Raw genomic sequence first — 115343 nt, 5'->3', positions numbered from 1 at the left:
ACCAGATCCAGCAGAAGTACCGCGACGAGCTGCGCCCGCGCTTCGGCCTCATGCGCGGCCGCGAGTTCATCATGAAGGACGGCTACTCCTTTGACGCCGACGCCGAGGGCATGCAGCGCTCCTTCGACACGATGTACGACGCCTACTCCGGCGTCTGCGACCGCTGCGGCATCAAGGCCCTCCCGGTGGCCGCCGACTCCGGCCAGATCGGCGGCTCCACCTCCATCGAGTTCATGGCCCTCGCCGAGGCCGGGGAGGCGGCGCTCGTCTACTGCCCCGACTGCGGCTACGCCGCCGACGAGGAGGCCGCCACGGTGGTCATCTCCGTCGAGGACGGCCCCGAGACCCACGACCACGAGCTCGAGTGCGTGGAGACGCCCGGCGTCCACACCATCGCCGAGCTCGCCGGGCTCTTCGACGTCCCCGAGGCCGCCTGCCGCAAGGCCGTGGCCCTCGTGGACGGCGAGGGGAGGCCCGTGGTGTGCATCGTCCCGGGCGACCACGAGCTCAACGAGGTCAAGGCGTCCCACGCCTTCGGCGGCTACCACCTCATGAGCGATGAGGAGCTCGAGTCCTTTGGCCTGTTCAAGGGCTGCATCGGCCCCGTGGGGCTCCCCGAGGGCGTCTCCTGCGTCTGCGACGTCTCCCTGCGCGGCTCCCTCAGCTGGCTCGTGGGCGCCAACCGCCCCGAGAGCCACTACCTGGGCGCCCGCCCAGGCCGCGACTTCGAGCCGGACGCCTGGGAGGACCTCGCCAGCGCCAAGGCGTCGGACGCCTGCCCCGTGTGCGGCAAGCCGCTCGCGGCGGCCCGCGGCATCGAGATGGGCCAGATCTTCCAGCTCGGTGACAAGTACTCCCGGTCCATGGGGGCCACGTTCCTCGACAGGGACGGCAAGGAGCGGTACTTCCAGATGGGGTGCTACGGCATCGGCGTGACGCGCACGCTCGCCGCCGTGGTCGAGCAGTGCCACGACGACTCCGGCATCGTGTGGCCGGTCTCGGTGGCGCCGTTCGAGGTCGAGGTCATCGCCCTCGACACCGCGGACGACCTCGTGTGGCCCGCCGCCCAGCAGGTGGCGGACCAGCTCGTGGAGGCCGGCGTCCAGGTGCTGCTCGACGACCGCAAGGAGCGCCCGGGCGTGAAGTTCAACGACGCCGACCTCCTCGGCCTGCCCTACCAGGTGATCCTCGGCAAGAAGGCCGTGGCCAAGGGCATGTGCGAGGTCAAGGACCGCGCCACCGGCGAGCGCCGCGAGGTGGCCATCGACGAGGTCGTCGCCGAGGTGGGCTCCGAGGTCATCGCCCGCAGGCGCTAGGCGCGGGACCATCCGACGGGCCTCCATGGGGGAGGGGGCGCCCCGACCGGTCTTCAAGCCGGTCGGGGCGCCCCCTCCCATTCATAGACAAGTCGCCCGGCTGCGCCTAACGGGCCGCCCGGCGCTCCGCGGCGGCCCCGAGGGCGGCCAGGGCGTCCTCGGCCACGAGCTCCGGCGTCATGCGCGCCTGCTCCACGAGGGTGTCGGGGTCGTAGCGGTCGGGGACGTCCTTGGGGAAGCCCCTCACGACCACGGCGACGCCCAGCGGGGCGAGGGCGGCGGCGACCTTCTGTCCGAACCCGCCGTCGGCGAAGCCGTCCTCCAGCGTGATCACCGCGTCATGGCCCTCGGCGAGGAACGCCGCGAGCTCGGGGTCGACGTCGGAGACCACGCGGGGGTTCAGTACGGTGGGCTCGATGCCGGACCGCTCGCGCACGATGCGCGCGGCCTCGAGGGCGCAGGGGTAGAACGTGCCGGCGCCCACGATCGCCACGCGGGAGCCGCGGACGACGTCGGGGAGCGCGTTCTCCATGGGGGCGCCGCCCGGCACCTTCACGGCCACGGGGCCGTCGCACGTGTCGAGGGCCCAGTCCATCATGGCCTCGAACTCGGGGACCGTGGCCGGCGCCAGGTAGGTGACGTGGGGGATGGCGCCGAGCATGGCGATGTCGCCGAGCCCCAGGTGCGTGGCGTCGGTCATGGAGTAGACGGACCCGCGGTCGACCATGAGCACGGCGTGGGCGCGGTTGACGCCGAGCTCCTGGACCACCTGGTCGTAGGCGCGCCCCAGGAACGTGGAGTAGAGGCACACCACGGGGCGCATGCCGGCCGAGGCGAGGCCGACGGAGAAGGTGAGCGCCGTGGCCTCGGCGATGCCGACGTCGACGAACTGGCGCCCCGCCGCGGTACGCATGGCGGGGGTGAAGCCGAGGCCCGTGGGCGTGGCCGCCACCACCGTCATGGTGGACGGGTCTGCCGCCATGCGGCGGTTGAGGTACCCCGTCGTCACGTCGCTCCAGGCGAGGGGCGCGGCCCCGTGGGCGCCCCCCTCGAGGGGGCCCACGTTGTGGAAGGTCTCGGGGTCGTCCACCGCGGGCCCGTAGCCGTGGCCCTTCTCGGTGTGGACGTGCACGACCTGGGGGCCCGACGCGTCCCGCGCCGCCTCGAGGGCCGAGACGAGCGGGGCGACGGAGTTGCCGTCCTCGACGTATCGGTAGGAGAAGCCCAGGTCCGTGAAGAAGTTGCGCTCGACGTCGCCGCCCGCCTCGCGGAGCCTGCGGAGCTCCTCGTAGAGCGAGCCGTGGTTCTCGGCGATGGACATGGCGTTGTCGTTCACGACGACCACGAGGTCGTCGCAGAGCTCCCCGGCGACGTCGAGGCCCTCGAAGGCCTCGCCGCCCGAGAGGGAGCCGTCGCCGATGACCGCGACCACGTGGCCCTCCGTTCCGGCCATGGCCCGACCGCGCGAGATGCCGGCCGCCAGGCCCACGGACGTGGAGGTGTGGCCCAGGACGAAGGGGTCGTGCTCCGACTCGGAGGGGCTGGAGAAGCCCGAGACGTCGTCGTAGTGGGCCGGGTCGAGGAAGGCCTCCTTGCGGCCCGTGAGCATCTTGTGGGCGTAGGTCTGGTGGGAGACGTCGAACACGATGGTGTCGGTGGGGGAGTCGAAGACCCGGTGGAGCGCCACGGTGAGCTCGACGACGCCCAGGTTGGGGCCGAGGTGGCCGCCGTGGGTCCGCGCTCGCGCCATGAGGGCGTCCCGCACCTCGGCCGCCAGGGCCTCGAGCTCGGCAACGCCCATGCCCTTGAGGTCGCGGGGGGAGTCGATGGTCTCGAGATACATGGGTTCGGGGTTCCTTCGCTCGGTCGGTGGCTACGCTCCAGTAGATACCCGTGCCCTACAGCTTAACCACCGCAGGGGCGGGGCCGCTCTGCGCGGGGCGCCCCGGTCGACAAAGGGTGCCCAACGGTCGTCGGGCCATGAAAAAGGGCGGCGACCGAGGCCGCCGCCCTGTTGCGTGTGGTGGAGATAAGGGGGATCGAACCCCTGACCTCATGACTGCCAGTCATGCGCTCTCCCAGCTGAGCTATATCCCCGTGGGTTGGTGCGTCGACAACTATAGCAGAGGGCGGCGCGAGTGCAACGGACCATCTCCTCTCCATCAAACCACACCGAAGATGTGCAGAGACTGGGGGGTGGCCGGGGCCGGCGGGGGCGTGGGGTATAGTCGTTCAGACCGAGTTAGGGGCCCAGGGACCCCTGTCGCACACTAACTGATGGGAGTACCACATGGCTGACGCAGCGGTTCCCGGCACGCTCCAGGTCTCCAACGACGTCATCGCCGACCTCGCGGGCTACGCCGCGATGATGTGCTACGGCGTGGTGGGCATGGCCTACACCGACGACCAGCAGAACCTCCAGACCCTGCTCTCCATGAGCCAGATGTCCAAAGGCATCGACGTCGACATGGACGGCGACACGGTCTCCGTCACGCTCCACGTGGTGGTGGACGCCGGCGTCAACATGCGCTCCGTGAGCCAGAACCTCGAGAGCAGCGTCAGGTTCATGCTCGGGCAGGTCGCCCAGATCGAGGGCGCGGAGGTCCACGTGGTCATCGAGGACATGAGGGTGCGCTAGGCACCGCAGGCACCAGACGGCAGGAACGGGGCACGGCCCCGGAGAGACAGACCGGAGTTACCACAGAATGATTGCGAACGTCATACGCCACTGCTTCCCCGTCGCCGCCCAGGCGGTCGCCGACAGGGCGGACGAGATCAACAAGCTCAACGTCTTCCCCGTCCCCGACGGCGACACCGGAACCAACATGAGCCTCACGCTCAAGACCGTGGTGAAGGAGGTCGAGGCCCTCCCGGCCAACGCCCCCATGGAGGCCGTCGCCAAGGCCATCACGCACGGCTCGCTCATGGGCGCCCGCGGCAACTCCGGCGTCATCACCAGCCAGATCCTGCGCGGCGTGGCCGAGGGCCTCGTCGACGCCAAGGGCGACCCCGTCACCGTCACCGACCTCGCCGCCGCATGGCGCCACGGCCGCAAGGTCGCGTTCCAGGCGGTCCGCAAGCCCGTCGAGGGGACCATCCTCACCGTCGTCTCCGACCTCTCGGAGCGCGCCGACGAGCTGGCCCACGACCGCGCCATGTCCGTGGAGGAGGCCCTCAAGGAGCTCGTGTCCGAGGCCTACGAGTCCGTGGCGCGCACCCCCGACCTTCTTCCCGTCCTCAAGGAGAACGGCGTCGTCGACTCCGGCGCCTTCGGCTTCGCGGTGTTCTTCGAGGCCTTCGTGAACGCCTGCCTCGGCACCGACTCCTCCGTGGACTTCCGCACCACTGTGGACAGCTCCGACGCCAAGCGCTCCGTGGCCGCCAGCGTGCACATCGAGCTCAACGACGACTGGGAGGGCTCGGAGTACCGCTACTGCACCGAGTTCCTCTTCCACGCCGACAGCGCGGACTTCGACCAGAAGGCCGCCCTCGACTTCCTGGCCACCATGGGCGACTGCGAGCTCCTCGTGGGCTCCAACCCCGACTACAAGATCCATGTGCACACCAACGAGCCCGACCGCGTGCTGCACCACATGCTCGGCCACGGCCAGATCTTCGAGGTCTTCATCCACAACATGGACCTCGAGGCCCACGACCGCACCGCGGCCATCGCCGCCGACCAGAAGGCCGCCGGCGCCCCCAGGAAGAAGCTCGGCGTCGTGGCCGTGGCGGCCGGCGACGGCGAGGCGGAGATCCTCGAGTCGCTCGGGGTGGACGTCGTCGTCTCGGGCGGCCAGACCATGAACCCGTCCACCGCCGACATCCTCGACGCCATCGAGCGCGCCAACGCCGAGCATGTCATCGTGCTGCCGGACAACGGCAACATCCGCATGGCCGCCGAGGCCGCGGCCAACGCCTGCGACACCTGCGAGGTCGCCGTGGTCCCCACCAAGACCGTGCCCCAGGCCTTCGCGGCCCTGTTCGTCCTCGAGACCGACGTCCCGCTGGCCGACAACGTGGCGGCCATGACCGAGGCCGTGGCCAACGTCCGCGACGGCGAGGTCACCCGTGCCGTGCGCGACTCCCAGGCCGCCGACGGATCCCCCATCAGGTCGGGCGACGTCATGGGCATCCAGGACGGCGCCATCACCGTGGTGGGCTCGTCCGTGGACCAGGTCACCCTCGACCTCGTGCGCCGCATGCAGACCGAGGAGGAGGGCGACACCCTCACCATCCTCGCCGGCGACGAGCTCGACGACGAGGCCTTCCAGGCCCTCTGCGACGCCATCGAGGAGGCCCTGCCCGACCTCGAGGTCGACCCGCACCGCGGCGGCCAGCCCCTCTACCCCGTGATCTTCTCCATCGAGTAGCGCCGAGGGAGGCCCATGGCAGAGCCAGGGACCATCGTCGTTCCCGCGACATCCGGCCGTCTGACGCGCACCTGCGCGCTGGACGACCGCGTGTCGCGGCTTCGTCATGTCTCGGGGCAGCGTCTCGCCGCCCTCGAGCGCATGGGCGTGCGCACCGTGCGCGACCTCTTCCTCCACCTGCCCCGCCGCTACCTCGACTTCTCCCACGTGGTCCCCATCGCCCACGCCGACGTCGGCCAGGAGGCCACGGTCGTGGGGCGCATCGACCGCGTCGAGCTCAAGCGCCCCCGGCCCCGGCTGCCCATCGTCGAGGTCTTCGTCATGGACGACACGGGCGTGCTGCGCGCGTCGTTCTTCAAACAGCCGTGGCTCAAGGACGCCTTCTCGGAGGGCGACACCGTCGCCCTCTCCGGGAAGGTGACCTTCGCCTACGGCTTCAAGCAGATGGCCTCGCCGTTCCACGAGGTGCTGGGCCCCAACGAGACGGGCGGCTACTCGCGCGTCGTGCCGGTGCACCCGGTGAGCGAGGGGCTCACCCCCGCGTGGATGCGGCGCATCGCGAGCTGCGCCGTGGCCGACTTCTCCGATGTCTGCGACTTCCTCCCGGCGTCCCTCGTCGCGGCGCGGGGCCTCATGGGCTGGGGGGCCGCCGTGCGCGCCGCGCACTTCCCGTCCTCCCTCGACGAGGCTGAGCGCGCCCGCCGGCGCCTCGCCTACGACGAGCTCCTCTGCCTCCAGCTCGTGCTCCGGGCCCGCCACGCGCTGGAGGGGGCCGGCCGGCCCGGATTCTCCCACACCGTCGACGGCCCCCACGTTGCCGCCCTCCTCGACGCCCTGCCGTTCAACCTCACCGGCGAGCAGCGGGCGGCCGTCGACGACATCCTCGCCGACATGGCGTCGCCCCGGCCCATGAACCGCCTGCTCCTCGGCGACGTTGGCACGGGCAAGACCGCCGTGGCGTCCGTGGCCATGGCCGCCTGCGCCGACTCCGGCACCCAGTGCGCCGTCATGGCACCCACCTCCGTGCTCGCCCGGCAGTACGCCGAGAAGACGGGCCCCGTCCTCGACGCGGCCGGCGTGACGTGGCGCCTGCTCACGGGCTCCACGCCGGCCGACGAGCGCGCCTCGGTGACGGAGGGGGTGGCGTCCGGGGAGGTCTCCGTCCTCTTCGGCACCACGGCCATCCTCTCCGAGGACGTGCGGTTCTGCGACCTCTCGCTCGCCGTGGTGGACGAGCAGCACCGCTTCGGCGTCAACCAGCGCACGGGCCTCAAGGGCAAGGGCGAGGCGGCCGACGTCCTCACGATGACAGCCACCCCCATCCCCCGTACGCTCGCCCTCTCCGTGTATGGCGACGTCTGCGTCTCCTCCATCCGCGAGCGGCCGCACCCGGGGGCCGGCACCACCACGACGGTGGTGCCCCCCGAGTCCCTCGACATCGCCTTCGGGGCCATCCGGGAGGAGGTCGCCGCCGGGCACCAGGCCTACGTGGTCTGCCCCCTCGTGGACGACGCCGACGACGGCTCGGAGCTCGACGACGTGCCCGAGGGTCCCGAGCGCACCCTCAAGAGCGCCCGGGCGGCCTACGAGGAGCTCTCCCGGAGCGTGTTCCCCGATCTCTCCGTGGGCCTCATCCACGGCCGCATGGCGCCCGCCGAGAAGGACGCCACCATGGCCGCGTTCCGCGACGGCGCCGTGGACGTGCTCGTGTCCACCACCGTCATCGAGGTCGGTGTGGACGTCCCCAACGCCTGCGCGATGCTCGTCTACGACGCCGACCGCTTCGGGCTCGCGACCCTCCACCAGCTCCGCGGGCGCGTGGGCCGCGGCACCGTGGCGGGCAGGGTCTTCCTCGAGACGTCGTCCAAGAGGGGCACGCCGGCCCGCAAGCGGCTGTCGGCCCTCGAGCGGAGCACCGACGGGTTGGAGCTCGCCGAGCTCGACCTCAGGCTGCGACACGAGGGCGACGTGTTGGGGTACCGTCAGTCGGGGGCCGCGACGCTGGCCCTCGTGGACCTCGCCGAGGATGGCGACCTCGTCGAGGCGGCCCACGGCGACGCCCTCGCCTTGGTCGAGGCGTCGCCCGACCTCTCGGCCCCGGGGCTCGGCCCCCTGGCCCACGAGGTCGAGGAGCGGTTCACGCTGTACTTCAAGGACGGGGGAGGGGCATGAGGGTCGTAGGTGGTCAGTGGAGGGGGAGGCCCCTCAAGGCCCCCGAGGGCTCGGGCACCCGCCCGTCGACCGACCGCATGCGGGAGGCCGTGGCCTCCATGGTCGCGTCGGCCCGCGGCCTCGACCTCGACGGCGCGTGGGTCCTCGACGCCTTCTGCGGCTCCGGGGCCCTGGGCCTCGAGCTCGTGAGCCGCGGCGCCGAGGGGTGCGTGCTCGTCGACCGCGACCGCCGCGCCCTCGCCTGCGCCCGGGACAACGTGCGGTCCCTCGGCGCAGACGGGTGCGCGAGGTGCGTGCCCGGCGACGCGGTCGCCTGCGCCCGGGCGGGGCGGCTGGGCGACCGGCCGTTCGACATCGTCCTGCTCGACCCGCCCTACCGCCTGGACCCGGGCCTCTCGGCGTCGCTCCTCGCCGCGCTCCGCGGGCGGGGGCTCCTGGCCCCGGGGTGCCTCGTGGTCCACGAGCGCTCCGCCGACGCCGCGCCGCTCGAGGCCGACGGCCTCGTGCCGCTGAGGGAGCGCCCCCACGGCGGGAGCGTCGTGACACTGCTGGAGAACCGCACGGGAGAGGAGGGCCCCGATGCCCGATGAGGCCGGTCCCATAGACCACGTGGTGGTGCCGGGCACGTTCGACCCGGTCACCTACGGCCACCTCGACGTCATACGGAGGGCCACCCGCATCGCCCCGGAGGTGACGGTGGCCGTGGCCGTATCCCGGGACAAGCGGGGGAGCGCGCGGGCCTTCACGCTCGACGAGCGCGTCGCCATGGTGCGCGAGGCCGTGGGGGAGCTCGGCATCGGCGACGTGCGGGTCATGGCCATGGACGGCCTGCTCGTCGACTTCTGCCGGAGGATCGGCGCGGGGGCCGTGGTGAAGGGCCTCCGGGCCACCACGGACTTCGAGTACGAGCTCGCCCAGGCCGACCTCAACGTGCGCATGAGCCCTAACCTCGAGTCCATCTACGTCATGAGCAGCCCCGAGTACGGCTACGTGTCGAGCTCCATCGTGCGCGAGATCGCGGCCCTCGGCGGCGACGTCTCCCTGCTCGTGCCGCCGTGCGTGGAGCGGTGCCTCAAGCGGCGCTTTTCGGGCGGGGACGTCGGGATTCTCTGAATTGCGGGCACTGCGTGCGGCCCGTGTTAGGATGAACGAGTATGCGTCGTCCCAGCGTCGCCCGAAGGCGATGCTCGTGCCATCACCTTGAAAGGAGCCCATATGCAGCCGGGTGAGGAGCTCGAGAACCTCGTGGCGGAGCTCGAGGACATCGTGAGCCAGGCCAAGTCCACCTTCGGTGGAGGCGGCCAGAAGAAGATCGTCGACAGCGAGGAGATCTACCAGATCATCGACGACATCAAGGACACCTTCCCCGAGGAGTTCGCCACCGCGCGGCGCATCCTCAAGGAGCAGGACGAGATCCTCGCCCACGCCCAGCAGCAGGCCGACTCCATCATCGCCGACGCCCAGCAGCAGGCCATGATTCTCGCGGGCGACCAGGAGGTCGTGCGCCTCGCCCAGCAGAAGGCCGACGACATCCGCGACGCCGCGCAGCAGTACGAGCGCGACACCCGCTACAACGCCGAGGAGTACGTCGAGGAGATCCTCGAGCACCTCGAGGACAACCTCAAGTCCATCGTCGTCCAGGTGACCCGCTGCCGCCAGACGCTCACCGACAAGGCCGGCGGCCGCTCGGGCCAGCAGAGCTGGTAGGGGAGCGGCGTCCATGGACATCAAGCCCATCATCGTCCACATCGACGACCACCTCGCGCTGCCCGGCGACACCTGGCCGGTCTCCGGCCACGTGGACGTCCACGGCTACAGCCTTGGCGACCACGACTTCTCGGTGCCCGACGGCATCGACTACGACATCGTGCTCACCAACACCGGCGACGGCATCCTCGCCACGGGCATCGTGAAGGCCGACGTCCTCGGGACGTGCGACCGCTGCCTCGACGAGGCGCGCATCTCCATAGCCTCCGAGGTCGACGAGTACTTCCTCTTCGAGCTGCCGGACGCCTCCGAGCAGTCCGACGACGAGGATGACGTCGACTTCTCGCTGGTGGACCGGGAGAACGGCACCGTCGACCTCGCCGGGCCCGTCAACGCCGCCGTCATCATGGAGACCCCGTTCGTGGTGCTCTGTCGCGAGGACTGCAAGGGCCTCTGCCCGCACTGCGGCGCCAACCTCAACGAGGGCGACTGCGGCTGCGCCGAGGCCCACGCGGACGACATCGACCCCACCAACCCCTTCTCGGTGCTCGCGCAGCTCAAGCGCGACGTCGCCGAGGGCGAGGTGGAGGAGCGCGCCGCCCAGGACGCCGCCGACGAGGCGGCCGCGGAGGCCTGGGCCGAGGCCATGGACGCCGCCGGGGGCGACGAGTCCTAGGGGATACGTGAACATACCGTGCATGGGAGGCCCCGGCCGCCGCGGGTGTTTACAACCCCCGCTCCCGTGCTAGTATTATCAGCTGTGTGTTTGTGGACGTTGCCCACCCCGGTGGAGCGATAGACAGATCGGAAGAGGTTCATCATGGCAGTACCCAAGCAGAAGAAGGGCCGCGGGGCCACGCACTCCCGCCGTTCGGCCAACAGCAAGCTCGCGATGCCCGCGCGCTGCACGTGCTCCCACTGCGGTGCCGTGAAGCTCCCGCACCGCGTCTGCCCCAACTGCGGCTACTACCGCGATCGTCAGGTCATCGCCGTCGACTAGTCGCCCCCGCCGCTCATCCTGGGTTCGAGGCCGCCTTCCGAGGCGGCCTTTTCTGTGACGGGCGCCCATCACGGGTAGTATTGACAGGCGGGCGGGGCCGACGGGCCCCGCGGACCCTCAAGGAGTGCCAATGAACACTGTCTGCGTAGACGCCATGGGCGGCGACCTCACCCCGGACGTCGTGCTCTCCGGCATCGACCTCGCCCTCGGGGCCGACCGCGACCTCACCGTGCTGGTGGCCGGCGACGCCTCGGTCGTGGAGCCCTTCTGCGCCTCCCGCGGCCGCGCCGTCCCGCTCGTGACCACCGAGGTCATCGCCATGGACGAGCACCCCGCCACGGCCGTGCGCGCCAAGCGCGACTCCTCCATCGTGCGGGGCTGCCGCGCCGTCCGCGAGGGCGACGCCCAGGCCTTCTTCTCAGCGGGGTCCACGGGCGCCGTGCTCGCCGCCGCCACCGTCACCGTGGGCAGGGTCAAGGGCGTGTCGCGCCCGGCGCTCGCCGCGGTGCTCCCAGGTCTCGACGGCCATCAGACCGTCTTCTGCGACCTCGGCGCCAACGCCGACTGCCGCCCCGAGATGGTCGTGCAGTTCGCGCAGATGGGCGCCGTCCTCGCCGAGGTCGAGGCCGGGGCGGTGCACCCGACGGTGGCGCTGCTCTCCAACGGCACGGAGGAGACCAAGGGCAGCTCCCAGGCCCTCGCGTTCCACGGGGCCCTCGTGGAGGCCGCCGACGCCGGGCTCGTCGACTTCGCCGGCAACTGCGAGGGCTCCGACATCCTGCTGGGGCCCCACGATGTCATCGTCTCCTGTGGCTTCGCCGGCAACATCGCCCTCAAGGCCATGGAGGGCACGGCCAAGTTCATGGCGGCCCGGCTCAAGGCGGCCGCGGCGTCCTCGCCCCGCTCCGCCCTGGGCGCCCTCCTCGTGAAGCCCGCCTTCTCCGCCATCGCCGCCGACCTCTCCGGCGACGTCCACGGCGGCGCCTGCCTCCTCGGGCTCAAGGCCCCCGTCCTCGTGGGCCACGGCCACACGAGCCCCGAGGCCGTCATGAACGGCACCCTCGCCGCCCTGCGCACGGTCCGGGAGGACCTGTGCGGCCGCATCGCGGCGAGCCTGCGGGCGGACGCGTGAGCCCCGCTCCACTACACTGACCCTCAGAGACCTGCGCCCGCGTGGGCGCGCGACCGGAAAGGCATGGAAGCTATGGACCGCAACGAGCTCTTCGACAAGGTCGCCGAGACCGTGGCCGAGACCATGAACGTCGACGCCGAGGACCTCACCCCCGAGACCACCTTCGAGTCGCTCTCCGCCGACTCCCTCGACCTCATCGAGCTGGTGACCGCCCTCGAGGAGGACTTCGACACCGCCATCGACGACGAGCAGCTCACCTCCATCAAGAGCATCGGCGACGCCGTCGACCTGCTCTCCCAGAGCCTCTGAGCCGCGCCATGGTCGAGGTTCCCCCCAGCAAGGTCGCCCGAGCCGAGCAGATTCTGGGCCACCGGTTCGCCGACCGCCGGCTCGTTGAGTCGGCGCTCTGCCACCCCTCCGCCGTGGAGGGCGGCCCGGTGTCGGACTCCTACGAGCGCCTCGAGTTCCTGGGCGACTCCATCCTCGGGGCCATCGTGGCCCTCGACCTCTTCCGCCGCTTCCCGGGCATGGACGAGGGCGAGCTCTCCCGCCTCAAGGTGACGCTCGTGTCGGGCGACACCCTGTCCCGGGTGGCCGCCGACCTCGGCGTGGGGGAGTGCATCGTCTTCGGCGCGTCCGAGGAGAAGACCCAGCTCCGGGGCATGCACTCCGCCCTCGAGAACGTCTACGAGTCGCTCGTCGGCGCCCTCTACCTCGACGCCGGGCTCGACGAGGCGCGCCGCTTCGTCCTCGACACGCTGGGCCCCCACGTGGACTCCCACAAGGCGCTCCGCCCCGTGAGCCCCAAGTCGCGGCTCCAGGAGCTCACCCAGCGCGACCTGCACTGCGGGCCCGAGTACAAGGTCGTGGCCGAGGAGGGCCCGGCCCACGCCCCCACCTACACCGCCGTGGCCATCGTCCAGGGCGTCCGCGTGGGCCGCGGCAAGGGCCCAACCAAGAAGGCGGCCGAGGCCGAGGCCGCCCACCACGCAATCCTGAGGCTCACCGACGGCACCGGCGAGGGCCAGGTGCACTCGTCGGTGCTGGCCTCCGACGTAGACGGGCAGTCGTAGCCGTGTACCTGAGATCACTCACGCTCAAGGGCTTCAAGTCCTTCGCCGACCGCACCCACATGGTCTTCGACCCGGGCCTCACCGTCGTGGTGGGCCCCAACGGCAGCGGCAAGTCCAACGTGAGCGACGCCATCCTCTGGGTCCTGGGCGAGCAGAGCGCCAAGCAGCTCCGCGGCCAGGCCATGGAGGACGTCATCTTCTCGGGCTCCTCCGCCCGCGGCCCCGTGAGCGTGGCCGAGGTCACCCTCGTGCTCGACAACTCCGACCACCGCCTCCCGGTGGACTTCGACGAGGTCGCCGTCACCCGGCGCATGTACCGCTCGGGCGAGAGCGAGTACCTCATCAACGCCGCCCCGGCCCGCCTGCGCGACATCCAGGACATCCTCCACGACTCCGGCCTGGGCAAGGACACCCACTCCATCATCAGCCAGGGCAAGCTCGACGCCATTCTCTCCAGCCGCCCCGAGGAGCGCCGCTCCCTCATCGAGGAGGCCGCCGGCATCTCCAAGCACCGGCGTCGCAAGGAGCGCTCCATGCGCAGGCTTAAGGCCATGGAGGAGAACGTGCGCCGCGCCCGGGACATCGACCGGGAGATCCGCCGCCGCCTGAGGCCCCTCGAGCGCCAGGTGGACAAGGCGCAGCGCTTCGCCGACCTCGACGGGCGCCGGCAGGCCCTCGAGACCCAGCTGGCCGTGGACGACCTCCGGCAGCTCAAGGCGCGCTGGGACGCCGTAGCCGCCCGCCGTCGCGAGGCCGAGGCCGACGTCGAGATCTGCCGCTACCGCGCCGGGGAGCGCTCGGCCGAGCTCGAGAAGCTCCAGAGCCTCCTCGAGCAGAAGGGCCTGTTCGTGGGCGACCTCGGCGAGCAGCGCCGCCGGGTGCAGGACCAGCTCGGCCGCATCGAGAGCGACATGCGCCTCCTCGAGGAGAAGGGCCGCAACATGGTGGCCAAGCTCTCGGACACCCGCATGGCGCTCTCATCCATCGACCACCAGGCGTCGTCGGCCCGGGCCGAGCTCGACGCCGCCGCCGCGGAGCTCGACGGCGTCGCCGCGAGGCAGCGCGTGGTCTCCTCCGAGAGCGCCGGGCTCCAGGAGCGCGCCGACGGGTGCGCCCGCACGCTCGCCGTGGCCGAAGAGCGCGCCGCCGACGCCCAGCTCGCCCTGCGCTCCGCCCAGCGCGAGAACGACTCCGCCGTGCTCGAGCGGGCCCGGATCAAGGAGCGCCTCGCCAACGCCGAGGTGGAGGACGGCCTGTTCCAGACGCGCCTCGACCAGCTCGACGAGGACGTCGAGGCCGGCCGCGCCGCCCTCGCCGCCGCCCGGGCCAAGGCAGCCGAGACCCAGAAGGCCGCCGACGCGGCGCGCCGCGACCTCGACGCCGCGGCCTCCGCCATCTCGAAGGCGTCCAAGGCCCTCGGCGAGTGCCGCAAGGCCGAGGACTCCGCCCGCTCCCGCCTCACGGAGCGCAGGGCGCGCCTCGAGGCGCTGCGCAAGGTCGCCGCCTCCGCCAAGGGCAGCCCACGGTCGCGCGGCGTCGCCGAGCGGGCGGGCGGCTCCCTCGCCGAGGGCACGCTCTCCGCCCGACTCGCGGCCCCGGGCGACCTCGCGCCGCTCGTGGAGTGCCTGCTGTCCGACGCCATGGAGGCGCTCGTGGTGGCCCCCTCCGGCGACATCGCCGCCGTGGCCGAGACCGCCGCGGCCACGGCCGGGACCGGCGCCGTGACCCTCGTACCGCTCGACCCCGCGGTGCCCGACCCGGTGCCGGGCGCCCCCGGGGAGTCCCTCGTCGCGCTCCTGCGGGAGGCCGACCCCGACTGCCCGGCGGCCGAGCTCGCCCTCCTCGCGCCCGTGCGCGTGGTGTCCGGCGCCCGGGAGGCCGTGGAGGCCCACGGCGCCTGGCCGCAGTGCGTCTTCTGCACCCGCGACCTCGTGGTGGTCGACCGCGAGGGCCGCGTCACGGTGGGCCTCGCCGACCCGTCCGGCTCCGGTGTCATCGAACGCAACGAAGAGATCCGCTCCCTCGAGGCGGCCATGGGCGGCCTGGAGGAGGCCGTCTCCGCGGCCCGGGCGAGCGCCCAGGAGGCCAAGGCCGCCCTCGACGCCGCCCGCCGGGCCCAGGACGAGGCCCGCGACCGCGCCTCGTCGCTCCGCTCCGAGTCCGACTCCCTCACCCGCGAGGCCTCTCGCCTCGAGGCCCAGCTCTCCCGTTCCGAGGCGGAGCGCGCCTCCGTGGCCGCGCGCCGCGAGAAGGCGGGGGAGAAGGCCCGCGCGGAGGCGCCCCGCCTGAAGGAGCTCGAGGCCACCGTCGCCCGGAGCGCCGCGGCCATCGAGGAGGCCACCGCCGCCGTGGAGGCCTGCGCCAAGGACCGCGAGCGGGCCGCCGCGGAGGCCTCCGAGGCCAAGGAGGCCGCGAGCTCCTCGGCGGTGGAGCTCGCCACCCTCACGGAGCGCCGCCGCCACCTCACCGAGCGCGTCGACTCCCTCGAGAGGTCCATGGAGTCGCTGGCGGCGCGCCGTCAGAGCGCCGTGGAGGGCACGCGCTCCCTCGAGGTGCTGCGCCTGCGCATCGACCCGCTCCACGAGCGCTACGAGGGCATCCTCGAGGCCGCCCGCGCCTGGGCGGGCCGCCTGCGCGACCGCGCCTCCCTCGCCGAGGCCGACAGCGAGTCGCTCAAGAAGACCATCGGCGACGCCAAGGCCGCCTCCGAGGAGGCCTCCAAGGCCCTCGACGGCGCCAAGGCCCGCCAGGCCGAGCTCGACGTCGAGGCCGGTCGCCTCGAGGTGCAGGTGGAGAACGCCGTGAACGCCGTGCGCGAGTGCTCCGCCGTCCCCCTCGAGGAGGCCCTCGAGCTCCCGGCGCCCGAGGACCGCGCCGCGAGCGAGGCGGAGCTCGCCTCGCTCGTCGCCTCCATCAGGAACCTCGGCCCCGTCAACCAGGTGGCCATGGAGGAGTACACCGAGCTCAAGGAGCGCGCCGACTTCATCGCGTCCCAGCTCGCCGACCTCGAGCACGCCAAGGGGGCCATCGACAAGATCAACGCCGCCATCGACCGCAAGATGCGCCGCGCGTTCGTGGAGACCTACGAGACGGTGAACGCCAACTTCCAGGAGATCTTCTCCATGCTCTTCCCCGGGGGCAGCGCCACCCTCGTCATGGACGACCCCGACCACCCGGCCGAGACCGGCATCGAGATCGCCGCCCAGCCCAAGGGCAAGCGCATCCCCAAGCTGGCGCTCATGAGCGGCGGCGAGAAGTCGCTGACGGCCCTCGCCCTGCTCTTCGCCGTTTACAAGACCCGGACGGTGCCGTTCTACGTCTTCGACGAGGTGGAGGCCGCCCTCGACGACTCCAACCTCGACAAGCTCCTCGGTGCCATCGAGCACCTGAAGGAGACCACCCAGCTCATCGTCATCTCGCACCAACGGCGTACGATGGAGCAGGCGGACGTCTTGTACGGGGTCTCCATGCAGGCCGACGGGGTGAGCAGCGTCGTCTCCCAGAGGCTCGACCAACAGACAGGAAGGGTGGTGGATGCCTGATGGGATTCGCCGACAGGCTCAAGAAGGGGCTGAGCCGCTCCCGCGAGGCCCTCAACGAGATCTTCTACTTCGGCGGCGAGGTCGACGAGGACTTCTGGGAGGACCTCGAGGACACCCTCGTCATGGGCGACCTCGGCGCCGAGGTGGCCATGAACGTCACCGACGACCTCCGCGAGCAGGCCGCCCGCGAGAACCTCCGGACCGACCGCCAGCTGAGGCGCGCCCTCTCCGAGCGCCTCGCCGCGGAGTTCTGCCCCGTGGGGCGCGACCCGTTCGACGACGTGCCCAGCTGCGTGCTCTTCGTGGGCATCAACGGCGCCGGCAAGACCACCACGGTGGGCAAGCTCGCCAACGACGCCCGCGAGCGCTCCGTCCCCGTGGTCATCGGCGGGGCGGACACCTTCCGCGCCGCGGCCATCGAGCAGCTCGACGTCTGGGCCGAGCGCGCCGGCGTGCGCCTGGTCACCCGCGACCGCGGCGCCGACCCGGCCTCCGTGTGCTACGACGTCCTCGAGGCGGCCGAGCGCGACGGCTCCGAGCTCGTGCTCATCGACACGGCCGGGCGCCTCCACACCTCCAGCGACCTCATGCGCGAGCTCGCCAAGGTGGTCTCGGTCACGCGCAGGCGCTCCCCGATGCCCGTCTCCGTCGTGCTCGTCATCGACGCCACCACGGGTCAGAACGGCCTGTCCCAGGCCAAGGAGTTCGACGACGCCCTCGACCTCGACGGCGTCATCGTCACCAAGCTCGACGGCACCGCCAAGGGCGGCATCGCCGTCGCCATCAGCCACACCCTGCAGCTCCCGATCCTGCGCATCGGAGTGGGCGAGTCCATCGAGGACTTCCAGCGCTTCGACGCCCAGGCCTTCTGTCGCGCCCTGGTGGGCGAGGAATAGGGGTCCCATGTTCAACAGCCTGTCCGACCGACTCCAGGACACCTTCGACAAGCTCCGCGGCAAGGGGCGCCTCACGGAGGACGACATCAACGTCGCCATGCGCGAGATCCGCCTCGCCCTCCTCGAGGCCGACGTCAACTTCAAGGTCGTCAAGCGCTTCGTGGCCGCCTGCAAGGAGCGCTGCATGACGAGCGAGGTGCTCGACTCGCTCACGCCCTCCCAGAACGTCGTCAAGATCGTGCTCGACGAGCTCACCGAGCTCCTCGGCTCCACGGAGTCCAAGCTCGTCCTCGCCCAGAACCGCATCCCGAACGTGATCATGCTCGTGGGCCTCCAGGGCTCCGGCAAGACCACTGCGGCCGCCAAGCTCGCCTACCTGCTCAAGAGGCAGGGCAAGAGCCCGCTGCTCGCAGCCTGCGACGTCTACCGCCCCGCGGCCGCCGACCAGCTTGCCACCCTCGGCGGCGAGCTCGGCGTGCCCGTGTACCGCGGCGACGGCGCGCACCCCGTGGACATCGCCCGCGGCGCCGTCCAGGAGGCCGTGGACACCCTGCGCGACGTCGTCATCGTCGACACCGCCGGACGCCTCCAGATCGACGAGGCCATGATGCAGGAGGCCGTGGACATCAAGGCCGCCGTCCGTCCGGACCAGGTGCTCATGGTGGTCGACGCCATGACCGGCCAGGACATCGTCAACGTCGTCTCCGAGTTCGCCGAGCGCACGGACTTCGACGGCGTCATCATGTCCAAGCTCGACGGCGACGCCCGCGGCGGCGGCGCGCTGTCGGTGCGGCAGGTCACGGGCAAGCCCATCAAGTTCGTCTCCATGGGCGAGAAGCCCGACTCCCTCGAGGTCTTCCACCCCGACCGCATGGCCAAGCGCATCCTCGGCATGGGCGACCTCTACGGCATCATCGACGCCGCCCAGCAGGCCGCCGACGAGGAGCAGGTCGCCCGCGCCGAGAAGATGCTGCGCGAGGGTCTCACCATGGACGACATGCTCCACCAGCTGCAGTCCATCCGGAAGATGGGCGGCGTCCAGAAGATCATCTCCATGCTGCCCGGGGGCGAGCGGATGCTCGGCCAGATGGGCGGCGACGCCGTGGACGACAGCTCGCTCACCCGCATCGAGGCCATGATCCGATCCATGACGCCCGAGGAGCGCGCCCGTCCCAAGATCATCAACGGCATGCGGCGCTCGCGCATCGCCAAGGGCTCGGGCCGCACCGTGCAGGAGGTCAACGCCCTCCTCAAGCAGTGGGGCGAGATGAACCGCATGATGGGGCGCATCCGCGCCATGGCGAGCTCGGGCGACATGAGTCCCAAGGCCATGAAGCGCATGATGGGCCAGATGGCCCAGATGCCCCAGCAGGGGCGCCGCCGCCGGTAGCACCGCGGAAGGCGCGCCGCCGCCAGGGCCGCCGCCACGACGGGGACCGTTCCAAGCCCTCTCCCAAGGGAGAGGGCTTTTTTGTGCCCCGGTTTCTCGGCCTTGTGGAGAAACGGTTCATCTCACGCTCAAGGGCGGATTCCGCGGGTGCCGAGGGCGCCGGGACCGGGCCGTCCCCATAATGGGTGCCACGGAAACGGAGGGACAGGCCCCCGGGAGCCCGGGGACCGCCTGACCGCTACCCAGACCCGAGGGCGCGGGCCGACCCCATGGCCCCGCGCCCGCCACCGGCCCGGCACACCTTCCGGGCGACGCACCGCCCGTCCCGGGCGGACCCCAACCACCACAACCATAGGAACCAGAGGCGAGCACCCGACGGCACCGCCGTGGGCCGCTGCCGCCTCGCGCGCCCCGAGGAGGCGGCCATGGGCCGGGTCCGCTCGACCGTCGTCAACGTCCAGCTCGCGGTCCTGGCCCTCACGGCCGCGGCCGCCCTCGGAGGGGAGGCCCTCGGCCTCAGCGCACTCGCCGTGGCCACGGGCTCCATGGAGCCGTCCGTGCCCGTGGGGGCCCTGGCGGTCTGCGCCCCGCTCGGCGGGGACGTCCCGCAGGTGGGCGACGTGGTGGCCTACCGGCGCTCCGGGACGACCGTGCTGCACCGCGTCGTCTCCGTGTCCGGGGACGGGGCGTCGCTCACCTGCCGGGGCGACCGCAACGAGGGGCCCGACCCCGGCGCGGTGCCCGTCGACGCCGTGGCGGGCCGGCTCGTCCTGTGCGTGCCGGGCGCTGGGACCGCGCTCACGGCCCTCGCCGAGCACCGTGCCGCGGCCGTGGGGGCCCTCGTGGCCGTCGACGCCGCCATCTGCCTGCTCCCCACCCGGTCGCGGGACGGCCGGGGCCGTGGGGGGAACCGCCGCAAACGCCCCGTCGTGGGCTAGGAGAGAAGGAGGAGCCATGAAGGGAAGACCCGCGCTGTGGAGGCTGAGGCGCCGGAGGAACGCGAGGAGGGCGGCCGCCGCCGTGCTCGCCGCCTCGCTCGTGGGCACCGTCGCCGTGGGAGGGGCCGTCGCGTTCTTCACCGACACGGACTCCGTGACCAACGTCGTGTCGGTGGCCGAGCGCCTCGACGTGTCCGTGAGGGAGCCGGCCTGGGACACCACGGACTCCGACGGCGACGGCGTCCCCGACGCCGCCCAGGGCGTCGTGCCCGGCCAGACCGTCCCCAAGGACCCGCGCGTCGCCAACGATGCCGGCGTCAAGTGCTGGTGCATGGCCCAGGTGACCGTGCCCGTGCGGACGGTGTCGCTCGTGGGGGCCGACGGCCGCAGGCGGGACCCGGCGCCGGCGGAGCTGTTCTCGTGGGAGCTCGGCGACGGCTGGGAGGAGTACGGCGAGCCCCGCACCTCCGGTGACGGCGCGTCGGCGGTCCACACGTACCTCGCAAGGGAGACCGTGGCCGTGGGCGCCCAGACACCGCCCGTGTTCACGGCGCTCACCATGGCCGACGTCCTCGAGGGGTCCGTCTCGGGCACCTGCTCCGTCGACGTGCGCGGCTACGGCGTGCAGGCCCACGGCTTCGCCTCGGCTGCCGAGGCCTGGGAGGCACTGCAGGGCCTCGACGCCGCCGGGGAGCAGGTCCCGGCATGAGGCGCGGGGAGCGGGGCTCCGGGCCTCCGGCGAGGGCGGCGGCGGCCCTGACCGCGGCCGTCCTGACGGCCGCCGCCGCGACGCCCGCCCTGGCCTTTCTGAGCGCCGGTGCCGGGCCCGTGGCCAACACCCTCTCGGTGCGCGAGGAGTCCGTGCGCGTGGTCGAGGACTTCGACCCGGAGCCCGGGCGCGGGGGGTGGGTCAAGAAGGTCGTGCGGGTGAGGAACGACGGGGGCACCCCGTGCTACGTGCGGGCCCTGGCGGTGAGGTCCACCACCCAGGTGGGGTGCGACATCTCGTGGGGGGCCGCGGGCTGGGGCGAGCCCGACGCCGACGGCTACCGCACCTACGGGAGCCCCCTCGCGCCGGGCGAGGAGACGGAGCCGCTCCTCACGGGGCTCTTCCTCGACTCGCCGTCGGAACCGCGCGACCTGCAGGTGGTCGTCTATGTGGAGAGTGTCCAGTCCGGTGGGTTCGACGACGCGGGGGCGGCCTTCGCGGCCCTCGCGGGAGAGGGGGCGCCATGAGTGCGACGACGGGCCGGAAGGCGTTGGGACTCGGTGCCGTGGCCATGGCCGCGCTCGTCGTCCAGGCCCCGGTGGGCCTGGGCTCGAGCCAGTCGCTCTGGCGGGCCTTGGCGTCCATGGGCACCGACACCGTGGCCGTGGGCCTCGAGGACCGCGGCGTGGGGGAGGGGGCCACGATCGTCGCCGAGTCGACGGTGCCCCATGCCCTCGACATCAGGAACGAGGGGGCGCCGTGCTGGGTGCGCGTGCGCACCGTCGCCTCTGTCGAGGGGGCCGAGCCGGTGACCTTGGTGCCGTCGCCCGTCCCCGAGGGGTTCGTCGTGGCCGGTGACGGCAACGCCTACCTCGAGCGCCCGCTCGCCGAGGGGGAGTCGGTCACCTGGGTGGAGGCGCTCTACGACCCGTGGCCCGACGGCGGCGCCCAGGGCGCGGACGCCGGGTTCACCACGGTGGTCGAGGCCATCCAGCGCGACCACGTCGCCCCCGACCTCTCCTCCCCGGAGCCCTGGGGGGACGGGCCCGTCGAGCGGGCCGTGGCCCGGAGGGCGGAGCCGTGAGGGCGCGCGGCGCGTGCGCCGCCACGGCGGCCCTCCTCCTCGCCCTGGCATCGTTCCCCAAGGGGGCCCGTGCCCTGGACGCCTCCGCCGTCTACCGGGGCGGCGACGGCTTCGCGGCCGACACGGCGCAGCTCACGGACGCCTTCGGGCGCGCGGTGCCCGGGGACGCCCAGGGCGGGACCGTGACCCTCGAGAACGGCGCCGACGCCCCGGTGGAGGTGACGCTCTGGGCGGAGCCGGCCGACCCCGCCTCGGAGGGGCTGCTCGAGGAGGCGAGGCTCACCGTGAGCCGCGAGGGCGGCGGCGAGCTCTTCTCGGGCCCGCTCGCCTCGGAGGGGCTGGCGACCCCCGTGGGGCTCGGCACCGTAGGCCCCGGCGAGACGGTCGGCGTCTCGTTCACCCTCTCGCTGGACGCCGTCGTCGGCAACGGTGCGGCGCTCAAGGAGGGCGACGTCCTGCTCGTCCTCTGCGCCCAGGAGTCGGGCGCGGCGGGGGCCGGGGGGCGTGCCGGGTCGGTGGCGAGGACGGGCGACGTGCCCGCTGCTGGCCTGGGGGCGCTCCTGGCGGCATCCTGCGCCGCAGCCGCCGCCACCCTGTTCGTGAGACCGAGGAAGGAGGGGAAGCCATGACAAGACGTCTCGGTCGGTGGGCGGCCGCGGCCGCCGTCGCCGCCGCCCTGGTCGCGGCACCCGCCGCGGCCCTGGCCCACACGGTGACCTACGTGGGGTCCTACGACGAGGCGCCTGTCACCGAGGCGTACCTCGACCGCCTCGACGGCAGGATGCCTGACGAGGTGGCCATGGCGCCGCAGGTGGGGGTGCGCGAGGTCGACGGAGGCGCACTGCGCTACTACGTCGACGACACCGCGTACTCCCCGGAGTCGGCGCCCCGGACCGTCGAGGACGCCCTGCGCCTCACCTACCGCAAGGCCGGCACCACGGTCGACGGGCGCTCCCTCGACGTGACGGTCTCGATGGACGTCACCTGGAGCCACGGCGGCGCCGCGACGGCGGGGGGACTGCCCACCTTCCTGCGCACCCCCGGCGTCTCGGGGTGCGCGTTCGACTGGGAGGCCGGCTCGATGCCCCCTGCGCCGGGACAGGCGTGGGACTCGGGCCGCATGCGCATCGGAGTCTCGGTCCAGAACCGCCTCGAGGTGACGCTGAGCGACACCGGCAGGCCCTACGCGGGGAGGATCCTCACGTGGATCCGCGACCTCGACCAGTGGACCGGCGGGCCCTTCTCCCGCGAGACCATCGAGCTCGTCTCGGGCTTCTCGGACGACGTCTACGTGGGGGACGACACGCGCCTCGTCCGCGCGGACCTCGCCCGGGGCCTCTTCCACCCGGTGGACGGGTCGGGCGACGACGGGTCGCACACCGACTTCGTCGCCTACGTGGAGGGCGGGTCGGCGCGGTTCCGGTGGCAGGGGGAGGAGTGCAGCACGGCGTTCCGCTCCATCTACCCGCAGACCTACCCACCCATCGCCGACGACCCGGTGTACGACCCAGTGAAGTCCGTGGCGGAGGTCGGCGGCAAGGCGCCGGCCGACCCGTCGTCGGTCACCGCGATGCCGGGGCAGGCCGTGACGTTCGAGGTCGAGCAGGCGCTCCCCTACGTTGTGGAGAGCAACAAGCCGCGCGTCGTGAGCATCGTCGACGACCTCGACGGGAGGTTCGACCCATCCACGGCCACGGTGAGGGTCTTCCAGGGCGGCACCGACGTGACCGACAACTGGAAGGTCACGGTGTCGGGGCGCCGGGTGACCGCGACGGCCGTCGACACCGGCAGGGCCGTGCTCGGCCACACCTTTCGCATCACGGCCAGGCTCAGGACCGGCGTCACGGGCACCGTCCTCAACAAGGCGGTCACCACCGTCGTGACGCGCACCCAGGGCGACGTGGAGAAGACGTCCAACACCGTGCGCGTGAGGGTGGCCACGGTCCCGCGGGGGCTCACGGTCGTCAAGCGGGTGCGCTCCGCCGACCTCCTCGACGCCCACGGGCGCCCGGCCTTCCCCATCAAGGTCACGGTGCGGGGCGCCACGGGCACGATCGCCGAGCTCTACGGCATCGCGTCGTTCGAGGACGGCGGCACGGACGCCGGCGACGGCCGGGTGGCCGTGGAGACGCGGTTCGACCTCGCGCCCTTCCCCCCGGAGTCGGTGGCCTCGATTGCCGTGGAGGAGGTGCCGGTGTCGCGCTACCGGCTCGCGGCGGCCACGGGGACGGGCCCGTGGGAGCGTGTCGACCGCGGGTTGACGCTCTCCTACGACGACGTGCCCGACATGGGGGAGCTCGTGTGCACCCTCGACAACGAGAAGGTCGTCGACCGCCTGTTCGGCCACACGGCCGTCTCCGTCAACGACCTGTCCGCGCCGCGCGAGGAGTGAGGTCGGAAGGAGCGGGACCGAAAGGGCCGCCGCCCCGGGGGAGGGGCGGCGGCCCATGCGTGCCGTCTGCCGTGCGGGGCGCCGTGCGAGCGGCCTCAGCCATGCACCACCACGACCGTGCCGCGGTCGATGAGGGAGCAGAGCTCGGCGGCCTTGTCCGGGGGCAGGTTCACGCATCCGTGGCTGCCGTTGCTCCGGTAGATGGTCCCGCCGAAGGAGCTGCGCCAGTCGGCGTCGTGGAGGCCGATGGAGTTGCCCACGAAGGGCATCCAGTAGGAGACGGGGGTCTCGTACTCGGGCTTGCCCGTCTCGGGGTCCTTCTTGCCGATGAGGGTGCTGCCGGGGTTGGACTTGTTGAAGTAGTCGTCGATGAAATAGACGCCCGTGGGGGTCTGGTAGCTCTTGGACTCGTCGCCGCTCACGATGTCGGCCTCCCACACGAGGGAGCCGTTGGCGTCGTAGTAGCGCGCGTGCTGCTCGGCGAGGTCGACGTCGACGTAGGAAGCGCCCCAGTCGCGGCCGGAGGCGTCGGGCAGGGTCTCGGCGGTCTGGTGGGTGGGGATGTCGACGGTCTCGACCTTGCCCTCCTTGACCCCCTGGACGATGAGGTCGGCGAGGGAGCCGGAGTCCACGTTCCAGCCGTAGGTGCCGCCCACCACCGTCACGGCCTTGCCGTCGGGCCGGGTGTAGGACCGCTCGGTGCCCACGGTGTCGAGGCTGCGGGAGAGCTCGCCGCTGCCCCACTCCTTGATGGCCTGCTCGTCGAGGGTGGCCTCGAGGTTGTCGTCCAGGGTCACCCAGTCGATGATCTTGGAGGCGTCGATGACGCCCGCCTCCTTGCCGTCGAGGCTCAGGGTGAGCTTGGCCTTGAGGAAGGAGTTGGCCGCCTCGGCCGCCCGAGCGAGGCCCGGCTCGTCCTTGGTGACCTTGGCCTGCACGTAGTCCCCGTCGGGCAGCTTGACGGTGCGCTCGAGGGTGTCGAGGGCCGCCTCCACCGTGGCCTGGGCCCTCGCGACGTCGATCTTCGTGCCGGGCTTCTCCGCGGTCACCTCGAAGGAGGTGCTGGAGCCGTTGTAGGCGATGGTGGCGTCCACGGGGTCGGTCCCGTGGGTGTTGGCCTCCTCGACGGCCGCGGCCACGATGGCGGCCGCCTTGTCATGGTCGTAGGACGAGCCCCGGGCGTGGGTGAGGTCGTGGGGGAGGAAGACCTCCACGGGCCAGAGCCAGGGGTGGGTCTCGGAGATGGCGTCGCGCACGTAGGCGGCGGCGTCGAACGAGAGGCCGATCTCGGACGCCTTGACGGTGAGGTCGAGGTTCTCGCCGGTGACCTGCAGGGTGTAGGCGTCGGTGCGGTCGGAGAGCCCCGACTGCACGTCGCCCACGGTGCGGAGCGAGACGTTGCGCCCGAGGATGCGCGTGTTGGGCATGAAGACGTTGGAGAAGAGGGCGACGCCGGCGAGGTAGACGACGGCGACGGCCCCCACGACGACCAGGGCGGTCCGTGCGCCCCTGGGGAGTTTGGGCGCCTTCGCGCCGGAGGGGTGGTTGGCCATGCTGTGTTCCGCTTCCATGGGTCTCGGCGCGCGTGCGCGCCGCGAATCGTCAGACAGGGTGTATGGTAACCCAAGCCCGTGCGGGCAGTCCGTGAAAGTTCATTAGTGGAAGTTTTGGGGTCCCCATGGAGATACGTCGCGCAGCAGGTCTCGACGACCCCCGGCTGCAGCTCTTCTGCGGCCTGACCGACCACGACCTCCGGCGCTCCCTCGAGGCCGAGCACGGCATCTTCATCGCCGAGTCCGCCAAGGTCGTGGCGAGCGCCCTCGCCGCCGGCGTGCGCCCCGTGGCGTTCCTCCTCGAGGACCGCCGCCTGGCCCAGGCCGCGCCCCTCCTCGAGGCGGCCGGCCCGGACGTCCCCGTCTTCGTGCTCGACCGCGCGGAGATATCGCGCCTCGTGGGCTACCCCCACAACCGCGGGGTCCTCTGCGCCATGGAGCGGCCGGCGCCGCGCACCCCGCGCGAGGTGCTCGCCGGCGCGCGCTCGTGCGCCGTTGTGGAGGCCGTGACCGACACCACCAACGTCGGCGCCATCTTCCGCTCGGCCGCGGCCCTGGGCTGCGACGCCGTGCTCCTCACCCCCACCTGCGCCGACCCCCTCGCCCGGCGGTGCGTGCGCGTGTCCATGGGCTGCGTCTTCTCGGTCCCCTGGGCCCGCACGGGCCCCTGGCCGGCCGAGGGGGTGGGCACGCTCCACGAGCTCGGCTTCACGGTGGTGGCCTGCGCGCTCTCCCCCGACGCCCTCGAGCTCGGCAGCCCGGAGGCCGACGCCGTGGCGCGCCCCGCCCTCCTGTTCGGCACCGAGGGCGACGGCCTGGCCGCGTCCACCGTGGCCCTCGCCGACCGCGTGGTGCGCATCCCCATGGCCCACGGGGTCGACTCCCTCAACGTGGCCGCCGCGAGTGCCGTCTTCTTCTGGCAGTACTGCCGCCGATAAGCCCGCGCGGGCTTGTGGTTCTTTTGGTCTGCCCGCCCCGGGGCGCCGTCCCCGCGTGCCCCGTATGTTTGAATTACCAAACGTATGTTCCGCGGGGCCGCGCCCCGCCATGATGCAGTGAGGAGGTGCCCATGGACAACAAGAAGAAGCGGCAGTCGATGATGCTCTACGCCATCATCGCCGTGGTCGTCGTCGTGGTCTTGCGCTCCGTGGTGTATCCCAACGTGGTCGGCCAGTCGGTGAAGGATGTGGACTACTCCACCTTCATCTCCATGGTCGACGACGGCAAGGTGAACAAGGTACAGCTCAACACCGACAACGACTCCATCCTGTTCGTCTCGGGGGAGGGCGACTCCGCGCAGACGTACCGGTGCAACGCGTTCCCCAACGACACGACGCTCGTCCAGCGGCTCGAGGACCACAACGTGCAGTTCGCGGCCGAGATCCCCGACGAGTCGTCCAACATGCTGCTCTACGCCCTCATGATCTACGGCCTGCCCATCATCCTGCTCGTCCTGGGAGGGTGGTTCCTCAACCGCCAGCTCAAGAAGTCCATGGGCGACGACGGCCCCTCCATGAGCTTCGGGGGCGGCGGCCTGGGCGGCTTCGGCAAGTCGGGGGCCAAGGTCGTGGCCGAGAAGGAGACGGGCGTCACCTTCCGCGACGTCGCCGGCCAGGACGAGGCCAAGGAGTCCCTGGCCGAGCTCGTGAGCTTCCTCGAGAAGCCCCAGCGCTACGAGGCCATCGGCGCCAAGCTGCCCCGCGGCGCCCTCCTCGTGGGCCCTCCGGGCACCGGCAAGACCCTGCTCGCCAAGGCCGTGGCCGGCGAGGCCAAGGTCCCGTTCTTCTCCATCTCCGGCTCCGAGTTCGTCGAGATGTTCGTGGGCCGCGGCGCCGCCAAGGTCCGCGACCTCTTCAAGCAGGCCAACGAGAAGGCCCCCTGCATCGTCTTCATCGACGAGATCGACACCGTGGGCAAGCGGCGCGACGCCGGCCTCACCACCAACGACGAGCGCGAGCAGACCCTGAACCAGCTGCTCACCGAGATGGACGGCTTCGACAACCACAAGGGCATCGTGGTCATCGGCGCCACCAACCGCCCCGACACCCTCGACCCGGCCCTGCTGCGCCCCGGCCGCTTCGACCGCCGCGTGCCCGTGGAGCTGCCCGACCTCGCCGGCCGCAAGGCCATCCTCGCGCTCCATGCCGACGACGTGAAGATGGAGGGGTCCATCGACCTCGACGTCATCGCCCGCGCCACCCCCGGCGCGTCGGGCGCCGACCTCTCCAACATCATCAACGAGGCCGCCCTCCGCGCCGTTCGCATGGGCCGCAGTCGCGTGACCCAGGAGGACATCCAGGAGTCCGTCGAGGTCGTCATCGCGGGCGAGAAGCGCAAGTCCACGGTGCTCTCCGACAAGGAGAAGCGGATCGTGGCCTACCACGAGATCGGCCACGCCATGGTGGCAGCCGCCCAGAAGGGCCAGGCCCCGGTCTCCAAGATCACCATCGTGCCGCGCACCTCCGGCGCCCTCGGCTACACCATGCAGGTGGAGGAGGACGAGCACTACCTGGTCACCAAGGAGGAGGCCATGGAGCAGATCGCCGTCATGTGCGGCGGCCGCTCCGCCGAGGAGCTCATCTTCAAACAGGTGACCACCGGCGCCTCCAACGACATCGAGCGCGCCACGAAGCTCGCCCGCAACATGGTGACCCAGTACGGCATGAGCGACCGCTTCGGCATGGTGGCGCTCGGCCAGGTGCAGAACCGCTACCTCGGCGGCGACGCCTCGCTCACCTGCTCCGAGGGCACCGCCCAGGAGATCGACGCCGAGGTCATGCGCATCGTGGAGGAGGCGCACCAGAACGCCCTCAAGATCCTGCGGGAGAACCAGTTCAAGCTCCACGAGCTGGCCCGCTACCTGCAGGTGAAGGAGACCATCACCGGCGAGGAGTTCATGGCCATCTTCGCCCGCGACAACGACTTCCTGCCCAAGAGGGAGGACGACGCCTCCTAGGCGCCGGCACGGAATGCCGCGAGGGCCCCGGTGCGGATTCCCGTCCGCGCCGGGGCCCTCGCCGTTCCGGCCGCCGTCGGCCTGCGCCCGCGGCCTAGGCCAGCGCCGCCCGCTCCTTGAGGGTGCCTGAGTTGTAGGCGTCCAGGAGCGCCCGCAGCTCCACGATCCTCTGCCGGATGCGCTCGCCCGTGTCGCTGTCCTCCACGAGGAGCGGACGGTCCGAGGTCTCGAACCGGTCGGTCTCACTCATGATGTCGGCGTTGAGGTCGAGCACGTCCCCGATGGAGGTGAAGGCGCGGTGGGCCTTGATGCGCAGCCCCGATGAGTCGGAGATGAGGGTGTAGCCGGCGATGCCCGTGGTCTTGTGGTAGGCGGTGCAGAAGCCGCCGTCGATGACCACGAGCTTGCCGCAGGAGCGCACCGGGCTCTCGCCGGAGCTCGCCTTGACCGGCGTGTGGCCGTTGACGATGTGCCCGTGCTCGGGGCTCACGCCGAACTCCCGGAGCACCTGCTTGCACACCGAGGGCGACTCGGTGAGCTCCCAGTAGGGGTCCCGGGGCTCCTCCCAGGTGGCGCGGTCGGCCACGAAGGTGCGCTCGAAGGTCTTCATGACCCTGCCCGAGAGCGGCGACGCGGGGCCGCACCAGAGGTAGTACATGAGGTCGAGGTTCCCCTGGTCGGGCTCCATCCAGGCCTGGCGCGCCTCGCGGTCCAGCCAGTCGAACAGGTCGCGCCCGGCCAGGCGCCGCCCGCGGAGCTCTACCGTGCGGAACAGCCCGTCGCCCTCCGTCATGGGGACGCAGGCGTGGAAGAGCAGGTTGTCGTTGGAGATGCGGTAGAGGCTCCCGCGCTCGTAGAGGAACGCCACGTGGCGGCGCAGGCGTTCGGAGTCCGCGAAGGCCTCGGCCATGGCGTCGACCACCTCGCGCTCGCCGTCGGTGAGCGCGAGGGGGTCGGCCGGGTCGATGGTGGGGAAGTCCACGGTGACGAGCGGGGCGTCGCCGCCGGGCAGGTGCACGCAGTCCCCATCGACGTCCACGAGGGGCAGCAGGAGCCGCCCGTCCATGGCGAAGTCCGGGTTGCGGCGGATGAGCTGCCCCTCGAGCTTGAAGAGGATGACCGAGATGGCCTTGTCGATGGGGGAGAGCACGTCGCCGTCGCGGTAGGTGCGCTCCGCGAACAGGGCGAGCTCGCGCATGGAGACGCCGTAGGAGCTCTCGAGGATGGAGAGCGCCCCGTAGCGCAGGTTGTTGCGCACCACGGCCGCCTGGCAGGCGAGCGACCCCGCGGCCGCGCCCATCCACACGATGTCGTGGTTGCCCCACTGGACGTCGGTGGAGGGCATCTCGAGGAGCCGGTCGCAGATGCGGTCGGCGTGGGGCCCGCGGTCGAAGAGGTCGCCCACGATGTGGAGGCGGTCCACGGCCAGGCGCTTGATGAGGGCGGCGAGCGACTCCACGAAGTCCGGGCCGCTCCCCGTGTCGACGATGGTGTCCACGATGCGCTCATGGTAGCGGGAGCGGTCCTCCGACTGCCCGGCCTGGTCGCGGAGGAGCTCGTCGATGATGTAGGCGTAAGACACCGGCATGGACTTGCGCACCTTGGACTGGGTGTAGGCCGAGGCGAAGTGCTTGGCCACCCGGAGGAGCCGCAGCAGGTGGACGCGCCACCAGGCGAGGTCGATGCCCCCGAGGTCGGCCTCGGTCTTGGCGAGCTTCTCCTCGGGGTAGTAGATCAGGGTGCAGAGGTCGTCCTGCTCGGCCTGGGAGAGCCCGTCGCCGAACTCGGCGCGCACCCGCTCGCGGATGACGCCCGAGCAGTTGTTGAGGATGTGCTCGAACGCCTCGTACTCGCCGTGGACGTCGCTCATGAAGTGCTCGGTGCCGCGGGGGAGGCCGAGGATGGCCTCGAGGTTGATGATCTCGGTGAAGACCGACTGACGCGTGGGGAACTGCTCGCTCAGGAGCTCGAGGAAGCGCCCCTCGGTGTCGACGGGTTCCATGGCCCTCCTTCAAGATGACCGTCGTTTCGGGGTCAACCGTAGCACGGCGCCGCGCGCAGCCGCTGGCGGTCCACCCAACCTGCGCAGTGGTACTATCTCTTGCACATGTGCACACACGTCCCCACGTCTGGAGATGGCCCATGGCCAACAGCTACAAGAAGACCACCAACCTTCCCAAGACAGACTTCCCCATGCGCGCCGGGCTCGCGTCGTCCGAGCCCAAGCGCCTCGCCGCGTGGGAGGAGGCCGACGTCTACGGCCTCGCGTGCGAGCAGAACCGCGGCAACGAGCCCTTCGTGCTGCACGACGGGCCCCCGTACGCCAACGGCCCCATCCACCTCGGCCACGCCCTCAACAAGACGGTGAAGGACTTCATCAACCGCTACCAGATCATGCGCGGTCGCGAGGTCGCCTACGTCCCCGGCTGGGACTGCCACGGCCAGCCCATCGAGCACAAGGTCGAGGAGCACCTGGGCACCGAGCGCTTCAACGCCACCGACCCGTCCGAGATCCGCGCCCTCTGCCGCCGGTTCGCCGTCGAGAACATCGACCTCCAGCGCCAGGGCTTCCGCCGCCTGGGCGTCCTCGGCGACTGGGAGCACCCCTACCTCACCCTCTCCAACGACCACGACGCCGCAGACATCGAGGTCTTCAAGCGCATCTGGGACACCGGCGCCATCTACCGCGGCCGCAAGCCCGTGCACTGGTGCACCCACTGCCACACGGCCCTCGCCGAGGCCGAGATCGAGTACGCCGACGTCACCGGCCCGTCCATCTACGTTGGCTACGCCATGGAGGACGTCCCCGAGGGCCTGGCCGACGCCGCCATGCCCGTCTCGGTCATGATCTGGACCACCACCCCGTGGACGCTGCCCGCCAACGCCGCCGTCGCCATGAAGCCCGGGGCCACCTACGTGGCCTTGGCCCACGACGGCCGCGCCTACATCGTGCTCGAGGACCTCGCCCCCCGCGTGGCCTCCGTCGCCGGCTGGGAGCCGGAGCTCGTGGAGGTGGGCGGCGAGCCCTGGCGCGCCACGGCCGAGGAGCTCAGCGGCCTGCGCTACCACCAGCCCGTGTTCGACGACGTGCTCTGCCCCGTCATCACGGCCGACTACGTGGGCACCGAGGACGGCACCGGCATCGTCCACATCGCCCCGGGCCACGGCGCCGACGACTTCTACGCCGGCGTGGCCGCCGGCATCCCCGTGGTCATGCCCGTGGACGACGACGGCCGCTTCTACTCCGACTCCGGCGACACCTGGGGCACCGGCGGCCCCTGGAGCGGCATGGAGGTCACCGAGGCCAACCCCAAGATCGTGCGGTGGCTTGAGGACCGCGGCGCCCTCGTGCACGCCGGCACCGTCGAGCACAGCTACCCCCACTGCTGGCGCTGCAAGAACCCGGTGATCTTCCGCGCCACCGACCAGTGGTTCGTCTCCATGGACGACACGGGCCTGCGCCGGCGCTCCCTCGACGCCATCGAGAACGAGGTCCGTTGGTACCCGGCCTCCTCCGTCAAGCGCATCCGCGCCATGGTGGAGGGCCGCCCCGACTGGTGCCTGTCGCGCCAGCGCGTGTGGGGCGTGCCCATCCCGTCGTTCACCTGCGCCGACTGCGGCGCCTCCGTCATGAACGACGCCACCCTCGACGCCGTCATCGCCCTGTTCCACGAGAAGGGGTCCGACGCCTGGTACACCGACGACCCGTCCTCCTACCTGGGCGACGCCGACGTGTGCCCCGAGTGCGGCGGCCACCACCTCGTGCCCGACCGCGACATCCTCGACGTCTGGTGGGACTCCGGCGTCTCCCACACCGCCGTCCTCAAGGACCGCGAGGGCCTCGCCTTCCCGGCCGACCTCTACGTCGAGGGCTCCGACCAGCACCGCGGCTGGTTCCAGAGCTCGCTGCTCACCTCCATGGGCGCCTACTCGTGCCCGCCCTTCAAGGGCGTGCTCACCCTGGGCTTCACCTTGGACGGCCAGGGCCGCAAGATGAGCAAGTCGCTCGGCAACACCGTCGACCCCAACGAGATCTTCGACACCCTCGGCGCCGACATCGTGCGCCTCTGGGTGGCCTCGGTGGACTCCACCTCCGACATGGCCTGCGACAAGGAGATCCTCGACCGCGTCTCCGACGCCTACCGCCGCTTCCGCAACACCTTCCGCTTCCTGCTCGGCGAGCTCGAGGGCCAGTTCGACCTCGAGACCGACGGCCTGCCCGCCTCCGAGCTCACCGCCCTCGACCGGCTGGCCCTCGCCCGCCTGTCCGAGGTGCACGCGCAGGTGGAGGAGGCCTACGGCGAGTACCGCTTCAACCAGGTCTACCGCCTGCTCTACGACTACGTGGTGACCGAGCTCTCCAACGGCTACCTCAACGCCACCAAGGACCGCATGTACTGCGACGCCGCCGACTCCGCCGCCCGCCGCAGCGCGCAGAACGCGTGGTACCAGATCCTGTCCATGCTGCTCCGCGACCTCCAGCCCATCCTCGCCTACACCTGCGACGAGGTCCTGGCCTACGTGCCGGCCTCCATGCGGGAGGGCAAGGGGTTCGCGGCGCTGCTCTCCTGGTACGAGGCGCCCATGGACGCCGCCGAGCGCGACGCCCTGCTGCCCGCCTACCGCGTGCTCACCGAGGTCCGCAACGCCTACACGAAGGCCTACGAGGAGGCCCTCGCCTCCGGTGCGGTCACGGAGAAGACCACCCAGGCCACGCGCGTGTCCGTCACGCTGCCCCAGGCGTCGCTCGACCTCCTCGCGCCCATGGCCGGCGATGTCGCGGAGTTCCTCGTGTGCTCCGAGGTCGAGCTCTCCTGCGGCGACGGGCTCGCCGTGACGGTGGCGCCCGCCCGCGGCGAGAAGTGCCCGCGCTGCTGGAACTGGCGCGAGCTCGGGGACGACGGGCTCTGCGACCGCTGCCACGAGGCCGTCGACGCCTTGGAGGGCGATGCGTAGGACCATGGGCCGCAGCGCCCGCATGGGCCTCGCCCTGGCCGTCGCGGCGGCCTGCGTCGCCCTCGACCAATGGACCAAGGCCCTCGCCCTGGGGCACCTCGTCCCGGGCAGGCCCGTGACGCTCGTGCCGGGCGTCATGGACCTGCTCCTGGTGCGCAACACCGGGGCCGCCTTCTCCATCGGCGAGGGGGCGGGCTGGGTGTTCGTGCTCGTCTGCCTGGCGGTCTGCGCCGCCGTGGCCGTGGCGCTCTGGCGCACCCGCGACGTCCCGCTGCCGCTCGTGGTGTGCGCGGGCCTCGTGGTGGGCGGCGGCGTGGGCAACCTCATCGACCGCGTGACCCGCGGGTGGGTCTGCGACTTCTTCGCCACCACGTTCGTGGACTTCGCCGTCTTCAACGTGGCCGACATCTTCGTCTGCACCGGCGTGGGGCTCGGCATCGTGCTCACGCTCGTCTGGGACGCCCGCCGGGCCCGCGAGGGCGAGGCCAAGGACGGCCGCGCCGCCCGCTCCGTGGCCCGCGGCGACACCGAGGGGACCGGGGGCGGCTCCGCGGCCGACCGGCTGCGCGGCAAGGGGGGCGGCCGCCGTGGCTGACCGCATCGTGAACCTCATGGTCGACGACGCCGGCGACGGCATGCGCATCGACGCCTGCCTGGCGTCATTCGACGGCATGCCGAGCCGCAGCGCCTGCGCGAGGCTCGTGGGCGACGGCCGCGTGACCGTCAACGGCGTCTCGGTCCGCTCCAAGAGCGAGCCCGTGTCCATGGGCGACATGCTCCAGGTGACCATCGCCGTTCCCGACGCCCCGGCGATGGGGGAGGGGCCCCTCCGACCCGCCCCCATCGACCTCGACGTCCGCTTCGAGGACGACTACCTCCTCGTGCTCTCCAAGCAGGCGGGGCTCGTGTGCCACCCGAGCCCCGGCCACACCGACGACACCCTGGCCAACGCCCTCGTGGCCCGCTGCGGCTACGCGCACCTCGGCACGCTCCAGGGGGAGGACCGCCCCGGCATCGTGCACCGCCTCGACCGGGACACCTCGGGCCTCATGGTGGCGGCCAAGGACGACGTCACGCAGAAGGCGCTCCAGGACCTCATCCGCATGCGCACGCTCGACCGCCGCTACGTCACCCTCGTGCAGGGCTACGTGGCGCCCGAGACCGGCCTCGTGGACGTGGGCATCGCCCGCTCCACCCGCGACCGCCTGCGCATGGCCGCCACGGACGCCCCGGGGTCGCGGGAGGCCATCACCACGTTCACCACGCTCGAGCGGTTCGAGGCCGGCCCCCGCGACGAGGGCTACTCGCTCCTCGAGTGCCACCTCTACACCGGCCGCACGCACCAGATCCGCGTCCACATGGCCCACATCCACCACCCCGTGGTGGGGGACCCGGTCTACGGGGCCGGCGACCTGAGGCGCAACCTCGGCCTCGACAGACAATTCCTCCACTCGTGGCATATAGAGTTCGATCATCCCCGCACCGGCGAGACCCTGTGCCTGGCAGACACGCTGCCGGCCGACCTGTCCGGCGTCCTCGACGCCCTGGCCGACCGGTCCATGGGCCGCACCGAGGCGGGGGAGCGCATCGTGCCTGCGCTCGGTCCAGCACGAGCCTGACAGAGAGGGAGCACCGTGGAGCTCACCCGCCTCGGCATCACGCCCATCGTCGTGTTCAACACGATCATCTTCCTGTTCTTCACCGTGGCGTTCTTCTACCAGATCGTCTACTTCCTCGTGGGGCTCCGCCGCGGCGAGGTGGAGCTGCCCGAGGCCAAGAAGAACCACCGCTATGCCTTCATGATCGCCGCCCACAACGAGGAGGTCGTCATCGGGCAGCTCGTGAGGTCGATCAAGGAGCAGGACTACCCGGCCGAGCTCATCGACGTCTACGTGGTGGCCGACGCCTGTACCGACGCCACGGCCGAGCGGGCCCGGGAGGCGGGCGCCTACGTCTACGAGCGCAACGACCTCGCCCGCAAGGGCAAGAGCTGGGCGCTCGACATGGGCTTCGACAACGTGCTCAACGAGCGGGGCGACGACTACTACGACGCCTTCATCATCTTCGACGCCGACAACCTGCTGTCCAAGGACTACGTCAAGCAGATGAACAAGGTCGTGGACCTCGGCTACCTGGCCGCCACGAGCTACCGCAACTCCAAGAACTTCGACTCCTCCTGGATCAGCTCCGCCTACGGCATCTGGTTCCTGCGCGAGGCGCGCTTCCTCAACAACGCGCGCATGATGCTCGGCACCGGCTGCGCCATCTCGGGATCGGGCTGGATGGTCTCCAACAAGATCATCCGCTCCATGCACGGCTGGGCCTTCCACACCCTCACCGAGGACATCCAGTTCTCCACGTTCTGCGCCGCCAACGGCATCCGCATCGCCTACGCCCCTGCCGAGTTCTTCGACGAGCAGCCCGTGACCCTCAAGGCGTCCTGGATCCAGCGCATGCGGTGGACCAAGGGTTTCTACCAGGTGTTCTTCTCCTACGGTGGCGACCTTGCCCGCGGCATCGGCTTCGGCAGGTTCTCGAGCTACGACATGCTCATGACCATCGCCCCGGGCATGATCCTCACGCTCCTGTCGGCCATGGTCAACGCCACCTACCTCGTGGTGGGCTCCATCAGCCACGGGTTCCTGGCCACCCAGTCCGAGATCGCCATGTGCGTGGGCTCCCTCGTCATGACCTTCGCGTCCATGTACCTGGTCTTCTTCGTGCTGGCCCTGCTCACCACCGTGGCCGAGCGCAAGCACATCCACGCCACCAGGCGCTGGCGCGTCTGGGCCAACGTCCTCACGTTCCCGTTCTTCATGATGACCTACATCCCCATCACCGTGATCGCCCTGTTCAAGAAGGTCGAGTGGGTGCCCACCAAGCACGAGTTCGCCATGTCCGTGGACCAGGTCACGGCCGACTGACGCTGCTCCGAAGGCTGCCGGGTGCGCTATCATCGTGCGATACCGCCGTCGTGCGGGGGCCCGACACCTGTGAAAAAAGGAGCTGCCATGGCAACGTTCTTCCCCGGTGAGTCGCACACCTTCTCCGAGTACCTCCTGGTACCCGGGTACTCCTCCTCTGAATGCGTCCCCGGGAACGTGAGCCTTGCCACGCCCCTGGTCAAGTTCCGCCGCGGCGAGGAGCCGGCCCTCACCCTCAACACCCCCATGGTCTCGGCCATCATGCAGTCGGTCTCCGGCCCCCGCCTCGCCATCGCCCTTGCCCAGGAGGGCGGCATGAGCTTCATCTACGGCTCTCAGACCGCCGAGGACGAGGCCCGCATGGTGCGCGAGGTCAAGGCCTACAAGGCCGGTGTCGTCACCTCGGACTCCAACCTCACGCCCGACATGACCCTGGCCGAGGTCATGCGCCTCAAGGAGCGCACCCACCACTCGGCCATGCCGGTCACCGACGACGGCGGCCCCCACGGCCGGCTCCTCGGCATCGTCACCTCCCGCGACTACCGCCCGAGCCGCGACGCCGCCGACAAGCCCGTCCGCGACTTCATGACCCCCATCGACCGCGTGGTCACCGCCCCGGCCTCCTACACGCTCTCCGAGTGCAACGACATCATCTGGGAGAACAAGCTCAACCAGCTGCCCATCGTCAACGACGACGGCACCCTGGTGGGCATGGTGTTCCGCAAGGACTACGACTCCCACAAGTCCAACCCCAACGAGCTCCTCGACTCCTCCAAGCGCTACATCGTTGGCGCCGGCATCAACACCCGCGACTACGCCGAGCGCGTGCCGCTGCTCGTGGAGGCCGGTGCCGACGCCCTGTGCATCGACTCCTCCGAGGGCTTCTCCGAGTGGCAGTCCCGCACCCTGTCCTGGATCCGCGACAACTACGGCGACGCCGTCAAGGTCGGCGCCGGCAACGTGGTGGACGCCGAGGGCTTCCGCTTCCTGGCCGACGCCGGCGCGGACTTCGTCAAGGTGGGCATCGGCGGCGGCTCCATCTGCATCACCCGCGAGCAGAAGGGCATCGGCCGCGGCCAGGCCTCGGCCCTCATCGACGTCTGCGAGGCCCGCGACCGCTACTTCGAGGAGACCGGTGTCTACGTGCCCGTGTGCTCCGACGGCGGCATCGTGTACGACTACCACATGACCCTGGCCCTGGCCATGGGCGCCGACTTCCTCATGCTCGGCCGCTACTTCGCCCGCTTCGACGAGAGCCCCACCGAGCGCGTCACGGTCAACGGCTCCTATATGAAGGAGTACTGGGGCGAGGGTTCCGCCCGCGCCCGCAACTGGGCGCGCTACGACCTTGGCGGCGACAAGAAGCTGAGCTTCGTCGAGGGCGTCGACTCCTACGTGCCCTATGCCGGCCCCCTGCGCGACGGCGTCCAGAACTCCCTGCTCAAGATCCGCTCCACCATGTGCAACTGCGGTGCCCTCACCCTGCCCGAGCTCAAGGAGAAGGCGCGCCTCACCCTGGTCTCGGCCACGTCCCTCGTGGAGGGCGGCGCCCACGACGTGGTGCTCAAGGAGCCCAACCAGCAGGTGACGCTCAACTTCAACTAGGCGCCGGCCGGTCGCGGCCCGTCCGACCCAAAGACCCCTGGGACCCGTGGTTCCAGGGGTCTTTTCTTTGCCTCTCAATCCCTGATTCCCGGCGTGTTATCAGTTCACTTTAAGGTATAGCTGTGCCATAGTGGCATATTAAGACTCTGTTCAGGTGTCCGCCCCTCGCCGGGGCGCGGTGGTTTGGAGGCAGCAATGGCAGACAGCGCCAGAAGGGCGGCGGGGCGCCGCATCCTCGCCGTCGTCCTGTCGGCCCTTCTCGTGGGCCAGTCCCTCGGGCCGGCGGCCTACGCGCGACCGGACGCGGGGCCCGAGGCGGTCCTGCAGGAGCAGGTGGCCGACGGCCCGTCCGAGGTCTCGGCCGAGCCTCCCGCGGAGGAGGGGGAGGCCGGGGACCGCACGGCCCCTGAGGTCGACCCGGACGGCCCCGACGTCGCCGACGCCGCCGACGCCGCGGTCGCGCCCCTCGCCGCCCTCGCCGCCGCGCCCTTGGCGGCCCTGGCGCCCCGGGCGGGCACCGGCGACTTCGCCGTCACCGGCGGCGAGGAGGGCGTCGACTACGCCTTCGACGGCAGCGTCCTGCACATCATGACCTCCACGCCCCTCACCGTCTCCATGGCCTCGGGCAAGACGAGCACCGCCCAGACCATCGACATCGACGCGGGGGTCAAGGCGGACCTCACCCTTGCCGGGGTGAACATCTCCACGGCCTCCCGTTCTCCCATCAACCTGGTCACCAACTCCGACGAGGACGGCGACGGGGTCAAGGTCCGCAACGCCGCCGACATCGTCGACAAGACCACCCTGCACCTGACCCTGGCCGACGGCTCCTCCAACTCCCTGGTCAACACCGTGACGGGGGCCAACGGCTGGCCCGCCGTCCGCTGCGGCTGGGGCTCGGTGCTGATCGTCGACGACGCCCGCACCAACGTCCGTGCCGGCGGTTCCAAGTTCGACCTCTCCGACATCGTCACCCCGGCCGACGGCAAGGTGGCGGCCGACGTCACGCTCCTGGACGGCACCGAGCTCAAGGCGGGCGATCCCCTGACCCGCCTCGAGTCGCCCCACCCCGGCACCCTCACCGTGCAGGGCGGCGGCCACTCCGCGGGCATCGGCTCCGGCCCCAAGGAGAACGCCGGCACCATGGTCTTCAACGGCGGTGTCGTGTCGGCCAAGCCCCTGCCGTTCAACAACAGCAACTGGAGCTATGCCAACGGGTCCGGCATCGGCGGCGGCTCGGCCGGCTCCGGCACCGTGACCATCTTCAACGGCGGCCGCATCACCGCCCAGGGAGGCTCCTGCGGCACCGCCATCGGCGCCGGCTTCGGCTACCACGACATGACCGGCCACCACGGGTGCTCCGCCAAGGCGGACGCCATCGTGGTCCCGGCGAGCAAGGCGGAGAACATCTACTCCTACGGCTACACGTTCTTCGACGTGCCCGTGAGGGGGTCGGCCTTCGACGGCGGCGCGCTTCAGAGCGGCGGGTACAACGCCTACTTCACCGTGGCCGGCGACATCTACATCAACGGCGGCTTCGTCAACGCCGTCGCCGCGTACCACGGCAATGCCATCGGCCAGTGCTGCGCCCACGGCCCGGCGTCCAACCTGAACCACATCATCAAGGTGACCGGCGGCACCGTCATCACCTCGGTGGGCAACAAGACCTCCACCAACCCCACCATGTACGCCGTAGGCGCGGCCCAGGGCTACACCATCGTCACCGGCGGCTCCGTCATGGTGGAGAACCGCAGCGACGGCACCTACTCGCCCATGTTCCAGGGTATCGGCGACACCGCCTTCAACACCCAGGGGGTTGAAGGCTGGGACGACGTCGAGGCCCTGGGCGGCTCCTTGCCCGACTCCGACAAGGTGCAGATGCTCACCATCAACCTCTCGAGCGAGTTCGACGAGTCCGAGAACAAGACCGTGCCGGTGACCAAGTGGAAGCTCGAGGTCGACAACCAGGTCCAGGCCTACGGGTCGCCCTCCTACCTCAACGACGGAAGGCTCTACCTGTGGCTGCCGGCCACGGCCACGGGCAAGAACGTGACGGTCACCATGTCCTACCTCGACAACGACGGCGTCGAGCACGACATCGAGCCCATGTACGTCGAGGAGGTGGGCGGCTCCCAGGGCTCCACCCTCAAGCGCTACATCGACATCGACGTCGACAGGCTCACCGACGAGCAGAAGGAGTACTTCTCCGGGCTCCAGAAGGCCTACGACGGCCTGCCCTTCGAGACCCTCACGGTCTCCGACGACAAGCCCATCGACACCACGCCCTTCGAGACCAACGGGAAGCTGCTCACGGACCCCACCAAGCTCGAGGTGAGCTACCAGGCCTACGACGGCGAGGGGGGCAGCCCCCTGCCCGGGAGCTCCGTCGTCCACGACGGGAAGATGCCCGCCGACACCGGCACCTTCCGCTTCCAGCTCATCTCCAAGCAGTACGCCGAGCAGCCCGGCTTCATGGAGAACTACTGGGGCCACCGCATCACCGGCTGGTCGAGCGTGACGCCGGTGCCGGCGGTGGTCAAGATCGCCGAGACCGACGGGACCGCCTGGGTGCGCCTGGCCGACGACGGCAGCTACGAGCTGGTGAAGGAGACCGACACCGAGCCCGGCAACCGCCTCCGCCTGGCCTTCACCCTGCGGAGCGCCAAGGGCACCGCCGTGACCTGCAAGGCCCCCACCGGCTCGTTCCAGGTGCTCATCGACGGCAAGCCCGTGGGTGAGGCGGTGCCGCTCACCGAGGAGGCCATGAAGGCGTCCCCCGGCTCCTCCATCGCGGTCAAGGCGGGTGCCACCGACGCCTCCGCCAACACCCCCGAGGCCGTGGCCGGCGAGGCGGGCCGCTGGGAGACCCAGGTGGTCTACTACCTCGACCCGACGCGCCTCGACGGCGCCCTGGACGTGCTCGACGGCACGTCCGGCAACAGCCACGACGTCACCGTGCGCTACATCCCCGACAAGAACTACGTGGAGGGCACCGAGGCCAACCCCGAGAACGAGGCCACCAAGCCCACCACCATCGTCCCGGTGAAGCCGGAGGGCACCGTGAGCCCCGACGACCCGGACAAGGTCGAGGTGGAGGACGGCGAGGACCGCGACCCCGGCACGCCCGACCCCGACAACCCCACCGGGAGGCTCCAGGTGGTCCGCAAGACGGTCACCGTCAACTACGGCGACTTCCACAGCGAGGACGCCGAGGTGGACGACTTCTTCAGGCTCGCCCTCACCTCCACCTCCTCCGCGCCGGGCTCCTTCTCGGTCTCCAACGGGGCCGTGGCCGACCTGGTGTGCGGTGAGGACGGCGAGCCGCTCCTCGAGGACGGCAGGCTCCAGGTGCGCGTCAACAGCTGCGGCACGTCGACGATCGTCCTGGAGCAGGGGGCCAATGCCCTCTACACCGGCATCAAGTACATCATCACCGTCAACGTGCGGCCCGACCCCGGCATCGTGCCCCACGTCCAGATCCGCCTCACCTGGCGAAACCTCACCGCCACCGAGGGCGAGGGCCTCGCCCCCGTCGCCAGGCTCGTGGTCAGGGCCCTGGGCGCCGCCGACTCCGCCCTTCCCGCGCCCCTGGCGTCCGTCGGACGCGCCCACACGCCGCCGCGTCCCGGCGACGTCATCGAGTACACGGTGACCGGCCTCAACCTCACCCCCGGCTCCGCCTGGCAGGCCGCCGAGCTCACCGACGCCATCGACGAGAGGCTCGAGTTCGACAGCGACTCGGTGCAGATCTCGCCCAACTACCCCACGCGCACCGACAAGAGCACCGACCTCGGTTCCGACGCCTTCTACGAGGGCTTCGACTGGGACGCCCTGAGCTGGTCCGACGTCGACCCGGCACACTTCACTTACCAGAGGCCCACGCTCACCAAGGGGGTGGGCACCGTCTACGGCGGCCAGTCCACCTCGGTGCGCTTCCGCGCCACGGTGGGGCTCGACAGGGGCCTCGGCGACAGGCCGGGCGACGACGGCAGGCTCCCCGAGATCTCCAACCTGCCCGGTGGTGGCGGCGGCTTCGGCAAGGATGAGGCCGACCTCGACCCCGGCGAGGAGGCGGAGCCCGTCGCCCCGCTCCCCGAGGAGAACGTCGTGGTCGTCGGCGGGGGCGACCCGGAGCCCGGGAAGCCGTCGGTGCCCGAGCCCACCCCCGTCCTGCCCAGGGACCCCGTGGCCGCCGACATCCTCACCACGGTCGAGGTGGAGCAGGTCGAGCACCGCGAGGAGCACGGCGACGACCGCATCCTCGTGGGCGACGTGTTCCGCGTGACGGCCACCTCCACCAACCGGGCCCCCGACTCCAAGCTGGCGAACGCCGTGATCAAGGTGACCCTCCCCGAGGGCATGAGGCCCAAGGCGGGGACCATCCGCCTCACCGATGCCGCCGGCACCGTCTACGAGGTGCCCGACGGCGCCTACGACCCCGAGACCGGCATCGTCGCCGTCAACGCCGGCGACCTCTACGGCGGCGAGAACGCCCGTCTGACCTTCGACGTCGAGGTTGTCTCGGTCTCTCCCGACGGCACCGACCCCTCCGCCCCGCCCGTCACCGGCTCCACCTTGGGCGAGACGCCCACCGACGAGTGGGAGCGTGAGCACCCCGACCCCGACGACCCCGACGGGCCCCAGGACCCTGCCCCCGACCCCGTGCCCGGCACACCCTTCGTGCCCGGCGCCCCCTGGGCCGACCTGGAGGACGAGCTCGTCTCCACGCCCCCGGCGAGCGACCCCGACATGCCCCCCGTGCTGCCGGCCAGCCCCCGGCTCCCCGGCGACGGGGCCGAGGCCGACGTGCGCGTCACCAAGACCGCCGACAACCTGAGCAGGGACGACGGCACCACCCGGGTGGGCGACACGGTGCGCTACGCCGTCAAGGTGGAGAACGTCGCCGCACAGACCGCCTGGTACGACGTGGTCGTGGCCGACAGGCTCCCCATGGGCCTCGAGCCCGTGGCGGGCTCCATCTCGCTCACCGGCCCCGACGGGGTCCGTCACGAGGTGCCCGACGACGCCTACGACCCCGCCACTCGCCGCCTCGCCGTGACCGCCGGCGACCTGCACGGGCCCGCCGCGGCCACCCTCGTCTTCGACGTGACCGTCACCGACGGGGCCGTGGGCGCCGACGTGGGCAACGTGGCCGACGCGTTCGGCACCACCCCCGCCGACGTCGACCTCGACGCGGTGGCCCCGGGCGCCCAGCGCCCCGCGGGCGGGGACCCCTTCGTTCCGTCAGACGGCTGGGACGCGTGGCTCGCCGGCAGGCCCTCCGTCTCCAACCCGGAGCCCGCCTACCCCGACGGCGTCGACGGCTCCGGCGGCGTCCTCCCGTCGGACGGGGGCGCCCCCGGCGGCGCCCCGGGCGCATCCACCCTGCCCGCCACGGGCACCGGGCGCACCGGGCGGCCCGGGACCCTGCTGCCCGCCACCTCCGACGTCGCCTCCATGGTGCCGGCGTTCGCGGGCGCGGCCTCGGCCGGCACCCTCGGCCTCGCCCTCGTCCTGAAAAGGAGGCGCTAGGGGAGGGACGGCCCGGCGGTTCTTGCAGGGGGCGGTCGGCCATCGGCCCGGCCGCCCCCTTTCTCCGCCCGAGGGTCCCCGGCCGCCTGGGCGGCCGACGCCATTTGCTAGAATCCCATGAGCATGAGCGATCCGGCCCCGTGGGGGCCGTCACCGAGAAGGAGTCTTCCATGGGCGACCACAGCGAGCACGAAGGGCGCGTCCCCGTCTACGACGCGGGCGCCATCGAGGAGAAGTGGCAACGCGTCTGGGAGGAGCGGGGCCTCTTCCGCGCCGCCGACGACGGCCGTCCCAAGAAGTACGTCCTCGAGATGTTCCCGTACCCCTCGGGCGACCTCCACATGGGCCACGCCCGCAACTACACCATCGGCGACGCCATGGCGCGCCAGGCCCACATGCAGGGCTTCGACGTCCTGCACCCCATCGGGTTCGATGCCTTCGGCCTCCCTGCGGAGAACGCCGCCATCAAGCACCGCACGCAGCCCGCCAAGTGGACCTACGGCAACATCGACCAGGCCGTGGCCACCATGCGCCGCATGGGCTTCTCCTACGACTACGACCGCATGGTGAGGACCTGCGACCCCTCCTACTACCGCTGGGGCCAGTACCTCTTCCTCAAGATGTGGGAGAAGGGCCTCGTCGACCGCCGCACGTCGCCGGTCAACTGGTGCCCCACCTGCAATACCGTGCTCGCCAACGAGCAGGTCACCGAGGGGCGCTGCTGGCGCTGCGGCACCGTGCCCGAGCGCCGCGAGCTCACCCAGTGGTACCTCAAGATCACAGACTATGCCGAGGAGCTCCTCGACGACATCGACCGCCTCGACCGCTGGCCCGAGCGCGTGAGGCAGATGCAGCGCAACTGGATCGGCAAGTCCGAGGGTGCCGAGATCGACTTCGCCCTGGCCGACGCCTCCGGCGAGCCCACCGACCTCAAGATCACGGTGTTCACCACGCGCCCCGACACGCTCTTCGGCGCCAGCTTCTTCCTGCTCGCACCCGAGTACCCGCTGGTCCACGAGCTCGTGGACGGCACGGAGTACGAGGGGGCCGCGCAGGAGGTCATCGACATCGCCGAGGCCACGAGCGCGGTGGACCGCCAGTCCAGCGAGGTGGAGAAGCACGGCGCCTTCACGGGCCGCTACATGGTGAACCCGGTCAACGGCCGGCTCCTGCCCATCTGGGTGGCCGACTACGTCATCACCGACTACGGCACCGGCGCCGTCATGGGCGTCCCCTGCGGCGACGAGCGCGACTTCCAGTTCGCCCGCAAGTACGGCCTGCCCGTCCCGCCGATCATCCTCCAGGAGGACGATCCGCTCTTCGACGGGCTCTCCGGCCAGGAGGACCTCGTGGTGACCGACGTGCCCTGGGACCACGCCATGGACGCCGAGGGCGTCATGGTGCAGTCCGGCCCGATCACGGGCATGCGCGGCGGCAAGCGCTCCGAGGCCGCCAAGGCCGTCGTCGACCTGCTCGCGGAGCGCGGGCTCGCCCGCGAGGCCGTGAACTTCCGCCTGCGCGACTGGCTCATCAGCCGCCAGCGGTACTGGGGCAACCCCATCCCGGCCGTCCACTGCGAGCACTGCGGCATCGTGCCCGTGCCGGAGGACCAGCTGCCCGTGACGCTGCCCGAGGGCCTGGACCTCGCGGCGGGGGAGACCCTGGCCGAGTGCCCCGAGTTCTACGAGACCACGTGCCCCGTGTGCGGCGCCCCGGCCCGCCGCGAGACCGACACCATGGACACCTTCACGGACTCCAGCTGGTACTACCTGCGCTACTGCGACCCCCACAACGACCACGAGCCCGTGGGCCGCGCGGCGGCCGACCGCTGGATGCCCGTGGACAACTACATCGGCGGCATCGAGCACGCCATCCTGCACCTGCTCTACTCGCGCTTCTGGACCAAGGTCATGCGCGACCTCGGCATGGTCTCGTGCGACGAGCCCTTCACCGACCTGCTCTGCCAGGGCATGGTCAAGGACGAGAACGGCGAGGTCATGTCCAAGTCCAAGGGCAACGTCGTGGCGCCTGCGAGCGTCATCGAGCCCTACGGCGCCGACACCATGCGCCTCGCCATCCTGTTCATCGCGCCGCCGGAGAAGGACTTCGACTGGGACCCCCAGGCTGTGGCCGGCTGCAACCGCTTCCTCAAGCGCGCGTGGAAGAGCGTGTGGGAGGCCTCATGCTCCGCGACGCCGGGCGCCGAGCCCTCCATGGACGCGCTCGACGACGAGGGCAGGAAGCTCCTGCGCGCCGTGCACCGCCTGGGCATCAAGTGCACCGACGACTACGGGCGCAGGCAGTACAACACCGCCATCTCGGCGCTCATGGAGCTCGTGAACGCCGGCAACGCCTACCTCGCCGCCACGGCCCCCGGGGAGCGAGACGGCGCCCTCATGGCCCGCTATGCCCACGACCTCGTGGCCATGCTCTCGCCCGTCTGCCCCCACTGGGCCGACGAGCTCGCCTCCGAGGCCCTCGGCATGGAGGGCTCCATGTACGACGAGCCGTGGCCCACGTTCGACGCCGACCTCACCCGCGAGGACACCGTTGAGATCGTCGTCCAGGTGCTCGGCAAGATCCGCGCCCGCATCCAGGTGGCGCCCGACGCGCCCCGCGAGGAGCTCGAGCGCGCGGCGCTCGAGGCCGTGGCTCCCCAGCTGGAGGGCAAGGACGTCGTCAAGGTGGTCGTCGTCCCCGGCAAGCTGGTGAACGTCGTCGCCAGGTAGCAGGCCTCAAGGGCCCGTCCCATCCGGACGGGCCCTTTTTCGTTCCCTCTGCCCATGCGCGACGCCCCCGAATTTCCCGGAACCGCGCAAATTCGATATATTGGCTGAAAGATATCGGCGAACACCGGCCGCCCCCGGGACCATGGGACCGGGGGAGGGGCCGTCAGGAGGTCCCCCATGAAGTGCCCCCAATGCGGTAAGGACCTTGGAAGCGACCTGCTCCCCGCGCGCTGCCCCGACTGCGGGGCCAACCTCCGCGACCCGGCCCTCGTCTCCGGGTCCCGGGACGCCGGCGCCTCCCGCCGCTCCGTCGAGGGGCTCACGGGCATCGGGAAGGGGAGCACCAAGGACCGCGGCCGCCACAGGGTCCAGCTCGCCCTCGCCGTCCTGATCGTGGCCGTGTTCTGCGTCGGCGTCGTCTGGATGGTGCGGTGGGCCCAGGGGACCCTCAGCCGGGTGCCCGACGTCGTGGGCTGGCGCTACGAGCGCGCCGAGAAGGAGCTCAAGGCCCTCGGCTACGACGTGGAGCGCGAGGATGTGGCCACCAAGGACGCCTCCGCCGGCATCGTCGTCTCGGCCGACGTCCCCGAGGGGGGCTCCGGCACCGCCCGGCTCCAGGTGGCCACGGCGCGCACGATGCCCGACGTCGCCGGCATGGGGCTCGAGGAGGCGGAGGCGGCCCTCGACGGGGCGGCCATCCCCTACGCCGTGGAGGAGCGCACGGGGGACGGCGAGGACGGCCGGGTCCAGGGGGCGTCGCTCGAGGCGGGGCGCGAGGTGGTGGGCGACACCACCGTCACCCTCTACGTGACCAGGCTGCCCCGCGTGCCCGACGTCATGGGCAAGACCCGCCAGGAGGCCGTCGCGGCCCTCTCCGAGGCCGGCCTCGGCTACGAGGTCGAGAGCGTCCCCCACGAGGACGGCAAGGCCGTGGGCACCGTCGTCTCGGTGGACCCGGCGGCCGGTACCGCCGTCAAGCCTGGCGACAAGGTGAGGATCGGCGTGGTGTCCCAGCGCAAGAGCCTCTCCCAGGCCACTGCGGAGCAGGCGGTGGCGGCCGTGTACGACTCGGCGTCCCCCGGTGACTCCATCGGCTCCGCGCTCTCCGCGCTTCTCTCGCCCGAGTCGCCCTTCGCCGGCAAGGGCGCCCACGAGGTCTGGTACGGCATGGTCAAGGCGGCCGGCGGCCACGAGGGCGTGGACGCGCGGATCCAGTCGCTGCCGCGGTCGGTGAACTCCGCCTCCATCGACGTGTCCGACGACGGCTCCTCGGCGGAGGCCCGCGTGTCGGTGCACTGGGACTGGACGTCACTGGGCGACGGCTACCAAGGCGTGACGTCCGACGACCTCCACACGGTCACCATGACCTTCGACGACGAGGGCCGGCTCCTGACGTTCTACGACCCCCAGACCGACGTCCCGGCCTACCGGGTGGAGTCCTGACCCTCGATTGTGGAGACTTGACGGTCATCGGCGGCCCATGCCATACTGGGCACCGTAAACATGCAGTTCAATCGGGAAGTGGGAGCGTTCGTCGCCCCGCTTCCTTTTTTTGGGAAGGTGGGCCATGGCTGTCAAGGACATCAGGTCGCGGCTTCTGGAGGCCCTCGAGGCCGAGGCTGCCGCCCACGGGGCGGACATCGTCGACGTCGAGGTGGCCGGTGCGTCCAAGGCGCCCGTCGTCCGGGTTCGCGTCGACCGGGCCGAGCCCGGCGATCCCGTCTCCCTCGACGAGGTGGCCTCCCACAACGGGTGGGTCGGCGACGTCGTCGAGGCGCTCGACCCCTTCCCGGGCTCCTACACCCTCGAGGTCTCCTCTCCCGGCCTCGACCGGCCCCTGCGCCGCCCCGCCGACTTCGAGCGCTTCGCCGGCGAGCCCGTGCAGGTGCGCATGGCGGGCCACGAGGGTCGCCGCACCTTCACCGGCACCCTCGTCGGCCTCAAGGGCGGCGACGTCGTCGTGGAGTGCGACGACGGTACCCACGCCCTGCCCCTCGCCGACGTCCAGTCGGCCAAGCTGAGGCCCGTCTTCTAGGGCGCGGGCTCCCCGGAGCCAACGCCCGTTTTCCCAGCCACCCACAAGAGGAAGGGGTGCCGCAGATGGCCGCCACCCACGACAACGAGAAGAACAACGAGATGATGGAGGCCCTCATGGCGCTCTGCCATGAGAAGCACATCGACGAGCTCTACCTGCTCGACCGCCTCGAGCAGTCGCTCGCCAAGAGCTACGCCGACCTCGACCCCGACCGCTTCCCCGACGGCGCCAAGGTCACCATCGACCGCACCTCGGGCCGGTTCTTCCTCTACCGCCTGGTCCCCGAGGGCGAGCCCGACCCCGAGACCGGCGAGTACACCGAGTTCCGCGAGGAGGCCGTGGACGACCCCGGCATCTCCCGCATCGCCGCCCTCCACGCCAAGAGCGAGATCGCGGCCATCACCCGCAACGCCGCCCGCCAGATGATCTACGAGGAGTTCTCGGAGCGCGTCGGCGACATCATCACCGGCACCGTCATCCAGTCGGTCCCCGACTTCACCATCATCAAGATCCGCGAGGGCATCGAGGCCGAGCTCCCGCACTTCGACCTCCGCAAGAACAACGAGGAGCGCCAGGAGCGCAACGAGCGCCCCGCCGGCGAGCGCTACCGCCACGGCGACCGCATCAAGGCCCTCATCATCGAGGTCCGCGACCCGCAGGCCCGCATCCAGCCCGTCCGCGGCGAGTTCTCCCGCCCCTCCATCGTGGTCTCCCGCTCCCACCCCGACCTGCTCCGCCGCCTCTTCGAGCTCGAGGTCCCCGAGATCTACGACGGGGTGGTGGAGATCGAGTCCATCGCCCGCGAGCCCGGCCGCCGCTCCAAGGTGGCCGTGAGCTCCCTGGACGACCGCCTCGACCCCGTGGGCGCCTGCGTCGGCCCCAAGGGCAGCCGCGTGCGCACCGTGGTCTCCGAGCTCCGCGGCGAGCGCGTCGACGTCGTGCTCTGGAGCGACGACCCCGCCAAGCGCGTGGCCAACGCCCTGTCGCCCGCCAAGGTGACCCGCGTCATCGTCGACCCCGAGCACACCTACGCCACGGTGATCGTGCCCGACGACCAGCTCTCCCTGGCCATCGGCAAGGAGGGTCAGAACGCCCGGCTCGCCGCGCGCCTCACCGGTTACCATATCGACATCAAGAGCGAGGGGATCGCCCGCGACCTCATCGCGAAGATGCGCAAGAAGGCCGAGGCCGCCGAGGACCTCATCGATCAGGACCAGGAGCAGCCCGCCACGCGTTGCGCCCACGTCTCCGAGAACGGGACGCAGTGCCGCAACATGGCCCGGCCCGGCTCCAAGTACTGCGGCGTCCACGAGGCCGCCGCGGAGGGGGAGAGCCTCCTCGACCGCGAGTACGACGCGATCGACACGTCCGATGACCCCGATTCCCTGATCTAAGGCGCATCAGGTCCCCGTCGTTCAGGTTCCAGGAAGGTTAGGTTGCATGGCAAAGACGCGCGTCAGCGAACTCGCCAAGGAGTTCGGCATCACGAGCAAGGAGATGCTCTCCCATCTCAAGGACATGAAGATCCCGGCGAAGTCCGCGTCGTCGGCCCTGGAGGACGCCTACGTCTCCATGGTGCGCAAGAAGCTCGCCCCCCAGCTCAAGGCCCGCGAGGAGGAACTCCGCGCCGCCCAGGAGGCCGAGGAGGCCGCCCGTAGGGCAGAGGAGGAGGCCCGCCGCGCCGCCGAGGAGGCCGCCCGCCGCGAGGTCGAGGAGCGCCGCCAGCGCGAGCGCGCCGAGGAGGAGCGCCGCCGTGCCGAGGAGGAGGCCCGCCGCGCCGCCGAGGAGGCCAAGGCCGCCGAGGAGGAGCGCCGCCGCGCCGAGGAGGCCGAGCGCAACCGCGTGAAGGACACCGCGCCCAAGAGCATGCCCAAGTTCACCAGCCTGCTGGAGCAGATCGCCCAGCAGGAGGAGGTGCTCAAGCAGAAGAAGGAGGAGGAGGAGGCCAAGCGCCGCGAGGAGGACAAGGCCAAGCGAGCCTCGCGTCCCCAGGAGCGCCGCGGCGGCGGCCGTCAGGACCGTCGCGGGCCGGCCGCCATGGACGTGGCCCCCTCGCCGGAGAAGGCCGCGGCCTCCAACCGGCACAACAAGCGCCACCACGGCCACGAGGGCCCCGACGAGGACCGCTACAGCCGCATGGCCCGCTCCGCCGAGGAGTACAACCGCGAGCGCGTCCTCGAGGACGCCCGCGCCTCCGTCGAGGAGGCCAGCCGCGAGTCCACCGGCCGCCGCAAGAAGCGCAAGGAGCACAGGAAGGCCCAGGCCGCCCAGGCGGCCAAGGAGCAGGCCATCCAGGAGGCCCTGGCCAACGACCAGGACATCTCCAAGCTCGACGTCGTGAAGGTGCCGCAGGGCGCCACCGTGGCCGAGCTCGCCGACCTTCTCGACATCCCGGCCTCCGACATCGTCAAGCGCCTCTTCCTGCTCGGCACCCCGCTCACCATGACCCAGTCGATGTCCGACGAGCTCATCGAGCTCGTGGCCGACGACCTGGGCCGCGAGGTCAAGGTCATGACCAAGGAGGAGGAGAACTCCTTCACGTTCTACGACGACCCGGCCGACCTCCTGCCGCGCGCCCCCGTGGTCACCGTCATGGGCCACGTCGACCACGGCAAGACCTCCACCCTCGACGCCATCCGCCACACCGGCGTGGCCGAGGGCGAGGCCGGCGGCATCACCCAGCACATCGGCGCCTCCCAGGTGAAGATCAACGGCCGCACCATCACCTTCGTCGACACCCCCGGCCACGAGACCTTCACCGCCATGCGCGCCCGCGGCGCCAAGGTGACCGACATCGTGGTCCTGGTCGTGGCCGCCGACGACGGCGTCATGCCCCAGACCATCGAGTCGATCAACCACGCCAAGGCCGCCGGCGTGCCCATCGTCGTGGCCGTCAACAAGATCGACCGCGACGACGCCAACCCCGACCGCGTGCGCCAGGAGCTCACCGAGTACGGCGTCATCCCCGAGGAGTGGGGCGGCGAGAACATGTTCGTCAACATCTCCGCCAAGAAGAACATGGGCATCGACGAGCTGCTCGAGACCATCCTGCTCCAGGCCGACGTCCTCGAGCTCAAGGCCAACCCCAACACCTTCGCCTCCGGCTACGTCCTCGAGGCCAAGCTCGACCGCGGCCGCGGCTCGGTGGCCACGCTGCTGGTCAACCGCGGCACCCTCCACGTGGGCGACGCCCTGGTCGCCGGCATGAGCTACGGCCGCGTCCGCGCCATGCTCGGCCAGAACGGCCAGCCCGTCACCGAGGCCGGCCCGTCCGACCCGGTGGAGATCCTCGGCCTGTCCTCGGTGCCCGCCGCCGGCGACGAGTTCCGCGTCTTCCAGGACGAGCGCGACGCCCGCGACCTCGCCGAGTCCCGCTCCCTCAAGGCCCGTATCGAGGAGCAGAACAAGGTCAAGCACGTCACCCTCGAGAACCTCTTCGACACCATGGAGGACGCCGAGGTCAAGGAGCTCAACCTCGTGGTCAAGGCCGACGTCCAGGGCTCCATCGAGGCCCTCTCCGACGCCCTGGGCAAGATGGACCAGTCCGAGGTCCGCATCAACATCATCCACAGCGCCGTGGGTGCCATCTCCGAGACCGACGTCATCCTCGCCGACGCCTCCAACGCCATCATCATCGGCTTCGGCGTGCGCCCGGAGGCCAAGGCCCGCGCCGCGGCCGAGCGCGACAACGTCCAGATCAAGTGCTACCAGGTCATCTACAAGGCCATCGAGGACATCGACGCCGCCCGCGTGGGCATGCTCAAGCCCACGGAGGAGGAGGTCCAGACCGGCGTCGCCGAGGTCCGCGATACCTTCAAGGTGCCCAAGGTCGGCATCGCCGCCGGCTGCATGGTGACCGAGGGCGAGATCTCGCGCGACGACTCCGTGCGCCTCACCCGCAACGGTATCGTGGTCTTCGACGGCAAGATGGCCTCCCTGCGCCGCTACAAGGACGACGTCAAGAGCGTCAAGGCCGGTTACGAGTGCGGCATCGGCCTCGAGAACTACCAGGACATCCACCCCGGCGACCTCATCGAGGGCTACAAGATCGTCCAGGTGGCCCGCACCGAGTAGGCTGCCGCCGGCCGTATCGCCCGGGACCGATGCGCGGGGCCCCTTGCCACTGGCGGGGCCCCGCGCATCGACCCTCAAGGAGGCTGACCATGAAACAGAACAAGAACTCCCGGCGCATCAACGAGCAGGCGCGCGAGAAGCTCGCCCACATCCTCCTGTTCGACGTGAGCGACCCCGCGCTCCAGCAGCTGACCCTCACGGGCTGCGAGGTCTCCATCGACAAGAGCTTCCTGCGCGCCTACGTCTCCTGCGACGCGGACCGCTACGAGGACGTCCTCGCGGCCCTCACGCGCGCCCGCGGCCGCATCCGCTCGCTCCTGGGCCGTGCGCTCGGCTGGCGCGTGACGCCCGAGCTGGACTTCCGCATCGACACCTCCACCGACGAGGCCGAGCGCATCACCCGCGCCCTCGAGAACGTGCCGCCCACCCTCTCCGTGGAGAAGGACGAGGACGGCTACCCCGTGGCGCCCGAGGGCGCGGGCGAGCCCGGCGACGAGAGGGGCTGAGGCTTGGCCATGGCCTGTCCAGTCGCCATCGGCGAGGCCCAGCGCAGGGACTTCGCCTCGATCGCGGCCCTCGTCGAGGGGGCCCGGACCATCGTTCTCTGCGCACACACGAGGCCCGACGGCGACGCCGTGGGGTCCGTGCTCGCCATGGCCGAGGTCGTCCGCGCCCGCTGGGGCGAGGGTCGGGAGGTCACCTGCCTGCTGGCCGACGACGGCCCCGTGCCCTCGACCTACCGGTTCCTGCCGGGCTCTGACACGTTCGTGGCCGCCTCGGCCTACAGGGGCGACCCTGACCTCTTCATCGCCCTCGACCTCCCCACGCCCTCCCGGCTCAACCACGCCCGGGCGGTCATGGAGCGATCGCGGGCCGTCGCCGTCATCGACCACCACCCGGCCGACGAGCCCTTCGGCACGCCGCACCTCACACGGACGGAGGCCGCGGCGACCGGTGTCCTCGTGACGGAGTTCGCGCTCTTCGCGGGCGTGGAGCTCACGCCCGCCATAGCCAACGACCTCTTCTGCGCCGTGCAGACCGACACCGGCCGGTTCCAGTACCAGAACGCCGACCCCGAGGCGTTCAAGGTGGCGTCGCTCCTCGTGGACGCCGGCGCCGACCCGTCGTGGGTCTCCCTCAACGTCTACCAGAGCTTCAGGCTCCCGTACCTCCACCTCGAGTCCATCGTCATGGGCCGCATCGTCACCCTCGACTGCGGACGCATCGCCTACAGCTACGCCACCCGGGCCGACCTCGCCCACACCGGGGCCGAGGACGACGAGTGCGACGGCCTCATCGACAGCGTGCGCTCCATCCGGGGCGCCGAGGCCGCGCTCTTCCTCAAGGAGTCGCCGACCCCGGGCGTCGTGCGCGGCAACCTGCGGGCCAAGGGGGACGTGGACGTCTCCGCCGTGGCGAGGGCCATGGGCGGCGGCGGGCACCGCGCGGCCGCCGGCTTCTCCGCCGACGGCACCATCGACGACGTGTTCGCCCAGGTGTTCCCGCTCCTCAGGGAGGCCGTCTCGGGCTGCCCGCCCTGCGGGGGCGCCCGGTGAGGCGCCGAGAGAGCGCGGTGGACTGCCTGTTCGCCGTGGACAAGCCCCGGGGCATGACGAGCCACGACGTCGTGGACGCCTGCCGCCGCGCCCTCCACGAGCGCAGGGTGGGCCACGGCGGGACCCTGGACCCCGACGCCTCGGGCGTCCTCGTCCTGGGCGTCGGGCAGGCCACGCGCCTCCTCGGCATCCTCACCCTTGCGACCAAGGCCTACGAGTCCACGTTCCGGTTCGGCTGCGAGACCACGACCGACGACGCCGAGGGGGCGCCCGTCCACGTGGCCAAGGCGCCGGCACGCCTCGCCGACCCCGTGGTGGCCGCCGCGGTCGTGGCCTCCATGCCCGGCGACGCCATGCAGGTGCCGCCGGCCTTCTCCGCCGTGTCCAAGGACGGCCGGCGCTCCTACGCCGCGGCGCGGGCGGGGGAGGCCGTGGAGCTCGACCCCAGGCCCGTCTCCATCCTCCGGGCCGAGCTGCTCGGCACCTCCCTCTACGACGGCGTGGTCTCCTGGGACGTCTCCCTCGAGGTCTCCAAGGGCTGCTACATCCGCTCCATAGCGCGCGACCTCGGCCGTGACGTCGGCTGCTGGGCCCACGTCTGCTCCCTGCGCCGCACGGCGTCCGGTCCCGTGGGCATCGCCGACTGCCTCACCCTCGACGAGCTCGCTGCCGGCGGCGTCGACGCCGTCCGTGCGCGGGCGCTCGACCCCGCGGCGGTCCTCGGCCTCCCGGTGCGCGAGCTCTCCGACCGGGAGCTCGCCGACGCGGCGTGCGGGAGGCGGCTGGCCGCCGCCGACGACGCCCACGAGGTCGCCCTCGTGCATGGCGGGCGCCTCCACGGCGTGTGGGAGCGCCGGGGCCGCTCCCTCGCCTCCAAGGTGAACCTCGTCAAGGGCGTCGAGGGGGTGCGCGGTGGGCTCCGCTGACGCCGGCGAGCTCGCCCGCTCCCTCGCGTGGGGCACCGTCGTGCCCCGGGGCGTCCCTGTCGACGGCGGCGCGCTCCACGGGCGCCCCGGCTCCCCGTGCGTCGCGGCCATCGGCGCCTTCGACGGCGTGCACGCCGGCCACCGCCAGCTCCTGGACCGCGCCCGGCGGGACGCCGCCTCCCGGGGGCTGCCCCTTGTGGCTGTCACGTTCGACCCGGATCCCTCCGGCGTCCTCGGGCCGGAGCCCCAGCCCGCGCTCCTCTCCCGCGACGACCGCCTCCGCATGCTCTGGTCCACCGGCATCGATGGGATCCTCGTCCTCGACTTCACGGCCGCCGTGGCCTCGCTCGACTACCGCCGCTTCATGGACGGGCTCGCCGCGACCCTCGGCCTCGCCTCGGTGCACGTCGGCGAGGGCTTCAGGCTCGGGGCCGGCGGCGAGGGCACCGTCGCCCGCCTCGCGGCGTGGGGCGCGGGGGCCGGCGTCGACGTCTTCGGCCACCGGCTCCTGGCCCTCGACGGCTCGCCGGTGAGCGCCACCCGCATCCGACGGGACGTGGCCGCGGGCGACGTGCAGGAGGCCCGCAGGCTCCTCACGCGGTATCATTTCTCCCACGGGACGGTCGTCCACGGCCGGGGCGAGGGCACGTCCTTCGGCTTCCCCACGGCCAACGTGGTGTGCCCTGCGGGGTCGGTGGCCCCGGCCTCAGGCGTCTTCGGCGGCTACGTCGTCGTCGACGGCCTCGCGTGGCCCGCCGCCGTCAACGCCGGGCTGCCGCCCACCTTCGCCGACGGGGGGGAGGGCGCCTCCGGCCCCTTCCTCGAGTGCGCGCTCGTGGGCTTCTCCGGCGACCTCTACGGCGCCGCCGTCGACGTCGTGCTCACCGAGGAGCTCAGGGCGTCGCGGAGGTTCGGGGACGTCGGGGACCTCAGGTCCGTCGTCCTCGGCAACATCGAGCAGGTGCGCCGCCGCCTCGGGGAGGCGCCGGTGAGGTTGGAGGGCCCCCGCTGACGGGACCCCCGGGAAGGAGGGGCATGATCGGCGACGACGAGCGCGAGCGCGTGCGCGAGGCCACCGACTTCGTGTCCCTGGTGGGGGAGACCGTCCAGCTGCGCGAGCGCTCGTCGGGGGACTTCTGGGGCTGCTGCCCCTTCCACCACGAGAAGTCGCCGTCGTTCCACGTCAAGGCGGACACCGGCTTCTGGTACTGCTTCGGTTGCGGCGAGGGCGGCGACGTCTTCAACTACGTCCAGAAGCGTGAGGGTCTCGACTTCCCTGACTCCATCCGGTATCTGGCCGACCGTGCGGGCATCGAGCTCCACGAGACGGGCCAGGCCCGGAGGGGCCCGGCCCGGAACCGGCTGCACCTCTGCCTCCAGGCGGCCGAGGACTTCTACGCCAACCAGCTCCTGCGTGTCCGCGGCAAGGCCCAGGACGCCGCCCGCGCCTACTGCGCCGGCCGCGGCATGGGCTCGGCCGTGTGCCGGCGGTGGGGCCTCGGCTACGCCCCCGGCCACGGCGAGCTCGTGCGCCATCTCGGCTCGCTCGGGTTCACCTCCCAAGAGATGCTGGCCGCCGACCTCGCCGTCCAGCGGTCGGGGCGCCTGGCCGATCGCTTCTACGACCGCGTGATGTTCCCCATCCACGACGAGGCCGGCCGCGCCATCGGCATGGGCGGCCGCGTCATGGGCGACGCCAAGCCCAAGTACATCAACTCCAAGGACTCGCCCGTGTGGCACAAGTCCAAGCACCTCTTCGCCTTCGACCGCGCCAAGGAGTCGGCGGTGGCCACGGGGGAGCTCGTCGTCGTCGAGGGCTACACCGACACCATCGCGCTCCACGAGGCGGGCTTCACCAACGTGGCCGCCGTCCTGGGCACCGCCCTCACGCTCGACCACATCAAGCTCATCAACCGCCTCAAGCCCAAGCGCGTCGTCGTCATGCTCGACGGCGACGCCGCCGGCCAGCGGGCGGCGGACAAGACCGTGCGGTTCGTGGACAAGACCGAGGCCGACCTCCTCTGCGTCACGCTGCCCGACGACGCCGACCCGGCGGAGTACGTGGCCGCCCACGGTGCCGACGCCCTGCGCGACCGCCTGGCCGAGGCCCGGCCGCTCATCGACGTCGTGCTCGAGCGCCACCTCGACGGCGCCGGGTCCATGGGCCCCGGGCGGCGCGTGCGCGCCATGGAGGACGTGGCCTCCATCCTCGCCCCGCTCAAGGACTCCATCCTCATCGACGGCTACGCCCGGCGCGTGGCCGACGCCCTGGGGACGAGCCCCGAGGAGGCCCTGCGCCGCATCCGGGCCGCCGAGGTCCCCCAGGAGGACGACGGCGCCCGCGGCCGGAGGCAGGCGCAGGCCCCGGCCGCGCCCCCCGACGCGTACGACCCCTACCGGGACGTCTATGAGCCCGAGCCGGAACCCGGGGCGGGGGAGGGACCCTGGTCGAGCTGGGGGGAGCCTGTGCGCGACCCCGCCTCGGACCTCGAGGCCCGGGCGGAGCGCGAGCTCCTCGGCGCCATGGTCGCCCACCCCGGCGCGTTCGGCGAGCAGGCCGCCCGCATCGCCTCGACCACGTGGTCCGACCCCCGCCACGAGGCCGTGGCGTGGGCCGTCCTCGGGCTGCCGCCCGGGAGCACGCCCGCCGACGCCGCCCGGGCGGCCACCGAGGCCATCCCCGAGGCGCCGGCGCTGCTCTCCGGCGCCTCCATCGACGTCGTGTCGAGCGCCCCCGCGGAGTCCAAGGCCGCCTTCCTGGTCGACAACGTGGAGCTCTTCTCGCTGAGGAGGAGGTCCCGCGCCCTCCAGGCGCGCCTCGCCTCGCCGGGCCCCGACGACGACGTGCGCTCCCTCATGCAGGAGGTCGTGGACCTCGGCGCCCGCGAGGCCGCCCTCAAGGAGTCCCTCGCCGGCGGCCGCTAGGTTGTAGTTCCCGTGGTCATTCGAGCGTTCGGGTAGACTATTGCGCAGTATGCCCATGCGAAGGGAGACCATTGGCAGCCAAGAAATCCCAGAAAAGCCCCGTTCTCTCCGACGAGCTCGAGTCGGTTCGTGCAGGCCTGGTCAAGGCCTCCAAGAAATCGGGCGGCAGCGTCTCCGAGGACGACATCCAGGTGGCCCTGAGCGACATCGACGTCGACGACGCCGAGCTCAACGACCTCTACACGGCGCTCCGCTCCGGCGGCGTCGAGATCGTCTCCGAGGTCGAGACCGTGCCTGACGGCGTGGTGGTGGAGGAGGACCTCGACGACGAGGACATCGACTCCGACATCGACAAGGTCCACGACGACGAGGACGACGACTCGCCCGTCGACGACGACGCCAAGCCCGTGGCCGTGAAGGAGCCCAAGGCCCCGGCCAAGCGCAAGCGCCGCACCAAGAAGCGCCGCACCGACTCCTCGGCCATCATGCTCACCGGCGACCCGGTGCGCATGTACCTCAAGGAGATCGGCAAGGTCGACCTCCTCTCCGCCGCCGACGAGGTGCACCTGGCCATGAAGATCGAGGCCGGCACCGAGGCCACCGAGAAGCTCGAGGCCTTCTCCGCGGGCGAGCTCGACCTCACCCGCGCCGAGCAGCGCCGCCTCATGCGCATCGAGCAGATGGGCCTCGAGGCCAAGCAGCAGCTCATCAGCGCCAACCTGCGCCTCGTCGTCTCCATCGCCAAGCGCTACGTGGGCCGCGGCATGCTCTTCCTCGACCTGATCCAGGAGGGCAACCTCGGCCTCATCCGCGCCGTCGAGAAGTTCGACTACACCAAGGGCTTCAAGTTCTCCACCTACGCCACCTGGTGGATCCGCCAGGCCATCACCCGCGCCATCGCCGACCAGGCCCGCACCATCCGCATCCCGGTGCACATGGTCGAGACCATCAACAAGCTCGTGCGCATCCAGCGCACCCTGCTCCAGGACCTCGGCCGCGACCCCACCCCGGAGGAGATCGGCGCCGAGATGGGCATGAGCGCGGAGCGCGTGCGCGAGATCCAGAAGATCAGCCAGGAGCCCGTCTCCCTCGAGACCCCCATCGGTGAGGAGGAGGACTCCCAGCTCGGCGACTTCATCGAGGACGCCGGCGCCGTGGCGCCCCCCGAGGCGGCCAGCGACTCCATGCTCCGCGAGCAGCTCGAGCAGGTGCTCGACGGCCTCGCGGACCGCGAGCGCAAGGTCATCAAGCTGCGCTTCGGCCTCGAGGACGGCCATCCCCGGACCCTCGAGGAGGTGGGCCGCGAGTTCGGCGTCACCAGAGAGCGCATCCGTCAGATCGAGTCCAAGACCTTGGCCAAGCTCCGCCACCCCAGCCGCTCCGGCAAGCTCAAGGACTACATGGAGGAGTAAGGTCCCGAAAATCAGCAGGTAGATGCCCTGCATATTCCATTTGCGTCCCGAACCGTCCCAAACGCCACCAGCGGGACGGTTCGGGACGCCTCTTGTTGCGGTTCGTTTTTGCGCCCGGTTTTTCCGGATTCACCCTTGCGCCCGCGGCGGAGTGCGCGTATATTCTTTGCTCGTGCCAAGGCGCACCCGATTCCTCGGTAGCTCAATGGTAGAGCACGCGGCTGTTAACCGCGCTGTTGTAGGTTCGAGCCCTACCCGAGGAGCCAGATTCTTCCAAGGTCCCGCGAGGGGCCTTTTTTCATGGCGCGTCCCATGCCTCTATGGCTTGTGTGGCCCCCGGTGAACCTGTGCTAGAGTCATTCTCGCACGTAAAGGTCCATTCGGGCCTTTGAGCTGCGGTTTCCCACCTTCCACGAAGGAGTAGCGTGTCAAAGCAGACCAAGGTCTCCACGGACGGCGCCAAGGCCGTCGCCACGTGGAACACGGGCATCAAACGCGACTGGTCCATCCTGTGCGAGCTGGTGAGCAAGGACTTCAAGCTCAAGTATCGCCGGAGCGTCCTCGGCGTGGCGTGGTCGGTCCTCAACCCGCTGCTCATGATGGTCGTCATGAGCATCGTGTTCACGCACTTCATGCGCGGCGCCAACATGCCGCCCGAGGTGTACCCCGTCTACCTCATCATCGGCAACATCACCTTCAGCCTCATGAGCGCGGCCACCAACGACGGCATGTGGTCCATCATCAACGCCGCGCCGCTGCTCAAGAAGGTGAAGATCAACCGCATCGTCTTCCCCGTGCAAAAGGTGCTGTTCTCCCTCGTGAACTTCGGCCTCTCGCTCATCGCCGTGGCCCTCGTCATGGTGTGGGCGCGGATCCCGCTCTCCCTGAACATCCTGTTCATCGTCCCGTTCCTGGCCTACATCCTGCTCTTCTGCATCGGCCTCGGGCTCTTCCTGGCCACGCTCGCCGTGTTCTTCCGCGACGTCATCCACCTCTGGTCGGTCGTCCTCACGGCGTGGACCTACCTCACGCCCATCTTCTACACCATGGACATCCTGCCGGAGCCCCTCCAGCACCTCATGCGGTTCAACCCCATGTACCAGTACATCGACTACTTCAGGACCTTCCTGCTCTACCAGCAGGCCCCGAGCCTCGGGGCCAACGCGGCGTGCCTCGTCATGGCCCTCATCACCCTGGCCGTGGGCTACCTCGTGTTCCGCAAGAACGAGCACAAGTTCATCCTGTACATCTAGGAGCAGCCTTGAACGCCACCCAAACGCCCTCCGAGGGCTTCGAGCACCTGTTCGGCGACGACCACGCCGACATCGTCGCCGACGCGCCCGTCTGCATCGACGTCGACGACGTCTCGGTGGTCTTCAACATGGCCTCCGAGCAGCTCAACTCCCTGAAGGAGTACTTCATCTCCCTCATCCGCCGCGAGCTGTTCTTCAAAGAGTTCCGCGCCCTCAACCACATCAGCTTCCAGGTGCGCAAGGGCGAGGCCTTCGGCCTTGTGGGCACCAACGGCTCGGGCAAGTCCACCATGCTCAAGGTCATCGCCGGCGTCCTCGAGGCCAGCGAGGGCCGGGTGGCCGTGACGGGCTCCATCGCCCCGCTCATCGAGCTCGGCGCGGGCTTCGACATGGACCTCACGGCCCGCGAGAACATCTACCTCAACGGCGCTCTCCTCGGCTACACCCGCGAGTTCATCGACTCCCACCTCGACGAGATCGTCGACTTCGCCGAGCTCCGCGACTTCATGGACATGCCGCTCAAGAACTACTCCAGCGGCATGGTGGCCCGCATCGCCTTCGCCATCGCCACGATCACGGAGCCCGACATCCTCATCGTCGACGAGACCCTCTCCGTGGGGGACTTCCTCTTCCAGCAGAAGTGCGAGCGCCGCATCCAGGAGCTCGTGGAGTCCAACAACGTCACCGTGCTCCTCGTGAGCCACTCCATCGAGCTCGTGGAGCGCATCTGCGACCGCGTCTGCTGGATCGAGAAGGGCCAGCAGCGCATGATCGGCCCGTGCCAGGAGGTCTGCGACGCCTACAAGGCCCTCGGGAGCTCCTGATGGCGGTGGCGGGGGAGAGGCCCCTCTTCTCGCTCGTCATGTGCCTCTACGGCGTGGAGGCCACCGTGGCCCGCGCCGTGACGGCGATGCTCGCCCAGCCGTTCGACGACTTCGAGCTCGTCCTCGTCGACGACGCCTCGCCGGACGGTTCCCTCGACGCGGCCCTGGCCGCCGCGGGGGGCGACCCCCGCGTGCGCGTGGTGCGCCACGGGGATAACCGCGGGCTCTCCGGCGCCCGCAACACCGGCCTCGAGGCCGCCCGTGGGCGCTACGTCGCCTTCCCGGACCCGGACGACACCGTGGGGCGCGACTTCCTCCCCGCCGCCGCGGACGCCGTGGCCGCCTTCGACCCCGACATCGTCGTCGAGGGTCTGACCGAGGTCTACGAGCGCGCTGACGGCACCGTCGAGCGGGAGCGGCCCATCGTTCCCGACGGGGCGCTCCTCGAGGGCCCGGCCGTGGCCCGCGCCGTGCTCCCCCTCGAGGTCAAGACCCTCGTCGGCTACGTCAACTGCAAGTTCTTCCGCACGGACCTCGTGGGGGACCTGCGCTTCGAGGAGGGCACGAGCCTCTCCGAGGACTTCTTCTTCTCCATCGAGATGTTCGAGCGGGCCCGCCGCGTGGCCGTGGTCCCGTGCGCCGCGTACCGCTACTTCAAGCGGCCGAGCGGGTCGCTCACGTCGCGCTGGGACGACACCTACTACGACATCCACCGCCGCCGTGTGGCCAGGCTCTACCGCTACCTCTGCGAGCACGGCCTCGACGGCACGGAGACGCGCCGCCTCGTGGGCGTGCTGTACGGCCGCTACATCGTGTCCGCGCTCATGCGGGCCTGCGACCCGCGCTCGAGCCTCGACGCCGCCGGGCGCAGGGACTGGGTGACGCAGGTCTTCTCGGACCCGCTGTTCGACCGCCTCGTGACCGTGGCCTACTCCGACGAGAGCCTGGCCACCAACGCGGCGCTCTCGGTGCTCCGCACGCGGGACGTCGGCCTGGCCCTCGCCCTCGGGCGCGCCGTGGGCGTGGCGAGGGGCACGGCCTCCGGGGCCTTCGGGCGGATCCAGCAGAAGCGGTAGGGAGGGGCGACGTGGAGAAGCAGCTCACCATAGCCATGCCCAGCTACAACGTGGAAGGGCTCATCGCCCGGGGCCTCGAGAGCCTCTCGGACCCCCGGCTGGCGGCGGCCCTCGAGGTCGTCGTCGTGGACGACGGCTCCACCGATGGCACCGCCGACGTCGCGAGGCACTTCGTGGAGGCGCACCCGGACGTCTTCCGCCTCGTCTCCAAGGAGAACGGCGGCCACGGCTCCGCGGTGAACGCCGGCCTCGACGCGGCCCGGGGCCGCTACTTCCGCGTGGTGGACGCCGACGACTGGGTGGACCCCGACGGCCTGGCCGCCGAGCTCGAGCTCCTGCCCGGCATCTCGTCGGACATCGTGGTCGACGTGCGCCGCGACGTCCACATGGGGACCGGGTCCACCGAGCCCAGGCCCCTGCCGGCGGGCCTGCCCACCGGCCGCGAGGTGCCCTTCGCCTCGGTGTCGGCCGAGGCCGCCCGCACCAACTGCATTTCGATCCACACCGTGTCGGCGCGCACGGACTTCCTCCGCGCCTGCGGCGTGAGGCTCCTGGAGCACACGTTCTACGTCGACACGCAGCTCGTCGTGGAGGCCACGGCCCGCGCGGAGACCGTCACCCTGCTCGACATCGAGGTCTACCGGTACCTCGTGGGCAACGCGTCTCAGAGCGTCGCCGCCGAGGGGTACGTGCGGCGCTTCGACGACCACGACCGCGTGGTGAGGGAGGTGTGCCGGTTCGTGGAGGGGCGCCTCGCCGACCCGTCGACGACGGCCGAGGCCGCCGAGTACCTCAGGCTCCGCGCCCGGCTCCTCGTGAACACGCACTACAACGTGATGCTCGTCTACGACCGCGACCGCAGGCGGGGTCGCGCCCGCGCCCGCTCGTTCAGGGCGTGGCTCGGCGCCGAGCACCCGTGGCTGCGGGCGGTCACCGACGGCCGCTACCTCGCTGCCCTGGCGGCCGGCGCGGTGCGCCTCGACGCCAGTGCCTTGGACCGCCTGCTCGGCCGCATGGACCACGAGGCTGCCGGAGATTAGCACACGGAGCTGAATTAGTCCACTGCCTCTCTCCTCACCGAGTCATTGACGCCGTCGGGGGGAGTCCCTCTGTTTTCCCAAACTGAAATACTTGGTTCGGCCCTAAAAAAGAAGACATACCAAACGCCGTCCAGCGGCGCGCGTCAACGTGGTCTTCTAGGGAAGGAACCGAAATGCGCAACATCTCACGCAGGGGTTTCATCGGTGGCTCCGCCATCGCGGCGGCCGGGCTCGGCCTCGTCGGCTGCAGCGGCGGCGACACGGGTCAGGCCGAGGCCGACACCAGCGAGAACACCGTCAACGCCCCTCAGGAGCTCATCGACGCCGCCAAGGAGGAGGGCGAGCTCATCGTCTACGGCTCCTGCGAGGAGGAGCACGTCCAGGCCTGCGTCGACCACTTCAAGGAGCTCTTCGGCCTCGACGTCCAGTTCCAGCGCCTGTCCACGGGCGAGGTCCAGGCCAAGATCGAGGAGGAGAACGGCAACCCCTCCGCCGACGTCTGGTTCGGCGGCACCACCGACCCGTACAACGTGGCGGTTACCAAGGGACTGCTCGAGCCCTACGAGGCCCAGAACGCCAGCCACCTCATCTCCGACACCTACCGCGACCCCGACGGCCAGTGGTACGGCATCTACAAGGGCATCCTCGGCTTCATGGTCAACAAGGACGAGCTCGAGCGCCTCAAGATCGACGAGCCCAAGGACTGGGACGACCTGCTCGACCCCAAGTACAAGGACCTCATCTGGCTGTCCAACTACAACACCGCCGGCACCGCCAAGCTCGTCATCAACACCATGATCCAGAAGAAGGGCCACGACGAGGGCATCAAGTACCTCGTGGACCTCGACAAGAACATCCACGTCTACACCAAGTCTGGCTCCGGCCCCTCCAAGAACGTGGGCACCGGCGAGTGCACCGTGGGCATCGGCTTCCTGCACGACGGCATCATGCAGATCGTGGACAACGGCTACGGCAACATCGGCCTCGTGATCCCGTCCTCCGGCGCCTCCTACGAGGTCGGCGCCACGGCCATCTTCAAGGGCTGCAAGCACCCCAACGCCGCGAAGCTCTGGATCGAGTACGCCCTCTCGCCCGACTGCGTCGAGCGCGCCGCCGAGGCCAAGGCCTACCAGTTCCTGGTGCTCGACAACGCCAAGCAGCCCGAGATCGCCACCGAGTACGGCCTCGACCCGGACAACGTCATGGAGTACGACTTCGAGGACGCCAAGAACAACACCGAGCGCTACGTCGAGGAGGTCATGACGGCCCTCGGCGGCGGCGGAGACACCGAGCGCTTCCAGACCGAGTAACCCCTCGCCCCATCCGGCTCGGCAACCGTTGTCGGTTCCCATCTAGAGTTCGACATCGTAAGGTACCGGGCGGCCCCAGGTTCGCCCGGTACCTCTTTTGCTGAATGCAGACTGCATGACAAATCCTGAATGGCAGGTGGCCATGGCCCAAGACCAAGGAAAGGCGCTCGACCGCAAGAAGCTGCTGGGCGACCCTATACTCATCACCACCATCGTGGTGCTCATCGCGTTCCTCACCCTGTTCATCCTCTACCCGCTCGCCATGCTGCTGGTTGACTCGTTCATCTCCGGCGGCGGCTTCACGCTCGACGTGTTCGCGCGCATCTTCCAGATGCCCTCGTTCACGACGGCCATCACCAACACGCTCTCCGTGGGCTTCCTCGTGGGCATCGTCAGCGCCCTCGTAGGCCTCCTGTTCGCCTATGTGGAGGTCTACGTGCAGCTCAAGACGAGGTTCATGCGCGGGCTCTTCTCGCTCGTGTCCATGCTCCCCGTTGTGAGCCCTCCGTTCGTGCTCTCGCTCTCCATCATCATGCTGTTCGGCAAGTCGGGCATCATCACCCGCTACGTGCTGGGCATCTACGACAACAGCGTCTACGGCTTCTGGGGCATCTTCGTCGTCCAGTCGCTGACGTTCTTCCCCGTGTGCTACATGATGCTCAAGGGCCTGCTCATGAACATCGACCCCTCCCTCGAGGAGGCGGCCCGCGACATGGGCGCCAGCCGTTGGAAGGTCTTCACGAGCGTCACGCTGCCCCTCATCGCCCCGGGCCTCGGCAACGCGTTCCTCGTCACCTTCATCGAGTCCATCGCCGACTTCGCCAACCCCATGATCATCGGCGGTTCCTACGACACGCTGGCCACCACCATCTACCTGCAGATCACCGGCGCGTACGACAAGCAGGGCGCCGCGGCCATGGCCGTCGTGCTCCTGTGCATCACCCTCGTGATGTTCGCCGTGCAGAAGTACGTCCTGGAGGCCAAGAGCACGGCCACCCTCTCCGGCAAGGCGAGCCGCGGGCGCATGCTCATCGCCGACCGCTCCGTCACCGTGCCCCTCACGGTCCTCTGCAGCGCCATGGCCGTGTTCGTCGTGGTCATGTACCTCTGCGTGCCGTTCGGCGCCCTGTTCAACACCTGGGGCTACGACTTCACGCTCACACCGAAGTGGTTCATCCAGCTCTTCACGCACTACCACGGCCTCGACGCCTTCGTGGACTCCTTCGCCCTGTCGCTGATCGCGGCGCCCATCACGGCCATCCTGTCCATGATCATCTCGTACCTCGTGGTGAAGCGCGACTTCAAGACCAAGGGCTTCATCGAGGCGGTCTCCATGCTCGCCATGGCCGTCCCCGGCACCGTCCTCGGCGTCGGCTACATCCGCGGCTTCTCCGGCGGCATCTTCGGCACCGGCGTCATGCAGGGCCTCTACGGCACGGCCGCCATCCTCGTCATCGTGTTCATCGTCCGCTCCCTGCCCACCGGCACGCGCTCGGGCATCTCGGCCCTGCGCCAGATCGACAAGTCCATCGAGGAGTCGGCCTACGACATGGGCGCCGACAGCTTCACCGTGTTCCGCACCGTGACCCTGCCGCTCATCAAGGAGTCGTTCCTCTCCGGTCTCGTGACGGCCTTCGTGCGCTCCATCACCGCCATCTCGGCCATCATCCTGCTCGTCACGCCGTCGGTGCTGCTCATCACGGTGCAGATCAACGAGTTCGCCGAGAAGGGCGCCTACGGCATCGCGTGCGCGTTCGCGACGATCCTCATCGCCATCACCTACGGCTCGGTGCTGCTGATGAACCTCGCCATCAGGCACTTCGGAACGAGCCGCAAGGCCAAGGGGATGGACGACGAACTCCCCGAGACCATCAAGAAGGACTACCTCGAAGACAGCCGCCAAGTGGAGGAGCTCTAGACCATGGCAAAAGAGAAGAAGGGCGTTCGCCTCGACCACATCTCCAAGATCTACCAGGACCCCAAGACCGGCAAGGACTTCTACGCCGTGCACGACGTGAGCCTGTCCATCGAGCCCGGCGAGTTCGTCACGCTGCTCGGCCCGTCGGGCTGCGGCAAGACCACGATCCTGCGCATGATCGCCGGCTTCGAGTCCCCCAACGAGGGCGAGATCTACCTCGGCGGCGAGCCCATCAACGAGCTCACCCCCAATAGGCGCGACACCGCCATGGTGTTCCAGAGCTACGCCCTGCTGCCGCACTACAACATCTTCGACAACGTTGCCTACGGCCTCAAGCTGCGCAAGGTCCCCAAGGACGAGATCCGCAAGAAGGTGGTCAACATCCTCGGGCTCGTGGGCCTCGAGGGCATGGAGGACCGCATGACCAACCAGCTCTCCGGCGGCCAGCAGCAGCGCGTGGCCCTGGCGCGCGCCCTGGTCCTGGAGCCCGGCGTCCTGCTCTTCGACGAGCCGCTCTCCAACCTCGACGCCAAGCTGCGCGTGGACATGCGCAACGAGATTCGCCGCATCCAGCAGGAGGCCGGCATCACGGCCGTCTACGTCACCCACGACCAGTCCGAGGCCATGGCGCTCTCCGACAACATCATCATCATGAAGAAGGGCGTCGTGGAGCAGATGGGCGACCCGCACACGGTCTACTACCGCCCTGCGAACGAGTTCGTCGCCGACTTCATCGGCGAGTCCAACTTCCTCCACGGCACCATCGTGGAGCACGACGGCCAGCACGGCGTGGCCGAGGTGGAGGGGTACCGCGTGCCCATCGCCAACATCGAGCACCTGGGCGACGGCGACGCCTGCACCCTCGTGCTGCGCCCCGAGGCCGCCAGGGTGGCCGACGAGGGCGTCCTGCCCTGCGAGGTCGTCCTCTCGCGCTTCATGGGCAACTACCACAACTACCACGTCAAGGTCGGGGGCACCGTCGTCAAGGTGACGGACTTCAACCCCAAGAACCACAAGGTCTACGAGGTGGGGGAGAGCGCGTTCGTCGACTTCACCCGTGACGACGTGCACGCTCTCTAGCTACCATGGGGGACCGGGCGCCGCGCCGCGACAGCCGGCGCGGCGCCCCTCTCCCTGACCCCGACCCCGCCGAGGAGACCCATGGACGACGCCCCGCTCTTCTCCCTGGTGATGTGCCTCTTCGACGTCGAGTCCTACGTGGGGGAGGCGGTGGAGGCCCTCCGCGCCCAGGAGCTCGACGACTGGGAGCTCATCATCGTCGACGACGCGGCGGAGGACCGCTCCGTGCTCCGCGCCCTCAGGGCGGCGGGCCGGGACCCCCGGATCCGCATGGTCCACAACAACGCCAACCTGGGCCTCGCCGCGTCGCGCAACCGCGGCCTCGACCTCGCCCGCGGGCGCTACGTGGCCTTCCCCGACGCCGAGGACCACCCGGAGCCCGACTACCTCTCGGTGGCCGCTGAGGCCGTCGCGGCGGAGGACCCCGACGTCGTGGTCGAGGGGGTCGTCGAGGACTACTTCAACCACCGGGGCAACGTCGCCTTCTCCGAGGAGCTCCGCGCGCCGGCCGGCGTCTACGAGGGCGACGAGGTCGACCGCCTCATGCTTCCGTTGGGCGTGGGCAGGCTCATCGACTTCGTGTTCACCAAGTTCTTCCGCCGCGCCATGGTGGGACAGACCCGGTTCGAGGTGGGGCGCCGCCACTACTCCGAGGACTTCTTCTTCGTGCTCGAGATGATGGAGCGCGCCCGCAAGGTCGTCGTGGTGGACCGCAGCGCCTACCGCTTCGAGAAGCACATCCGCGCCGAGCGGAACCTCACCTTCACCGAGGGCACCTTCCTCGAGAGCGAGCGCCGCGTGGCCGCCCTCCAGCTCCACCAGCAGGAGCACGGCCTCGACACCCCCGACAGCCGCCGGGCCCTCGGCGCCGTCTACGGCCGCGCCATCATGGACGAGGTCGCCCGCATCACCGAGCAGATGAGCGACGTCCCCAAGGGGGAGCGCGTCGCCTGGCTGGGGAAGGTGAAGGAGGACCCGCTCTTCGAGACCGTCGTGGCGGGGGCGGGGCAGCCCGACGGCTTCCTCGACGGCCTCATCCACCAGGCCCTCGTGGACCCCAACCCCAAGAAGGCCCTGCGCCTGGGCCACCTCATCGGCTACCTCAAGAGCTTCGGCCCGGAGTCGTGGTCCCGCACGCAGCCGTGATCTTTCGGGGATGTGGGAAACTCCCTTGAAATCCCCCTTGGCTTCGGGTACGGTGTACAAGACCTTTAAGAGCGGTACGGGATGCCGTCAAGGCGATAGAACATATCAGGCCACATCTGGCCCGCCTTCGCACGGACGCCCTGCCGCATCGGCCGGAGCGTCTTTTTTTTGTGAAAGGAGCCAGATGGAGCAGACGAAGCCCAAGGCCACCATCATGGACGAGGCCACCATGGAGCGGGCGATAACGCGCATCGCCCATGAGATCCTCGAGCGCAACGAGGGGGCCGACACCATCGCCCTCGTCGGCATCGTGCGCCGCGGCGCCACGATCGCGCGCATGCTCGCCGACCAGATCGAGGCCATCGAGGGCACCCGCCCGCAGGTGGGCCTCCTGGACATCAGCTTCTACCGAGACGACGTCACGAGGCGCCTCGCGCCGGTGCTCCACAAGACCGAGATCCCCTTCAACGTCGACGGCAAGGACATCATCCTCGTCGACGACGTCCTCTACACCGGGCGCACGGTGCGCTCGGCCCTCGACGCGCTCATGGACTTCGGCCGCCCGGCCACCATCCAGCTCGCCGTGATGGTCGACCGCGGCCACCGCGAGCTGCCCATCCGCGCCGACTACGTGTGCAAGAACGTGCCCTCCTCCCGCGACGAGGACGTGCGCGTGTGCCTGGAGCCCCTCGACGACCACGTGGCCGTGGAGATCTGGGACGTGGAGACCGAGAAGAAGCCCGGAGGTGCGGCCTGATGCTTTCCGTTCGCAACCTGATCGACACGACCTCTCTCACCGCCGACGACATCACGCAGATCCTCGATGTCGCCCGCTCCTTCGACGAGGTCAACAGCCGATCCATCAAGAAGGTCCCGGCCCTGCGCGGCCGCACCATCGTCAACCTCTTCCTCGAGCCCTCCACGCGCACCCGCAGCTCCTTCGAGCTGGCCGAGAAGCGCCTCTCCGCCGACGCCCTCAACATGGGCGGCTCCACTTCCTCGGTGGTCAAGGGCGAGTCCCTGGCCGACACCATCCAGACCATCGACGCCATGAACGTCGACATGTTCATCTGCCGCGCCAAGTTCGCCGGCACCCCGCACCTCATCACCGAGAACACCGACGCCCGCGTCATCAACGCCGGCGACGGCAAGCACCAGCACCCCACCCAGGCCATGCTCGACCTTTACACCATCCGCGAGCACTTCGGCCACCTCGACGGCCTCAAGGTCGCCATCGTGGGCGACCTGCTCCACAGCCGCGTGTGCGGCTCCCTCGTGCCCGCCCTCAAGACCATGGGCGCCGAGGTCACCCTCGTGGGCCCGCCCACGTTCCAGGTCGTCGACCCCGCCTACTACGGCGTCGAGCAGACGAGCTCCCTCGACGAGGTCATCGAGGAGATGGACGTCGTCTACATGCTCCGCGTCCAGCTGGAGCGCATGGGCGGCGCCGCCATCCCGAGCCGTCGCGAGTACAACCGCCTCTACGGCCTCGACCTCGCGCGGCACGCCCGCATGAAGGAGGGCGCCATCGTGTGCCACCCCGGCCCCATGAACCGCGGCATGGAGATCATGCCCGAGGTGGCCGACGCCCCCAACTCCAAGATCCTGAACCAGGTCAATGCCGGTGTCTGCACCCGCATGGCCGCCATGTACCTGCTGCTCGGAGGAGACGACAATGATGTTGCTTAAGGGTGCCCGCGTCATCGACCCCCAGGTGGGGATCGACGGGGTCATGGACGTGCTGGTCGACGGCGGCGTCATCGCCGAGGTGTCCGAGGCCGTGGACGCCCCCGAGGGCTGCGAGGTCGTGGACTGTGCCGGCAAGGTGCTCGTCCCCGGCCTGGTGGACATGCACGTGCACTTCCGCGACCCCGGCTTCGAGTACAAGGAGGACATCGCGTCCGGCGTGCGCGCCGCGACCCACGGCGGCTTTACCGACGTGGCCACGATGCCCAACACCGACCCGGTGACCGACACCGGCACGGCCGTGCGCTACCAGATCGACCGCGGCGCCGACGCCGGCCTCACCCGCGTCCACCCCATCGGCGCGCTCACCCGCGGCGAGGACGGCGAGTCCCTGGCCGAGATCGGCGACATGGTCATGGAGGGCGCGTGCGGCTTCTCCGACGACGGCCACGGCGTCCAGTCCGCCGGCATGATGCGCACCTGCATGGAGTACGTGAGCCAGTTCGACCGCGCCGTCATCGCCCACTGCGAGGACGAGTCGCTCACCGCCAACGGCGTCGTCAACGAGGGGCGCGCCAGCACCCGCCTCGGCATGTTCGGCTGGCCGGCCCTGGGCGAGGAGCTCGAGGTCATGCGCGACATCGAGCTCTGCCGCCTCACCGGCTGCCCGCTCCACGTGGCCCACATCTCCACGGCCCGCTCCCTCGACCTCGTGCGCGCCGCCAAGGCGGAGGGCCTGCCCGTGACCTGCGAGGTCACCCCGCACCACCTCTTCCTCACCGAGGAGAACATCACCGACTCCTACAACACCAACCTCAAGGTCAACCCGCCGCTGCGCACCCGCGACGACGCCGAGGCCCTCGTGGCCGGCCTCGCCGACGGCTCCATCGACTGCGTCGTGTCCGACCACGCCCCCCACGCCGCCCACGAGAAGGACTGCGAGTTCGAGATCGCCTACTTCGGCACCGTCGGGCTCGAGACCACGCTCCCGCTCATGCTCACCTACCTCGTGGACCGCGGCACCATCACCTGGCAGCGCCTCGTCGAGGTGCTGGCCGTGGCGCCCCGCCGCATCCTGCGCCTCGAGCCCGTGGCCGTGGAGGCCGGATCCGCCGCGGACCTCACCCTCATCGACCCCGAGGCCGCCGTCACCGTCACCACCGAGTACTTCGAGAGCAAGTCCAAGAACTCCGCCTTCCTCGGCCTGCACCTCAAGGGGGCCGCGTCCGACGTGGTGATTGGCGGTAAGCGCGTTCTGGAGGCGGGCCTCGTGCGCTGATGGCATAGACTGACCATCAGCAGCCCGCCTTTCAGAAAGGAGCCCCGTTCATGCCCACCCCCTCGCCGGCACGGGTCCACGACGCCGTCGTGGTGTCCAACGTGCCAGTCGCCTCGAGTCTGTGGAGGCTGGTCTTCCGGGCGCCGCGCCTGGCCGCGTCGCTCTCCAGCGGCCAGTTCTTCAGCATCGCCGTCCCCGGCGAGCCCAAGCAGACCGCCCGCGTGCCGCTCTCCTTCTCCGCCATCGACTACGACGCCGGCACGGTGGAGACCGTCTACGCCGTCCAGGGGCCGGGGACCCGGGCCCTGGCCGCCATGGCGCCGGGGGCCGAGACCACCGTGCTCGGCCCGGGCGGCCACGGATGGTCGATCGACGCCGCAACCCACCGGTGCCTCATGGTCGCCGGCGGCTGCGGCATCACCCCCATCCTCTCGGCGGCCGTCTCCATGGGGCTCGAGGGCATGGACTACGACGTGGTGGTGGGGGCCCGCACCGGTTCGGCCGTCTGGGGCGTCGACCGCCTCGTGGCCTCCGGTGCCGGCAACGTCATCGTGGTGACCGACGACGGCACGGCCGGCGCCAAGGGCACCACGGTGGACGTGGTGGAGAGCGCCCTTCCCACCGAGAAGTACGACCTCGTCCTCACCTGCGGCCCCGAGCCGATGATGAGGGGGGTCGCGGAGCTCTGCGCGGAGTGGTCCGTCGCGTGCCAGGTCTCCATGGAGCGGATGATGACCTGCGGCTTCGGCGCGTGCGCCACCTGCGTGGTGCCCACGGACCACGGCAATGTGGGCGCCTGCATGGGCGGCCCGGTCTTCGATGCCACGGAGGTGGTCTGGTGAGCGCCCCCAACATGGCCGTCGACCTCGGCGGCATCCAGATGAGAAACCCCGTCAACACCGCCGCCGGCACCTACGGCTTCGGTTGGCAGTTCGAGGGGTTCTACGACGTGTCCACCCTCGGCGCCATCACCACCAAGGGGTGCGCCGCCGAGCCGTGGCCCGGAAACCCCGCGCCCCGCATGTGCGACGTCACCTCGGGCGTCATGAACTCCGTCGGCCTGCAGAACCCCGGCGTCCGCGGCCTCGTGGCCGAGGCGGGGGAGTACCTCGCCGGCCTTTCCGAGAAGGGGTGCCAGGTCATCTGCCAGGTGGCCGGCCACTCGGTCGACGAGTACGTGGCCGCCGTCGAGCTCTTCGAGGAGCTCGCCCCCTGGGCGGCCGGCCTCGAGATCAACATCTCGTGCCCCAACATCGCCGCCGGCGGCTGCGCCATGGGCTCCACGCCCGAGGGGGCGGCCGAGGTCGTCCGGGCCGTGCGGCCCCGCACCTCGCGGCCCCTCCTCGTGAAGATGGCCCCGGCCCGGGTGGTCGACGTCGCCCGCGCCCTCGAGGCCGAGGGCGCCGACGCCCTCTCGGTCATCAACTCCATCCCGGCCATGGCCATCGACGTCCACACGCGCCGCTCCAAGCTGTCGCGTCCCACGGGCGGCCTCTCGGGCCCCGTGCTCCACAACATCGCCGTGCGCATGGTGTGGGAGGTGGCCCAGGCCGTCGACATCCCCATCAACGGCGTGGGCGGCGTCGCCTCCGGGGAGGACGCGGCCGAGTTCATCCTCGCCGGCGCCACCGCCGTCTCCGTGGGCTCCGCCAACCTCTTCGACCCCGAGTGCGCGCCGCGTATCCTCGCCGAGCTCGAGGAGTGGGTCGCCTCCCAGGGCGTGGACGACGTCAACGATCTGATCGGAGCCTTCGAATGCCAGTGAGCGCAGACGCCAGGGACCGCGTGATCGTCGCCCTCGACTGCTCGCGCTCCGAGGCCCTGCGCCTCGGCCGCGAGCTCGCCGGCACCGTGGGCTGGGTGAAGGTGGGCATGACCCTCTTCTACGCCTGCGGTCCGGACATCGTGGACTACCTGCGCGGCCTCGGTTTCAAGGTCTTCCTCGACCTCAAGCTCTTCGACATCCCCCACCAGGTGCGCGGGGCGGCCCGGAGCGCCGTCTCCTGCGGCGCCGACATGCTCTCGATCCACGGCCTCGGCGGCGCCGACATGGTGGCTGCCGCCCGCGAGGGGGCGTCGTCGGTGGGCCGCACCTCGCCCTGCGACATCGTCGCCATCACCGTGCTGACCTCCATGGACCAGGCCTGCGCCGACTCCGTGGGGCTCGCGGGCCCCGTCGATCGCGAGGTGGCGCGCCTGGCGAGCCTCGCCTGCGCCAACGGCGCCGACGGCATCGTGTGCTCGCCCAACGAGGCCTCCGCCATGCGGGCCCTCCTCGGGCCGGCCGCCCGGATCGTGTGCCCCGGCGTTCGGCCGGCCGGCTCCGACCTCGGCGACCAGTCCCGCGTTGCCACGCCCGCCGAGGCGATCGCCCGGGGGGCGAGCCGCATCGTGGTGGGTCGCCCCATCACCGGCGCCGACGACCCGGTCGCGGCCGCACGGGCCGTCGTGGACGAGGTCGCCGCGGCCCTCGACTGACAGAAAGGACCAGGACAATGGACAAGCGTCTGGACGACGCCGCCATCATGGGCATCCTCGAGGAGACCGGGGCCGTGCGCCACGGCCACTTCGTGCTCACGAGCGGGCGCCACTCCGACACCTACATCCAGTGCGCGCGCGTCATGGAGAGCCCCACGACCACCGTTGAGCTCGCCCGGGAGGCCGTCGAGCGGCTCCCCGAGGACGTGCGCTCCGCCGTCGACCTCGTGGCGTCCCCGGCCGTGGGCGGCATCACCTTCGGCTTCGCCATGGGCTACGCCCTCGGCGTCGACTTCATCTTCACCGAGCGCCAGGAGGGCAGGATGTGCCTCCGCCGCTCCTTCGAGGTGCCCGAGGGCGCGAAGGTGCTGGTATGCGAGGACGTCGTGACCACCGGCGGGTCCGTCAAGGAGGTCTGCGACCTCGTCGAGGCCGCCGGCGGCGAGGTGGTGGGCGTCGTGTCCATCATCGACCGCCAGACCGACCGTCTCTTCGACGCCCCGTTCTTCCCCCTGCTGGCCGTCGACGCCGTCTCGTGGGACCCCTCTGAGTGCGAATTGTGTGCTAATGGGGGGCGTCCTGAATCCCTCGGGTCGCGCCGGCTTGCAAAATAGCCGCTAGATTGCCAGAATAACCGTGCTGCCGACACTTTTCGTTATCGGCTGCACACTTGAACTGTGACCAATCGATAGGAGTTATCCATGGCACTTCCTCAGCTCTCTGAAGAGCAGCGCGCCGAGAACCTCAAGAAGGCTGCCGCCGCCCGTCACGCCCGTGCAGAGCTCCGCGAGAAGATCAAGAACGGCGAGGTCTCCCTCGAGGAAGTCTTGAACTCCGACGACTCCGCCGCCACCCGCATGCCCGTGCGCGCCCTCATCGAGTCGCTGCCCGGCTACGGCAAGGCCAAGGCCGCCAAGATCATGGAGGAGCTCGACATCTCCCCCAAGCGTCGCGTCCAGGGCCTCGGCGCCCGCCAGCGTGAGCGTCTCCTCGAGATCCTCTCCAAGTAACCCGTGGCTGCCCGCCTTTTCGTCGTCTCGGGACCGTCGGGCGCGGGGAAGGGAACGCTGGTCTCGGCCGTGCGCCGGGCCCGCCCCGACCTCGGCCTGACGGTCTCTGCCACGACGCGCGCACCCCGTCCCGGCGAGGTCGACGGCGTGGCATACAGCTTCAAGACGGACGCTGAGTTCGACGCCATGGTGGAGGGCGGCGAGTTCCTCGAGTGGGCCCACGTCGCCGGCCACCGCTACGGCACGCCCGTCTCGGAGGTGGAGCGCGTGCTGGCCTCGGGCCACTCGCTCATCCTCGAGATCGACGTCCAGGGCGGCCTCAACGTGAAGCGGCTCATGGACGACGCCGTCCTCGTCTTCATCGAGCCCCCCTCCATGGAGGAGCTCGAGCGCAGGCTCAGGGGCCGCGGCACCGAGTCCGACGAGGACATCGCCCTCAGGTTGGGTCAGGCCGCGGGCGAGACGGCCCTCGCGGCATCCTACGACGCACGCATCGTGAACGACGACCTCGACCGGGCGACAGCCGAGCTGCTCTCGACGGTCGAGGCCTTTGAATCGGAATGAGGTTTCATGTCCATCACCAAGCCCGACATCGACGACCTGCTCGCCAAGACCGAGGAGAACCCCTTCCTGCTGTGCTCCATCGCCTCCAAGCGCGCCTGTGACATCAACAGCATGCTGCGCGGCCAGCACCTCCGCGTCACGGCCATCCAGGACGTCGACGACATCACCACGGTCGTGAGCGGCAAGGACCCCATCTCCATCGCCATGGACGAGCTCGACGGCGGCGTCCTCGGCTACAACGTGGCCGAGTTCGACACCGAGATCGCCGACGGCGACACGAACAACTAGCATGGCTTCCCGCGTCTGCCTGGTCCACTACCACGAGATCGGGCTCAAGGGGAAGAACCGCAAGACCTTCGAGGACCAGCTGGTGGCCAACCTCCGGCTGGCCCTCCGTTCGTTGCCGGTCTCCTCCGTCCATCGCATCTCCGGCCACATCATGGCCACCTTCTCGTCCCCCGAGGCGCCGTTCGAGGCCGTGGGCCTCATCCGCCAGGTCCCCGGCGTGGCCCGCGTGTCCCTGGCGTTCCGCTGCCTCCAGGACCCCGACGACTACCTGCCCGCGGCCGTCGAGGCCCTGGGCGAGGTCGGCGGGTGCGGCTCCTTCAAGGTGCAGGCCAAGCGCAGCAACACCGACTACCCGCTCCACACCATCGAGCTCAACCGCCAGATCGGCTCGGCCCTCTGCGAGGCCTTCCCCGACCGCAGGGTGGACGTCCACGACCCGGACGTCGAGGTCCGGGCGCTCTTCAACGAGGGCTCCGCCTTCATCTACGCGGCGAGCGAGCGCGGCGTGGGCGGCCTGCCCGTGGGCACCGCCGGCAAGTGCGTGTCGCTGTTCTCGAGCGGCTTCGACTCCCCGGTGGCAACGTGGATGATGGGGAGGCGCGGGGCCACCATGGTCCCTGTGCACTTCTCCGGGCGTCCCATGACGAGCGACGGCAGCGAGTGGCTCTGCCAGGACCTGGTGCGCGCCCTCGGTCCCGAGGGCGCGGTGGGCAGGCTCTACGTCGTCCCCTTCGGCCAGTGCCAGCGAGACATCGCCCTCGCCGTCCCGCAGTCGCTGCGCATCCTCATGTACCGCCGGCTCATGTACGCCGTCGCCGAGCGCATCGCCCTCGTCGAGGGTGCCAAGGCGCTCGTCACCGGCGAGTCCTTGGGCCAGGTCGCCTCCCAAACGCTCGACAACATCCGGGCGACGTCCGAGGTCGTGACGGCCATGCCGGTCTTGAGGCCCCTCATCGGCTCCGACAAGCAGGAGATCATCGAGCGCGCCAAGGCCATCGGCACCTACGACATCAGCTCCCAGACGGCGCCCGACTGCTGCACGCTCTTCATGCCGAGGAGGCCCGAGACCCACGCCAAGCCGGCCCAGGTGGCCGTGGCGTGGGGGCTCTTCGACCACGACGCCATGGTGGAGGGGCTGCTCCGCACCGTGGAGTACGTGGACTTCGACACCTGCGGCGCCTACCGGCCCCCGGCGCGTTGGCGCGAGCGGCACGACGCCTTGGCGCCGGCCCCGCTCCCCGACGAGGGCTGACCTCCCTCTCCATCGTTCCTCCATACCGACCGGCGGTGTCCCCGAGCAGGGGTTCTGACACCGCCGGTCGGTCTCTTGTCGGGGCCCGGTCGGGGTCCCGTCGGAGTCGTCCCCTAGGCTCGGGCTCCCAGGGGATTCGGCTGAGGGAGGGCCCGTGGCGCAGAGGGGGACGAGGGGTTCCGGGCGGCGTGTGCCGCGGTGGGTGGTCGTCGCGGCCGGTGTCGCCGCGCTCGCGGCGGTCGGCTGGCTCGCGGTGGGCGCGTCCGTGCCCGGGGACGTCGTCATCGAGCGCGGGGGCGAAGCCGGGCCGGAGGCGCCCGCCGCGGAGGACCCCGGGGACGGGGGCGGTGGTGCGGGGGATGCGGTCGCCCAGGCTCCCGAGGAGGCCGCCGCGCCTCCCACCGTGCACGTCGACGGGGCCGTCGCGTCGCCGGGCGTCTACTCCCTCGAGGGGGACGACCCCCGGGTGGCCGATGCCGTGGAGGCGGCCGGCGGTCTCGTCGAGGGCGCCGACACCTCCTCGCTGAACCTCGCGGCGCGGGTCGAGGACGCCATGAAGGTCCACGTGCCCAGGGAGGGGGAGGAGGCCGTCGCGCCGTTCCCCGACGGCGCGACGCAGGCGTCCGCAGGCGCCCCGTCCGACCCCTCGGCCCCCGTGAACCTCAACACCGCCACGGCCGAGGAGCTCCGGACGCTGCCGGGGGTGGGGGAGGCGACCGCCGCCGCCATCCTCGAGGACCGCGAGGCCAACGGCCCCTTCACCTCTGTGGAGGACGTCATGAGGGTCTCGGGCATCGGCGAGAAGAAGTTCGCCAAGATGCGGGAGCGAATCCGTGTGTGAGTGGCCGGAGCGCCCCCAGGTACCCTGGGCGTTCGTCGTCTTCCTCGCGGCGGCCGGGTGCGTTGCCCTTCAGCTCCGGGCCGGGTGGGTCCCCGGTCCCGGCCAGGCCGCCCTGCTCGCTGCCGCCTGCGCCGCGGCCCTCGCCGCCGTGCGCAGGATCCGGCCGGCGCTCGTCGGGCGCGCCGCCGTCGCCGCGGCCGCCGTGGGGCTCGCGCTCGTCTCTGGGTCGCTCGAGCTCGCCTCCCAGGCGCGGGGCCGCGCCCTCCTCGAGGGGACGCCCGTCTCGAGGCTCTCCCTCACCACGGTCTCCGACGCCGTCGAGGGCACCTACGGGTGGAGCTCGGAGGCCGAGGCGTCCCTGGGCGGCGCCACGGTCGGGACCGTGCGCCTCCGGAGCGACGTGCCGCTCGGCCTCCGGGAGACCGTGGAGGGGGTGGGGACGTTCTCGGCGCCGGGCGAGCGGGACGCGGCCGAGATGCGCGGCCGCGGCCTGCTCGGGACGGTGCGGCTCTCCACCGTCCGCAGCCGCGCCCCGGCACCGGGCCCGCTCGGGGCGTTCGCCCGGGCGAGGGCGTCGCTGCTCGAGGGGTTCGGCCCCGACGCCTCCGAGGCCCACGCCGTCGCGGCGGCGCTCGCCCTCGGGTGGCGCGGCGCGCTCCGCTCCACCGGCGTCGCCGACACGGTGTCGGCGGCCGGCGTCTCGCACCTCGTGGCGGTCTCGGGCGCCCACCTGTCCGTGGTGGCGGCGCTGTTCGGCGGGGTCGCGTCGCGGGCCAGGCCCCTCTGGGCGCGGACCGCGGTCACCGGGCTCCTCACCGGGTGCTTCGTGCTCCTGTGCGCCGCCCCGGCGTCGGCCCTGCGCGCCTGGGCCATGGCCCTCGCCTCCTCCGCCTCCCAGGTGGCGGGTCGGAGGGCGAGCCCCCTTGCGGCCCTGGGGTGCTTCGGCTGGCTCCTCTGCTGCCTCGACCCGACGGCCGTCTCCGACCTGGGGCTCTCGCTCTCGTGCACCTGCGTCGCCTGCCTCGCGCTCTTCGGCCCGTGGGCCAGGGCCGCCCTGGACCGGCTCGTCCCGGCTCCGCGCCCCCGCCCTCGCGCCGGTGCGCTTGCGCGCGCCCTCTCGTCGGTCCGCTCGCGCTGCGTGTCGGACCTCGCGGCGGGGCTCCTGTGCTTCGCGGCCTCCGCCCCCATGGCCGCCTCCACCTTCGGGACCCTGAGCCTCGCGGGGCCACTCTGCTCCATGGCGGCGGCACCGCTGTTCCCCGCGCTGCTGGCGTCGTCCCTCGCGGCGGTGGCCCTCGCGGCCGTCCCGGTGGCCGGTGCCGCGGCCGACCTCGCCGCCACGGGTGCGGCGTCGGTGCTCCTCGGCGTCTGCCGGGCGGCGACCGCGTTCCCGTGGGCGGTCCTGCCGGTGGAGGTCCCCGGCGCCGTGGGCGCCGTCGCCGCGGTCCCGGCGGGCGCCGCGCTCCTCGCGCTCTGGCCGAGGCCGCGGGCGGCCGTCCTCCGGCGCGGTGCGGCCCTCGCCCTGGCCGCCACCCTCGTCGTCGGGGCGCTCCCGTGGCTCGAGCCGCCCTCCCTGGAGGTGCTGGACGTCGGCCAGGGCGACGCCCTACTGCTGCGGGACGGCCCCCGGGCCGTCCTCGTCGACTGCGGGCCGCCCGGGGGCGGCCTCGCGGCGTCCCTGCGCTCCCGCGGCGTCGCGTCGCTGGACGCCGTCGTGCTCACCCACCAGCACGACGACCACTACGGCGGCCTCGGGGAACTCGACGGCTCCGTGGCGGTGGGGCGCCTGGTCGTCGCGGAGGGTGTGGACGCCTCCCTCTGCGACGGGGTGGCCTCCGCAGCAGACGCTCTCGGCACCCCGGTCCGGACCGTCTCCGCCGGCGACGCGGTCCAGGTGGGCGGCTGGAGGCTCGAGGCCCTCTGGCCGGAGGGCCCGGTGGACGGGACGGAGAACGCCCACTCGCTCTGCCTCCTCGCCACCCACGCCCGAGGGCTCCGGGCCCTGCTTGTCGGCGACGCCGAGAGGGGCGAGCTCTCGCGGTTCGCCCCGGCGGCGGGGCGTGTGGACGTCCTCAAGCTCGGCCACCACGGCTCCGAGGCGTCGCTCGACCGGGCGTGCATCGACGCGCTCCGGCCGTCCCTCTGCGTGGCCTCGGCGGGGGCGGGCAACGCCTACGGCCACCCCGACCCCGTGTGCGTCGCCCTCGTGGAGGGGAGCGGGTCGCGTTTCCTGTGCACCGCCGAGCACGGCCCGGTGCGTGTGTCCGCCGACACCTCGACGGGGGTCCGGGTCTCGGTGGGACGCCCCGAGGCCCTGGCGGCGTGACCCCCACGCCGTGGTAGGCTGGACCGACAGGGGAGAGGAGGGCCGGTGGCCCAGCAGCTGTTGCCCGCCTACGTGGCGGTGGGAGACAACAAGGTGATGCGCGAGGAGGCGGTGGCCCGCCTCAAGCGGCACCTCGACCCCGCCTTCGGGGAGTTCAACCTCGACGAGTGCCGCGACCCCGCCAAGCTCACGCGGGACGGCCTGCTGCAGTCGCTCGACCAGCTCCCCTTCGGGGACGGCCAGCGCTTCGTCATCGTCCATGGGGCCGACCACCTCCCCAAGGACGTGTCGGAGGCCGTCGTCTCGTATCTCGGGGACCCCAACCCCCGCACCGTCCTCCTCCTCACCGCCGAACGGCTCGCCCGCAACACGCGGCTCTACAAGGCCGTGGCGGCACAGGACCCCAAGCCGGGGAAGAAGGGGCCCGTCACCGTCATCGGGTGCTCGCTCCCCAAGCCCTGGGAGCTCCCGGGTCTCTTCGCCCGCTTCTGCGGCTCCTTCGGGCTGGCGGTCGACCAGGCCGCCGCCGCCGAGGTCGTGGACCGCGTCGCCCCCGCCAAGGGCGACCCGACGCCCATGCTCCGCCAAGTGGCCTTCCAGCTCTCGTCGCGCTACGGCGCCGGCGCCTCCCTGGGCCTGGCCGAGGTGAGGGACTCCGTGGCGCGCATCGTCGAGCCCAAGCCCTGGACCTTCGCCGACGCCGTGGCGGAGCGGGACCTCCCGCGCGCCCTCGAGCTCTACGGCCTGTTCCGCGGCGACCCCGAGATCCTCCTCCACATGTTCGCCGTGGACCGGCTCCGCGAGCTCGTGTGCTGCCGGAGCCTCATCGCCCAGGGGCGCGGGACGCCCGAGGCCGTGGCCCAGGCCTTCGGCTACCCGTCCCAGCAGCGGTGGCGCTACAAGAACCACCCCCGGTGGGCCCGCGGCTTCACCGACGCCGAGCTCTCCCGCGCGCTCCGCGGCGCCGTCGAGTGCGAGCGCACCCTCAAGGGCTCCGGGAGCTCCCGGACCGCCTTCGTCCGGTGGGTCTCGTCCGTGTGCTCATAAGGGTACGTATCAGGCGCCTTACAATACCGTATGAATGGGGCCGATGGGGCCATGGGCGCCGTGGGGCGGTGCCCCGCTGGTCTAGACTGGTTCCTTGTCACCAAGGAGGTCCAGTGAAGCTCAGGTATTTGGAAGAGAAGATCCACGCGGCCGACCCGTCCGCGCCGCTCGGCACGTCGAACAACCCCAGCAACCGCGTCCTCACCGTGGCCAACGCCGTCACGGTGTGCCGCATCGCGCTCACCCTCGTGTTCCTCTGGCTGTTCGTCACGGGCGCCGACCGCATCCTCTGCCTCGTCATCTACGCCGTGGCGGCCCTCACGGACTTCGTGGACGGCCAGATCGCCCGGCGCACCCAGACGGTGTCGTGGTTCGGCAAGCTCCTCGACCCGGCGGTGGACCGCTTCCTCCTGTTCACCGGCGTCCTCGGCCTCTGCATCGTGGGCGACCTCCCCGTGTGGGTGCCCGTCGTCCTCATCGGCCGAGACGTCGTGCTCGCCGTCGGCATGGCCGCGCTCCAGCGCTACCGCCGCCGGCCCGTCGACGTCCTCTACATCGGCAAGGTGGCCACGGCCCTGCTCCTGGCCGGCTTCTCCTGGCTCCTCCTCGACATGCCGGTCCTCCCGGGGCTCGGGCTCGTGGACGTGCCGTGGCTGCCGCTGCTCAACGGCCAGGCCGCCTGCCCCGCCATCCTCGTCGTGTACGCGGGCACCGTCTGCTCCCTGATAACGGGCGTGCTCTACGTCGTCGAGGGCCTCCAGATCCGCTCCGAGGCGCTGGAGGGGGACCGCGCGTCATGACCCGGACCCTCACGCCCGCGTCCGCTGCGCTCCTGGCGCTCCTCCTCGTGCTTCTCTGCCCGGCGCCCGCCCTGGCGGACACCGGCCTCGGCACGCCCGGCGTCACCGAGGCCCGGGCCTGGATCGTCGAGGACTCCACCGGCCGCGTGCTCGCGGAGTCGAACGCCGACGCCGCCTTCGCCCCGGCCTCCATCACCAAGGTCATGACGGCCATGGTGGCCCTCGACGCGGGCCTCCCCATGGACACCGAGGTGGCCATGCCGGCCCATCCCGAGGACGGCTGGGAGGCGGCCCAGGTGGCGGGCTACGCGGTGGGGGAGACCTCCACCCTCGAGGACATGCTCGAGGTCCTGCTCGTGTACTCGGCCAACGACGCCGGCTACGCCATCGCCGAGAAGGTCGCCGGCTCCCAGGACGCCTTCGCCGACCTCATGAACGAGAAGGCCGCCCAGATCGGCATGACGCGGACCACGTTCAAGAACCCCCACGGCCTCGAGGAGGACGGCCACGAGAGCTGCGCCCGCGACCTCGCCGCCATGGGCCGCTACGCGCTGACCCACTACCCGTTCATCGCCCGGATGGTCCGCACCCACGCGGTGACGGTGCCGGTGAACGGCGAGCAGCGCACGTTCTACTCCACGGACGAGCTCATGCCCGTCTACAGCCCGCTCATCGGCATCAAGACGGGCAAGGTGGAGGCGGGCACCACGTTCCTGGGTGCCGCCCGCAAGGACGGGCTCACCCTCTACACCTGCGTCCTCGGGTGCGCCACCGACTGGGGGCGCTTCGAGGACACGCGGGCAATGATGGAATGGGCCTTCGACGGCGCGACGAGGCTGACCCTCGCGGACCCCGACCGCACGCTCGAGACGCTGCCGTTCGCCTACCGGTTCGGCCTCTCGGTGTCGGTGCGGGCCCAGGCCGCCGTCACCGGCCTCCTCTGGCCCGACGGCACCGAGTGCTCCTACACGCGGGTGGCTCTCTCCCGCGACCAGCTCGGCATCCCCGGGGAGCCTGCCGGGGCCTGCCTCTGGCGCCAGGGCGACCGCATCGTGGGCGCCTGCGCCTACGTGGTGGACTCCGTGGTCTCGCCCGACGCGGCCTGGTCGTCGGACCCGGCGGCGCCCCCGCTCCCCCTCCAGAGAAAGGCGGCATGACATGGCAGACGAGAACGGCACCCCCGAGGCGGTCCCCGGCAACGTGCTGGAGGGCGAGCACCTCCTGCTCGGCGGGTCCATGGAGCCCGACGCCCAGGGGCGCCCCGAGGCCGCCTGGTACGGCGACGGCGCCGGCGAGCCCGCGGCCTTCCGCGAGGGCTGCGCCCTGGCGGACGTGGGCGGCCTCGTGGCCACCTGCATCTCCGGCGACGCTGCGGACGCCTTCGTGTCCGCGGTCTTCACCTGCTACGTCCCGGCGCCCGGCCGGCTCGCCGGCGCCCTGGCCCTCATGGGCGACGGCCGCGTGGCGGCGCCGGTGCTCCTTGCCGGGCTCGCCCCCAAGGAGTTCTGCGTCTGGTGCCCGGCGGAGCTCGCCGCGGGCCTCGGCGAGTGGATGCGCGGCATCGCCGCCGTGGAGTCCGGGGGCGTCGCGCCCTACGCCTCGGTGGAGTTCTCCCACGGCGCCCCGCTCTCCACGACCCTGATGCTCGCCGGGCCGGAGGCCGCCGACGTCCTCGGCGACTACCTGTCCGAGGGTGCGTCGCTCCCGGGGCCGGGGACCCTCGCCAACGTGCGCCTCGACGCCATCGGCACCGTGGTCATGCGCCCTGAGGTCGGCTCGTTCGCTCCCTACCTCGTGGTGGTGCCCGACGCCTCGGCGCGCGTGCTCTGGAGGAGCCTCCTCTCGTTCCAGTCCGTCGTCCCCGTGGGCACCTCCGCCGTGTGGGGGAGGGTCGCCGAGGAGGTGCCGGGCCTCGTGGATTTCCTCGACGACCCCATGGGGCGGAGGCTCCCCGCCGACCTCGGGCTCCAGGGCCTCCTCAGGCCCGGCGGCGACTTCATCGGTGCCCGCGCCCTCGACGGCGCGGGCGAGCGGACGGAAGGGTAGGCCATGTATTCGATCTTCACCCCCGACGCCCCGCAGCCCTCGGGGACCTTCTCCCAGGGCGCCTCGGCGGCCCGCTACGTGTTCGTCTCGGGGCAGCTCCCCATCGACCCGGCGTCCGGCGTGCTCCGCGACGCCCCCATCGGCGTCCAGACGGTCCAGGTGATCCGCAACGTGGAGGCAGTCCTCGCCGACGTCGGGCTCGGTATCGACTCGGTCTGCAAGGTCACGCTGTTCCTCACGGACCTCAACGACCTCGAGGCCGTCGACGAGGTGTGCTCGGAGCGGTTCGAGAAGCCGTACCCCGCGCGCTCCGTGGTGGGCGTCTCGGCGCTGCCCCACGGGGCCTCCATCCAGATGGAGTGCGTGGCCTGCCGATAGGGAGACCCCGGGTGCCGGAAGGTCCCGCGGGGGTACAATGAGGTCTCAACCGACACTCCAGGAGGCATCGATGCAGAACAATCCGGGCGCTTCCCAGAACAACCAGGCGGCATCCGACTCCACGACCATCTTCCGCATGCCGTCCACAGACGCCACCGTGCCGGACCTCATGGGCGCCCAGCGCCTCGCCAACCCGACGCTCTCCATCGTCAAGGGGCCCCACACCGGCACGACCTTCGTGCTGGACACCCCCGAGGTCACCATCGGCCGCGACCCCTCCAACACCGTGTTCCTCAACGACATGACCGTCTCGCGCCACCATGCCAAGATGCACCTGGCGCCCGGTGCGGACACCGTGGAGGACCTCGGCTCCCTCAACGGCACCTGGGTGGACGGCGCCATCGTCAACCGGGCCATGCTCGAGGACGGGTCCACCATCCAGATCGGCACCTTCCGCATGATCTTCCACACCACCCAGAGCACGAGCCGCATCCAGACCGGAGCGTAAGGCACCCATGGCAGACGCCGGTTACCTCACCATAGGCAAGGTGGTCAAGCGCCTCCAGGCCCAGTACCCCGACCTCTCGGTCTCAAAGGTCCGTTACCTCGAGGACGAGGGGCTCCTCACGCCGTCCCGCACGCCGGGCGGCTACCGGCTGTACTCCTCGCGCGACGTCAAGCGGCTCGAGACCATCCTCTACCTCCAGAAGAACCGGTTCCTGCCCCTCTCGGTCATCAAGGAGGAGCTCGACGGCGGGGGAGTGCCGGGCACCGCCGGCACCGACCCCGCCGCGTACCCCGAGGCCGTCTGCGACGACGAGGAGACCCGCGAGAAGCTCCACCCCCTCGAGAAGGTCCCGGAGCTCCTCGGCGTCTCGATCTCGTTCGTGCGCGACCTCGCCAACAACGGCATCGTGTCGCTGCGCCGCAGCCCCCAGGGTCGCGAGCTCGTGGACGGGCACGACTTCCGCCTCATCCGCTGCGCCGAGGCGCTGCGGCGGTTCGGCATCGAGCCCCGCAACCTGCGCCAGTACGTGAACGCCGCCAACCGCGAGACCGCGATGTTCGAGCAGGCCCTCTCGGTCCTCGGGCCCCGCCAGGGGGAGTTCACCGACGAGCAGCGTGCCCAGTACTCCCAGGCGTTCGAGCAGATCCTGCACCTCACCGACTCCCTGCGCGACGACCTCATACGCCGCACCTTCGCCGACGTCCTGCGCAAACAGGCGCCCAAAGACCAGTGATCCGCCCAGCAGCCCCTCAGACAAGCCATGCGAGCCCAAGGAGAGAGACCCCCATGAGCAAGTTCGACTACCAGGACCTCGTCTGCGACATCCCCGACTACCCGGAGCCCGGCGTCATCTTCAAGGACATCACGCCCCTGATCGCCGACCCCCAGGGGTTTTCGGCCGTCATCGACGAGCTCGCGGAGCACTTCCTGGGCCGCGGCATCACCAAGGTCGTGGGCGCCGAGGCCCGCGGCTTCCTCGTGGGCGCACCCGTGGCCTACCGCCTGGGCGCCGGCTTCGTCCCGGCCAGAAAGCCCGGCAAGCTCCCCCGCGAGGTCATCTCCCAGTGCTACGCCCTCGAGTACGGCACCGACGAGATCCAGATCCACGCCGACGCCCTGACCCCCGACGACAAGGTCATCGTCATCGACGACCTCGTGGCCACCGGCGGCACGGCCGTCGCCTGCGCCCAGCTCGTGGAGCAGGCCGGCGCCTCGGTGGAGGGCTTCGGCTTTGCCCTCGAGCTCGCCTACCTGAACCCCCGCGACGTCATCGCCGAGACCTTCGGTCAGGAGGTCTTCTCCCTCATCGTCGTGGACTAGCCCTCCGCCCAGGCCATCCGCACGCAGAGCGCCCGAACGAGACGGCCGGCCCCCGGGAGCGGGGACCGGCCGTCTTCTCCTGCCGTCGGCGCGTCCGGGGCTAGTCGAGGAAGGAGCGCCCCAGGGCGTCGGCCTGGAGCATGGCCGCCACGAGCTGCCCCGGCGTCACGTCGCCGGCCAGGTTGTGGATGGACTCGCCGGGGGCGCAGGCTTTCTCGGCGACCGCCGGGAGGCGGGACTCGTCCGTGATGCCGATGGCCTCGAGGGTGAGGGGGAGCCCCACCGACTCCATGAAGGCCATGACCTCGCCGAGCTCCTCGTCGGGGGCGTTCTCGAGGACGAGCTGGACCACGGTGCCGAAGGCCACGATGTTGCCGTGGGGCACGCGCTCGCACTCCTCGAGGGCCGTGGTACCGTTGTAGACGGAGTGGGCCACGCAGAGGCCCGCGTTGTCGGCACCGACCCCCGAGAGGTAGATGTTGGCCTCGATTACGGCCTCGAGGCTCGGCACGAGCAGCCCCTTCTCGGCGGCGATGAGGGCCTTGAGGCCGTCGGAGAACAGCGTGTCGCGGCAGAGGCGGCAGAGGGCGAGGGCGCTCAGGGTCACCCCGGTGTTCTCGAGGGAGGGGCTCTTGGTCCGGGCGGCGGCGCGGGCCTCGTAGTAGGTGCCGAGGGCGTCGCCCATGCCCGCCACGAGGAACGAGGTGGGGGAGTCGGCGATGACCGCGCTGTCCACGATCACGACGTCGGGGTTCTTGGGATAGAAGAGGTACTCGGCGAACGTGCCGTCGTCGTGGTAGATGACCGAGAGGCCGGTGCACGGGGCGTCGGTGGCGGCCACGGTGGGGACGATCGCGACGGGCTTCCCGCAGTGGAAGGCGCATGCCTTGGCGGTGTCGATGGCGGAGCCGCCGCCGACGCCGCAGACGACGTCGATGGAGTCCTCCTCGACGATCTTCTCCATACGGGCGATCTCGCCCTCGGACGAGATGCCGCCGAAGGTCTCGAACCTCGCATAGGCGTCGGTGCCCTCGAGGCTGGCGGTCACCTTGGGTTCCACGGCGGCCCGGCCGCTGCGGCTGCAGACGAACAGGAACCTGCTTCCGTACCCCTTGCAGATCTCGTGGAAGTGGAGCAGGACGTCGGGGTCCTGGGCGTACATCGAGGGAGCCCGCATTGCCTTGTACATCGAAGCGCCTCCTAGCGTTGGAAAGACGGGGACACCCAGAGTCTACGACCGACGACCCGGGTCCCGCCTCCCGACCCTCGCCCTGTGCGGCATTTGAAATAACTGAACCGGCCCTGATGAAGGCCGCCAGGAGGGGAGGCGTTATCATAGGGAACCTGAACGAACGATGAACGAGAGGGGAGGGCGCGTGATGTCGGGAGCCGTCGTGCCCGTGCCCCTCAGCAGGGCGCTCCCGGTGGCCCTGCCCGTCATGCTCGGCTACGTGGTCATCGGCATTCCCGCCGGCATCCTCGAGGCCGAGGTGGGCCTGGAGCCGTGGGCGGTCTTCGTGCTCTCGTGCACGTACTACTCGGGGGCCGGCCAGTTCATGCTGCCCAACCTGTGGCTCGCGGGTCAGGGTCTCTGGTCCATCGGCGCGTCGATCTCCCTGGTCAACATGAGGCAGCTCCTGTACTCGGCGGCCTTGGCCCCGTCCATGGCCAACGTCGCCAAGCCCCTCAAGGCGCTGTTCGCGGCCACCGTCACCGACGAGTCGTTCGGCGTGAACATGGAGCGGCTGTCCTCCGACCCCTCGTGGGACGCCTCCTGCGCCACGGCGGTGAACGTCCTTTCCATGCTCTCGTGGGCCACCGCCAACGCCGTCGGCGCCGCCGTGGGGGACGCCCTCGCCATGCCCACCGACGTGGCGAGCTTCGCCATGACGTCCATCTTCATCTGCCTGCTCCTGACCCAGGAGTTCTCGCGCCCCACGGTCGTGGGCGCCGTCACCGCCGCCGTGGTGGTGGCCCTCTGCAAGGCCGTGGGCGCCGGTGGCGTGGCCGTGGTCGCCGGGGCGGCCGCCGGCGTCGCCGTGGCCCTGGCCGTCGGGGGCGCAGGGGAGTCCCGGCCCGTCGAGGGAGGTGGGTCGTAGTGGACGTCGCGCTCTTCTGGCCCCTCTACGCCATCATCCTCGCCACCATGCTCGTCTGCCGGTGCGTCCCCATGTTCGTCCTCGGCTCGCGCGAGCTCTCACCCCGTGTGCGTCAGGCTTTGGAGACGATCCCCGTGGCAGCGTTTGCGGCCCTCGTGGCGAACGACCTCTTCCGGCCCGACCTCTGGGCGCAGGGGCCGGCGGCCTGCGCGGTGCCGCTCCTGTCCGCAGCCGCCGTGGCGCTCTGCGCGGTGCGCACGCGGTCCTTGGCGCTCTGCGCCGCCGTCGGCGTGGCCGCGTACCTTGCGTTGAGTTTCGTGCTCTAGGGTGGGTGCCTTCGGGTGGGTGACGGCGCGCGTCTGGGGCCCACGGGCCGAGGGGGGGGTCGCGGGTCCGCGGGGAGCGGTTCGTATCCCTCTACTTTACATAACATATATTATCCGAGATTGAGGGGGAGTGACGGACCGCTGCTGGAGGGCTCCTCGGCCGGCTGCCGCCACCGGCTGCTACCATGGTGTGTCCCAGTCCCGGGTCGTGCCGCCAGAACCGCCGCGGGTCGCGTCCCACGTGAACGGAGGCCTGTATGGACCGCATCTCCCGCGACGTCTGCGTCGTCGGGTCCGGCATCGCCGGGCTCTGCGCCGCCACCGCCGCCGCCGAGGCAGGCGCCTCGGTTACCCTCGTCTGCCAAGGGGCTCTCTGCTCGGGCTCTAGCTTTGCCGGCACCACGTGGGGCCTCGGCATGGTGGGCCCCCGAACCCCCGCGCCCGAGGACGTGGAGGCCTTCGTCCGCGCCGTCCAGGGGCCCGGCGGCTCCAAGGCCCGGGACGCCTACGTGCGCGCCCTCGGCAACGGGTTCCATGGGGCCCTGGAGCGGTTCCGGGCCATGGGCGCCGTCATCGAGGATGTCGAGCCGGGCCACGGGGACGACCGCGCCTACGTGCCGTGCTTCGGCTCCGAGGTCCAGGACTGGCACGGTTTCCACGCCCTCGCCTCGGTCCAGGGGCTCCGTAACCAGTTATGTAAAGCTGAGGTCGACGTCACCCACCACGCGGAGGTCGTCTCCCTGCTCCACGACCCCGCGGACGGCGCGGTGGCCGGCGTCCTGGCCCTCGTCGGGCCGCAGTCGTCGCCGCTCGTGGTGCGCGCCGGGGCCACCGTGCTCGCCACCGGCGGCGCCGCCGCGGCCCTCTCCCCCACCCTCGCGAGCCCCCTTGCCCGCGGGACCGGTCTCGTCATGGCCACAGACGAGGGTGCTACCTGCGGAAACCTCGGATACGGGCAGGTCATGGCCGGTATCCTGACCAAGGGACGTCCCGCCGTCTTCAACGAGAAGGTGTGGGGCCTCACGAGGCTCGTCAAGGACGGCAGGGACGTCTTCGACCTCGCCGGGGTCTCCCCCGCCCGGGCTCGGGAGGCCCTGGAGGCGCATTCCTGGCACGGCCCCTACTCGCGGCAGCGGGTCTCCCGCCTCGTGGAGGAGTCGGTCGCGGCCGTCGGCGGGACGTGCGAGGCCGTCGTCGATCGCCCCGAGGGCGAGGTCCAGCCCTTCGTCGCCACCTATATGGACTGGCTCGAGGAGACCCACGGCCTCTCGTGGGGCGAGCCCATGCCCCTGGCCCTCTTCCATCAGGCCTCCAACGGCGGCGTCCGCTGCGACGTCGACGGCTGGACCCGCGTGCCGGGCCTCTACGCGGCCGGCGAGGTCGCCCCCGTCTTCGCCGTCGACCGGCTCGGCGGTATCGCGAGCGCCACCGCCATGGTGTTCGGCCTCGCGGCCGGGGGCGCCGCGGCAAGGAGTGCCGCGACGCGGCGCCAAGAGGGTCGTGACCTGTGCTTCCGCGGCGAGGACGGCGCGCCGCAGGCGGTATCGTCCTTGGAGGGGCTCTCCCCGGACGGTGCCGCCGCCCTCGGAGGGGCGCTTGCCGGACGGCTCCGCACCGGTGCCCACGACCTCGTGCGCGCCGCCATGGACGAGGCGGGCTCCCCCTTCTAACCCGCGTCCCCGCCGGGTCCCCCCGTCGGCCCCGCGTCGGGCGGCGCGGGCTCGCCCGTGCCCCTGAGAAGGTCGCGGATGCGGTCGTGGAGCTCGGGGGCGAGGTCCGAGTCCATGACGAAGAGCACCTGGTCCGCCGCCTCCAGGGTGAGGTCGGCGGTGGGCACGACCCGGCGCCCGCAGCGCTCGACGACGGCCGCCACGCAGCCGGCCGGGAGCGGCAGGTCGGCGAGGCGCCTCCCCTCGGCGGGGGACCCGAACGCCACGCAGACTGCCTCCGTGAGCACCGACCTCCCGTGCACGGGGGACCCGCAGTCGCAGCGGGCCCCCACCAGGGGCTGCAGCAGGTGCTCGTAGTAGCCCTCGGTCTTGGTGAGGTTGGCGACCACATAGGCCACGAGGGAGACGAGGGAGAGCGACAGCAGTGCCGAGAAGCTGCCGGTGAGCTCGAACACGAGGAGGCAGCCGGTCACGGGGGCGTGGATGACGCCGGCGAAGAGCCCGGCGATCCCCAGGAGCATGAAGTTGTTGACGTAGGCCGGGTCCATGGCGAAGACGGCCACGGCGCCGCGGCCGAACAGGGCGCCTGCGAGCGCGCCCATGGCCACGAGCGGGTAGAGGGTGCCGCCCGGGGTGCCGGAGCTGGCCGAGGCGTCGGTGAGCAGGTACTTCCCCAGGAGCAGCCCCGCGATGGCCAGCGTGGGCCGGCTCGAGACGTGCTTGAGGAGCCCGAGGATGGCGTCGCCCCCGCCCAGGAGCTCGGGGACCGTGAAGGCCCCGACGGCGGCCAGGGCGAACGGCACGGCGTACCGGGTGCCCGGCGCGTGCCTCCGGATGCGGCCGTAGAGCCGGGTGCCGAGGAACATGCCGCGGTTGTGGCAGGCGCCGAGCAACCCGAGGAACAGTCCCTGGAGCATCACGATCCCGTAGGTGACGTGCGGGAGGTCCCGGGCGAAGCCGATCGGGATGAGGGGGCCCGTGCCGAGGAACTGGTTGACGACGTAGACGGCGGCCACAGCGGACGACATCGTGCCGATGACGAGCGGTGCCGAGAACGACTTGTGGACCTCCTCCACGGCGAACATGACGCCGGTGAGCGGGGCCTGGAACGCCGCGGCCATGCCGGCTCCCGAGCCGCAGGTGACGAGGAGGCGGCGCTCCCCCTCCGTGGAGCCGGCGGCGCGCGCCACGGCGGTGCCGCAGAGGCCGCCGAGCATGACCGAGGGACCCTCGCGCCCGAGGGAGAGGCCGCCCATGGCGCAGAGCACACCCTCGGAGAACTTGGCCGCCATGGTGCGCGCCCAGGGGATCTGCAGGCGCCCGAGGGCGTCGGCCTCGATCTGGGGGATGCCGGACCCCGAGCTCGTGGGCGCCCAGCGCACGAGGGCGGTGACGGCGGCCCAGAGGACGGCCATGACCGCGACCCACCCGGCGACCGCCAGGGGGTTCCCGGTCGCCGCAGCGGTGACGGAGCGCATGGTGCCGTCCGCGAGGTTGAGGGCGAGCCGGAAGAGGCCCACGACGACCCCGGCGCCGAGACCCACCGCGGCGCCCCCGACGACCATATGCACTTGGAGGCGTCGGGAGAGCCGCAGCGCCACGGGGTTGATCTGCTTCACGGGTTAGGACCTCGACGGGGATGGTTGTCCTCCCCAGTCTAGGACTAGATGACGAGGTTGCCCAGGAACAGGGCCGCGCTGTTGGCGGCGACGGCCCCGTCGGCCGCCGCGGTCACGACCTGGCGCAGGGGCGTCTGGCGCACGTCGCCCGCAACGAAGAGCCCCGGCGTGGAGGTGGACATGTCGGCGCCGGTGACGACCTCGCCGTTCCCGTTGAGCTCGGCGAGCCCCTCGACGAGCCTCGAGGCGGGCACGGTGCCGATGAACACGAAGACGCCGAACGTGCCGGCGCCGTGCTCCACGCGCTCGAGCTCCCCGGTCTCGGTGTCGCGCAGGGTGATGGACTCGGGCAGGCCGTCGCCCTCGAGCTTTGCGATGGCGCAGCGGTAGCGGATCTCGACCTTGGGGTTGAGCTCCACGCGCTCGACCAGGGAGGCCTGGGCGCGGAGGTGGTCCTTGCGCACGACCATGACGACCTTGGAGCAGATGCGCGAGAGGAAGTCGGCCTCCTCGCAGGCGGTGTTGCCGCCGCCCACGACGTAGGTGACCTTGTCGCGGTAGAACATGCCGTCGCAGGTGGCGCAGTAGGAGACACCGCGGCCGCGGAACTCCTCCTCGCCCTCGAAGCCCGCGGGGCGCGGGGTGCCGCCCGTGGCGAGGACCACGGCGCGGGACTGGTAGGTGTCGGACGCGCCCTCGACGAGGAACAGCTGCGTCTCGGGGTCGTAGGCGAGGCCGTGGACGGTGTCCTGGGCGAAGGCGGCGCCCAGGTGCTCGGCGTGGTCGTGCATGCGGATGCCCAGGTCGAAGCCAGAGACGTTCTCGATGCCGGGGTAGTTGTCCACGAGGTCGGACTGCGAGATCTGCCCGCCCCAGCTGCCGGACTCGACGGTCACGGCGTCGACGGCGGCACGGTTTGCGTAGATGGCGGCGGTGAGGCCGGCGGGGCCACCGCCGACCACGGTGAGGTCGTGATAGACCATGGTTCGTCTCCTCCCCTTGGGAAGCGTCGTGTTCTCTGCCGATACCTACCCGGCGGCGCCCGATCCTTTCCCCTCCTGCGCACGGTGTGAACGGCCGGAGGCCCGCCGCCCCCTGACGGGACGACGGGCCTCCGGCACGGGCGGACGGCGCGGGGCCGCCTAGGTCTCCTCGATGTACTCGGGCTCGGCGCTGTCCTGCGCGGAGACCTTGGGGAGGATGAGGTTCAGCAGGATGCCCACGATGGCGCTGGCGGCCATGCCGGGGATGGTGTAGTCGCCCACGGGGATGGAGTAGCCGCCGCACTCCATGCCCACGCCGAGGACGATGGTGACCGCGGCGATCATGAGGTTGCGGTTCTCGCCGAAGTCGATGTTGTTGGTCACGAGCATGCGCAGGCCGTTGCTGGCGATGAGGCCGAAGAGCAGGAGGCTCACGCCGCCCATGACGGGGGTGGGGATGCTCATGATGAGGGCCTCGAGCTTGGGGCAGAAGCCGCCCACGATGAAGGCGAAGCCGGCCGCGTACCAGAAGATCTGGGTGGCGTAGACGCGGGTCACGCTCATGACGCCGATGTTCTCGGCGTAGGTGGTGGCAGGGGGGCTGCCGATGAGGCCCGCGATGCACGTGGCGATGCCGTCGCCGGCGAGGGAGCGCGGGAGCATGGGGACGAAGTCCTCGCCCACGACCTCGGAGACCACGAGCAGGTGGCCGATGTGCTCGATGACCACCACGAGGGCCACAGGCGCGATGAGGGCGATGGCCACGGGGTCGATCACCGGGTGGTTCTGGAAGCTGGGCAGCCCCACCCAGGCCGCGTCCATGACCGGGGCGAAGTCGACGAGGCCGAAGAGCGCGGCGAGGACGTAGCCCACGACGATGGCCAGGAGCACCGGGATGGTGCCGATGAGGCCCTTCATGGACGAGAAGCCGACGGCGGCGAACAGCGTCACGCCGGCGACGAGGGTGCCGACGGCGTTGAAGCCGTCACCCGAGGAGTTGAGCGCCATGTTCACGGCCGTGGCCGAGAGGCCGATGCCGATCACGACGATGATGGACGCGATGAGCACCGGCGGGAGGATGCGGTCGATCCACGCGGTGCCGGCGAGCTTGATGATGCCCGCCACGGCCAGGAACACGAGGCCCGCGCAGAAGATGCCCGAGAGCGCCGCGTCGAGGCCCTGGGTGGCCCCCACGGCCACGATGGGGCTGATGAACGCGAACGAGCTGCCCAGGTAGCTGGGGATCTTGTTCTTGGTCATGAGCAGGTAGCACACCGTGCCGATGCCCGAGCACATGATGGCCACGCTCGGGTGGAGCCCGGTGAGGATGGGGACCAGCACCGTCGAGCCGAACATCGACATCATGTGCTGGATGCCCAGGGGGATCGCCTGGGCCACGGGCACGTGGTCGGAGACCCCGATCACCTCTCTCTGCCTTGCCATACCTCTCCTTTCGTGAGAAAAGCGGGCCCGGTGTGCTTCCCGGACCCGCTTGAATCCGGACCTGTGAGTTCGGACGGGGCTATGAGATGAGGAACGAGACCAGGAAGGCCGCAGCCGCCACCCACATGAGCGGCTTCACCTTCTTGACGTTGCCGGTGGCGACGGAGACCACCACGTAGGTGATGAAGCCGAGGCCGATGCCGGTGGAGATGGAGTAGGTCAGCGGGATGCCGATGACGGTGACGAACGCGGGCAGGCCGTCGAGCTTGCTGGTCCAGTCGATGAACTTGACCTGGTCCATCATCAGGTAGCCCACGAGCACGAGGGCGCCGGCGGTGGCCGGGGTGCTCACGACGGCGATGAGCGGCGAGAAGAAGGCCGCGACGATGAAGAGCACGCCGGTGGTCACAGAGGTGAGACCGGTGCGGCCGCCGTCCGCGGCGCCGGAGGCGGACTCCACGAACGTGGTGATGGACGAGGCGCCCATGAGGCCGCCCGCCGCCGCGGCGGCGGAGTCGACCAGGAGGATCGGGCGGATGTCCTCCACCCTGCCGTCCTTCGTGAGGAAGTCGCCCTGCTTGGCGACGGCGAAGGCCGTGCCCATGGTGTCGAAGAAGTCGCTCATCATGAGGGAGAACACGAACATGAGGAGCACGGGGCTCATGACCACCTTGGCGATGCCCATGACGCCCTGCTCGTCGACCATGAAGGGCGCGCCGAAGGTGGAGAAGTCCAGGGCCGAGACTATGCCCGAGGGCATGGCGGTGACGCCCAGCGGGATGCCCGCGACCACGGCGATGAGGATGCCGATGAGGATCTCGCCCGGCACCTTCAGGCAGTAGAGCACGAAGGTGGAGAAGATGGCGATCATGCCCACGATGTAGGCGGGGTCCGTGACGGCGCCCATGGTGATGAGCGTGGACTCGTCGTTGACGACGATGGCGCCGTTGATGAGGCCGATGAGGGCGATGAAGATGCCCAGGCCGGCTGCGATGGCGTGGCGAAGCGAGGCGGGGATGGCGTCCATGATGGCCTCGCGCAGGCCGCAGAGCACGAGGGCGAGGATGAGGATGCCCTCGATGAACACGACGGCCATGGCGGCGTGCCAGTCTCCGTTGCACAGGCCCGTGAGCGTGAACGCGACGACGGCGTTGATGCCCATGCCCGACGCGCAGGCCAGGGGGCGGTTGGCGAAGATGCCCATGAGGATGGTCATGACACCCGCGCCGATGCAGGTGGCCGTGACGCCGGCGCCCATGGGGATGCCGGCGGCCGACAGCAGCGCCGGGTTGACGGCGATGATGTAGGCCATGGCCAGGAAGGTGGTGACGCCTGCCCGAAGCTCGGTGCCTACGGACGAGCCTCTCTCCCCCATGTGGAAGAAAGACTCAAGGGCACCCTGTCCCCCGGTCGTCCCGAAGGATTTTTCCATGCGATTGTCCTCTCGATCTCTCGTCTTCACCGGGCCGCTCCCTCACGGCGCCGGCCTATGTGCCAGGTGCCTAGGAGGCGCCGCTGGAACCGAAGCCGCCCGCCCCGCGGTCCGTCTCGTCGAGTTCCCCCACCTCGACGAGGGACACGGTGGGCACGCGCTGGATGACGAGCTGGGCGATGCGCTCGCCGCGCTCGATGGAGATGGGGGTCTCGGGGTCGAGGTTGACCGCGCAGACCTTGAGCTCCCCGCGGTAGTGGGAGTCGATGAGGCCGGGCGTGTTGGCCATGGAGAGGCCGCGCTTGAGCGCCATGCCGCTGCGGGGCTGGACGAAGCCGGCGTAGCCCTCGGGGATGGCCACGGCGAGCCCCGTGCCGACGAGCCTGCGCTCGAGGGGCGCAAGGACGACGTCCTCGTTGGAACGGAGGTCGAGCCCGGCGTCGCCCTCGTAGGCGTAGGACGGGAGCTCGACCGTGGGGTCGATGCGCTTGATGGGGACGACGACGGGGGTGTCACTCATCGGCGAGCCTCCTAAGCTCCTCGCTGAACTCATCGATGTCCTTGAAGTCGCGGTAGACCGACGCGAACCTCACGTAGGCGACGCGGTCGATGTCGCGGAGCCTCACGAGCACCATCTCGCCGAGGTCGCCGCTGGCCACCTCGGACACGCCGCGGTCGCGCAGGCCGTTCTCGACGCCGTCGATGAGGGCGTCGAGCTGGGCCACGTCGAGGTCGCGCTTGACGGTGGCGGCCACGAGGCCGCGCATGACCTTCTGACGGTCGAAGGGCTCGCGACGGCCGTCACGCTTGACGACCACGAGGGGGAGCTCCTCGCGGCGCTCGTAGGTGGTGAAACGGGTGCCGCACCGCACGCACTCGCGTCGCCTCCTGATGGCCTCGTTGCTCTCCGAGGGCCTGGAGTCGACGACCTTGGACTCGTCGCAGCCGCATGTTGGGCAGTGCATGGCATCCCTTCCTTGCCGCGGGGGCGACCGCACGGCGGTACCCGGCCACCGAAAGATAGCACGCGGGCTCCATGGACACTCCACGGTCTCATCACATGGAGAGGAGCCTGTAACAGTGTGTATGAGGACGGGGGCGTTGTAAAGGAGGGGCATCGCCGTTCCCCGAACAGATGTTTTTGACCGAACGTCCGTTTGCTATGATGGTGGCCACGACCGTACCGACCGTCGGAGGTCCCATGACCCGTCCCAAGCTCAGCCACCGTGTGCAGATGATCTACGACTACCTCGTGGAGTACTGCCACGACCACGGCTACCCGCCCTCGGTCCGCGAGATCGGCGACGCCGTGGGCCTCAAGTCGCCGAGCACGGTCCACATGCACCTCCAGACGCTCGAGCAGAAGGGCCTCATCCGGAGGACCGCCAACAAGTCGCGCACCATCGAGCTCGTGGACTGCCACGGGCCGTCGCGCCAGGCGGTGGAGGACGGCGGCGCCACGCTCGCCCAGGTGGACATCGACATGGACTCCTCCACGCTCCGCCTCCCCCTGGTGGGCCGCGTCGCGGCGGGCGTCCCCATCCTGGCCGAGCAGAACGTCGAGGAGAGCTTCACGCTCCCCACGGGCATCGTGGGCGACAACTGCTCCTTCATGCTCCGCGTCAAGGGCGACTCCATGATCAACGCCGGCATCTTCGACGGCGACTACCTCGTGGTGCGTGAGACCTCGGACGCCGTGAACGGCGAGATCGTCGTGGCCCTCGTGGGCGACGGCGCCACGGTCAAGACGTTCTACCGCGAGAGGGACCGCTGCAGGCTCCAGCCGGAGAACGACGCCATGGAGCCCATCTACGTGGAGAACCCCCGCATCCTCGGCCGGGTGACCGCGCTCCTCCGCACCATCTCGTGACCGCGCCCTCCCCTGCCGGCCCCTGGGAGCACCCCGTCGGTCGCGTGCGGCTCTTCGACGCCGTGCGCGGCTTCTCCGTCGTGTCGATGGTGCTCTTCCATCTCTGCTACGACCTCGTCTTCATCGAGGGGGTCGACGTCGCGTGGTTCGCGCCGCCGCTGCAGGACGTCTGGCGGGCGTCCATCAGCTGGACGTTCCTCCTCGTGTCGGGGTGGATGTGCAGCTTCTCCCACGACAACCTCACGCGCTCGCTGCGCTACCTCGCCGTGGCGCTCGCCATCTTCGCGGCCACGTCCCTGGCGGCCGTGGACGACCCCGTCAGCTTCGGCATCATATTCTGCATAGGCGCCGCCACGCTCGTGGACGCCCTGCTCGAGCACGCCCACCTGGAGCCGCGTGGGCTCCCGTGCGCCGCGGCGCTCCTCGCGCTCTTCCTGCTGACCCTCGGCGTCCCCTCGCGGGAGCTGGGCGTCGGCCCATGGGAGGTGGCGCTCCCCGCCGGCTGGTACGCCCACCCGGGCCTCGCGTGGCTCGGCCTGCCTTCGCCGGGGTTCGTGTCGGGAGACTACTACCCCCTCGTGCCCTTCGCCCTCATGTACGGCGTGGGCGTGGCCGTGGGGCGCTGGTTCGCGCCGCGCGGGTACCCGCGACGGCTCCTCGCGGCGCGGTGCGCCCCCCTCGAGTGGGTGGGGCGCCACGCCCTCCCCATCTACGTGGCGCACCAGCCCCTGCTGCTCGCCGTCCTCGCGCTCCTCGGCGTCTAGGCGTCCTGGGCCGGGTCGTCGGCCCGGTAGGGCTCCAGCGATCCCGCCAGGCGCGGGGGGACCTTGGCCGTGACGAGCAGGCCGCCGTCCACGTAGGTCTCGCGGACCACCTGCCCGCGCTCGTGCACCATCTTCATGAGCAGACCCTTGTCGTAGGGCACGAGCGCCGTCACGGTGACGTCGCCCTCGGAGGCCTTGGTCGCCACGGCGTGCAGGAGCGCGCCCAGGCCCGTCTCCTCCTTGGCCGACACCATGACGGCGTCGGGGAAGGCCAGGCGCAGGGCCTCGCGGTCCGCAGGGTCCAGCAGGTCCGCCTTGTTGAGGCAGAGGAGTGTCTCCTTGTCGCCTGCGCCTATCTCGTCGAGCGTCCTTCTCACGGCCTCCTCCTGGGCCCTCCAGTCGGGGTCGGAGGCGTCCACGACGAGCACCACGAGGTCGGCGCCGGACACCTCGGCCAGGGTCGACCTGAACGACTCCACGAGCGTGGTGGGAAGCTTTTGGATGAAGCCGACGGTGTCGGTGAGGGTGATCCTGCGGCCCTCGGCGAGGTCGAGGGAGCGGGTGGTGGGGTCCAGCGTGGCGAAGAGCTCGTCCTTGGCGTAGACGTCGGAGTCCGTGAGGGCGTTCAGGAGCGTCGACTTGCCGGCGTTGGTGTAGCCGGCGAGGGAGACGCGGTAGATGCCCGAGTCCCAGCGGGCCTTGGACTGGGTCCTGCGGCGCGAGGCCACCCGCTCGATCTCGCCGCGGAGGTGGGAGATGCGGTCGCGGATGAGCCGCCGGTCGACCTCGAGCTGCGACTCGCCCTGGCCGAACCGGCTGCCGATGCCTCCGCGGGTCTGCTCGCCCATGAGGTGGCTCCACATGCCGCGCAGGCGAGGGAGCACGTACTTGAGCTGCGCCAGCTGGACCTGGAGCCTGCCCTCCCGGGTCTGGGCGTGGCTGCCGAAGATGTCGAGGATGAGCGCCGTGCGGTCGATGACCTTCACGGGTTCGCCGAGGGCCCGCTCGAGGTTGCCCTGCTGGGAGGGGGTGAGCTCCTCGTCGAAGACCACGACGTCCACGTCGAGCGCCTCCACGGCCTCCTTCAGCTCCAGCACCTTGCCCGAGCCGATGAAGGTCTTGGGCACGGGGCGGTCGAGGCGCTGCGTGAGGGTCCCCACGACGTCGGCTCCGTCGGTGTCCACGAGGCGGGCGAGCTCGGCCATGGAGCGCTCTTGGGGCCACTCGTCGGCCCGTCCGAGGTCGACGCCCACGAGAAGGGCGCGCTCGCGCGGCAGTGCGGTGGGTTGCGGTGTCTTCCGGGCCATGGAGCCCCCTTTCAGCGCCCCGCCTCGACGGAGCGCCTGAGATCGTCTGTCACGAGCGCGGCCGCCTCCTCGACCGTGGTCTCCACCATGGGGACCACGGTGGCGCGGCCGTCGCGCCGTATCCACGAGAGCTGCCGCTTGGCGTAGCGCCTCGTGGAGCGCTTCACCTGCTCGCGGGCCTCGTCGAGGGTGCAGAGGCCGTCGAGGGCCGCAAGCACCTCCTTGTAGCCGATGGCCTGGGAGGCGGTGGCGGAGCGGCGGATGCCGGCCTCGTCGAGGGCGCGCACCTCGTCCACGAGGCCGGCCGCGAACATCTCGTCCACCCGGCGGTCGATGCGCGCGTACAGGGTCTCGCGCTCAGGCACGAGGGCCCAGATGCGGGCGGCGTAGTGGGGGTCGCGGTGCCTCAGGTGGCGGGTGCGCTCCGCGTAGGACTCGCCCTGGTCGGCGAGCTCGAGGGCGCGCACCACCCGGCGGACGTTGTTGGGGTGCACCGCCGCGGCGCTCTCCGGGTCCCGGTCGCTCAGGAGGGCCCAGAGGGCCTCGGGGCCCCGTTCGCGGGCGAGGGCCTCGTAGCGGGCGCGGGGGCCCGAGGCGGCGTCTCCCGAGGGGAAGTCCATCTCGTCGATGACGGCGTCGAGGTAGAGGCCGGTGCCCCCGCAGAGCACGGCGCAGCCGGCCGTCTCGAGGGACCGGTCCACGCACCGGCGCGCGTCGCGCTGGAAGAGGGCGGCCGAGTAAGGCTCGTCGAACCCGGCGACGTCGACCATGAGGAGCTCGGCACGCCGCTCGGCGACCGGCGTCTTGGCCGTGCCGATGTCCATGGAGCGGTAGACCTGCATGGCGTCGACGGAGACCACGGGGCAGCCCATGGAGCTCGCAACGAGGTCCGCCACGGCCGACTTGCCCGATGCCGTGGGGCCGCAGACGCAGGCGACGGGACCCGGCAGCCCCCCGGTCATCGCGGGTCGCCGACGCAGGCGCCCCGGAGGTACCACGGGCGGCCGTCGAGCACCTCGACGGGCACGACCTTGCCTACCAGGTCGGCGGGGTCCGCGCCCTCGGGGGCCTCGAACAGCACGGTGACGTTCTCGGGGCTGTGGCCGGTGAGTACGCCGGGGTCCTTCTTGGAGGGGCCCTCCACGAGGACGTCCACGGTGCGGCCCACCTGGCGGCGGTTGTAGTCCCAGCTCTGCTCCTGCACGAGGGCGGCGAGCCGGTCGAAGCGCCCCTGGATCTCCTCGCGCGGCGTCGGGTCGTCCACGGCGGCGGCGGGCGTGCCCTCGCGCTTGGAGTAGATGAAGGTGAAGGCGCTGGAGAAGGCGGCCTCCCTCACGAGCGAGAGGGTCTCGAGGAAGTCCTCCTCGGTCTCGTTGGGGAAGCCGACGATGATGTCGGTGGAGAGGGCGATGTCGGGCATGGCGGCGCGGATGCGGCGCACGAGGTCGAGGTAGTCCTCCCGGGTGTACTTCCGGTTCATGCGCCGGAGCACGTCCGTGGAGCCCGACTGCACGGCGAGGTGCAGCTGGGGCATGACGGCGGGCAGCTCCGCCATGGCGGCGATGGTCTCGTCGGTGAGGTCCTTGGGGTGCGAGCTCGTGAACCGGATGCGCTCGACGCCGGTGGCGGCCACGGCCCGGAGGAGCTCGGCGAACCGGGGCTCGCCGTAGCTGTCGCGCCCGTAGGAGTTGACGTTCTGGCCGAGGAGGCACACCTCGCGCACGCCGTCCGCCACGAGGGCATCCACCTCGGCCACGACGTCCTCCATGGCGCGGCTGCGCTCGCGCCCGCGGACATAGGGGACGATGCAGTAGCTGCAGAAGTTGTTGCAGCCGGTCATGATGGGGACCCACGCGTGGAACGGCGACTCCCGGTGGTCGGGGAGGTCGCTCGAGAACGCGGTGCCGGGCTCCGCGGTGTCGGCCTTGAGGGACGAGCCCGCCTCGGAGCGCGACTCCTCGATGAGCCGCGGAAGGCTGGCGATGGCCTGGGTGCCGAACACGACGTCGACGTTGGGGATGAAGGAGCGCATGGCGTCGCCCTCGCGCTGGGCGATGCAGCCGCCCACGCAGACCGTGCGGAGGCCGGACGGCGGGACGGGCGCGCTCACCATGGCGGAGGCCTGGCCCTGGAGGTGCGTGTCGGCCTTCTCCCTGACGCAGCAGGTCATGAAGACGACGACGTCCGCCTCCTCGGGCGTGGGCACCTCGAGCATCCCGCAGGAATCGAGGACGCCGGCGACGCGCTCGGAGTCGTGGAGGTTCATCTGGCACCCGAAGGTCCTCACGTGGTAGGTGAGGCCGGCGAGGCCGCCCTCCCCCATCAAGCCCCCAGCTCCTGGGAGCGCTTGAGCACGGGGGCCGGCGAGGCGGCGGCGTCGCCCACGGCGAGCGGGTGCACGTAGACGGCGATGCGGATGGCCGTGCGGGAGTCGCCGTCGATCTGGATGTCGGAGAAGGTGGGGGCGATGGAGATGTCGAAGCCCGACGGGATGAGGAAGCCACGCGCGATGGCCACGGCCTTGACCGCCTGGTTCACCGCACCGGCACCGACGGCCTGCAGGTTGACGGGCACGCCGTCCTTCACCATCCCGGCGATGGCCCCTGCCACCGAGGCCGGGGACGACTTGCTCGACACTTTCAGGAAATCCATGACCGTTGCTCCAGTGTTGCGGATGAGGTTGATGCGTGGTGCGGTTGAGGCGGCGCTTTGCCAATGGTACCCGAACAGCCCGGTGACCTGCATGGCGGGGAGGGCTCCGTCACCCCTCGTCCTCTTTGAGGAGGGGGAAGGTGACCACGAGGCGGTCCCCGGTGGAGCGCACCGTGGGGGCGTCCTCGAGGGAGACGTAGTAGCGGTCCGCGATGAACGAGAAGGCGCGCTCCATGAGGCGCGAGAACTCCTCGGCGTCACCCTCGTCGATATGGAGGCTCCTACGGTCCCGGGAGAGGTCCACGGGGCGCCTGCGGCCGGTGCCGTCGTCGGGGCGGTGGGTGAGCCTGGCCATCACGGAGCGGACGGGGCGGATCGCCCCCGAGAGGATGCGGTGCGCCGTGCGCTCTGAGATGGGGAGCCCCACGCCCTCGGCGGTCTCCACGAGCTCCCGGGCGTCGGCCGCGACGCAGAGCCGCTCGAGCACGGGGAGCGAGGAGGGGTCGTCCACGAAGAGGATGCCCGTCTCGTCGAGGGACGAGGAGAGGCGGGAGCGCACCGTGGCCACGACCTCGGCCGCGGAACCGAGGAACACCTGGACCCTCCCTCGCTCCTCGAGGGCGAACTCACAGCACGTGCGTGCGATGTTGTGGGGCCCGGAGCCCACGGTCTGGCGCCCCTCGTCGTCGGTGGCGAGGGTGGGCCAGGTGGACTGGTCTGCGCGCTCGGGGACGTCGTCGCAGGAGCACATGACCGAGACCGACGAGCCCCCGCCGGGCACGGAGGCGGCGACGTGGGCGTCCTCGGCGTTCTGGCGGATGGAGAAGAGCGCCATGCCGCGGCCGTGGACGCCCCACCGGTCCTCGTGGACCGTGTCGAGCTTGGAGGTCACGCGTGCCTCGAAGATCTGCTCCTGGAGGGCAGCGGGGACGCCGCAGCCGTCGTCGAGCATGACCACGCGCCGTTGGGTGCCGGTGCGACCCGTGGCCACGTAGACCTGGGTCGCACCGGCGTCGCGCGCGTTGCGGAGCATCTCTATGACGACGTCCTCCACGCAGCGGATGTCGTGCCGCGCCTGACGGCGCTCCGCCTCGTCGACGACAAGGCGGACGAAGCCGTCGCCGAGGTTCTCCTCGACCCGCACGGCCGAGGAGCCGATGACGTCCGACACGAAGTCCGCGAGGTCGCCCATGGGCTACTTGGCCACGTCGACGGCGCGGGACTCGCGGATGACCACGACGCGGACCTGGCCGGGGTACTCCATCTCGTCCTCGATCTGCTTGGCGATGTCGTGGGCGAGCACGACGGCCTTGGCGTCGGAGATCTTCTCGGGCTCCACCATGACGTGGAGCTCGCGGCCGGCCTGCATGGCGTAGGTACGCTCGACGCCCTCGTGGGCGTTGGAGATCTCCTCGAGCTTCTCGAGGCGCTTGATGTAGGTCTCGGCGGACTCGCGGCGGGCGCCCGGACGGGCGGCGCTGATGGCGTCGGCGGCCATCACGAGGACGTCGAGGACCGTGGAGGGCTCGACGTCGGCGTGGTGCGCCTCGATGGCGTGCACGACGTCGGCACGCTCGCCGTACTTGCGGGCGAGGTCGGCGCCGATGACGGCGTGCGGCCCCTCGACCTCGCGGTCGATGGCCTTGCCGAGGTCGTGCAGGAGGCCGGCGCGCTTGGCGAGGGCGCAGTCCGCCCCGATCTCGGCCGCCATGATGGAGCAGAGCTCGGCCACCTGCTTGGAGTGCTGCAGGACGTTCTGGCCGTAGGAGGTGCGGTAGCGCAGCGCGCCGAGGGTGCGCACGATCTCGGGGTGCAGGTCGTGGATGCCCATGTCGAACGCCGCCTGCTCGCCGGCCTCGACGACGCGCTGCTGCACGAGCTTCTCGGCCTTGGCGTACATCTCCTCGATGCGGGCCGGGTGGATGCGGCCGTCGGCGATGAGGTTCTCGAGGGCCACGCGCGCCGTCTCGCGGCGGACGGGGTCGAAGCTGGAGAGCACAACGGTCTCGGGGGTGTCGTCGATGACGAGGGAGACGCCGGAGACCTGCTCGAAGGTGCGGATGTTGCGGCCCTCGCGGCCGATGATGCGGCCCTTGAGGTCGTCGGACGGGATGTGCACGGAGGTGACCGTGATCTCGCCCGCCTGGTCGGCGGCGCAGCGCTGGATGGCGGTGGAGACGATCTCGCGGGCGGTCTTGTCGGCCTGGGCCCTCACGCGCTGCTCGGACTCCCGGAGGATCTGGGCCTCCTCGCGCACGGTGTCCTTGCGGACGCGGTCGATGAGCTCGTGGTGCGCCTCCTCCTTGGTGAGGGCGGCGATGCGCTCGAGCTCGCTGGACTGCTCGCTCACCATCTGCTCGAGCTCGTTGCGACGGCGGTCGAGGCGGCTCTGGGCCTCGGAGAGCTGGTGCTCCTTGCGGTCGAGGGAGTCGTTGCGGCGGTCGAGGGACTCCTCGCGCTGCATGATGCGGGACTCCATCTCGCGGAGCTCGCCCTTGCGGGTGCGGTTCTCCGCCTCCTGGGCATGGCGAAGCTTGAGGATCTCCTCCTGGGCCTCGAGAAGCGACTCTTTCTTCTGGGTCTCTGCCGTGCGGGCAGCCTCCTCGACGGTGCGTCTGGCCGTGTCCTCGGCCTGGCGGACCTTCTCGTTGGCCTCGACGACCCTGGCGTTGGTCTTGCCGTTGGCAACGACCCATGCGGCCACAGCGCCGATGACTAGCCCGACGATGCAGAGCACCACGGTGATGACAGGATCCATGTCGTGCCCCCTCGTCTCTTCAGGTAAAACTCGTAATCAGAGAGACCGCCTTGCGGCGGGTGCCGAGGAAACGGCCGTTCTGGCCGGGGCCAGGGATGCCTCCAATAAGGACCTGTCGTGCAAATAGGAACCTATGAATATGCAAAATCCCAGCATGGCGTACCGGGACGGACGCTTCAACAGCTCTTGTATCTTACGGGAAGACGCAGGGTAAGTAAAGGTTCGCGGACGGCGCGGCACCGATAGGCGCTATTCATCGCCGTCCTCGAGAAGCCGTGCGGCGCAGCGCTTGGCCACGTCGTATGAGTAGCCGCGGCCCACGAGGTAGCGGACCGTCTTCTCGTAGGGGTTCCTCTCCGGCACGCTGCGGCGCGAGACGAGCTCCCAGGCGCGGTCGAACTCGGACTCCCCCTCGAGGAAGTCGTCGGGCCAGCCGGCCACCGAGGAGGCGTCGACGCCGCGGCGGGAGAGCTCCTGCTCGATGCGGCGCAGCCCCCACCCGGAGTAGACCTTCGACCTGATGAACGCCTCGGCGAACCGTGCATCGTCGAGCAGGCGCCCCTCCCGGGCCCGGGAGCAGACGTCGTCTACGACGGCCCTCGGGTACCCTGCGCGGAGCAGCCTGTCGGCCGCCTCCTTGGAGGAGTAGTCCCGGCGGTCCACCATGGACGTGAGGCGCTTGGCGCAGCAGGTGGTGGAGGCGGCGGCCACGAGACGGCCCATGCCGCCCTCCCCCAGCGCGACGGAGGGTTCCTCGCGGACGGCCTTGACCACGGCCCGGGCGACGGCGACGGGCACCTGCAGGGCCTCGTCGCCGTCGTCGCCGGGGTGCAGGCGCGCCTTGGGCGCGGGGCCCGAGAACCCGGAGCCCGCGCCCTTGGGCGGGAACGTGACGGTCCACAGGGAGCCGTCTCCCCCCGCGAGTTCCACGGTCTCGCCGCGGGGGGCCTCCGGCCCCGACGACGCGCCGAACCTCATCAGGCCTCGGGGGCGCCGTCGGCGGCAGCGCCGGCCGGCGTGCCGTCGGCCAGCTCGTCCTCGAACTCGAGGCCGCAGGCGATGCGCACCTTGTGGTCGATCTCGTCGAAGAGATCGGGGTTGGAGCGCAGGAACTCCTTGGCGGCCTCGCGGCCCTGGCCGAGCCGCTCGCCCTGGTAGGTGTACCAGGCGCCGGACTTGTCGACCACCTCGTAGTCCACCGCCATGTCGAGCGTGGAGCCCTCCTTGGAGATGCCGGTGCCGTACATGATGTCGAACTCGGCCTGCTGGAAGGGCGGGGCCACCTTGTTCTTGACCACCTTGACGCGGACGCGGCTGCCCACGAGCTCGCCGTCCTTCTTGATGCCGTCCACCTTGCGGATGTCCATGCGCACCGAGGAGAAGAACTTGAGCGCGCGGCCGCCCGTGGTGGTCTCGGGGCTGCCGAACATGACGCCGATCTTCTCGCGGAGCTGGTTGATGAAGATGCAGGTGGTCTTGGACTTGGCGAGGGACCCGGCGAGCTTGCGGAGCGCCTGGCTCATGAGGCGGGCCTGGAGGCCCACCGTGGTGTCGCCGATCTCGCCCTCGATCTCGGCGCGGGGCACGAGGGCCGCCACGGAGTCGATGACGATGACGTCGATGGCGCTGGAGCGCACGAGCATGTCGCAGATCTCGAGCGCCTGCTCGCCGGTGTCGGGCTGGGAGATGAGGACGTCGTCGATGTCCACGCCGATGCGGGCAGCGTAGCCGGGGTCGAGGGCGTGCTCGGCGTCGATGAAGGCCACGACGCCGCCCATGGCCTGGGCCTCCGCCAGGATCTCGAGCGAGAGGGTCGTCTTGCCCGAGGACTCGGGGCCGTAGATCTCCACGATGCGGCCGCGGGGCACGCCGCCGATGCCGAGGGCGGCGTCGAGCGCGATGCAGCCCGTGGGGATGGCCTCCACCTCGAGGTCGCTGCCGCCGTCGCCGAAGCGCATGATGGCGCCGGAGCCGAACTTCTTGCGGATCTCGGCCGTGGTGGCGTCCACCACCTTGTCGCGCTCCTCGCCGGTGGTGCGCTCGGCCACGGTCTTCGTGGATTCCTTCTTCTTGGCCATGGTGCTCCTCTCGTCTCTTTTCTGTCCGGAATGCTAGAAGAACATCTGTTCTATGTCAATCCGACGCCACCATGGAACCAGACGGCCCCGACGGCGCGCCGACCGGTTTCCGACCGTTGTCCGACCGCGGCGGTCGGAGGGGCCTCCGCGCGCGGCGTCGCCGCAGGTGGGGACGGTGGCACCCCGGCGCGGCCCGCGGCGGTGCCGCGATATCTCCCTCAACCCTCCACAAGTGCCGAGAGGTGCAGGGCCAGGGCGCAGGCCACGGCCTTGAGGCGGACCCCCGCACGGTCGCCGGAGAAGTGGCGTAGCAGGGTCCTCTCCCCCTCGGGACCCGAGAGGCAGAGCCACACGGTGCCCACGGGCTTGCCCGGGACCGCGCCGCCGGGGCCGGCGATGCCGGAGATGGAGACGCAGGCGTCGGCGCCGAGGCACCTCCGGGCGCCCGCCGCCATCTCGCGGACGCAGCGCTCGGAGACGGCGCCCGCCTCGGCGAGGGTGGCGGCCGAGACCCCGAGGACGGACTCCTTGACCGAGCAGGCGTAGCTGACCACGGAGCCGAGGAGCACCTCCGACGACCCGGCCTGGGACGTCACGGCGCCGGACGCGAGGCCCCCGGTGCAGGACTCGGCGAAGCCGACGGTCCTTCCCGCCCCCGCCGCAGCGCGGACCAGCTCCCCCGCGAGGGCGCAGACCTCGTCCCACGACGGGGCCTCCCCCGTCTGGAACCCGTCGGTGAGCGCGCGCTCCCATGTCAAGGCCACGGCGGCCCCCTCCCCTACGACAGGTGCTTCCAGCACTTGGCCAGGTAGTCGGCGCCGGACCACACGGTCAGCACCACGGCGGCGGCCATGGCGACCCACGAGAGGCCGTAGAGCCAGAGCGTGGGCGCCCATGCCTGGGGCAAGGCCATGGCCACGAGGTAGCCGCCGACGGCCCCCATGGTGGTGGCGGTCTTGGCCTTGCCGAGCCAGCTCGCGGCGACCACGACGCCCTTGGAGGCGACGACCATGCGGAGGCCCGACACGAGGAACTCGCGGGCGACCACGACCACGACGACCCAGATGGAGACGAGTCCCTGGGCCATGAGCACGAGGAGGCTCGACACCACCACGAGCTTGTCGGCGATGGGGTCGAGGAACTTGCCGAAGTCCGTGACCTCATTGCGGGAGCGCGCCAGGTAGCCGTCGAGGGAGTCGGTGGACGCGATGGCGATGAAGAGGAGCGCCGTCAGCGCCCACGGCACCGACACGGCGTCGGGCAGCAGGGGCCCGGCGAGCTCGGCGGCCGCGAGCCAGGCGAAGATCGCCACCACCCTGACGACGGTCACGACGTTGGCAGCCGTGGCGATGCCCGGCGCTCCCCCCTCCCGGCTCACGCCGCGCCGCCCTCGAGGGGCTCGCCGACGAGCTCGTAGCAGAAGGAGTCGACGAGGCGCACGGGCACCACGTCGCCCACGGCGTACTCGCCGGAGGCGATGTGGACGGCGCCGTCGCAGTCGGGGGCCTGGAACCAGGCGTGGCCGACGAACTCGGCGTTGCCGTCGCCGTCGTCCTCGACGCCGTCGACGATGACGTCCACGGTCTCTCCCACGTGGGCCGCCGTGGCCGCGAAGCCGAGGTTCTCGGCGATGTCGATGAGGCGCTGGGTGCGCTCGAGCTTCACGTCGTCGGGCACCTGGTCGGGCCTGCGGCACGCCGCCGTGCCCTCCTCGGGCGAGTAGGCGAAGACCGACACATAGTCGAACTCCTCCTCCTCGAGGAAGTCGCAGAGCAGCTCGAAGTCGTCCTCGGTCTCGCCGGGGAAGCCGGCCATGCCCGTGGTGCGCAGCACCATGTCCGGGATCTCCTCGCGCAGGCGGGCGAAGACCCCCGCCAGCTGCTCGGCGTCGCCGGTGCGGTTCATGGCCGACAGCACGGCGCCGGACGCGTGCTGGATGGGGATGTCGATGTAGGGAAGGACGGCCGGGTTGTCGCGGATGGCCGCCACGAGCTCGGGGGTCATGCCCTCGGGCTGCAGGTAGAGCACGCGGACCCAGGCGCCGTGGGCCTCGGCCACGGGGGCCAGGAGGTTCAGGAGGTCGGCGAGGGTCCGGGGCTCCTCGAGGTCCGAGCCCCAGATGCCGGTGTCCTGGCCGATGAGCACGATCTCGCGCGCGCCGCCCTCGAGCTGACCCTCGACCTCCTCGAGGATCTCGTCGGCCGGTCGCGAGGCGTAGCGGCCCCGGATGTAGGGGATGGCGCAGAACGAGCAGAAGCGGTCGCAGCCGTCCGAGATCTTGACGTAGGCGCTGGCCCCCTGGACCGTGCGGAGCGGGCCCGCGGCGTTGGGGGCGGCGGGGGCGGGCACCCGGCCGAGCACGCGCTCCATGACACCGGCGATGCCGTCCTCCTCGTCGGTACGGACGAAGGCCGCCACCTCGGGCAGCTCGGAGGGGAGGTCGTCCCCGTAGCGCGAGGGGACGCAGCCGCACATCACGATGGGCAGCTCCCGGGCGCCGGCGGCGCGCTCCTCGGCGAGCTCGAGGGTGGTCTCGATGGACTCCGAGGTGGCGCTCGCGAGGAACGAGCAGGTGTTCACGAGGACGACGTCGGCGTCGGCGACGCCCTCGGCCTCCCCGAAGCCGGCGCGTTCGAGGATCGAGCGCATGCGGTCGGTGTCGACCTCGTTCTTGGCGCATCCGAGGGTGACGAAGAGGACGCGCGGCGCGTCCCCGGCGGTCTCTAGGGTCTCATCCATGGGCACGGGCACCTCAGCGGTAGTTGGTGAACTGGAGGGGCACGTCGTAGTCGGCGGCCCTGACCTGCGCGATGACCTGCTGGAGCACGTCCTTGGAGGGACTGGTCACCCTGAGCTTGTCGTCCTCCACGGCCACCTTGCACTTGAGCTTCATGTCGCGGACGTCCTTGGAGATGCGCTTGGCGAGCTCACGGTCGATGCCCGACACGATGTGCCCCACCACCCGCACGTTGCCGCCGCTCGCGGCCTGGGGCGCGTCCCACTGGACGGCCTTGAGGTCCACGCCGCGCTTGTGGAGGCGCCCGTTGAGGACGTCGATGACCTGGCGCGCCACGAAGTCGGCCGGGGCGGTGACGGTCACGGTGCCGTCGGCCTTGGAGAGGTCGACGGTCGCGCCGGACGACTTGAGGTCGTAGCGCTGGGTGAGCTCGCGCGCGGTCTGCTGGTAGGCGTTGTCGACCTCTTGCATGTCGACCTGGGAGACGATGTCGAAGGAGGAGTCCTTGGCCATGGGTTCCCTTTCCGTACGGGGTGGACGGTGGTGTGCGGCGCTACTCGGCGGCGCCGGACGAGGAGGTTGAGGAGCGGCTCTGCCCCTGGTTCGAGGATGTGTCGGAGCCGTCGGCGGGGGCCGCGGAGCCGGTGTCGCCGGAGGCGTCCGACGAGCCCGCGTCCGAGCCCTGGCCGTCGGAGCCGTCCCCGGAGGCCTGGTCGTCGGTCGAGGGGCCCTTGACCGTGGCCGTGCCGATGCCGGCTGCGGACGTGTCGAAGGAGACGGGCTGGCCGTTGGCGGTGACGGTGACCTGCGTGGGGTCGGCCGTGCGCACCTCGAGCTCGCCGTCGACGGTGAACTTCTGCTCCCAGGGGCCGGTCACGGTCTGGGCGACCTCGTTGCGCTCGCCGTTCTTGACCTCGACCCACACGGCGGCGCCCTCGGGCACGGAGACCTGCACCTCCACGGGCTCGTTCGCGTCGTCCTGCGTGGCGGCGGTCGTCGTCGAGGAGGGCTGCGCCTGCCCGTCGCCGGCCGTCGCGGAGCCATCGTCGGAGGAGGTGTCCGAGGCGTCCTGGGTCGCAGGCTGCGACGCGGCCACCTGGTCGCGGTTGCCGCCCTCGGGGGCGGGAGCCGTGCAGCTCCTCACGGAGAGGACGATGACGACGATGAGCAGCACGCCGAGGGCCACGAACACCGTGAGCATGGTCCGGCGTGGGTCGGAGAACCAGGCGTCGACCACGCCGAGGACGCCGGAGCGCGGCTGCCTGGAGGGTCGCTGGCTCGGCCGGTAGCGGTCCGCGGCCGACGGGCGCCTGCGCACGTTGGGGCGCTGGGGCGCCGGGGCCTGGGTGCGCGCGCTCTCCCTCACCTCGGCCGAGGAGGCCTGCCGGTAGGTGTCGGCCGCGAGCCCGTAGCGGAGGTCGTCGTCGTACATGGTGGACGAGACGTCGCGGGTCTGGATGTCCGTGGAGGCGTACCGCCTGGCGTCCTGGCGCGCCCGCGTGGAGCGGCTGCGCCCGGCACGGGCGGACGCCGTGGTGGAGCGCCCTGCGGCGGCCGTCCGCCGGGAGCGGTCGGTGCGCGGGGCCCGGGCCGTGTAGGGGCGGCCCTGGGGGTAGTCGCGCTCGGGGGTGGTGCCGCCGGCGGGGGGCAGCGAGCCGCCCTCGGCGCCGGGCGTCGCGTAACCGTTCTGCCGCAGGTACCGCTCGGAGTAACCGGCGCTGCGGCCGTTCACCAGCGGCGAGCTGCCGCGGCGCTCCTCGGCGTTGTGGAGGTAGGAGCTGCCCACGAGGGTGCCGGAGAGGATGGAGCCGGCGGGGCCCGCCGAGCCGTAGAGGTCGTGGTCCCTGGAGGGCGCCACGACCCCCTGGCGGCCCCGCCCGCTGGAGGGGTCGTCGCGGTGCTGCCGGCGCGAGGGACCCGCTCCCTGCCCGTTCGCGTAGGCGTGGAGGTCGTCCTGGAAGAGGTCGATGACCTCGCGGGGGTTGAGGCCGAGGTAGCGGGCGTAGCTCGACAGCATGCCCTGGGCGTAGCCGGAGCGCGGGATGCGCTCCCAGTCGCCCTCCTCGAAGGCCACGAGCACCTGCTCCTTGAGCCGGAGCACGCGGGAGGCCTGGGGGATGGTGAGGCCGAGCTGGCGGCGGCGGTTGGAGAGGAAGTCGCTGAATCTGGGCCGTGCCATGGCTTACACCTCCCGGTAGGTCGCGTCGGCGGCCATGAGCTCGTCCAGACCGCGCAGGTCGAGGAGCACGTCTCGGGGCTTGGACCCGTCCGGGGGCCCGACGACACCCTTGTGCTCGAGCATGTCCATGATGCGGCCGGCCCTAGCGTAGCCCACCTTGAGGCGGCGCTGGAGCCCGGAGGTCGATCCCAGCTGGGAATCCACGACGATCTGGGCGGCCTCCCAGAGCAGCGGGTCGTCCTCATCCTCCTCGTCCTCGACGCCGGAGGAGAGCGGGCTCGGCGCCACAGCGGTGAGGATCTCGTCGTGGTAGTCGGGCTCGCCCTGGCTCGCGAGGAAGTCCACGACGTTCTCCACCTCGGCGTCGGAGACGTAGCAGCCGAGCACGCGGCGGGGGGTGTTGCCGCCGGTCTTGAACAGCATGTCGCCGTTGCCGAGGAGCCGGTTGGCGCCGGGGCCGTCGAGGATGATGCGGGAGTCGTTCTTCTGGGCCACGGTGAGGGCCATGCGGCTCTCGATGTTGGCCTTGATGAGGCCCGTGACGACGTCGGCCGTGGGGCGCTGGGTGGCGAGCACGAGGTGGATGCCCGCGGCACGGGCCAGCTGGGCGATGCGCACGATGGAGGCCTCCACCTCCTTGCCGGAGACCATCATGAGGTCGGAGAGCTCGTCGACCACCACCACGAGGTAGGGCATGGACTCGGGCGGCACGCCGTCCTTGTCGAGCACGCCGGACTCAACCTTCTTGTTGTAGCCGCCGATGTTTCTCACCCCGGCCTTCTGGAAGACCTTGAGGCGCCGCTCCATCTCGGAGACGGCCCACTGCAGGGCGCTCGCCGCCTGCTTGGGCTCGGTGACCACCGGCACGTAGAGGTGCGGCAGGCCGTCGTAGAAGGAGAACTCCACGCGCTTGGGGTCCACGAGGATGAGCCGGAGCTGCTCGGGCGTGGAGCGCATGAGCATGGACATGATGAGCGTGTTGATGGCCACCGACTTGCCCGAGCCCGTGGTGCCGGCGATGAGCAGGTGGGGCATCTTGGCGAGGTCGGCCACCACGGGCTTGCCCTCGGAGTCGCGGCCCACGGCGAACTCGAGGGGCCCGCCCTTGGAAAAGGGCACGACGTCGCCGAGGTAGACGTTGCGGCGCTCGCGGTTGGGGATCTCGATGCCCAGGTGGCTGGAGCCCGGGATGACGAAGATGCGCACCGACTTGGCGGCGAGGGCCAGGGCGATGTCGTCCTCGAGGTTCATGATCTTGGAGACGCGCTCGCCCTCGCCCATGGCGATCTGGAACGTGGTGACGATGGGGCCTGCGACCCAGCCCACGACGCGGCTCGTGGAGCCGAACTCCACGAGCTTGGCCTGGAGGTGGTCGGCCGTCTCCTGGAGCTCCTCCTCCGAGCTGGCCGTGACGGCCGTGTCGCTGGAGGTGTCGAGCAGGGAGAGCGGCGGCAGCTCGAAGGTCTCGGAGCCCTCGCCGGGGCGGCTGGGGTTCTTGGGGGCGGCGACCATGGCGCCCTTGGCCACCCCGCCGCGGGGCACGTCCTCGTCCCGCGGGGCCTCGGGCACCTTCTCGGGGGCCTTCTCCGGTATCGGGGCGGGCACCGCAGCGGAGGTCCCGGCGGGCGCCACGGTGCTCGCGGCGGCGGCCGTGTCGCCTGCGGACGGCGCGTCCTCCCAGGGCAGCACGGTCGTGGGCGCGGCCTCCGGCGCGGAGGCGTCGTCCTTGGTGCGGCGGCGCCTGCGCTCGAACTTCCCCGTGGGCACGGGGAGCGGCGCCACGACGTCGTCTGCGGCCGCGGCCTCGGGCTCGAGGCCCTCCACCTCGTCATGGTGCGCCGCGGGGCCCTGGTCCTCGAGGCGCGGGTGGCGCTTGGGGCGCTCCTCGCCGTCGCGGCGGAGCACGGTGGTCTTGCGGGCGCCGATGAAGGTGGTCTCGTCGCCCTTCCCCTTGCCCTTGGAACGCGCGCCGCGCTTGGACGGCAGCACGGTGGTCGCCGCCGAGGCGTCGGCGGCGCGGTCCTCCCGGGCGGCCACGCGCTCGCTCCTGCGCTCGGCCAGGTGCTCGTGGGCGCTGGAAGAGGCGTCGCGGATCTTGGCCACGAGCCCGGAGATGGAGAAGCCGCAGATCACGATGCCCGCGACGACCATGCCCACGAGCACGACCATGCCGATGGTCTGGCCCACGAGGGTGAGGAGCACCCAGGCGAGGGCGCCTCCCCAGTAGCCGCCGGCGTTGCAGGCCACCTCGGGGCGGAAGACCCAGGCGGCCTCCGCCTCGGCCGTGGCCGCCGGCACGTAGAGCAGCGAGAGCATGGCCAGCACCGACGTCACGATGAGCACGAGGCCCAGGGCCGCCCGCGCGGAGAGCGGGCCGTCGGAGGGCATGAAGAACGTGATGGCGTAGAGGAGCAGCGCCACCGGCACGAGCATGGCCCCCGCGCCGAACCCGTAGGTGAGGAACGTGCGGCAGGCGTCCGCCACGACGGCGCTCGAGGGGCTCGCCAGGGCGATGGCCATGGCGACCGCCACGACCACGAGGGCGACGCCCACGATGTCGTGCCATGCGGAGGGGGCGACCACGGGCTGCTGGGCCGCTCCCCTCCCCCTCGTCTGGGGCGCCTTCTTCTTGGGTGCGTTTGTTCTGCGTTGGGAGGGCATCCGGTTAGACCTCCATCACGACCGGAATGATGAGCGGGCGGGTCTTGGTCTTGCTCCAGAGGTAGTTGGACAGGGCGTTGCGGACGGCCTTGCGGGTGGCGTCCACGTTGTTGCCGGCCTTCTCCGCGGAGCGGTCAACGGTGGAGCGCACCACGTCCTGGGCCCCGCCGAGGAGCTCGGAGTCGTCGGCGAAGGAGATGCCGCGGCCGGAGATATCGATCTCGAGGGCCTTGTGGGTGCGCGAGGCCACGGTCACCACGCAGGTGACGATGCCGTCGCAGGAGAGCTTCTGGCGGTCGCGGAGCACCACCGGGTCGGCGTCGGAGATGCGCATGCCGTCGACGTAGACCACGCCGGAGTCCACGGGGGTCCCCAGCTTGACCTTGTGGTT

Annotated in this window: 99 protein-coding genes and 2 tRNA genes (2 of these 101 cut by a window edge); 75 read left to right on the top strand and 26 right to left on the bottom strand. The window is 71.0% G+C overall.

Features of this window, described 5'->3' with window-relative positions; translation table 11 throughout:
* Positions 1-1316 carry the 3' portion of a proline--tRNA ligase gene (locus NFR49_RS02015; RefSeq protein ID WP_251158912.1) on the top strand. Its footprint begins 391 nt before the window's first position, so the window shows 1316 of its 1707 coding nt (coding positions 392-1707); its start codon lies off the left edge, out of view; its stop codon occupies positions 1314-1316.
* 106 nt (positions 1317-1422) lie between these two features.
* On the opposite strand, the gene NFR49_RS02010 is transcribed toward NFR49_RS02015, so the two are convergent.
* On the bottom strand, positions 1423-3159 hold the full coding sequence (locus tag NFR49_RS02010; RefSeq protein WP_251158011.1) for a 1-deoxy-D-xylulose-5-phosphate synthase: 1737 nt from the start codon (positions 3157-3159) through the stop codon (positions 1423-1425).
* Between the two features lie 178 nt (positions 3160-3337).
* Positions 3338-3413 (bottom strand) — tRNA-Ala (locus NFR49_RS02005).
* 193 nt (positions 3414-3606) lie between these two features.
* Here NFR49_RS02005 and NFR49_RS02000 point away from each other — a divergent pair.
* From NFR49_RS02000 to NFR49_RS01905, 20 genes are all read left to right on the top strand, one after another.
* Positions 3607-3954, top strand: a complete 348-nt coding sequence (locus NFR49_RS02000) for an Asp23/Gls24 family envelope stress response protein (RefSeq protein WP_251158010.1) — start codon at positions 3607-3609, stop codon at positions 3952-3954.
* Between the two features lie 67 nt (positions 3955-4021).
* Positions 4022-5686 carry a DAK2 domain-containing protein gene (locus tag NFR49_RS01995; RefSeq protein ID WP_251158009.1) on the top strand — a complete coding sequence of 555 codons (1665 nt, stop codon included), beginning with the start codon at positions 4022-4024 and terminating at the stop codon, positions 5684-5686.
* A gap of 15 nt (positions 5687-5701) precedes the next feature.
* Positions 5702-7858, top strand: coding sequence for an ATP-dependent DNA helicase RecG (gene recG / locus NFR49_RS01990; RefSeq protein WP_251158008.1), 2157 nt, complete (start codon positions 5702-5704; stop codon positions 7856-7858).
* Positions 7855-8448, top strand: a complete 594-nt coding sequence (locus NFR49_RS01985; protein WP_251158007.1) for an RsmD family RNA methyltransferase — start codon at positions 7855-7857, stop codon at positions 8446-8448. Before recG ends, NFR49_RS01985 begins: the two co-directional genes overlap by 4 nt.
* Positions 8438-8971 (top strand): pantetheine-phosphate adenylyltransferase, encoded by a 534-nt coding sequence (coaD, locus tag NFR49_RS01980; RefSeq protein WP_251158006.1) that lies wholly within the window; start codon positions 8438-8440, stop codon positions 8969-8971. Before NFR49_RS01985 ends, coaD begins: the two co-directional genes overlap by 11 nt.
* A gap of 102 nt (positions 8972-9073) precedes the next feature.
* Positions 9074-9565 (top strand): ATPase, encoded by a 492-nt coding sequence (locus NFR49_RS01975; RefSeq protein ID WP_251158005.1) that lies wholly within the window; start codon positions 9074-9076, stop codon positions 9563-9565.
* A gap of 13 nt (positions 9566-9578) precedes the next feature.
* Entirely contained in the window at positions 9579-10241 is a 663-nt protein-coding gene (locus NFR49_RS01970; RefSeq protein WP_251158004.1) for a YceD family protein, read from the top strand.
* 144 nt (positions 10242-10385) lie between these two features.
* Positions 10386-10565, top strand: coding sequence for a 50S ribosomal protein L32 (gene rpmF / locus NFR49_RS01965; RefSeq protein WP_135977337.1), 180 nt, complete (start codon positions 10386-10388; stop codon positions 10563-10565).
* Positions 10566-10695: 130 nt separating this feature from the next.
* On the top strand, positions 10696-11697 hold the full coding sequence (gene plsX, locus NFR49_RS01960; RefSeq protein WP_251158003.1) for a phosphate acyltransferase PlsX: 1002 nt from the start codon (positions 10696-10698) through the stop codon (positions 11695-11697).
* 63 nt (positions 11698-11760) lie between these two features.
* Entirely contained in the window at positions 11761-12006 is a 246-nt protein-coding gene (locus NFR49_RS01955; RefSeq protein ID WP_251158002.1) for an acyl carrier protein, read from the top strand.
* 8 nt (positions 12007-12014) lie between these two features.
* Entirely contained in the window at positions 12015-12770 is a 756-nt protein-coding gene (gene rnc / locus NFR49_RS01950; protein ID WP_251158001.1) for a ribonuclease III, read from the top strand.
* Positions 12771-12772: 2 nt separating this feature from the next.
* A complete protein-coding gene (smc, locus tag NFR49_RS01945; RefSeq protein ID WP_251158000.1) occupies positions 12773-16312 on the top strand; it encodes a chromosome segregation protein SMC in 3540 nt (1179 codons plus the stop codon).
* Positions 16312-17208 carry a signal recognition particle-docking protein FtsY gene (gene ftsY / locus NFR49_RS01940; protein WP_251157999.1) on the top strand — a complete coding sequence of 299 codons (897 nt, stop codon included), beginning with the start codon at positions 16312-16314 and terminating at the stop codon, positions 17206-17208. The genes smc and ftsY overlap by 1 nt, the downstream gene beginning before the upstream one ends.
* A gap of 7 nt (positions 17209-17215) precedes the next feature.
* Positions 17216-18598 (top strand): signal recognition particle protein, encoded by a 1383-nt coding sequence (ffh, locus tag NFR49_RS01935; protein ID WP_251157998.1) that lies wholly within the window; start codon positions 17216-17218, stop codon positions 18596-18598.
* 425 nt (positions 18599-19023) lie between these two features.
* Positions 19024-19536 (top strand): signal peptidase I, encoded by a 513-nt coding sequence (locus NFR49_RS01930; RefSeq protein WP_251157997.1) that lies wholly within the window; start codon positions 19024-19026, stop codon positions 19534-19536.
* A gap of 16 nt (positions 19537-19552) precedes the next feature.
* On the top strand, positions 19553-20245 hold the full coding sequence (locus NFR49_RS01925; protein WP_251157996.1) for a hypothetical protein: 693 nt from the start codon (positions 19553-19555) through the stop codon (positions 20243-20245).
* Positions 20242-20772 carry a hypothetical protein gene (locus tag NFR49_RS01920; RefSeq protein ID WP_251157995.1) on the top strand — a complete coding sequence of 177 codons (531 nt, stop codon included), beginning with the start codon at positions 20242-20244 and terminating at the stop codon, positions 20770-20772. The genes NFR49_RS01925 and NFR49_RS01920 overlap by 4 nt, the downstream gene beginning before the upstream one ends.
* The gene (locus NFR49_RS01915) at positions 20769-21329 is read left to right on the top strand and encodes a hypothetical protein (RefSeq protein WP_251157994.1); all 561 of its coding nucleotides are present in this window, start codon (positions 20769-20771) and stop codon (positions 21327-21329) included. The genes NFR49_RS01920 and NFR49_RS01915 overlap by 4 nt, the downstream gene beginning before the upstream one ends.
* On the top strand, positions 21326-21958 hold the full coding sequence (locus NFR49_RS01910; RefSeq protein ID WP_251157993.1) for a hypothetical protein: 633 nt from the start codon (positions 21326-21328) through the stop codon (positions 21956-21958). Before NFR49_RS01915 ends, NFR49_RS01910 begins: the two co-directional genes overlap by 4 nt.
* Positions 21955-23721 carry a hypothetical protein gene (locus tag NFR49_RS01905; RefSeq protein ID WP_251157992.1) on the top strand — a complete coding sequence of 589 codons (1767 nt, stop codon included), beginning with the start codon at positions 21955-21957 and terminating at the stop codon, positions 23719-23721. The genes NFR49_RS01910 and NFR49_RS01905 overlap by 4 nt, the downstream gene beginning before the upstream one ends.
* 95 nt (positions 23722-23816) lie before the next feature.
* Here the strand turns inward: NFR49_RS01905 and NFR49_RS01900 are convergent, their stop codons facing one another.
* On the bottom strand, positions 23817-25274 hold the full coding sequence (locus tag NFR49_RS01900; protein WP_251157991.1) for a L,D-transpeptidase family protein: 1458 nt from the start codon (positions 25272-25274) through the stop codon (positions 23817-23819).
* A 125-nt stretch (positions 25275-25399) separates the two neighbouring features.
* Between NFR49_RS01900 and NFR49_RS01895 the strand changes: the two genes are divergently transcribed.
* The gene (locus NFR49_RS01895) at positions 25400-26212 is read left to right on the top strand and encodes a TrmH family RNA methyltransferase (RefSeq protein WP_251157990.1); all 813 of its coding nucleotides are present in this window, start codon (positions 25400-25402) and stop codon (positions 26210-26212) included.
* A gap of 131 nt (positions 26213-26343) precedes the next feature.
* A complete protein-coding gene (gene ftsH / locus NFR49_RS01890) occupies positions 26344-28230 on the top strand; it encodes an ATP-dependent zinc metalloprotease FtsH (RefSeq protein ID WP_251157989.1) in 1887 nt (628 codons plus the stop codon).
* Between the two features lie 94 nt (positions 28231-28324).
* Here ftsH and NFR49_RS01885 read toward each other — a convergent pair whose 3' ends face one another.
* Positions 28325-30232 (bottom strand): fructose-1,6-bisphosphatase, encoded by a 1908-nt coding sequence (locus NFR49_RS01885; protein ID WP_251157988.1) that lies wholly within the window; start codon positions 30230-30232, stop codon positions 28325-28327.
* A gap of 140 nt (positions 30233-30372) precedes the next feature.
* Between NFR49_RS01885 and ileS the strand changes: the two genes are divergently transcribed.
* The 47 genes from ileS (at position 30373) to NFR49_RS01650 (ending at position 86374) form a co-directional block, all read left to right on the top strand.
* Positions 30373-33186, top strand: a complete 2814-nt coding sequence (gene ileS / locus NFR49_RS01880; RefSeq protein WP_251157987.1) for an isoleucine--tRNA ligase — start codon at positions 30373-30375, stop codon at positions 33184-33186.
* Positions 33179-33781 carry a signal peptidase II gene (lspA, locus tag NFR49_RS01875; RefSeq protein ID WP_251157986.1) on the top strand — a complete coding sequence of 201 codons (603 nt, stop codon included), beginning with the start codon at positions 33179-33181 and terminating at the stop codon, positions 33779-33781. The genes ileS and lspA overlap by 8 nt, the downstream gene beginning before the upstream one ends.
* Positions 33774-34805: an RluA family pseudouridine synthase gene (locus NFR49_RS01870; RefSeq protein WP_251157985.1), complete on the top strand. Its 1032-nt coding sequence runs from the start codon at positions 33774-33776 to the stop codon at positions 34803-34805. The genes lspA and NFR49_RS01870 overlap by 8 nt, the downstream gene beginning before the upstream one ends.
* A gap of 15 nt (positions 34806-34820) precedes the next feature.
* The gene (locus NFR49_RS01865) at positions 34821-36110 is read left to right on the top strand and encodes a glycosyltransferase family 2 protein (RefSeq protein WP_251157984.1); all 1290 of its coding nucleotides are present in this window, start codon (positions 34821-34823) and stop codon (positions 36108-36110) included.
* 87 nt (positions 36111-36197) lie between these two features.
* Positions 36198-37715 carry an IMP dehydrogenase gene (locus tag NFR49_RS01860; protein ID WP_251157983.1) on the top strand — a complete coding sequence of 506 codons (1518 nt, stop codon included), beginning with the start codon at positions 36198-36200 and terminating at the stop codon, positions 37713-37715.
* 195 nt (positions 37716-37910) lie between these two features.
* Positions 37911-43247, top strand: a complete 5337-nt coding sequence (locus tag NFR49_RS01855; protein ID WP_251157982.1) for a hypothetical protein — start codon at positions 37911-37913, stop codon at positions 43245-43247.
* Between the two features lie 170 nt (positions 43248-43417).
* Complete coding sequence (gene leuS / locus NFR49_RS01850) at positions 43418-45976, top strand: leucine--tRNA ligase (protein ID WP_251157981.1); 2559 nt, start codon at positions 43418-43420, stop codon at positions 45974-45976.
* 177 nt (positions 45977-46153) lie between these two features.
* Positions 46154-47419, top strand: a complete 1266-nt coding sequence (locus NFR49_RS01845; RefSeq protein WP_251157980.1) for a PASTA domain-containing protein — start codon at positions 46154-46156, stop codon at positions 47417-47419.
* A 124-nt stretch (positions 47420-47543) separates the two neighbouring features.
* The gene (locus NFR49_RS01840) at positions 47544-48011 is read left to right on the top strand and encodes a ribosome maturation factor RimP (RefSeq protein ID WP_251157979.1); all 468 of its coding nucleotides are present in this window, start codon (positions 47544-47546) and stop codon (positions 48009-48011) included.
* 65 nt (positions 48012-48076) lie between these two features.
* Positions 48077-49405: a transcription termination factor NusA gene (gene nusA / locus NFR49_RS01835; RefSeq protein WP_135977360.1), complete on the top strand. Its 1329-nt coding sequence runs from the start codon at positions 48077-48079 to the stop codon at positions 49403-49405.
* 46 nt (positions 49406-49451) lie between these two features.
* Complete coding sequence (gene infB / locus NFR49_RS01830; RefSeq protein WP_251157978.1) at positions 49452-52085, top strand: translation initiation factor IF-2; 2634 nt, start codon at positions 49452-49454, stop codon at positions 52083-52085.
* 89 nt (positions 52086-52174) lie between these two features.
* Positions 52175-52591, top strand: coding sequence for a 30S ribosome-binding factor RbfA (gene rbfA / locus NFR49_RS01825; RefSeq protein WP_135977362.1), 417 nt, complete (start codon positions 52175-52177; stop codon positions 52589-52591).
* Between the two features lie 9 nt (positions 52592-52600).
* Positions 52601-53641 carry a DHH family phosphoesterase gene (locus tag NFR49_RS01820; RefSeq protein WP_251157977.1) on the top strand — a complete coding sequence of 347 codons (1041 nt, stop codon included), beginning with the start codon at positions 52601-52603 and terminating at the stop codon, positions 53639-53641.
* 17 nt (positions 53642-53658) lie between these two features.
* Entirely contained in the window at positions 53659-54567 is a 909-nt protein-coding gene (gene truB, locus NFR49_RS01815) for a tRNA pseudouridine(55) synthase TruB (protein WP_251157976.1), read from the top strand.
* A complete protein-coding gene (gene ribF, locus NFR49_RS01810) occupies positions 54554-55579 on the top strand; it encodes a bifunctional riboflavin kinase/FMN adenylyltransferase (protein WP_251157975.1) in 1026 nt (341 codons plus the stop codon). The genes truB and ribF overlap by 14 nt, the downstream gene beginning before the upstream one ends.
* 23 nt (positions 55580-55602) lie before the next feature.
* A complete protein-coding gene (gene dnaG, locus NFR49_RS01805; RefSeq protein ID WP_251157974.1) occupies positions 55603-57492 on the top strand; it encodes a DNA primase in 1890 nt (629 codons plus the stop codon).
* A 71-nt stretch (positions 57493-57563) separates the two neighbouring features.
* Positions 57564-58904 (top strand): RNA polymerase sigma factor RpoD, encoded by a 1341-nt coding sequence (rpoD, locus tag NFR49_RS01800; RefSeq protein WP_251157973.1) that lies wholly within the window; start codon positions 57564-57566, stop codon positions 58902-58904.
* 191 nt (positions 58905-59095) lie between these two features.
* Positions 59096-59170, top strand: a tRNA-Asn gene (locus NFR49_RS01795).
* A 159-nt stretch (positions 59171-59329) separates the two neighbouring features.
* Positions 59330-60157: an ABC transporter permease gene (locus tag NFR49_RS01790; RefSeq protein WP_251157972.1), complete on the top strand. Its 828-nt coding sequence runs from the start codon at positions 59330-59332 to the stop codon at positions 60155-60157.
* A gap of 8 nt (positions 60158-60165) precedes the next feature.
* Positions 60166-60981: an ABC transporter ATP-binding protein gene (locus NFR49_RS01785; RefSeq protein ID WP_338032513.1), complete on the top strand. Its 816-nt coding sequence runs from the start codon at positions 60166-60168 to the stop codon at positions 60979-60981.
* Complete coding sequence (locus tag NFR49_RS01780; RefSeq protein ID WP_251157971.1) at positions 60981-62057, top strand: glycosyltransferase family 2 protein; 1077 nt, start codon at positions 60981-60983, stop codon at positions 62055-62057. The genes NFR49_RS01785 and NFR49_RS01780 overlap by 1 nt, the downstream gene beginning before the upstream one ends.
* A gap of 11 nt (positions 62058-62068) precedes the next feature.
* Positions 62069-63097 carry a glycosyltransferase family 2 protein gene (locus NFR49_RS01775; protein WP_251157970.1) on the top strand — a complete coding sequence of 343 codons (1029 nt, stop codon included), beginning with the start codon at positions 62069-62071 and terminating at the stop codon, positions 63095-63097.
* Positions 63098-63270: 173 nt separating this feature from the next.
* Entirely contained in the window at positions 63271-64407 is a 1137-nt protein-coding gene (locus NFR49_RS01770; RefSeq protein ID WP_251157969.1) for an extracellular solute-binding protein, read from the top strand.
* A gap of 142 nt (positions 64408-64549) precedes the next feature.
* Entirely contained in the window at positions 64550-66325 is a 1776-nt protein-coding gene (locus tag NFR49_RS01765) for an ABC transporter permease (RefSeq protein ID WP_251157968.1), read from the top strand.
* A 3-nt stretch (positions 66326-66328) separates the two neighbouring features.
* Complete coding sequence (locus tag NFR49_RS01760) at positions 66329-67405, top strand: ABC transporter ATP-binding protein (RefSeq protein WP_251157967.1); 1077 nt, start codon at positions 66329-66331, stop codon at positions 67403-67405.
* An 81-nt stretch (positions 67406-67486) separates the two neighbouring features.
* A complete protein-coding gene (locus NFR49_RS01755) occupies positions 67487-68551 on the top strand; it encodes a glycosyltransferase (protein WP_251157966.1) in 1065 nt (354 codons plus the stop codon).
* 184 nt (positions 68552-68735) lie between these two features.
* Positions 68736-69308, top strand: a complete 573-nt coding sequence (gene pyrR, locus NFR49_RS01750; protein WP_251157965.1) for a bifunctional pyr operon transcriptional regulator/uracil phosphoribosyltransferase PyrR — start codon at positions 68736-68738, stop codon at positions 69306-69308.
* Positions 69308-70240 carry an aspartate carbamoyltransferase catalytic subunit gene (locus NFR49_RS01745; protein WP_135977374.1) on the top strand — a complete coding sequence of 311 codons (933 nt, stop codon included), beginning with the start codon at positions 69308-69310 and terminating at the stop codon, positions 70238-70240. Before pyrR ends, NFR49_RS01745 begins: the two co-directional genes overlap by 1 nt.
* Positions 70227-71516 (top strand): dihydroorotase, encoded by a 1290-nt coding sequence (locus tag NFR49_RS01740; protein ID WP_251157964.1) that lies wholly within the window; start codon positions 70227-70229, stop codon positions 71514-71516. The genes NFR49_RS01745 and NFR49_RS01740 overlap by 14 nt, the downstream gene beginning before the upstream one ends.
* Before the next feature lie 50 nt (positions 71517-71566).
* On the top strand, positions 71567-72358 hold the full coding sequence (locus tag NFR49_RS01735) for a dihydroorotate dehydrogenase electron transfer subunit (RefSeq protein WP_135977376.1): 792 nt from the start codon (positions 71567-71569) through the stop codon (positions 72356-72358).
* 11 nt (positions 72359-72369) lie between these two features.
* Positions 72370-73281, top strand: a complete 912-nt coding sequence (locus NFR49_RS01730; RefSeq protein ID WP_420840265.1) for a dihydroorotate dehydrogenase — start codon at positions 72370-72372, stop codon at positions 73279-73281.
* The gene (gene pyrF / locus NFR49_RS01725; RefSeq protein ID WP_251157962.1) at positions 73272-73994 is read left to right on the top strand and encodes an orotidine-5'-phosphate decarboxylase; all 723 of its coding nucleotides are present in this window, start codon (positions 73272-73274) and stop codon (positions 73992-73994) included. Before NFR49_RS01730 ends, pyrF begins: the two co-directional genes overlap by 10 nt.
* 17 nt (positions 73995-74011) lie before the next feature.
* Positions 74012-74608 (top strand): orotate phosphoribosyltransferase, encoded by a 597-nt coding sequence (pyrE, locus tag NFR49_RS01720; protein WP_251157961.1) that lies wholly within the window; start codon positions 74012-74014, stop codon positions 74606-74608.
* An 87-nt stretch (positions 74609-74695) separates the two neighbouring features.
* Entirely contained in the window at positions 74696-75004 is a 309-nt protein-coding gene (gene mihF / locus NFR49_RS01715) for an integration host factor, actinobacterial type (protein ID WP_135977379.1), read from the top strand.
* Between the two features lie 3 nt (positions 75005-75007).
* Positions 75008-75568, top strand: coding sequence for a guanylate kinase (gene gmk / locus NFR49_RS01710; RefSeq protein ID WP_251157960.1), 561 nt, complete (start codon positions 75008-75010; stop codon positions 75566-75568).
* Between the two features lie 6 nt (positions 75569-75574).
* A complete protein-coding gene (locus tag NFR49_RS01705; protein WP_135977381.1) occupies positions 75575-75856 on the top strand; it encodes a DNA-directed RNA polymerase subunit omega in 282 nt (93 codons plus the stop codon).
* A 1-nt stretch (position 75857) separates the two neighbouring features.
* Positions 75858-77108: a tRNA uracil 4-sulfurtransferase ThiI gene (gene thiI, locus NFR49_RS01700; protein WP_251157959.1), complete on the top strand. Its 1251-nt coding sequence runs from the start codon at positions 75858-75860 to the stop codon at positions 77106-77108.
* 154 nt (positions 77109-77262) lie between these two features.
* A complete protein-coding gene (locus tag NFR49_RS01695; protein WP_251157958.1) occupies positions 77263-77949 on the top strand; it encodes a ComEA family DNA-binding protein in 687 nt (228 codons plus the stop codon).
* Complete coding sequence (locus NFR49_RS01690) at positions 77942-80275, top strand: ComEC/Rec2 family competence protein (RefSeq protein ID WP_251157957.1); 2334 nt, start codon at positions 77942-77944, stop codon at positions 80273-80275. The genes NFR49_RS01695 and NFR49_RS01690 overlap by 8 nt, the downstream gene beginning before the upstream one ends.
* A gap of 45 nt (positions 80276-80320) precedes the next feature.
* A complete protein-coding gene (gene holA, locus NFR49_RS01685; RefSeq protein WP_251157956.1) occupies positions 80321-81322 on the top strand; it encodes a DNA polymerase III subunit delta in 1002 nt (333 codons plus the stop codon).
* 113 nt (positions 81323-81435) lie between these two features.
* On the top strand, positions 81436-82122 hold the full coding sequence (locus NFR49_RS01680; protein ID WP_251157955.1) for a CDP-alcohol phosphatidyltransferase family protein: 687 nt from the start codon (positions 81436-81438) through the stop codon (positions 82120-82122).
* On the top strand, positions 82119-83279 hold the full coding sequence (locus NFR49_RS01675) for a D-alanyl-D-alanine carboxypeptidase family protein (protein WP_251157954.1): 1161 nt from the start codon (positions 82119-82121) through the stop codon (positions 83277-83279). The genes NFR49_RS01680 and NFR49_RS01675 overlap by 4 nt, the downstream gene beginning before the upstream one ends.
* 1 nt (position 83280) lies before the next feature.
* Entirely contained in the window at positions 83281-84168 is an 888-nt protein-coding gene (locus NFR49_RS01670) for a hypothetical protein (RefSeq protein ID WP_251157953.1), read from the top strand.
* 3 nt (positions 84169-84171) lie between these two features.
* On the top strand, positions 84172-84546 hold the full coding sequence (locus NFR49_RS01665; protein WP_251157952.1) for a RidA family protein: 375 nt from the start codon (positions 84172-84174) through the stop codon (positions 84544-84546).
* Between the two features lie 70 nt (positions 84547-84616).
* A complete protein-coding gene (locus NFR49_RS01660) occupies positions 84617-85054 on the top strand; it encodes an FHA domain-containing protein (protein ID WP_135977389.1) in 438 nt (145 codons plus the stop codon).
* A gap of 7 nt (positions 85055-85061) precedes the next feature.
* Positions 85062-85787, top strand: a complete 726-nt coding sequence (ftsR, locus tag NFR49_RS01655; RefSeq protein ID WP_251157951.1) for a transcriptional regulator FtsR — start codon at positions 85062-85064, stop codon at positions 85785-85787.
* A 53-nt stretch (positions 85788-85840) separates the two neighbouring features.
* Positions 85841-86374, top strand: a complete 534-nt coding sequence (locus NFR49_RS01650) for an adenine phosphoribosyltransferase (RefSeq protein WP_135977391.1) — start codon at positions 85841-85843, stop codon at positions 86372-86374.
* 100 nt (positions 86375-86474) lie between these two features.
* On the opposite strand, the gene NFR49_RS01645 is transcribed toward NFR49_RS01650, so the two are convergent.
* Positions 86475-87563 carry a glycerol dehydrogenase gene (locus NFR49_RS01645; protein ID WP_251157950.1) on the bottom strand — a complete coding sequence of 363 codons (1089 nt, stop codon included), beginning with the start codon at positions 87561-87563 and terminating at the stop codon, positions 86475-86477.
* Between the two features lie 190 nt (positions 87564-87753).
* Between NFR49_RS01645 and NFR49_RS01640 the strand changes: the two genes are divergently transcribed.
* The 3 genes from NFR49_RS01640 to NFR49_RS01630 all read left to right on the top strand — a co-directional run bounded on the left by NFR49_RS01640 (position 87754) and on the right by NFR49_RS01630 (position 90469).
* A complete protein-coding gene (locus tag NFR49_RS01640; protein WP_251158910.1) occupies positions 87754-88473 on the top strand; it encodes an AzlC family ABC transporter permease in 720 nt (239 codons plus the stop codon).
* Positions 88473-88799, top strand: a complete 327-nt coding sequence (locus tag NFR49_RS01635; RefSeq protein WP_251157949.1) for an AzlD domain-containing protein — start codon at positions 88473-88475, stop codon at positions 88797-88799. The genes NFR49_RS01640 and NFR49_RS01635 overlap by 1 nt, the downstream gene beginning before the upstream one ends.
* Before the next feature lie 257 nt (positions 88800-89056).
* Entirely contained in the window at positions 89057-90469 is a 1413-nt protein-coding gene (locus tag NFR49_RS01630) for an FAD-dependent oxidoreductase (protein WP_251157948.1), read from the top strand.
* On the opposite strand, the gene NFR49_RS01625 is transcribed toward NFR49_RS01630, so the two are convergent.
* The 6 genes from NFR49_RS01625 to nrdR all read right to left on the bottom strand — a co-directional run bounded on the left by NFR49_RS01625 (position 90466) and on the right by nrdR (position 96911).
* A complete protein-coding gene (locus NFR49_RS01625) occupies positions 90466-92088 on the bottom strand; it encodes a ClC family H(+)/Cl(-) exchange transporter (RefSeq protein ID WP_251157947.1) in 1623 nt (540 codons plus the stop codon). The two genes, NFR49_RS01630 and NFR49_RS01625, sit on opposite strands and share 4 nt — an antisense overlap.
* Before the next feature lie 44 nt (positions 92089-92132).
* Positions 92133-93071 (bottom strand): NAD(P)/FAD-dependent oxidoreductase, encoded by a 939-nt coding sequence (locus NFR49_RS01620; RefSeq protein ID WP_251157946.1) that lies wholly within the window; start codon positions 93069-93071, stop codon positions 92133-92135.
* 159 nt (positions 93072-93230) lie between these two features.
* Positions 93231-94514 (bottom strand): uracil-xanthine permease family protein, encoded by a 1284-nt coding sequence (locus tag NFR49_RS01615; RefSeq protein WP_251157945.1) that lies wholly within the window; start codon positions 94512-94514, stop codon positions 93231-93233.
* 79 nt (positions 94515-94593) lie between these two features.
* A complete protein-coding gene (locus NFR49_RS01610) occupies positions 94594-95946 on the bottom strand; it encodes an NCS2 family permease (RefSeq protein WP_251157944.1) in 1353 nt (450 codons plus the stop codon).
* 70 nt (positions 95947-96016) lie between these two features.
* Positions 96017-96466 carry a dUTP diphosphatase gene (dut, locus tag NFR49_RS01605; RefSeq protein ID WP_135977398.1) on the bottom strand — a complete coding sequence of 150 codons (450 nt, stop codon included), beginning with the start codon at positions 96464-96466 and terminating at the stop codon, positions 96017-96019.
* On the bottom strand, positions 96459-96911 hold the full coding sequence (gene nrdR, locus NFR49_RS01600; RefSeq protein WP_135977399.1) for a transcriptional regulator NrdR: 453 nt from the start codon (positions 96909-96911) through the stop codon (positions 96459-96461). The genes dut and nrdR overlap by 8 nt, the downstream gene beginning before the upstream one ends.
* Positions 96912-97147: 236 nt before the next feature.
* On the opposite strand from nrdR, the gene lexA reads away from it, so the two are divergent.
* Together lexA and NFR49_RS01590 are read left to right on the top strand one after the other, a co-directional pair.
* Positions 97148-97816: a transcriptional repressor LexA gene (gene lexA / locus NFR49_RS01595; RefSeq protein WP_251157943.1), complete on the top strand. Its 669-nt coding sequence runs from the start codon at positions 97148-97150 to the stop codon at positions 97814-97816.
* A 44-nt stretch (positions 97817-97860) separates the two neighbouring features.
* Complete coding sequence (locus NFR49_RS01590) at positions 97861-98580, top strand: heparan-alpha-glucosaminide N-acetyltransferase (protein WP_251157942.1); 720 nt, start codon at positions 97861-97863, stop codon at positions 98578-98580.
* Here NFR49_RS01590 and hflX read toward each other — a convergent pair.
* From hflX to NFR49_RS01515, 15 genes are all read right to left on the bottom strand, one after another.
* Positions 98577-99887: a GTPase HflX gene (hflX, locus tag NFR49_RS01585; protein ID WP_251157941.1), complete on the bottom strand. Its 1311-nt coding sequence runs from the start codon at positions 99885-99887 to the stop codon at positions 98577-98579. The two genes, NFR49_RS01590 and hflX, sit on opposite strands and share 4 nt — an antisense overlap.
* A gap of 11 nt (positions 99888-99898) precedes the next feature.
* Positions 99899-100849 (bottom strand): tRNA (adenosine(37)-N6)-dimethylallyltransferase MiaA, encoded by a 951-nt coding sequence (gene miaA, locus NFR49_RS01580; protein ID WP_251157940.1) that lies wholly within the window; start codon positions 100847-100849, stop codon positions 99899-99901.
* Positions 100846-102210 (bottom strand): tRNA (N6-isopentenyl adenosine(37)-C2)-methylthiotransferase MiaB, encoded by a 1365-nt coding sequence (gene miaB / locus NFR49_RS01575; RefSeq protein WP_251157939.1) that lies wholly within the window; start codon positions 102208-102210, stop codon positions 100846-100848. The genes miaA and miaB overlap by 4 nt, the downstream gene beginning before the upstream one ends.
* A complete protein-coding gene (locus NFR49_RS01570; protein WP_135977402.1) occupies positions 102210-102539 on the bottom strand; it encodes a stage V sporulation protein S in 330 nt (109 codons plus the stop codon). Before NFR49_RS01570 ends, miaB begins: the two co-directional genes overlap by 1 nt.
* A 109-nt stretch (positions 102540-102648) precedes the next feature.
* On the bottom strand, positions 102649-103731 hold the full coding sequence (locus NFR49_RS01565; RefSeq protein WP_251157938.1) for an ATP-binding protein: 1083 nt from the start codon (positions 103729-103731) through the stop codon (positions 102649-102651).
* A gap of 3 nt (positions 103732-103734) precedes the next feature.
* A complete protein-coding gene (gene rny, locus NFR49_RS01560; RefSeq protein WP_251157937.1) occupies positions 103735-105297 on the bottom strand; it encodes a ribonuclease Y in 1563 nt (520 codons plus the stop codon).
* Positions 105298-105546: 249 nt separating this feature from the next.
* Positions 105547-106275: a regulatory protein RecX gene (locus NFR49_RS01555; protein WP_251157936.1), complete on the bottom strand. Its 729-nt coding sequence runs from the start codon at positions 106273-106275 to the stop codon at positions 105547-105549.
* On the bottom strand, positions 106275-107375 hold the full coding sequence (recA, locus tag NFR49_RS01550) for a recombinase RecA (RefSeq protein ID WP_251157935.1): 1101 nt from the start codon (positions 107373-107375) through the stop codon (positions 106275-106277). The genes NFR49_RS01555 and recA overlap by 1 nt, the downstream gene beginning before the upstream one ends.
* A gap of 218 nt (positions 107376-107593) precedes the next feature.
* Complete coding sequence (locus NFR49_RS01545; RefSeq protein WP_251157934.1) at positions 107594-108139, bottom strand: CinA family protein; 546 nt, start codon at positions 108137-108139, stop codon at positions 107594-107596.
* Positions 108140-108153: 14 nt separating this feature from the next.
* Complete coding sequence (gene pgsA, locus NFR49_RS01540) at positions 108154-108753, bottom strand: CDP-diacylglycerol--glycerol-3-phosphate 3-phosphatidyltransferase (protein ID WP_251157933.1); 600 nt, start codon at positions 108751-108753, stop codon at positions 108154-108156.
* Entirely contained in the window at positions 108750-110114 is a 1365-nt protein-coding gene (gene rimO, locus NFR49_RS01535; RefSeq protein ID WP_251157932.1) for a 30S ribosomal protein S12 methylthiotransferase RimO, read from the bottom strand. Before rimO ends, pgsA begins: the two co-directional genes overlap by 4 nt.
* 13 nt (positions 110115-110127) lie before the next feature.
* A complete protein-coding gene (locus NFR49_RS01530) occupies positions 110128-110625 on the bottom strand; it encodes a YajQ family cyclic di-GMP-binding protein (RefSeq protein ID WP_135977409.1) in 498 nt (165 codons plus the stop codon).
* 40 nt (positions 110626-110665) lie between these two features.
* Positions 110666-112291, bottom strand: a complete 1626-nt coding sequence (locus NFR49_RS01525) for a helix-turn-helix domain-containing protein (protein WP_251157931.1) — start codon at positions 112289-112291, stop codon at positions 110666-110668.
* Positions 112292-112294: 3 nt separating this feature from the next.
* Positions 112295-114952: an FtsK/SpoIIIE family DNA translocase gene (locus NFR49_RS01520; protein WP_251157930.1), complete on the bottom strand. Its 2658-nt coding sequence runs from the start codon at positions 114950-114952 to the stop codon at positions 112295-112297.
* Positions 114953-114956: 4 nt separating this feature from the next.
* A protein-coding gene (locus NFR49_RS01515; RefSeq protein WP_251157929.1) for a ribonuclease J crosses the window boundary here: on the bottom strand, positions 114957-115343 show its end. The gene runs 1278 nt beyond the window's last position; only the last 387 of its 1665 coding nucleotides appear in the window; its start codon lies off the right edge, out of view — the gene reads right to left on this strand; it ends in the stop codon at positions 114957-114959.

The organism is Caniella muris, assembly GCF_943193035.1.
Taxonomy (GTDB): Bacteria; Actinomycetota; Coriobacteriia; order Coriobacteriales; family Atopobiaceae; genus Granulimonas; species Granulimonas faecalis.
This window is presented reverse-complemented; position numbering and strand designations above follow the sequence as displayed.

Excerpts from the sequence above, each read along its gene's own strand:
- NFR49_RS01645 (WP_251157950.1), bottom strand. The coding sequence starts at position 87,563 with ATGTACAAGGCAATGCGGGCTCCCTCGATGTACGCCCAGGACCCCGAC.
- NFR49_RS01770 (WP_251157969.1), top strand. The coding sequence starts at position 63,271 with ATGCGCAACATCTCACGCAGGGGTTTCATCGGTGGCTCCGCCATCGCG.
- lexA (WP_251157943.1), top strand. The coding sequence starts at position 97,148 with ATGACCCGTCCCAAGCTCAGCCACCGTGTGCAGATGATCTACGACTAC.
- infB (WP_251157978.1), top strand. The coding sequence starts at position 49,452 with ATGGCAAAGACGCGCGTCAGCGAACTCGCCAAGGAGTTCGGCATCACG.
- NFR49_RS01920 (WP_251157995.1), top strand. The coding sequence starts at position 20,242 with ATGAGGCGCGGGGAGCGGGGCTCCGGGCCTCCGGCGAGGGCGGCGGCG.
- NFR49_RS01860 (WP_251157983.1), top strand. The coding sequence starts at position 36,198 with ATGGCAACGTTCTTCCCCGGTGAGTCGCACACCTTCTCCGAGTACCTC.
- rny (WP_251157937.1), bottom strand. The coding sequence starts at position 105,297 with ATGGATCCTGTCATCACCGTGGTGCTCTGCATCGTCGGGCTAGTCATC.
- NFR49_RS01905 (WP_251157992.1), top strand. The coding sequence starts at position 21,955 with ATGACAAGACGTCTCGGTCGGTGGGCGGCCGCGGCCGCCGTCGCCGCC.
- NFR49_RS01765 (WP_251157968.1), top strand. The coding sequence starts at position 64,550 with ATGGCCCAAGACCAAGGAAAGGCGCTCGACCGCAAGAAGCTGCTGGGC.
- thiI (WP_251157959.1), top strand. The coding sequence starts at position 75,858 with ATGGCTTCCCGCGTCTGCCTGGTCCACTACCACGAGATCGGGCTCAAG.
- NFR49_RS01955 (WP_251158002.1), top strand. The coding sequence starts at position 11,761 with ATGGAAGCTATGGACCGCAACGAGCTCTTCGACAAGGTCGCCGAGACC.
- NFR49_RS01555 (WP_251157936.1), bottom strand. The coding sequence starts at position 106,275 with ATGAGGTTCGGCGCGTCGTCGGGGCCGGAGGCCCCCCGCGGCGAGACC.
- NFR49_RS01665 (WP_251157952.1), top strand. The coding sequence starts at position 84,172 with ATGTATTCGATCTTCACCCCCGACGCCCCGCAGCCCTCGGGGACCTTC.
- nusA (WP_135977360.1), top strand. The coding sequence starts at position 48,077 with ATGGCCGCCACCCACGACAACGAGAAGAACAACGAGATGATGGAGGCC.
- NFR49_RS01640 (WP_251158910.1), top strand. The coding sequence starts at position 87,754 with ATGTCGGGAGCCGTCGTGCCCGTGCCCCTCAGCAGGGCGCTCCCGGTG.
- NFR49_RS01520 (WP_251157930.1), bottom strand. The coding sequence starts at position 114,952 with ATGCCCTCCCAACGCAGAACAAACGCACCCAAGAAGAAGGCGCCCCAG.
- NFR49_RS01620 (WP_251157946.1), bottom strand. The coding sequence starts at position 93,071 with ATGGTCTATCACGACCTCACCGTGGTCGGCGGTGGCCCCGCCGGCCTC.
- NFR49_RS01630 (WP_251157948.1), top strand. The coding sequence starts at position 89,057 with ATGGACCGCATCTCCCGCGACGTCTGCGTCGTCGGGTCCGGCATCGCC.
- ftsY (WP_251157999.1), top strand. The coding sequence starts at position 16,312 with ATGGGATTCGCCGACAGGCTCAAGAAGGGGCTGAGCCGCTCCCGCGAG.
- lspA (WP_251157986.1), top strand. The coding sequence starts at position 33,179 with ATGCGTAGGACCATGGGCCGCAGCGCCCGCATGGGCCTCGCCCTGGCC.
- NFR49_RS01755 (WP_251157966.1), top strand. The coding sequence starts at position 67,487 with ATGGACGACGCCCCGCTCTTCTCCCTGGTGATGTGCCTCTTCGACGTC.
- NFR49_RS01760 (WP_251157967.1), top strand. The coding sequence starts at position 66,329 with ATGGCAAAAGAGAAGAAGGGCGTTCGCCTCGACCACATCTCCAAGATC.
- NFR49_RS01525 (WP_251157931.1), bottom strand. The coding sequence starts at position 112,291 with ATGGCACGGCCCAGATTCAGCGACTTCCTCTCCAACCGCCGCCGCCAG.
- rpmF (WP_135977337.1), top strand. The coding sequence starts at position 10,386 with ATGGCAGTACCCAAGCAGAAGAAGGGCCGCGGGGCCACGCACTCCCGC.
- nrdR (WP_135977399.1), bottom strand. The coding sequence starts at position 96,911 with ATGCACTGCCCAACATGCGGCTGCGACGAGTCCAAGGTCGTCGACTCC.
- ffh (WP_251157998.1), top strand. The coding sequence starts at position 17,216 with ATGTTCAACAGCCTGTCCGACCGACTCCAGGACACCTTCGACAAGCTC.
- ileS (WP_251157987.1), top strand. The coding sequence starts at position 30,373 with ATGGCCAACAGCTACAAGAAGACCACCAACCTTCCCAAGACAGACTTC.
- NFR49_RS01565 (WP_251157938.1), bottom strand. The coding sequence starts at position 103,731 with ATGGGCGACCTCGCGGACTTCGTGTCGGACGTCATCGGCTCCTCGGCC.
- NFR49_RS01995 (WP_251158009.1), top strand. The coding sequence starts at position 4,022 with ATGATTGCGAACGTCATACGCCACTGCTTCCCCGTCGCCGCCCAGGCG.
- NFR49_RS01820 (WP_251157977.1), top strand. The coding sequence starts at position 52,601 with ATGGCCTGTCCAGTCGCCATCGGCGAGGCCCAGCGCAGGGACTTCGCC.
- NFR49_RS01735 (WP_135977376.1), top strand. The coding sequence starts at position 71,567 with ATGCCCACCCCCTCGCCGGCACGGGTCCACGACGCCGTCGTGGTGTCC.
- pyrR (WP_251157965.1), top strand. The coding sequence starts at position 68,736 with ATGGAGCAGACGAAGCCCAAGGCCACCATCATGGACGAGGCCACCATG.
- rimO (WP_251157932.1), bottom strand. The coding sequence starts at position 110,114 with ATGGATGAGACCCTAGAGACCGCCGGGGACGCGCCGCGCGTCCTCTTC.
- NFR49_RS01780 (WP_251157971.1), top strand. The coding sequence starts at position 60,981 with ATGGCGGTGGCGGGGGAGAGGCCCCTCTTCTCGCTCGTCATGTGCCTC.
- NFR49_RS01970 (WP_251158004.1), top strand. The coding sequence starts at position 9,579 with ATGGACATCAAGCCCATCATCGTCCACATCGACGACCACCTCGCGCTG.
- dut (WP_135977398.1), bottom strand. The coding sequence starts at position 96,466 with ATGAGTGACACCCCCGTCGTCGTCCCCATCAAGCGCATCGACCCCACG.
- NFR49_RS01925 (WP_251157996.1), top strand. The coding sequence starts at position 19,553 with ATGAAGGGAAGACCCGCGCTGTGGAGGCTGAGGCGCCGGAGGAACGCG.
- plsX (WP_251158003.1), top strand. The coding sequence starts at position 10,696 with ATGAACACTGTCTGCGTAGACGCCATGGGCGGCGACCTCACCCCGGAC.
- ftsR (WP_251157951.1), top strand. The coding sequence starts at position 85,062 with ATGGCAGACGCCGGTTACCTCACCATAGGCAAGGTGGTCAAGCGCCTC.
- NFR49_RS01705 (WP_135977381.1), top strand. The coding sequence starts at position 75,575 with ATGTCCATCACCAAGCCCGACATCGACGACCTGCTCGCCAAGACCGAG.
- NFR49_RS01840 (WP_251157979.1), top strand. The coding sequence starts at position 47,544 with ATGGCTGTCAAGGACATCAGGTCGCGGCTTCTGGAGGCCCTCGAGGCC.
- NFR49_RS01730 (WP_420840265.1), top strand. The coding sequence starts at position 72,370 with ATGGCCGTCGACCTCGGCGGCATCCAGATGAGAAACCCCGTCAACACC.
- pyrF (WP_251157962.1), top strand. The coding sequence starts at position 73,272 with ATGCCAGTGAGCGCAGACGCCAGGGACCGCGTGATCGTCGCCCTCGAC.
- NFR49_RS01650 (WP_135977391.1), top strand. The coding sequence starts at position 85,841 with ATGAGCAAGTTCGACTACCAGGACCTCGTCTGCGACATCCCCGACTAC.
- NFR49_RS01610 (WP_251157944.1), bottom strand. The coding sequence starts at position 95,946 with ATGGAAAAATCCTTCGGGACGACCGGGGGACAGGGTGCCCTTGAGTCT.
- NFR49_RS02000 (WP_251158010.1), top strand. The coding sequence starts at position 3,607 with ATGGCTGACGCAGCGGTTCCCGGCACGCTCCAGGTCTCCAACGACGTC.
- NFR49_RS01885 (WP_251157988.1), bottom strand. The coding sequence starts at position 30,232 with ATGGAACCCGTCGACACCGAGGGGCGCTTCCTCGAGCTCCTGAGCGAG.
- NFR49_RS01845 (WP_251157980.1), top strand. The coding sequence starts at position 46,154 with ATGAAGTGCCCCCAATGCGGTAAGGACCTTGGAAGCGACCTGCTCCCC.
- NFR49_RS01530 (WP_135977409.1), bottom strand. The coding sequence starts at position 110,625 with ATGGCCAAGGACTCCTCCTTCGACATCGTCTCCCAGGTCGACATGCAA.
- NFR49_RS01675 (WP_251157954.1), top strand. The coding sequence starts at position 82,119 with ATGACCCGGACCCTCACGCCCGCGTCCGCTGCGCTCCTGGCGCTCCTC.
- hflX (WP_251157941.1), bottom strand. The coding sequence starts at position 99,887 with ATGGCCCGGAAGACACCGCAACCCACCGCACTGCCGCGCGAGCGCGCC.
- NFR49_RS01615 (WP_251157945.1), bottom strand. The coding sequence starts at position 94,514 with ATGGCAAGGCAGAGAGAGGTGATCGGGGTCTCCGACCACGTGCCCGTG.
- NFR49_RS01975 (WP_251158005.1), top strand. The coding sequence starts at position 9,074 with ATGCAGCCGGGTGAGGAGCTCGAGAACCTCGTGGCGGAGCTCGAGGAC.
- NFR49_RS01895 (WP_251157990.1), top strand. The coding sequence starts at position 25,400 with ATGGAGATACGTCGCGCAGCAGGTCTCGACGACCCCCGGCTGCAGCTC.
- NFR49_RS01570 (WP_135977402.1), bottom strand. The coding sequence starts at position 102,539 with ATGGATTTCCTGAAAGTGTCGAGCAAGTCGTCCCCGGCCTCGGTGGCA.
- dnaG (WP_251157974.1), top strand. The coding sequence starts at position 55,603 with ATGATCGGCGACGACGAGCGCGAGCGCGTGCGCGAGGCCACCGACTTC.
- NFR49_RS01670 (WP_251157953.1), top strand. The coding sequence starts at position 83,281 with ATGGCAGACGAGAACGGCACCCCCGAGGCGGTCCCCGGCAACGTGCTG.
- NFR49_RS01915 (WP_251157994.1), top strand. The coding sequence starts at position 20,769 with ATGAGTGCGACGACGGGCCGGAAGGCGTTGGGACTCGGTGCCGTGGCC.
- miaB (WP_251157939.1), bottom strand. The coding sequence starts at position 102,210 with ATGGGGGAGGGCGGCCTCGCCGGCCTCACCTACCACGTGAGGACCTTC.
- pyrE (WP_251157961.1), top strand. The coding sequence starts at position 74,012 with ATGGACAAGCGTCTGGACGACGCCGCCATCATGGGCATCCTCGAGGAG.
- rbfA (WP_135977362.1), top strand. The coding sequence starts at position 52,175 with ATGAAACAGAACAAGAACTCCCGGCGCATCAACGAGCAGGCGCGCGAG.
- rnc (WP_251158001.1), top strand. The coding sequence starts at position 12,015 with ATGGTCGAGGTTCCCCCCAGCAAGGTCGCCCGAGCCGAGCAGATTCTG.
- NFR49_RS02010 (WP_251158011.1), bottom strand. The coding sequence starts at position 3,159 with ATGTATCTCGAGACCATCGACTCCCCCCGCGACCTCAAGGGCATGGGC.
- recG (WP_251158008.1), top strand. The coding sequence starts at position 5,702 with ATGGCAGAGCCAGGGACCATCGTCGTTCCCGCGACATCCGGCCGTCTG.
- coaD (WP_251158006.1), top strand. The coding sequence starts at position 8,438 with ATGCCCGATGAGGCCGGTCCCATAGACCACGTGGTGGTGCCGGGCACG.
- NFR49_RS01745 (WP_135977374.1), top strand. The coding sequence starts at position 69,308 with ATGCTTTCCGTTCGCAACCTGATCGACACGACCTCTCTCACCGCCGAC.
- miaA (WP_251157940.1), bottom strand. The coding sequence starts at position 100,849 with ATGACCGGGGGGCTGCCGGGTCCCGTCGCCTGCGTCTGCGGCCCCACG.
- NFR49_RS01930 (WP_251157997.1), top strand. The coding sequence starts at position 19,024 with ATGGGCCGGGTCCGCTCGACCGTCGTCAACGTCCAGCTCGCGGTCCTG.
- mihF (WP_135977379.1), top strand. The coding sequence starts at position 74,696 with ATGGCACTTCCTCAGCTCTCTGAAGAGCAGCGCGCCGAGAACCTCAAG.
- NFR49_RS01985 (WP_251158007.1), top strand. The coding sequence starts at position 7,855 with ATGAGGGTCGTAGGTGGTCAGTGGAGGGGGAGGCCCCTCAAGGCCCCC.
- leuS (WP_251157981.1), top strand. The coding sequence starts at position 43,418 with ATGGGCGACCACAGCGAGCACGAAGGGCGCGTCCCCGTCTACGACGCG.
- NFR49_RS01660 (WP_135977389.1), top strand. The coding sequence starts at position 84,617 with ATGCAGAACAATCCGGGCGCTTCCCAGAACAACCAGGCGGCATCCGAC.
- NFR49_RS01900 (WP_251157991.1), bottom strand. The coding sequence starts at position 25,274 with ATGGCCAACCACCCCTCCGGCGCGAAGGCGCCCAAACTCCCCAGGGGC.
- recA (WP_251157935.1), bottom strand. The coding sequence starts at position 107,375 with ATGGCCAAGAAGAAGGAATCCACGAAGACCGTGGCCGAGCGCACCACC.
- NFR49_RS01740 (WP_251157964.1), top strand. The coding sequence starts at position 70,227 with ATGATGTTGCTTAAGGGTGCCCGCGTCATCGACCCCCAGGTGGGGATC.
- NFR49_RS01855 (WP_251157982.1), top strand. The coding sequence starts at position 37,911 with ATGGCAGACAGCGCCAGAAGGGCGGCGGGGCGCCGCATCCTCGCCGTC.
- ftsH (WP_251157989.1), top strand. The coding sequence starts at position 26,344 with ATGGACAACAAGAAGAAGCGGCAGTCGATGATGCTCTACGCCATCATC.